Raw genomic sequence first — 113988 nt, 5'->3', positions numbered from 1 at the left:
GGGTCAGTACGAGGAAGCTGCCGGGGGACAGTGCCTCCACGAGCCGACGGGCGATGCCCCGCGCCTCGTCAGCGTCAAGGATGAAGTTGAGGATGCCGAGCAGCATGAGTGCGGTGGGCTTGGTGAAGTCGAGTGTCCGTCCGGCGATGCGCAGAATGGTGTCCGGGTCGTGCACATCGGCGTCGATGTAGTCGGTTGCGCCTTCCGGGGTACTGGTCAGCAGGGCGCGGGCGTGCGCGAGCACGATGGGGTCGTTGTCGACGTACACGATCTGCGACTCGGGGGCGATCCGCTGGGCGATCTCGTGAGTGTTCTCCAGGGCCGGCAGGCCGGTGCCGATGTCGAGGAACTGACGGATGCCGTGCTCCTCTGCCAGGCAGCGCACGGCGCGGCCGAGGAACTCCCGGTCGGCTCGCGCGATGTCGCGGATGACGGGGATCATTCCGGCAACGTGATCGCCCACCTGCTGGTCGACCTGGTAGTTGTCCTTGCCTCCCTGCCAGTAGTTCCACACGCGAGCGTTGTGCGCCGTCCCCGTATCAAGTCGCTGCACTGCGGCGTTGGCACTCTGGTTCTCGCTCACGTCTTCCTCTCCTCGCACGCCCAAAGACCGCATGAAATCAGGCACTTGCGGTCACTGCTGCACTACGGCACATCGGTGGGCGTCATTCTGCCGCACACCGCCGTCGTCGCGTCCCGGAAAGACGGCAGACCCGATCCGCTGATGACCCACATGCTCAAGGCCCTCGCCAACGCTCCGCGGCCCAGGCCCGCGCGCCAGGCCGGCGGCGGGATCGCGAGCACCGGAAGGACCCCTTGTGACCCAGCACGACTCGGTCCGCGCGATGGTGTTCTCTGCTGAGTCGCGGGGGACGGCCGTCGCCAAGATCATGACGGAGGGCCATGGCTGTGCTTGGTGGCCTTGGTCCGGGAAGCAGGACCTGAAAAACCCCATTCCCACTGGTCAGAGGCACTCTTCAGTCAGCCCGTCACCGACCGGACAGCCCAATTCATGAAAGCGCCAGGCTAAGTGCCCGCTTCTGAAGTCACTGAAGTGATCTCTTCGCGGGCCTGGCCCGGTGGGGTGGCCGATGGTGACGGCCGGTCGGCGGTCCGGTACTGCCCGGCTTGTGGTGAACGGCTGCGGCTGGACGCCGGCCCACGGGCACGGTTTTGCTGGGCGGTCTGTAGCTCCAGGCAGTGGCACCACGTCCGTCGGGTGCGGGCCAGGGTGACGGCCTTGAGGAAGGCGTACGACGCTGCGGGGTGTCCATCGTGTGGGACGCGGTGGACGCCCGGGGTGGAGCATCCGGCGGGCACCGGTAGTTCTTTGACTGCTCGGCCACCGTGTGGTCGCGGGTGGGCACCAAAGTGCCGTCCACGATCAGCACAGCCCCTTTCCGGAACCGCCTGTAGGGCCTGTTGCGACCATGAGTACTGGGGCTGTACTGCCTCATGGCGTCGGTAGTGCTCCTGTTGCCCGTAGGACTTCAGCGGTGGCGAGGTGAGCTCCGCCATCCGCCCACTCCAGCGGAGTCCTGCCTGTGCCATGGTCTTCGCGGAGGTTGGGATCGGCTCCATACGCCAACAGCCGGCGGACCGTTTCCGTGTGTCCCCAGCACGAGGCTGCGCACAGTGGTGTGCCCTCCGAGCCCGGACCGGCGCTTTCCGTGTCGGGGGAAGCGCCCGCTTCCAACAGTAGGCGGGCTATTTCGGCTTCGCCCTGCACGGATGCCAGATACAGGGGTGTCGTGCCGCCGCTCTTCCCTCTTTCCGGACATGCTCCACGGCGCAAAAGGGCCTTCACGGTCCTGGCGTCACCTGTCTGGACGGCCTCGAAGAGGCTGCGGGAGAGCTTCTTCTGGCGGCGCTGCTTCATAGCCGGCGAGGCTAGCGATCATGGACGCGCCGGTGCCACTCATATCCACTCATTAATCACCGCGATCAGCACCGTGGCCTGGTAGCGGCTTGCGCTGCTCCCAGCCGTCCGCCCAGAGGCTGAAACGGGCCTGCTGCTGCGGGAACTCCGCCGCCGCGTCCGCGTCGAACCCGACCCCGAGACCGGGCTCCTCGGACAGGTGGAAGTACCCGTCCACGACCTCCGGCGCGCCCTTGACGACCTTCTTGATCTCGGCGTCCGCGAAGTCGTTGAAGTGCTCCAGGATCTTGAAGTTCGGGGAGGTGAACCCGACCTGGAGGGAGGCGGCGGTCAGCTTCCTGGTCTCCCAGATACCGCCGATACGGCCGACGTCCGGGTGACGGCTTCACTTCCCCGCGGTTGGACTGGCGTTTCGCACGGCAGGGTGCGCCGGCGTGCAGGTGAGCCTGAAGTCCCGGAAGCAGGCGGTGAACTCCGCGTCGACGAGGTCGATCGCGTGGATGCCGGCCATGGCGCCGGTGAACCGGAGCCTCGTACCGTGGTCGTCGGAGAGTTTGCCGAAGTCCAGTGGCGCTCCCACCGGCGTACGCACTCCGTGCCGCAGGTACCAGAACTGGGCCTTGGCCTCTTCGACCGTCACACCCAGCGTCACCGGTGCGTCGGCGGCGATGTCCACCACGGCGACCTGGCGGGTGTCCGTGTCGTCGCGTTCCACCAGTCGCAGCACGCGCCGGCCGCCGTCCTGCCATTGCTGCCCGCGCTGTTCCTCACCGTCCTTCTCGGCCCAGGTGAGATCGAGGGTCAGGTACGCCTGCGCGTCGTACCGCAGGACCAGGCCGGCGGCCTGTGTGAAGGTGCTCGGCCGGGCTTCGACGGTGACCTCGGCCTCGGCCCGGTGCTCGGTGATGCGCTGGGCCAGCAGGCTGTACGCCCAGCGTGACTCGGGACCTTGCCGGCCGCGCAGCCGGATCCAGCCGGGCCGGGCGGTGGTGTCGGCCCAGGAGGGATCGGGGGCAGCGCGCAGGGTGCTCCAGGGCCAGCCCAGTCCCTCGCGTACCTGCGCTGTCGGTGCCTGTGCTCGCGTCGGCACGGCGACCTCGACCGCAGGATGGTGTCCCCCCTGGGCCAGCCTGGGCCAGCCCTCCTCGTCCCAGGTCACGGACTGGATCGCGGTCTCCCGGCCGAGAGTGCAGCGTGGGCCGGAAGGGGTGTGGAGCGGACGGGCGGTGAGATGGCTCAGGACCCAGTCGCCCTCGGCGGTCCGGACCAGTTCTCCGTGACCGGCTTTCTGCAGGGGCAGCGAGGGGTCGTCGCGCGAGGTGAGCAGCGGGCGGTCGTCGAGTTCGTACGGGCCGGTGAGCGTGCGGCCGCGTGCCACCCGCACTCCGTGCTCGAACCCGGTCCCGCCCTCCGCGAGGAGGAGGAAGTACCAGCCGTCGTGGTGCAGGAGCTTGGGTCCCTCGATGAGCCGGTCGTGCTGCAGGAGAAGGTGCGTGCCTCCGGTCGGTCTCAGCGTGTGCCGGTCCAGTTCCGTCAGGACGATACCCGCGAAACGTCTGCCGCCGGGGCGGTGGTCGTTCTGCAGGTTGAGCAGCCACAGCCGGCCCTCGTGGTGGAAGAGCGCGGGGTCGAAGCCGTGGCTCGCGATCCGGCGCGCGGGTGTCCACCTGCCCGTCACATCGGTTGCCGTGCTGACGTAGGTGTCCGTGTCGAAGTAGGGCGTACCCACCGAGCGGACGATCGCGTACACCACCCAGAATCGCTCGCCGTCCCAGCTCAGCGAAGGGGCCCAGATGCCGCCCGAGTCGGGGATCCCGGCCAGCGAGTCGCCGGGGGCTGCGCCGCGGACATGACCCGCGTACTCCCAGTGGGCAAGGTCGACGGAGCTGTGGATGGGGATGGTCGGGAACCACTCGAAGGAACTGGTCGCCACGTAGTAGCGGTCCCCCACCCTGGCCAGGGACGGGTCGGGGGCGAAACCCCGGATCACCGGGTTGCGGAGCAGGGTCATTTCAGCGCGCCCAGGGTGACGCCCGTGCGCCAGTAGCGGCGCATCGCCACCATCATGATCGCCATCGGGACGATGGAGAGCAGGGCGCCGGTCAGGACCAGGCTGGTCAGGTCGACGCCGGATTCCAGGCGCTTGCCGGACCAGTTGTACAGGCCCAGGTTGAGGGTCCAGTTCTGCTCGCCGCGCAGGACGGTGAGGGGGAGGAAGAAGGCGTTCCAGGTGTTGACGAAGGCCAGCAGGAAGACCGTCGCACCGCCCGTCGTCATCATGCGCAGGACGATCGAGAAGAAGATGCGCAGCTCGCCGGCGCCGTCGATGCGGGCCGCTTCGAGGAGTTCGTACGGGACCGTCGCCTCGGTGTACACCTTCGCCAGGTAGACGCTGAACGGGTTGATCAGGCAGGGGATCAGCATCGCCCAGGGGGTGTCCACCAGGCCGATCTTCGAGAAGAGCAGGTACAGCGGAAGGGTGAGCAGGGCGATCGGGACCAGGAACGACGCGACCACGCACGCGAACACCAGGTTGCGGCCCGGGAACTGGAACCGCGCGAGGCCGTAGCCCGTCGCGAGGGCCAGGAGGGTGCCGCCGAGGGAACCGACGCCCGCGTAGAGCAGCGAGTTGGCGGTCCAGCGCAGGAAGATGCCGTTCTCGTAGGTGAACAGCTGGTGCAGGTTGGCCCACAGGTGCCAGCCGGAGAACCACAGGCCGTTGGACTGGTACAGGCTCGTGCGGTCCTTGGTGGAGGCGACGATCAGCCACCACACCGGGAACAGGCTGTACACGCTGGCCAGGGACAGGCCCACGAGGAGGAAGCGCTGGCCGCCCCGTGAACGGGACACCGGATCAGGCCGGGTGAGGCGCCGCACGTGAACCACCTCAGGGGTCTCTTCGGTCAGGGTCATCAGTCGGCCTCCTTCGCGGTCAGCCGGTAGAAGAGGAAGGAGGCGAGGCCCAGGATCAGGGCGAGCAGGACGGACAGGGCCGCGGCGTAGTGGTAGTTGCCGGCGTTGAACGCCTGGTTATAGATGATCATGATGGGGGTGAAGCTGTCGTCCACCGTCTGGGGGGTCACGTTCCGGAACAGGGCGGGCTCGTTGAAGATCTGGAGCATCTGGATGATCGACAGCATGCCGGTGAGCACCAGTGCCCCGCGGACGTAGGGGATCTTGATACTGAGCGCGATCCGCCGTTCGGAGGCCCCGTCGAGGCGGGCGGCCTCGAACAGCTCGCGCGGGACGCCCTGGAGCGCGGAGTAGATGATCACCATGTTGTAGCCGACTCCGTGCCAGGTGAGCAGGTTGCCGATCGAGGGCCACACCATGGACGGGGCGAAGAAGTTCCAGTCGAAGCCGAAGACCTTGCCCAGCGGGGTCAGCGGGCCGACGTCCGGGCTGTACAGGTTGATCCAGACGAGGGCGGCGACAACTCCGGGGATCATGTACGGCACCAGCAGCAGGATGCGGAAGCGGCTTGCCGCCTTCGAGGCGAGCACGTCCAGGAACAGGGCCAGGGCCAGGCTGATCAGCAGCATCAGCGGGATCTGGACGCAGGCGAACAGCACCACCCGCAGGACCGATCCCATGAACGCCGAGTCGGTCAGGCCCTGCCGGTAGTTGTCCAGTCCCGAGAAGGTGTCGGTGGTGCCGCCGAGGCCGAGTCCGGAGGACTGCGACCGGTAGAGCGACTGGTAGACCGCGTATCCGATCGGGAGCAGGTAGAGGAAGACGAAGCCGAGCTGGAAGGGCACCGTGAACGCGGCACCCTTCCAGCGCAGTGAGCGAATCATCAGTGGTGGTCCTTGTCCGTGGCCGCTAGCCCTCGACGCTGATGCCGCGGGACTTGAGGTCGTTGACCGTCCACTCCTGCATGTGCGCGAGCAGATCGGTGACCGTCTCCTGCTTGCCGACCACCTTGCCCCAGCCCGCCTGCAGCTCGGTGAACATCGCCGTCCAGTCCGGGCCGAAGGCCCAGTCGGTGGTGACCGTGTTCAGGCTGTCGGTCACGGTCTTCTGAGCCGACTGGTAGTTCTTGCCGAGGAGCTTCTCGGAGATCGCCCCGGCGACGTAGGACTGGCTGTCCGCGAGGGCGGGCATCACGCCGTTGCCGGTGGTGGGGTCGGCCATGGTCTTGACCGCGCCGGTGTCGGTCGACATCCACAGCGCGGCCTCGGCGGCCTGCTTGACGTTCTTGCACTGCTTGGTGACCAGGGTGACGCTGCCGGTGAGGTTGGTGCCGGCCGGGGTCTTGGCCGCCTCACCCGTGTAGGTCGGCCAGGGGGACAGCGCCCACTTGCCGAAGGACTTCGTGAAGTTGTTGACCATGCCGGCCATCTGCCAGGTGGAGATCTGCCGGGTCGCCGTGCCGCCGTTGTCGAAGTTGCGCTGCACGGCCGCGTAGTCGGCGAACGACAGCTTCGAGTTCAGGTCGTTGTCGATGATCTCCTGGATCACCTTGGCCGCCTTCAGGCTGCCCGCGTCCTGGAAGTTCACCTTCCAGGAGTTCCCGTCGATCGCGTACCAGTGGGCGCCGGCCTGCATCGCCAGCACCTCCAGGGTGCTGGGGTCCTCGCCGGCGTAGTTGGTGATCTTGATGCCGTGCTTCTTGAGGACCTTGCCAGCGGCGATGAAGTCGTCCCAGGTCGACGGGGGGTTGATGCCGTACTTCTGGAAGATGTCGGTGCGGTAGATCGTGAACTGCGGTGCCGAGCTGGTGGGGACGCCGTAGCTCTTGCCCTGCACCTGGGCGCTCGCCCAGGCGCCGGCGTTGAACTTGTCCTTGCTGGAGTCGACGTACTGGCTGATGTCGGCGAGCGCGCCCTGGGCGACCCAGCTCGTGACGTACTCGGCGGTGTTCTGCAGCAGACAGGGGGCGTTGCCCGCCTTCACGGCGTTGGCCAGCTGCTTCTGCATGGTCAGCTGGTCGGTGACCTTCGTGTACTTCAGCTGGATGTCCTTGTGCGAGGCGTTGAACGCCTTGACGACCGTCTCCTGGCCGTTGGCCCATCCCCAGAAGGGCAGGGTGACCGGACCGGAGGACTTGGTGTCGTTGCCGGAGCCCGACGTGCCACAGGCGGTGAGCAGACCCGTCAGCGCGAGGCCGGCGACGGTGAGGTGCAGGACTCTTCCACGAGGGGTGGTGGACTTCATTGGCCTTGATCCTTTGGGCTGGAGTGCGCGAGCGGAGAAGGGAGAAAGGGCCGGAGGCCGAAACGACGGGCCTCGCATCTCGGCCGCGGTCACGGAGACCGCCTCAGCAGAAGCCGTAGAAAACGATTGCTGCGGACGTTACGGGCGCCCGGGCCCATTATCAAGAGGTGGGGTCCGAAATGTTGCGACGACTTGTCCGTCTGGTTATCGCGGCAGGCTGCAGGTGAACCGCAGGCTTGCATGCCCCGTTGCAGGTCAGAACACGAAGGCGACTCGGAGACGGGCAGGAGGACCTCAGGGCGGACCAGGAGCGAATTGCCGTGCCCGGCGGCTCGGCCGCACCGAGGTGCCACCCTGTCGGGGCGCTGGCGCCGTTCGGCCCGAGGAGCTCATCGCTTCCACACGCAAACGGTTTCCCCTGAGAGCGCCGTCCTCCGTGAGGACTGCTGCGTTCAGTCCCTCGGCCGGGGCGGAGCGGTGGTGGACCAGTCGATTCTGCGCACGGACTGCCGGATGACCAGCTGGGCTCCGAGCATCACGCGGTCGTCCCCGGTGCGGACGTTCTCACGTTCCAGGGCAAGGCGTACGGCGGTGCGGCCGAGTTCCTCGTAGGGCACCCGGACCGTGGTCAGTGACGGAGTCAGGTCGGCGGCGAAGGGCACGTCGTCGAAGCCCACGACCGACACGTCACCCGGTACGTCGAGGCCGGCGTCGCGTATGGCGGAGATGGCGCCCAGGGCGATCATGTCCGTGGCCGCGAACACCGCCGTGAAGTCCACACCGGCACGCAGCGCGTCGCGGGTGCGGGTGTAGCCCGAGGCCCGGGTGTAGGTCCCGTCGGTGTCCAGTTCCTCGACGTGGTCGGCGCCGTGCGCGCGCAGGGCGTCCAGGTAGCCGGACCGGCGCTCCTCCGCGCTGCTCAGATCGGGCTCCCCGCCGAGGAAGAGAATCCGTCGGTGGCCGGAGGCAAGCAGATGGGAGACGGCCTGGAAGGCGCCGCCCCGGTTGTCGTAGTCGACGACAGTCGCCGGCAGGTCCTGGTCCACCGGAGCGGGGCGGCCGACCAGGACCAGGCGGGACCCGGCGGCATCCAGCGCCTTCGCGTAGCCGGACATGCGCCGGTTGTAGGCGTCGTCGGGTACCGCGCCGCCGACGAGCAGGACGGCGGCCGCGTGCTGCTGCCGCATGAGCTGTACAAGGTCGTCCTCGCGGGCCGGGTCGTCGTGCGTGGCGCACACCAGACTCAGCCGGCCACGGTCGGCGGCCTCCTGTTCCACGCCGGCCGCGACATGGGCCAGCGACGGGCCGGTGATGTCCTTGAGAACCAGGGCCACCGGACCGGCGACCTGCCCCGACAGCGCCTTGGCGTGCACGTTGATCACGTAGTGCAGCGAGTTGACAGCGGCCATGATCCGGGCGCGGGTCTCCTTGGAGACCGGATAGTTCCCGGCCAGGGCTCGGGAAACGGTCGCTACGGACACGCCGGCCTCGCGGGCGACGTCCCGGATCGTGCTCGGCCGCTCCTTGGCGGCCTGCGCGCCGTTGGCCCTGTTCCGCCTTGCGGGGGCGCCGGACCGCGTGGTCCGCGACTCGTGGTTCCCGTTGTCCGTCACGGCTCGACGTTACTGCATGCCGGGCGCCTTGCGGCAGCCGCAGAGCAGAAGCTAGCGTTGCTGTGCAGTAATCGTTTGTCACACTTGCCTCTGCTGTCTGCGTCCCCCACCACGGTCGGAGCCTCACATGCCCATCACCATGCTCCGCTGGGGGACCGATGAACTGTCGCTCCTCGTTTCGCTCGACACGGCCGGTCCCGCGCGCCTGCTCGCGCTGGACGCGTTGGCCGCCTTGCCGGATCCGGAGCGTGAGGCGGACGCGTGCGAGCGCCTGGTCCGCGGTGCGCTCCCCCTGGTCGAGATCCAGGCCGCGGGCGGCGGGCGCTGGGGCACGTCGGGAAAACGCCATGTGGACGGAGCGCTCTCCGGTGGCCTGCGCTGCATCGGCCACCAGCAGGACGAAGACGCCGCGGGTGTGCGCACCTTGCGCGTCCGGATGGTGCACGACACGACGGGCCTGGAAGTGACGGCCGTGTACCGGCTGCGTACCGGGGTGCCCGTCCTGCGGTCCGAGGCCTTGCTGGAGAACGCCGGCCGCGCCCCGGTGACCTTGGAGTACGTCTCCTCCCTCACCCTGTCCAACCTCGCCCGCCGCCTCCCGGACGGGACTCGCTGGGAGGACGGGCTGTCGCTGTGGCTGGCCGCGAACCCGTGGAGTGGTGAGTTCCGGTGGTCCCGTGCCACCCTCGCCGAGCGGGGTCTGTACGACGTCGGCATGGTGGCGTACGGGCAGACGGGCTCGAAGAACCGCATCGCCGTGACCAGCACCGGCTCCTGGTCCTCCTCCGAATACCTGCCGATGGGCTGCCTGGAGGACGGCGGGAGCGGCCGTGCGCTGCTGTGGCAGATCGAGCACAACGGTTCCTGGCACGCCGAGCTCGGCGACCGCTTCGACGACGTCTATCTCGCGCTGTCCGGCCCCACCGACCGCGAACACCAGTGGCGCCGCCGCCTGGCGCCCGGCGGGGCTTTCCGTACGGTCCCCGCAGCCGTGGCCGTCGTAGCGGACGGTGGCCTCCAGAAGGCGGTCGGCGCCCTGCTGGACCACCGGCGCACCACCCGCCGCCCGCACCGTGACCTCGAACGGCTTCCCGTCGTCTTCAACGACTTCATGAACTGCCTGATGGGCGACCCCAGCACCAAGGCGCTGCTGCCTCTGGTCGACGCGGCAGCGGCGGCGGGAGCGGAGGTGTTCTGCATCGACGCCGGCTGGTTCGACGCCGAGCCGACCCGCGCCGCGGGCCCAGGCGGAGTACCGGGCTGGTGGGACGCGGTAGGCGAGTGGCAGGAGGCGGCACCGAGGTTTCCCGGTGGGCTGGAGGAGGTGACCGGCCGGATCCGGGAGGCCGGGATGATCCCCGGACTGTGGCTGGAGCCCGAGGTCGTGGGTGTGCGGGGCGCGGTCGCGGCAGCGCTGCCCGACGGGGCGTTCTTCCGGCGGGACGGGATCCGCCTCGCGGAGTGGGGACGTCATCAGCTCGACCTGCGGCACCCGGCCGCCCGTGCGCATCTGGACGCGGTCGTGGACCGCCTGGTGAACACTTACCGCATCGGATATCTCAAGCTCGACTACAACATCGACATCGGCCCGGGCACCGACGGACCTCGGGGCGCGGACAGCCCCGGCGACGGCCTGCTCGGCCACAACCGTGCCTACCTCGACTGGCTCGACGGCGTCCTCGACCGCCATCCCGGGCTGGTCCTGGAGAGCTGCGCGGCCGGCGGCAGCCGTACCGACCACGCGATCCTCTCCCGGCTGCCCATCCACTCCGTGACCGACCAGCAGGACTTCCGCCTGATCCCCGCGATCGCCGCCGCCGCGCCGACCGCCGTCGCCCCGGAGCAGGCCGCGGTCTGGGCCTACCCGCAGGCAGAACACACCGACGCCCAGCTGAGCATGGTGCTGGTGTCCGCCATGCTCGGCCGTATCCACCTCAGCGGCCGCCCCGACCGGCTCAGCAGTGACCAGATGGCCCTGGTGTGCGAGGCTCTGGCCGTCTACAAGACCTACCGGCATCTGCTGCCCGCCGCCCGCCCGTACTGGCCGCTGGGCCTGCCGGGCTGGCGGGACGGCTGGCTCGCCCTCGCCCTGGGCGCCCCGGACGGTACAGCGCTGCTCGCCCTGTGGCGGCGGGCCGGGGCACCGCCCACGGTGACGATCCCGCTGCCCGAAGCCGGACGGCCGAGGGTGCTGTTCGAAGCGGGTGAGCCGGTCCGGCTCCAATGGGACGAGTGCGGGCGGGCCCTGCGGGCCGAGCTGCCGGCCGAGGACTCGGCGGTGCTGATCGCGCTCGACGCCCCACCGGGCGACCGACCCCGAACGGCCATGATCCGTCGGTGACACCTCCCCGCCCGTGGACCGGCCGGACACCGGCCGGGCCGGGCGTCCCGGCTTCCGGACACGACGGCGCCGGCCTGCGGAGCAACTCCGGGGGCCGGCGCCGCACTTCAGGGTCTCACCGCTTGTACAGCACCACCGTGGTGCCGGGCTGGACGCTCAGTTCGGCGTTCCCGCTCACTTTCGCCCCGGTCACCAGGTCCGTCGACGCGCCGAAGCCCTTCATGGCCAGGGTGTAGGTGCGGTCCTCGGTGGTGTTCATCGCGATCAGGTACGGGCCGTACTCGCACCGGTAGAAGGAGGCACGGCCGGCGTACGGGCTCTCCACGCCCGTGGCCCGCTCCGGGGCGTCGTCGGGGGCCTTGGCCAGGGGCAGGACCTGGCCGGCGAACGCCTGGTGCAGCGTGTCGCCCGGCGGGGTGAAGCCCCCGTCGGGGATGTCGTTGTCGGTGACGGTGAACTCCCAATTGACCCAGTCGGGTTCGGTGAAGGCACGGCCGTCCGGGATGTACTTCACGTCCTGCCAGACGGTGGCCGACCGCTCCAGCCCCGCCGCGGTGATGTGGTGGATCCGGGCGAGCCGGTTGACGCCCCAGCGGGCCCGCCAGTACAGCGACGCGTACAGGATGTCGTCGCCGTGTTTGACGGCCACCAGGCCGTTCTCCGGGTCAGCGAAGACGAAGTCGGGCCCGCCCTGCGTCATGGGCAGTTGGGCGCCGCTGCCGGTGGCTCCTGAGATGTAGGCGTAGTCGTCGGCCGTGGAGAGCAGGTTGAGGTTGGTGCGGGCCGAGACGGTCAGCTCATAGGTGTCCTGCAGGACGTTGAAGATCTGGTGGTCGGCGATGGACTGCTGGGTGTACGAGGTGAGGTCGGGGTCCTTCAGCAGGGCGGCCAGGCGCAGCGGGTGGCCGTCCCACTTGTTGCCCTCGTCGTAGGACACCACCCCGGGGTAGATGACGTCGCGCCAGCCGATGAGCGCCTCCAGCCGCATCGACTGGTAGCCGTCCCGGTCCAGGGCCGGGTAGTGGAAGACCGCGCGCGCTTTGACGATCTTGAGGAGGTGGTCGTGCAGGGTGCTGTCGTCGACGCCGCCGATACCGATGACCGCGTCGTAGGCCAGGGAGAGCCATTCCTGGAGTTCACCGTAGTTGCCGGCGTATCCGAGCTCCTTGGAGATGCCCTTCTTGGTCACCTGGTAGTACGAGCCGCCCAGCGGCTTCGTCGGGGTGCCGTCCTCCTCCTCCGGGCCGAGCCAGGGGACCAGGCCGAGAGCCTGGTAGAGGTAGTCGCGGGCCTTCTCCTCCCCCCAGGCGTCGGCGGAGCCGAGGTAGGTGAGGCCGCGGTCGGCGAGGTAGAGGCCGATGGAGCAGATGATGGCCTGGTTGGTGTACTGCGGTATGTGCCGGCGCCAGTATTCGCGGCTGTCCAGCAGCATCTTCGTCCAGGCGTCCCGGCGTACGACCGGCGTGTAGCTGGAGCCGTCCGGCTCGGTCATGGTCAGGTCGTCGAACCAGGCGGTGCCCGCGCCGGACAGGCGGATGCTGATCGTGGCCTGGGTGGCCGCGCTCGGTGTGTCGAGGGAGGCGGTGACGTGTTCCCAGTCGTGGGTGCCGGAGGAGGCGTAGTACTTGTGGTCGCTGCCGACCAGGGTGCCGCTGTCGTTGTAGAAGAGGATGTCCAGGTAGGCGCTGTTGCTGCCGACGCCGTCCGTCTTGATCCAGGCGCCGTAGGTGTAGGTTCCCTGGTCGACGGGGAGTTTGGTCGATGTGGTGTAGCCCACCACGCCCGAGCTGGGGACGGTCATCTTGGCGGAGGCGTGGCCGGTGCGGTGGACGGTGGTGTCGCGGGCGGCGGTGCCACTGCCGGTCCAGGTGGACGCCTTCCAGCCGGTCGTGCCGAACTCGAAGCCGGGGTTGGTCAGACCGTAGGTCGAGCCGAGTACCGGCTCGTCCAGCAGCGGCGCGAGGTCGTCGGCGACGCCGAGCAGGACCAGACCGAGCCGGCCCAGGCCCATCCACTGCTGGCTGGAGCCGGTCATCACCGTCGAGCTGGCGTCGTACTTCCAGTAGATGCCGTCCAGGCTGCGTGCGATCTGCGGCGGAACGGCGATGTTCTGGTAGGCGGCCGTCGCCGGCATGTTGTAGGCGCGGGCGAGGAAGTCCAGGTACCACGGCTCGGTCTGAGCGGTGGTGCGGGCCGCCTCGCTCGCGGCCTGGGCGAGAACCCGGGTGTTGATCGTGTCGATGACCTCGCTGCCCGGGGAGGTGCGGACGGCCGGGGTCGGCAGGGCTCCGGTGACGTCGTCGGCGGCGGGGTCGAAGTACGGCTCGTCGTGGGTGTAGAGCCGGTACAGGGTGCGGCTGGGACCGGACATGTCCTGGTAGTACGTGTCGGCCGAGGTCGCGTAGACGGCGATGTATCCCATGGAGCGGATCTCCAGGGCGACGGACGTCTTGCCGGCCGTCAGGTCGGCGGGCAGCGGCAGGGTGTGGAAGTAGAAGCGTTCCGGGGTACGCGGGTCCTCGCTCGCGATGTCCAGCGGGTCGACGGCACCGAGGTGCATGTGGCCGATCTGCTTGCCCTCGGCGTACAGCTGCAGCCGGCCGAGATCGGCGCCGCTCTCCGAGCCCCACAGCTTGATGGTGACGTAGGTGGCGCCTTTGGGCTTGCAGGCCAGGGTCGCGGAGACAGTGCCGCCCCAGAAGCCCGCGCTGTCGGGGGCGTTGAGCACCCGGCCGGTCTGGTCCAGTGCGCCCGAGACGGTGTCGGAGAGGGTTGCGCTCAGGCCGTGGGCGCGCTCCGAAGCCGTGTCCCCGAGGACCAGCGTGTCGAGCGGGCCGGCGCAGGAAGCGTCGGCGGCGGCTGCCTGTGGGCGGATGCCGCCCTGCCACAGCCAGCCCGCGGCGGTGGCGCCGGCCGCCGCCTTGAGCAGCGATCTGCGCTGGAGGGATTCGGACACGGTGAACGTCCTTTCGGCTCTGGAGAAGTGGTGACGCAAGGCGTTGCGAGGGATGAGAAAGGAGGAGCCGGCCCTCGCCGCGAAGTCCGCGCGGGGCCGGTGTGGGCACGTGGCACGGCCGGCGTGTCGTGGGTCGAGTCCGGATCGACGCGGCCGGAAGCGGGGGCCCTGAAGGATGCCGATGCCCGTCCCGTTTCCCGGTTTCAGCTGGAGGAGGTGTTCTTGCGGTACAGGACCATGGTCGTGCGGGGGCCGATCTTGGGCCGCTGTCCCTTGCCGATCGTCTTCCCGCCGACCAGGTCCTTGGCCGGGCCGAATCCCGCGTGGGCGGGGAGGGTGAAGACCTTGTCGGTGGTGGTGTTCATGGCGATGAGGTAGTCGCCGTACTCGCAGTAGTACAGCGGTGCCCGGCCCACCATCAGCTTCTCGACCCCGTAGGTGGTGCTGCCGAGGGCCGGGTCCTTCACGTCCGAGGGGATGGGGGCCAGTTGGTGGACGTCGCCCGCGAGCGCCTGCTCCAGGGTGTCGCCGGGGGGCGGGTAGCCGCCGGCCGGGAGCGTGGCGCTCGGGTCGTTGATGGCGTAGTCCCACAGGATCCAGTCCTGGACCGTGTAGGTGTCGTCCGTGAGGCCCGCCGTGTGCTGGCGGATGGTGCCGGAGCGTTGGTCGGTGGGCGTCAGATGGTGGATGCGGGCGTAGTTGTTGACGGCCTGGCGGGCGCGGAAGTAGAGGGAGGCGAAGAGGATCTCCTGCCCGTTCTTCAGGGCGACGACGCCGTTCTCCTCGTCGGTGAAGGCGAAGTCGTCGGCGTCCCATCGGGTGGGGAGGGTGGCCGGGCGGCTGGGCAGGGCCTGGAAGGCGTCCCAGTCGCGGGAGACCAGCCGCAGGGCGTTGAGGCCCACCCGCCTGCTGGTGTTGGAGACCAGCAGGTCGAGCTGGTCGTAGAACTGGCCGTCGTCGCACATTTCCTGCGTCCAGCCGACGATGTCCGGGTCGGGGAAGACGGCGGCGCTCATCACCGGGTGGGAGTCCCAGGCGATGCGGGAGGCGTAGGCGACCTCGCTGGGGTAGACCTCGTTGCGCCAGCCGATGACCGACTCCAGCTTGGCGATCTTGTATCCGTCGCCGTCCACGTCGACGACACGGAACAGGCCGCGCGTCTTGATGATCTTGATGATCTGCTTGCGGATCTCGGCCGGGGGGTCCTGCGGGCTGTAGCCGCGGGTGATCGACTCCCATAGCATCACCAGCCAGTCGAGCACCTCGCCGTAGCTGCCCACGTAGCCCAGTTCGCGGGTGAGACCGGCATCGGTGACGACGTAGTAGTTCTCGCCGAGGATCTTGGACGGGTTGCCGTCGGCGTCCTCCCGGCCCAGCCACGGATCCAGACCGACTGCTTGCCTGACATAGCCGAGGATCCTGTCCTCGGACAGTGCCGCGTCCGAGCCGAGCAGGCGAAGTCCTCGGTTGGCCTGGTACAGGCCGATCGCGCAGATGATGACCTGGTTGCTGTAGTGCGGGAAGTGCTGACGCCAGTACGAGAGGCTGGCCTTCAGCATCTCCTCGTAGGCCGCGCGGCGGGTGGGTACTTCGGTGGCGGTGACACCGTCGGGTGCGGTGAAGGCGAGATCGTCGAACCATGCGGTGCCGGCGCCGGACACACGGATCTGGACCTCCGCGTACGAGGCACTGGCCGGAGTCGTGAGGGTGATGCCGGCCTGTTCCCAGTCATGGGTGCCGGACGACACGTACGCCTTGTGGTCGCTGCCGATACGGGTGCCGGAGGAGTCGTAGAAGAAGACGTCGATGTAGGCGCCCTTGGACGCGACGCCGGAGGTCTTGATCCAGGCGGTGTAGGTGTAGTCACCCTGCTCCACGGCGAGCCTGCGGGTCGGGATGAACCCGATGGTGCCGGCGCTGGGGACGCTCAGGCAGGCGGAGGCGGTTCCGCTCCGGGAGACGGACGTGTCCCGGGTGAAGGTGCCGGCGCCGCTCCAGGTGTTCTTCTTCCAGCCGGTCGGCAGGGTGTAACCGTTCTCGAATCCGGGATTGACCAGTTCGGAGAGGGAGCCGGTCAGCGGTTCGTCGAGCAGGTCGCCCAGGTGCTCCCACAGCAGGGCCAGGACCAGGCCCACCCGGCCGAAACCCTGCCACTGCTGGTCCGAGCCGGTCAGTACGGCAGCGGAGTCCTGCCAGGCGAGATAGCGGCCGTCGATGGCCTGCAGCACCTGCCGGAGAGCCGCCTCCTGCCCGTACGCGGGGCTGCCGGACCACAGATAGCCCTCGGCCATGCTCTGGAATCCCCAGGCGTCCAGGCCCCACGGGTTGTTGTAGTCGAGGAGTCCGGTCTGATCGCTCTGCACCCGGGCCTTGATCGTGTCCATGACCTCCGCGCCGGGAGAGGTGCGGGTCGCATTCTCCGGCGCGGCGCCCTGCGCCTCGCCGGACGACGGGACGAAGTACGGGGAAGTGTGGGTGTAGATCCGGTAGATGCCCCGGGACGCGGTGGTCATGTTGTAGTAGAGCTTCGCCTGTGTGGCGCCGTAGGACCAGATGCGGCCCATCGACCGGATCTCCAGCCGGACCGTCTCCTTGCCCTCGGTCAGCTTCTCCGGCAGTGGCAGGGTGTGGAAGAAGAACCGCCCGAGAGCGCGGGGCGAGGTGTCCATGATGTCGAGGCAGTCCACGGCGCCCTGGTCCTCGTGGCCGACCTGGAGGCCGTCGCAGAACAGCATGAGGCGCCACATGTCGGTGCCGGCTCCGGCGTTCACCGAGGTGGAGTCGTGGTCGTCGCCCCAGAGCCGGACGGTCACATAGGTGACGCCCTTGGGGGCGACGGCGACGTCGAAGGCGAGCGTGCCGCCCCAGAAGGACACCGGGTCGCTGGGGTTCAGTACGCGGGCACTCTGCCCGAGCCCTCCGGTGGTCACGTCGGACAGGGTGGCGGTGAGGTTGTGGGCGTCCTCCGACGTGGTGTCGCCGAGGACGACGACGTCGAGGGGCCCGCAGCCGGTCGTACTGGAGCTGTCCGAGGACGCGGTGGCCGGCGCGGCGCCGATCCAGCCGGCCCCGGCGATGACGGCGCCGGCGACGGTGGCGCACTGCAGAACGGTGCGGCGGCCGAGTTCGTTGGGCATGACGGGGGCCTTTCTGGGCGGATGGCCGCGCGGGGACGCGGGCGTCAAAGAGCAGCCGAACCGGGCCGGCCGGCCGGCGCGACGCGGGTGATCGGTGGGTGCGCCGTGGTCGGCACGGTGGCGGGCCTCGACCTGCTGCGCCGGGGACAGTGGATCGGCGCGGGAAGCAACAGCGGTGTAAGCGATGGCAGCGGGCCACCCCCACGCGCTGACCGCGCTCCGGGGGTGGGCATGGATTCTGATCGCGCACGTGGGGGGCGGATCAGAGAGCCGATGGCTCACCCTGGAGGCGCGGCGCGTCTCGGACGGTGAGGCAACCGGGATCGAAGCGACCGCCGGAAACGGGCAGCCTCTGATGGGGCGGGAGCGGGGAGAGGTTCCTCAGCGCCGGCGTGCCGGTGCGGGAAGCGACTGCCGCAGACCCTCGGAGGCGATCTGTCGCGTACCCACGCGATCAGGGAAGCAGCCTGGGGGAACGGGCGCGGCGACCGCGGTGGACGGGGGGCCGCTGCTGCAGGCGATGAGCCCAGGGTGGACGCCGGGCGTCGGCATGACGCCAATGGCGCGCACACCCCGGCGTGTGGCTCCGGACATGGCAATCCTCACTGTTGCCCAGACCAGCGCGGGCCGGGGCGGGGAGCAGGCCGCCCTGACAGGCGGCTGAAAACGATTGCTGCCGAAGGTAGGGCCGGGCAAGCCGTCGAGCAAGAGGTCGACGCGAATTTTGTTGCCGGGATTTGTCGCGAAGATGTCCGTGAGGTCTGCGATCGCGGAAGAAATGCCACGTCAGCGTCGCATGAGACGTTACACGGGTCCGCTTCGTCCCAGACATATTGACCAGAGCCCGCCGCCCTTCCTAGAGTAGTAAACGATTCCCATACCTCGATCTCTCATCTGGAGCGCCCCGCGTGGCTGACCGAACGACGGCGCTTTTCGCCATGGACCCCCAGCACCTGCCCGGCCTGTTTCCCCCCGGGCTCATGAACCGCCTGGACGACCTCTTGGACGTCCGCGAGCTGCGGGCCTTCGACCGGTTCGAGGAAGCCGAGGCGAAGGCCGCACTGGCCCATGCCGAAGTGCTCATCACCGGCTGGGGCTGTCCGCCTCTCGACGAGGCCCTGCTGGCGGCGGCGCCCCGGCTGCACACGGTGCTGCACTCCGCGGGCAGCGTGCGCCACCTCCTCGCCGAGGCCGGCTGGAAGCGCGGCATCGCCGTCTCCTCGGCGGTGCAGGCGAATGCCGGGCCGGTGGCCGAGTACACGCTCGCGGCCATCCTGCTGTCCGGCAAGAACGCCTTCGCGCTCAACCACTGGTACGCCCGCAACGCAGCGTATGCGGCCGCGCCGCAGCTGGCCGGTATCGGCAACTACCGCCGGCGGGTGGGCATCATCGGCGCCTCCCGGGTCGGGCGGCGGCTCGTGGAACTGCTGCGCCCGTTCGACTTCGTCGTCTCCCTCAGCGATCCCTATGTCGACGAGGCGGAGGCCGCCCGGCTCGGTGTCGGACTGCTCCCCTTGGACGACCTGTTGCGCACCAGCGACATCGTCAGCGTCCACGCGCCGTCCCTCCCCGAGACCCACCACCTTCTGGACGAACGGCGGCTGGCGCTGATCCCCGACGGCGCCGTGCTCATCAACACCGCCCGGGGCGCCCTGATCGACCATGACGCGTTGACCGCCGAGCTGGAGTGGGGGCGTCTGAGCGCCGTACTCGACGTGTCCGACCCCGAGCCCCTGCCGGTGTCCTCTCCCCTGCATCACCTGCCGAACGTCTTCCTCACCCCGCACATCGCCGGCTCGCTCGGCAACGAACTGGAGCGCCTCGGGCAGACCGTGGTCGACGAGGCCCAGCGCCTGGTCGACGGCCTCCCGCTGCTGCACCGCGTCCACCAGGAGGAACTCTCCCGTGTCGCCTGAGCAGACACCCGTCACCAGCCTCGGCCCCATCGCGCCCACTCCGCATGCCGCCGTCGCTCTGCGTCCCGCCGCGGGCCGGGTGACCGGGGGCTTCTGGGCCCAGCGCAGGACCACCAACGCCGACATCTCGATCGCGGACGGACCCCGGCGGCTCGAAGAGGCAGGGAACCTCGCCAACTTCCGGGCGGCGGCGGACACGGATCCCGGGCACGCCGCGTTCGCCGGCGACTTCCAGTTCCAGGACTCCGACGTCTACAAGTGGCTGGAGGCCGCCGGCTGGCAGCTTGCCGACAGCCCCACTCCCGACCTCGCGGCTGCGGTGGAGCAGATCATCGCCCAGGTCGGGGCAGCCCAGCGCCCCGACGGCTACCTGCAGACCTACTACCAGCTCGGCGGCGGCACCCCGTGGACCGAACTCGGCTGGGGCCATGAACTGTACTGCGCGGGACACCTGATGCAGGCCGCCGTCGCCCACCACCGTGCGACCGGCGGCACCGAGCTGCTGGACGTGGCAGTACGGTTCGCCGACCACATCGCCGCCACCTTCGGCCCCGGTGCGGCCGTCGACGGTGTCTGCGGGCACCCCCAGGTGGAGACCGCCCTGGTCGAGCTGTACCGGACCACCGGCGGGAAGCACCACCTGGACCTGGCGCGCTACTTCCTCGACCGCCGCGGTCACGGAACGCTCTCCGCCGGCGCGGACCGTGGACACGACCGCGACCCCGGCCCGGAGTTCTGGCAGGACCACCTCCCCATCCTCCAGGCCGACGAGGTGGTGGGCCACGCCGTACGCCAGCTCTACCTCCTCGCCGGAGCCGCCGACCTCGCCATCGAGACCGGCGACACCGCGCTCACCGCGAAACTGGAAGCCCTCTGGCAGGACATGGCCGGCGCGAAGACGTCCCTCACAGGGGGCGTCGGCGCACGCTACGACTGGGAGGCGTTCGGTGATCCCTACGAACTGCCCGCCGACCGCTCCTACAACGAGACCTGTGCCGCCATCGCCTCCGTCCACTTCAGCTGGCGGATGGCCCTGCTCACCGGCCGGGCCCGCTACTCGGACCTGATCGAGCGCACCCTCTACAACGGCTTCCTCAGCGGTGTCGGCCTCGACGGACTGCACTGGCTCTACGTGAACCCGCTGCACCGGCGCGCCCGCGCCCACGAACGCCCCGGCGACCAGACCGCCACCCGCACCGAATGGTTCCGGTGCGCGTGCTGCCCCCCGAACGCCATGCGGCTGCTCGCCGGACTCCCCCACTACTTCGCCACCCACAACAGCGAGGGATTCCAGCTGCACCAGTACGCGACCGGCGTCTACGGCAGCGGCCACTTCACTGTGCGCGTGGCGACCAGATACCCGTGGGAAGGACGGATCACAGCGACGGTCGAGCAGGCACCACCGAGCGTCACCGGCTTCAGCCTGCGCATCCCCGCATGGTGCGACCGGTTCCAGGTCAAGGTCAACGGCGCGGCTGTGGACGTCTCGGCCCGTGACGGCTGGGTGACCGTCTCCCGTGCTTTCGCGCCCGACGACACGCTCGTACTCGACCTCGGCATGCCGGTCCGTTTCACTCGGCCCGATCCTCGCGTCGACGCACTGCGCGGCATGCGCGCGCTCGAACGCGGGCCCCTGGTGTACTGCCTGGAGGACGCCGACCAGATCCCGGGGCTGGACCTGGAGGAGATCGTCGTGGACCCGGCCGTAGCGGCCACGGTGACCGCGCGGCCCAACCTCCTCGGCGGGGTGAACACGGTGACGCTGCGCGGCCGACGACGGCGGACCAGCCACGACGACTGGTGGCCCTACCGCGCCGACGGGAAGGCCGACACGGCGGGAGACGAGGTCCAGCTCACCGCCGTCCCGTACGGCGTCTGGGGTAACCGGGACAGCGGCGCCATGCGCGTGTGGCTCCCCGAACGAGCCCCCGGCACGGACTGACCAGGGGCACTGGCGGAGTCAGCCACGCGCACAGGTGTTGGGCAAGCCCGGCCGGCGGACTGTCCGGCCGCCGAGCCCGGATGCGGGCTGCGGTGGCGGGGGCGCGGCTGAATCTTCCAAAATCCATCGGAAAGCCCGGAGGATCTTGACGGATGGAGAGCTGGCTCAGCGTCCACTCCGCAGGCCGAAAAGTAACGATATGCTCAAGTATTGGCAGGTGATATGCGGAGTGAGCCCAGGCGGCACCGGGGCTCGGGAAGCAGGCCCAGGTGACGGTCAAGTGGGATGACACCGAAGCTCTGAGCCACGCCCACGACCGCTTCCTGGGCGAGCGTCCGGTGGGCGGCAGTGTCCGTGCGTCGGTTCTGCGCTCCTGGCAGCGATCCCGGTCACGGGGAGTCGCGGCCGATCACATCGATGTCGTCTACCACCAGGATCTGGACTTCGGCGGCCTGCTCGACCAGCTCGCCGGGCCGGTTCTGGACGAGCTCGCGTCGAGGGTCTCCGGTATCAGGGTGTGCATCGCCCTCTGCGACGAGCAGGCACGCGTACTGGCGCGCCGCGTCGGCGAACCCTCGCTCAACGGCTTCCTCGACACCATTCAGCTCGCGCCCGGCTTCGGCTTCCCCGAGCCGGGTGTCGGCACCAACGGGATGGGCACCGCGCTCGCGGCCAGGCGCCCGTCGTTCATCTGCGGGCGCGAGCACTACGCCGACATCATGCGCCCCTTCGCCTGCGCCGCCACCCCCATACGCGACCCGCTCAGCGGGCGGATCCTGGGTGCGCTTGACCTGACCTGCGACCACAAAGACGCCGAGGTCTCCATGCTGGACCTGGTCAGCGCGACAGCGGAGATCATCGAACAGCGCCTGCTCGGACAGATCCGCAGCCGTGAACGGGCTCTGCTGTCCGCCTTCCTGCGGGCCCGCCGCCAAGCGGGCACCGGGGAGGACTGGTCCGGCGAGCCGGTGACCATCGGATTGCTTCCCGATGACCTGCTGGAGCAGCGCGACCGCATCCTGCTGCTGGAGAGAGCAGCCGAAATGATCTCCACGGGACGCACCAGCCTCGCCGAGGCCCAGCTCGCCCATGGCCGTGTCGCCCTTCTGCTGAGCCGGCAGGTGCACAGCCTCACCGGGGTGACCGGGCTGGCCGTGGAGGCGGTGCTGCCCGACGGGACGCTGCGCCGGCTGGACTCCACAGCAAGAAGATCCACCGAGACGATCATCGAATCCGCTGATGGCTCCGTCCCACGCGACGCGCAGACGGTGCTGCCGCCGCTGCGGCGGGCCACCCCTGCGCGTAGACCGCCCCCCTCTGCCCCACCGGCCACCACCCGATGGCTGGTCGCTGTGGGCGAAGCGGGTGTGGGGCGCCTCGCACTGCTGTCCCGGCAGCGTCTGTCGCTGCTCACCGAAGCCGGGTGCCGAATCGGCTCCACGCTCGATGTGACGCATACCGCCGAAGAGCTGACCGAGGTCGTGGTCCCGAAGTTCGCCGACTTCGCCGCCGTCGACCTGCCCGATGCGGTGCTCGCCGGAGAGGAACCGCCCGGCCCGAGTGAGCCGACCCGTCGCGTCGCGCTGAGGGGAGTCCACCCGAACTCGTCGCTGCACGAGGTGGGCACGCTGATCACACCGTCCCCGGCCACCCCACAGGCGATCAGCCTGACCACCGAGGAATCGGTCCTCGAACCGGACCTCAACGCCGCGCCCGGGTGGACCGCCCAGGACCCGGGCCGCGCCGCCCGGATCCGTGAAGCCGGCATCCACTCACTCATCACGGTGCCGCTGCGTGCCCGGGGCGCGGTCCTGGGCGTGGTCAGCTTCTACCGCTCACGGCAACCGGGCCCCTTCCAGGGGGACGACCTCTCACTCGCCGAGGAACTCGTCAGCCGCGCGGCGGTCTGCATCGACAACGCCCGCCGCTACACCCGCGAGCACTCCGCCGCCCTCGCCCTGCAGACCAGCCTGCTGCTCCACGAACTACCCCAGCAGAACGCCGTCGAGGTCGCCCACCGCTATCTGCCCGCGCGCGGCGGAGCCAGCGGTGACTGGTTCGACGTCATCCCACTGTCCGGGGCCCGGGTGGCACTGGTCGTCGGCGACGTGGTCGGCCGCGGAGTGCGCGCCTCGGCCACGATGGGGCGGCTGTGCACGGCGGTACGCAACTTCTCCGATCTCGACCTGCCGACCGACGAGGTCCTGGCCCACCTCGACGACCTGGTCGCGCGCCTCGATTCCGAACAGGAGGGGCGGGGACGTGCCGGGGAGGTGATCGCGGGCGCCACCTGCATGTACGCGGTCTACGACCCGGCCTGCCGACGCCTCACCATGGCCAACGCCGGAAACCCGGCACCGGTTCTGATCCGCCCGGACGGCGCCGTCGACTGTGCCGAAGTGCCGACCGGGCCGCCCCTGGGCCTCGGCGGCGGTCCGTTCGAGACCATCGATATGCACCTGGACGAGGGCAGTGAGCTGGTGCTCTTCACCAACGGCCTGCTCCGCGACCGCTCCTGGGACGCCGACACCATGCTCACGGCGATGCGCGAGGCGCTCGCCGGCCCCGCCCGCACCCCGGAACAGGTCTGCCACACGCTGCTGGAGACACTGCTCCCCGCCGGCCCCCAGGACGACGTGGCGCTGCTGGTCGCGCGCACCCGTGCCCTGGACGACAAGCAGGTGGCGCAGTGGGATCTGCCTGTCGACCCGGCCGCCGTCTCCGGTCTGCGCTCGGCCGTGACCGGACAGCTCGCCGAGTGGGGGCTGCAAGAGCTGGCGTTCACCACCGAGCTGGCCGTCAGCGAGCTGGCCACCAACGCCATCCGCTACGGCGGTGCCCCGATCCAGGTACGGCTGCTCCGTGACCGCGCGCTGATCTGCGAGGTGACCGACGGCAGCAGCACCTCCCCGCGGCTGCGCCGTGCCAAGAACACCGACGAGGGCGGCCGAGGCCTGTTCCTGGTCGCCCAGCTCACCAATCGCTGGGGCACGCGGTACACCGGCGACGGCAAGGTCATCTGGGCCGAGCAGCCTTACCCGTGATGGTGGCCCGCTGGGCGGGTCGCCAGTGGTCGAGCGATTCGGTTTCCGGTCCGCAGGAGCATTCTGATCGATACACCGGTCACCTGCTCACTGATCACCTGCGATGGCTGAACACTCTGGGACCACGCGTCCGAAGGGTGTTGCACAGGGCTCCGAGCTGGGCGTCTGCTGAAGGTGGTACGGGAGCGGGGCGGGAACGGCGCCTTGCCGGGACGGCCGTGGTCGCTGTCGCCGGCCGAGCGGGTGCTGCTGGTTGCCGTGTACTACCGCGCGAACCTGACGATGCGGCACCTCGGCCCGCTGTTCGGTGCCTCCTGCTCGGGAGAACCTCGTTCCCGTCGCTGCGCTGCGCCGTCTCAAGGACCCGGGCGGGGGCGCGGACGACCTGCTGCGCGGTGTCTCTCGCTGAGCGATGCGGGCGCGCGGCGCGTGTCCACGTATTCGGGTGGGGTGCGCCGCCGGCCGGCCATCGCGATCAGCCCCATCGGGAACTCGCCGGTGATCTTCCTCGACGAACGCTCCCCCGGCCGCGGCCGGTCACTCGGAGTCGTACCAGAGACGAACGAGTTCGCCGTCGGCGGAGGATGCCATGGCTCTGTTGTCCGGCCCGAAGGCGAGCGAGGTGACCTTCTGGAGGCCGATCTTGATGGCGGTCACGTCGCCGGTGGCGAGGTCGCACAGGTAGAACGCGGTGTTGCCGCCTGCGGCGAGAATTGCGCCGTCCGGGCTGAACAACGCGGGCTGACGGGCCCTGCCGCCGGTCAGGCCGGGTACGGCGACGCAGTGTCCTGATGCGAGGTCCCACAGGACGATGCTCGCCGTGCCTCCTCCGACGCCCGCCAGGGTCCGGCCGTCCGGTCCGAAGGCGAGTGAGCTGATGCCGGCGCCCGGATGCGTGAGGGTGTCCACACGGCCGCCGTCGGCGGCATCCCACAAGGACACCGTCGTGCCGGCCCCGCCGACCGCCAGCGTCGTGCCGTCGGGGCTGAACGCGAGGCAGGTCGTCGCCTGGGCACTGACGGACTTCAACGCGACGGTCTGCAGGCCACTGCCGACGTCCCAGAGCCCCACCGTCTTCTTCGTGCACGCCGCCAGTGTCCTGCCGTCGGGGCTGAGCGCGATCGCCTTCGGGTGGCTGATCTTGATCTTCCGGGCGGCCTGTCGGTCGCCGGTGGTGAGATCCCACAGCCACACGGCCCGGCCGGCCCCTGCCAGCACGCTGCTGTCCGCACTGAACACGAGCGGATCCACCGGATTGACGTGGCCGAGGAGATGCGCCACATGGCGGTTCTCGGTCAGGTCCCACAGATGCAGGTCCCCGCTGGCACTCGCCATCACCGTGGCGTCGGGGCTGAGCGCGACGGTGTGCAGGCGTTTCGCGAACGGCGGTGTGAGGCTGACCGGCCCGGACGCCTGCCGTGACGCGACGGGCATCGTGGTGTTCCGGATGTTCATCGCGATCTGCGGGCGGGTGTCCGTCAGGGTTCTTCCCAGCATGGTGTTCACGGCGGTCCACGTGCGGGCCGTCGGCATGCCGTCCAGCAGTGCCAAGGCCTCGGGCATGGTCGCACGACGGGACGGGTCCTTCTCGGTCAACGCCTGGATGAGCGGTGCGAGGCGGCCCGCGCGTCTCATTACGGGAAGCGGCCCGACCAGGATCGCGGTGACGGTGCCGGTCCGGGTCTCCTTTGCGAACGGCGAGTACCCCTCCACCGCCTCGAAGAGGCTCACCCCGAGGCTGAACAGATCGGACGACGGGTCACCTGACCTGCCCTCATAGCGCTCCGGCGCCATGTAGGGCGCGGAACCGATGACCACGCCGGTGCGGGTGAGGCCGTTGTCACGGTCGCTCTTGGCGATCCCGAAGTCGGTGAGCAGCGCCCGCCCGTCCGCCTCGTTGACCATGATGTTGTGCGGTTTCACGTCCCGATGGATGATTCCGGCCTCGTGTGCGAAGCCCAGAGCGGACAGCATCTGTCCGGCCACCGCGGCAACCTGGTCCACCGGCAGGGCGGCCCCGAGCAGTTCGGCCAGCGAGCGACCGCGGACGAACTGCATGACTGTCCACGGCATGCCGCGTTCGATCACGACGTCATGGACGGTGACGATGTTGGGGTGATCCGCCAGGGCGGCCGCGTTGCGCCCTTCGAGGACGGCCCGATCCAGGAACTCCTTCTGATGGATGGGCGGTATCAGGCCCAGGGACACCTCTTTGATCGCGACCGTCCGATCGAGGCGGGTGTCGTACCCCTCCCAGATCGTCCCCATGCCGCCGGAGGCGATCTGCCGGACCAGCAGGTACCGTCCGCCGTCGATCGCTTCTCGCGCCGCCTCGTCCGTCACTTCAGCCTTCTCCCCCTCGGCACCGCTGTCGTCGCCCAACGGTGGACAGCCCGCGCGGGGCGATGCCCCGTGCTGACCCATCGTCATGGGGCCCGCCCGGCGGATCAAGGCGCGGGGGTGTCGGTGATGCCAAGTCGGCGCTGCACCTCGCCATGGCCGCGGGCCCGCCCTTCGGAAGGAAGGGCGGGCTGCACGCGGCAACGGTGGATGTACGGGTTCCGGGCCGGCCTACGGGGTCAGGTCAGGCCTTGCCCTTGCTGATCACCCACTTGCCGTGGATCCAGTTGCCGACCTGCTCGTAGCCGGAGCGGAAGGAGCCGAGCCAGTTCAGGGTCAGGTTCGCCTCGGCCGAGGACTTGACCGCGGTGTAGCTGGAGGGGTCGTCGGCCGAGCCGCCCGTGGTGTTCTTGGCGATGGCCGGGAAGGGGTATGTGGGCCGGGACGAGGTGACCTTGCCCGTGCTGTCGACCGTCGACGTCAGCAGGTCGGCCGGGGCCTTGCCCTGGGTGACCCAGTCGGTGATCGCGGTCAGCGCGTCCAGCTTGTCCGGGCCCTGGCCGCCGCCGCAGTGGGCGACGCCGGGAAGCAGGAACAGCCGGGCGAAGCTCGTGGTGGCCGCCTCGCCGCCCATCACCTTCTCAACTGCCTTGTAGTAGGCCATCGTTCCGACCGCCGGGATGTGCTGGTCGCCCAGCCCGTGCCAGAGGATCAGCTTGCCACCCGCCTTCTTGAAGGCGGTGAGGTCGGGGTCGGTGGCGTCGTAGATGCCCGCGCCCAGCTCCATGACCTTCTTGTAGGAGGCGGCCGTGAACTTGATGTCCTTGTAGGTGAGGGCGGGCCGCGGGCTGTCGAAGATCTGGTAGCGCAGGGTCTCGCGCACGAAGCTCTGGTCACCGGTGGTGCCGGTCGCCGAGGTGGGCACGATGATTCCGGCCCAGTTCAGCTCCGAGCCGCGCAACTGGTAGCCCGGGTAGAGGAGTCGACCGTGCTCGTCGGTTGGGCCGGAGTAGATGCGGCGCAGTGTGGTGACCTGGTCGGCGGTCAGGCAGTAGTCGTCGGACGTGGAGGTCTGCCCGGCCTTGCACTGGATGCTCGCCGGGTCCCAGGTGCAGGCCAGCGGGTCGGCGATGATGCCGTCGGCCGGTGCGTCGCAGCCCTTGAGGACGGCGGCGTGGATGGGGGCGAGGTCGGCGGTGGTGATGGTGGCCGGGCCGCCGTCGAGGTACACGGACTGGGCGGTCCAGGCGTGCGAGAAGGTGTTCAGCGCGGTGAAGTTGTTGGCCGGGGCGCCGGCGACGATGCCGTCGAAGTCGGTCGGGTAGCGCTGGGCCTCGGTCAGGGCCTGGTGGCCGCCCTGCGAGCAGCCGTCGAAGTAGGAGTGCGTGGCCGCCCGGCCGTAGTACTGCTTGACCAGGACCTTGGCGACCTGGGCGAGCAGGTGGTCGGACTTGTAGCCGAAGTCCGCACGCAGGCTCGGGTCGGTGGAGAACAGCCCGCCGCCCTGGGAGTGGCCCTCGTCGCTGGAGCCCACCGCGAAGGCGCCGTCCGTCAGCGGGACACAGCCGTAGGACGCGGCGGCGTTACCGGTGTTGACGCTGCCGCACAGGCCGCCGCAGCCCAGCTGTAGGTAGTTCGCCTGCCAGCCCGTGTCGGGCAGCCGCAGCTCGAAGTGGATCTGCGGGGCGATGACACCCTGTACATCGCAGTACCCCCAGTTTCCGAGGGTGTTGCTGCTCGCGGCGACCTCCGCGGCCGAGCCGACCTCGAACGGCACCCCGGGCACGGCGGCGGCCAGGTCGAGGGAGGTCACGCCGGAACACGTCATCGCCGGGGCGATGCCGGAGGTGGTGGTGGCCGCGTTGACCGCCGCGGCGGAACCGTAGGTGTACGCGCTGCCAGGCGTCGCGCCGGCGAGAGTGATGCTCACCCCGGTCACGAGGGCGAGGGCGGCGGCCAGGGCGGCCATGAAGGCGGTGGACTTCCGCCGGCACCATCTGGGGAGCATACGCATACTCGGTCTCCGTTCGATCGCTGAGCCGAGGCGAGCGACCGTCGCAGCGGTGCGCGGGGCATCCTGTTCGGGCTGCCTGTCCCGGAGCACACCGCCGCACCTCGCGGCCCCCACCCGGCCCCTGGCAACTGCGGCTTCACAGGGGCGGTACGGCGAGGACCGTAGTCCCGCGATCTACAGGGGCGCAAGATTGGTCAACGAAATTGTTGACGATTCTGGGCGGTGGGGCAGCCGGTTCCGCCGACATCGGCCAGGCCTCAGGCCGTCAACCCGCACAGCGCGCAATCTGAGGATTCGCGGCGAACACGGCGAGTACCGCAGGTCCTGTTGCGGCGAGTGAGGAGGGAACACGCCCTCCTGCTAGCGTCCTGCGGTGATCTCTCTGGGGGAACCAGCCTTCTTCACCCGCCTGCGCGACGCGCGGCGGGTGCTCATCGCCGGTGCGGGCGGCGGCTTCGACGTGTACGCCGGGCTGCCGCTCGCCCTCGCGCTCCGGACCTCGGGTAAGGAAGTACACCTCGCCAACCTGTCCTTCGCCGACCTCTACGGCCTGGACCTCGACGTGTGGGTGGACCAGGACGTCGCCGCCGTCGGGCCCGAAACGCCCCTGCGCGGCGACTACTTCCCCGAACGGACGCTCGCGCAGTGGCTCGCGACGCAGGACCTGCCGTCGACCGTGTACGCGTTCCCGAGCATCGGGGTCGGTCCGCTGCGGGCCGCCTACCGGACGCTGATCACGCATCTCGGCGGCGTCGACGCGGTCGTGCTGGTGGACGGCGGGACCGACATCCTGATGCGCGGCGACGAACACGGTCTCGGCACACCGGAGGAGGACATGGCGAGCCTGGCCGCCGTGAGCGGGCTCGACGAGGTCCCGCACCGGCTGGTGGCCTGCCTCGGCTTCGGAGTGGACGCGTATCACGGCGTGAACCACTCGCTCGTACTGGAGAACCTGGCCGCCCTGGACCGGGACGGCGCCTATCTCGGCGCGTTCTCGCTGCTCGGGGCGGGGCAGGAGGGTGCGCTGTATCTCGACGCGGTGGCGCACGCCCAGCGCCACACCCCGAGCCACCCGAGCATCGTGAACGGCTCCGTCGCCGCCGCCGTGCGCGGTGACTTCGGCGACGTCCGGTTCACAGAGAGGACCAAGGGCGGCGAGCTGTTCATCAACCCGCTCATGGCCCTGTACTTCTGCGTGGACCTGCCCGGGCTGGCCCGCCGCAATCTCTACCTCGGTCTGCTGGAACGGACTTCGCTGATGCGGCAGGTGAGTTCGGTGATCGAGGAGTTCCGCAGCACGCTGCCGCGCCAGCGCCCGCCGCGGGCGTTCCCGCACTGACGATGGGCAACTCTTCTCCGTCCCGTCGAGGCGGCCCACCGCTACCCGAGGCCGCACAGGTCGGTCAGGGAGCCACGTGGGCGGCGGAGTTCCTCACAGTGCCGGACCCGGAAACCCAGCGGGAGGGCCGCGGTGAGGTAGGCGTTGAGCGGGCGGTGGTACTCGGCGAGGAGGGACGAACGGCCGTCCGGGCCGGGTGCTGGTGGCCGGTGGCCGAGATCATCGCACGTACCGACTTCTGGCGGGCGGAGTGGCTGCCGGCCGTGGGCGGATCGCGGGGAAGCGTCCGGCAGGAGGTGCGTGTTCGCTCCGGACGGCCTAGCGGCGGACCGCCGAGATCAGTCCGCCGGGCCGTTCCTCCTGCCGCGGCGGGGTGTTGATCGGGCGGCCGTAGGCGGCGGCGCGTTCGCGCAGGGTGTGGGTGTCGGCGTCCCAGCCGTGCCCGGCCAGCCAGGCGACCGGGTCGTCGGGCATCTCCGAGACCCACATGGATGCCGCGGATCCCGGCTCGGCGTCCGCGCCGAAGCGCTCGATCACGCCGCGCGAGCCCAACGTCAGGCCCATCCGACTGCCCGGCGCCGACTGCGCGCCGATGCGGGCCAGCAGGAGTTCCACCGCGTCCTCGGGGAGATAGATGAGCAGCCCCTCGGCGATCCAGGCGGTCGGCTCGGCCGGGTCGTGCCCCGCCGCGGCCAGCGCGCCGGGCCAGTCCTCACGTAGATCCACCGGGACGGTGATCCGCTCGCAGCGCGCGACGGCCCGTTCCTGGCGCAGCACCGAGGCCTTGAAGTCCAGTGGAACGGCGGTGTCGACCTCGAAGAGCCGGGTGCCCTCGGGCCAGTCCATCCGGAAGGCCCGGCTGTCCATGCCGGCCCCGAGCAGCACGACCTGCCGGACCCCGGACGCAGAGGCCTGCCGCAACAGCTCGTCGAGGAACTTCGTCCTGATGACGATGGAGAACGCCACGCCCAGCCGGCGGCGGCGCGCGGCCTCGTCGTCGGGCAGCGGCGGCGAGGTGGGCCACAGGCCGCCCGCGGCGGCGAAGGCCTTTGCCAGTGGGTCGTGGAACAGCGCGTTCTCGCGCGCGGTTTCCAACGCCCGTACTCTGGCCACCCCCACGGCTGTGGCCCACACTCCGGACGGCCGCGTCCGCTCCTGTTCATCAGTCACCACGCCAGCCTAGGTGATCGATTCCAAGGGGCCCGGGGCCGGGTGAGTGGAGCCGGCCTGAGGTTGTCCGGAAGGTTCGGAAGGCTGTTCGGAAGGCGTCGCCGTCGGTCGGCAGCGGGAGGGGCGTCGCTCATGTGGTCGCCCGGGCGGGGAGGGACTGACCCGTGAGGTGTTCGGCCTCCCGCCACAGTCGGGCCGCGACGGCCTTGTCCCGGCCGGGGCGCGGCAGTGCGACGGGCTTGGTCGGGCCGACGACCGCCCAGCGGGGACCGTAGTAGCCGCCGGGGGTGGCGCCGGGGTCGGCCGCGGCGTAGAGGAGGGGTTCGGCGCCCTGCTCGGGTCCCTGGGAGGGGACGATCCTGTAGGCCAGGGCTTCGATCAGGCCGGGGCGGCCGCCGTTGAGGTTCGGGCCGGAGGTCATCAGGTTGGTGCGGGTGTAGCCCGGGTGCGCACCCGCCGAGAGCAGGGGCCAGCCGCGCTCCGCGGCGAGGTCGGCCAGGTGGGTCATCAGCAGCAGGTCGGCCAGCTTCGACTGGGCGTATGCCCGGGTCGGGCTGTAGCGGCGGGCGGACTGCAGGTCGTCGAAGTCGATCCGCGCCCGGGTCGCCACGCCGCTGCTCATCGTGGCGACGCGCGGCGCGGGGGCGGACAGCAGGAGCGGCAGGAGCCGGACCGTGAGCGCGAAGGGGCCGAGGAAGTTGCTGGCCAGCTGCAGTTCGAAGCCGTCGACGGTTTCCGTGCGCGCGGGCACGTTCATCACGCCGGCGTTGTTCACCAGCACGTCCAGCGGGCGGCCGGCGGCGATCAGGCCGTCGGCGAACGCCCGCACCGAGGCCTGGTCGGCGAGGTCCAGGCGGCGGACCTCCGCCCGGGCGCCGGGGTGTGCGGCCAGGATCTCCGCCTTCGCCTGCTCCCCCTTCGCCTCGGTGCGCACCGCGAGGACGATGTCGGCTCCTGCCGCTGCGAGGCGTGTGGCCGCCTCCTTGCCCGTGCCACTGTTCGCGCCGGTGACGACGGCGAGCTTTCCCTGCTGGTCGGGGATCTGGTACATGACGCACTCCATAAAGTACTGCCGGTATCTTGTCTTGCGACCAACATAACGTACCGGCGGTCCGTTAGTAAAGTACCGTCGGTCTGTAAGATGGGTAGGTGACCTTCCAGCGAGCGCGAACCGATGAGCAGCGCAGCGAGCGGCGGCGGCAGATCCTCGACGCCGCGGACGCGATGCTGACCGAGATGACCGTGGCCGAGCTGAGCCTCACCGCCCTGAGCCGCCGGGTCTGCCTGGCCAAGGCCAACGTCCTGCGCTACTTCGAGTCACGCGAGGCGGTCCTGCTGGAGCTGCTGGAGACCCAGGTCACCGACTGGGTCGCGGAGCTGGAACGCGAAGCCGTCCCCACGGGCGGCGGCAGCGGGGAGCGCGGGGACCGACTCGCCGAACTCCTGGCCTCCTCGATGGCACGCCGGCCCGTTCTGTGCGACCTGCTCAGCTCGCAGGCCTCGGTGCTGGAACACAACATCTCCGCCGAGGTCGCGATCCGGCACAAGCAGGCCGCCCGGAAGTCCCTGGGAAACCTGGTCGCCCTCGCCGGCCGGTACCTGCCGGAACTCGGCGACGACGGTGCCGCGGCCCTCGTGGAGACGACGCTCCTGATGGCCATGGCCGCCTGGCCGTGCAGCCGTCCCCCACAGGCCGTTCTCGCCGCCTACGCCTCCGATCCCACGCTCGCGATGATGCGTATCGACTTCGCCGACGCCGTGCGCCGGACAGCACAGGTGACCGCCTCCGGCCTCCTCGCCCGCAAGGAGGCCCCGAAGGCGACCATCGCCTGAACGCGCACCGGACGCCTCGCACCGTGGGCGGCAGGCACAGGCACTCATCTACAGGAGGTGTCCGGTGTGGCGCGAGATGTCATGAATGTGCCGCATTAGCGTTTGCGGCATGACTGAATCCTCATTTCAGGACGACGTACTGGACGGACTCGGCGACCGCGACCTCAACGAGATCGCGGGTCTCCTGGGCACCGACACCGACGGGGCGCGCGAGGCGGTGGCCGAGACCGCCGGCGCGATGAGCAGCCAGCTGCGGCAGAAGGCCGTCGCCGACGACGATGACGCCGCGGAGGTACGCGAGGCCCTCTCCGAAGTCGCCGAACCTCCGCTCCAGGGCGTGGCCACCCTGGGCGGTGGCCTCGCCGGGGGCCTGATGGCCGGCCTGCTCACCAAGATGAGCAGGCCCATCGCCCAGGCGGTGTCCAAGAAGACCGGCATTCCCGCCGCGAACGTCGACCGGATCATCAGAGTGCTCATTCCCGTGGTGATGGCCGTCTTCGCCAAGCGCGCGGCCGCCACCAAGGGCGCCGCCCCCGAGGCGGCCCCGGGGGCGGCCCACTCAAGCGGCGCGGCTCCCGGCGCGGGCTCTGGTGGCCTCGGCGAACTGCTGGAGCAAATCCTCGGTGGCGGCAAGCAGTAGCCGTCCCGGGGCGGAGAACTGCATCGCCGTGACACGCTCGGCCGCGTCCCGTCGGCGTTTCTCGCCGACGCTGTAATAGCGCTGCGTAGCGCCGAGTTGGCGACCGTCGTACGGGACACCTCCCCGGGCGCGGAGCGGGCAACACGCCTGGCTGCGCGTCAGGGCTGAGCCGCGCTGTGGGACGCCGGCCCCTCGCGGCGGCGGCCGCGGCCTTCGCCGGTCTGCCGGACCGGGTGGCGGAGTTGGGACATGTCGCAGTCGCGACATCGTGGGGTCGTGACATGCTCATCGGCTCGGCAGATTCTTTCGGACAGCGCGTGATCAGGCGTTGCACGAAAGGTGTGTGGCTGATGGCATGGAACCGTCTGACGGCGGCGATATCGACGGCACTGGTGCTGACCACGGGAGGGCTGTCGTCGGCCTCCGGGCGGGCGTCGTCCCCCGGCACGGCCGAGGCGAGGGGCGCCGCCGCGGCGGCGTCCACCGTGAGGCTGGTGACCGGTGACCGGGTGACGGTGACACCCGGCGGCGACGGCCGGCGCACCGCCTCGGTGGAACCCGGTCCGGACCGCCGCGGCATCGTCTTCCGCACGTACGAGCAGGACGACCGGCACCATGACCGTACTCCCGTCCGACGCGGCGGAGTTGGTCGCCGCCGGGACGCTGGACCGGCGCCTGTTCGACGTCACCGCCCTCATCGCCCAGGGCTACGACGAGGCCGGCACCTCGGCGCTCCCGCTGATCGTTTCCCCCGAGCCGGGCGGCGTGACGGCCGGAGGGGCGGCGAGCCGCAAGGCAGCGGCGGCGACCGCGGACCGGCTCACCGCGGTCAACACGGCGTCCGTGCCGGAGCGCCGCCTGGAGGGCATCGACGCGACGGCCCTGCGGGTGGACGACGACGATCTCGGCGCGTTCTGGAAGACTCTGCGCCCCGCGGACACGGCCCGGCTCGTGCGGACCCCCCGGGTGTGGCTGGACGGCAGGGTGGCACCGGCGCCGGACCGCAGTACGGCGCAGATCGGCGCGCCTGCGGCCTGGAAGGCCGGTTTCGAGGGGCAGGGCGTCAAGGTGGCCGTCCTGGACACCGGTGTGGACGCCGGCCACCCGGACCTGGCGGGCCGGATCGCCGAGTCCAGGGACTTCTCGGACAGCGGCAGCGTGACCGACCACTTCGGGCACGGCACGCATGTCGCGTCGATCGTCGGCGGCAACGGAGCGGCATCCTCCGATAAGCGGCGCGGGCGGACCTGCTGATCGGCAAGGTGCTGGGCGACGACGGGTACGGCTCCGAGTCGCAGGTCATCGCCGGCATGGAGTGGGCGACCGCGGAGCACGCCAAGGTCGTCAACATGAGCCTGGGTTCGGACGCGCCCACGGACGGCACCGACCCCATGAGCCAGGCCGTCGACACCCTGTCCGCCTCCGGGCAGACGCTGTTCGTGGTCGCCGCCGGCAACGCAGGTGACCAGGGCGCGTCGACCATCGGTTCGCCCGGTGCGGCCGACGCCGCGCTCACCGTGGGTGCCGTGGACCGGGACGATTCCCTGGCGCCCTTCTCCAGCGGCGGCCCGCGCCTGAGCGACAAGGCCGTGAAGCCCGACGTGACCGCGCCCGGCGTGGGAATCGTCGCGGCCCGCGCCTCGGGAACGGCCGTGGGCACGCCGGTGGTGGCGGGCATCGCGGACAAGGCCATCGCCAGTCAGATGGGGCTCAGTCGGCGCACCATCCAGCGCCACATCCAGCGGATGATGTCACTCGCCGGGGCCACGACGCGTATGCAGCTCGCCTGGCAGGCGGCCCGCCGCGGCTGGCTCTGAGCGGCCGGCGGTGCCGGTGCCTCACCCGGCGCCGATCGGGCCGCACATCAGGTTGCCGGGTTCGCCGGGGTCGTCGCTGGTCCAGAACTGGGTCCACAGCGCGGCGAACTCGGGGCGGCTGAGGTAGCCGTCGGCATCCTGGTCGAGCCGGTCGAAGACACCGCCGGTCGCCACGGGCCGCCCGTGCCAGGTGTCGACCAGGCGCTGGTGCTCGCCGCGCGAGATACGCCCGTCGGCGTTCTCGTCGACCGCGTCGAAGATGGTGTCGGCGGTGGCGGTGACGGCTTCCGGGATGGTCGGCAGCAGGTCCACCATGGCGAGGAGGTCGTCCATGTCGATCCGGCCGTCCCGGTCCGTGTCCACGGTCTCCGACAGCTGCCGCCACCAGCCCTTCAGCACGCCGTCCACGCGCTCCGCCAGTTCCGATCCCTCCCTCACCCGGGGCAGCCGGCTCCAGCGGTCGGCCAGGGCCACGAAGTCCGCCTCCTCCAGATAGCCGTTGCCGTCCGCGTCGAACGCCTCGAACATGGCCTGGAGCTTGGTCCGCTGGAACTCGCTGGACATCACATGCCTCCTCACGCGCAGTGCTGAGGACATGCTTTCCGCGGGCGACCGCCCCTCAACGGCGCTCGCGCTCACCGCGACCGGGACCCGCGCGCCCACGCGCCCGCCCGGTGCGCCGGGCGCCGGTTTGCCCGCGGCGGGCCGAGGACCGGTTCCCCGGCGGCCGCACACCCGTCCCGGGCCGCCATCGATTCCGTACCCTTGCGGCATGCGCATGCGCCCCACGCTGAGCTGGACCCCCGCCGCGGACCTGCCGCCGGGCACCACCGACCTGGAGCCGGTCGTCGACGCACTCGGCGCCGGCGGTGTGCTGGTGCTCAGCGGGGCGGGCATCTCCACGGAGTCGGGCATCCCCGACTACCGGGGCGAGGGCGGGAGCCTGAGCCGGCACACGCCGATGACCTACCAGGACTTCACCGGGAGCGCCCACGCGCGCCGCCGGTACTGGGCGCGCAGCCACCTCGGGTGGCGCACCTTCGGGCGGGCCCGCCCCAACGCGGGGCACCTGGCGGTGGCCGCCTTCGCCAGGGACGCCCGTGTCTCGGGTGTGATCACCCAGAACGTCGACGGTCTGCACCAGGCCGCGGGCAGCGAGGGGGTCGTGGAGCTGCACGGCAGCCTGGACCGGGTCGTCTGCCTCTCCTGCCGCGCCTTCAGCCGGCGCCGCGAGCTCGCCCGGCGCCTGGAGGCCGAGAACCCGGGCTTCGACCCGGTGGCCGCCGGGATCAACCCGGACGGTGACGCCGACCTCACCGACGCGCAGGTCGGCGACTTCCGCGTCGTGCCGTGCGCCGACTGCGGCGGCATTCTCAAACCGGACGTGGTGTTCTTCGGCGAGGCGGTGCCGCCACAGCGCGTCGAGCACTGCCGGCGCCTGGTCCGGGAGGCGGCCTCGCTGCTGGTCCTCGGCTCGTCGCTGACGGTGATGTCCGGGCTGCGTTTCGTCCGTCAGGCGTCCCAGGAGGGCAAGCCGGTCCTGATCGTCAACCGGGACCCCACCCGGGGCGACCCGCACGCCCTCACCCGGGTCGCCCTCCCGCTGGGACCGGCCCTGACGACCATCGCCGACCGGCTCGGCATCCCGGTCGGCGGCCCGGCGGACTGAGCCGCCGCCCGACGGGCATCCGCAGCCGCGGGTGAAGGGGAGACGTGGCGCATGACAGCGGACTCACCGGGGAAAGCAGAAGCTGCTCGACAGGTGGAGGGCCGTCTCGGGGACACCGAGAGCACTCAGAAGGGTGTCCAGGCGGCGGCCGTTCAGAGGTGGCCGTCCAGGAACTTGCGTACCTCTGCGGTGGTCATGGGCCCCGTGGCGTGCGCCACCGCCCCTCCCTCCTTCAGCAGGACGTAGGACGGGGCTCCGGTGATCCCGTATCGCTCGGTTACGGCCGGACAACGCGTGATGTCGGCGCGGACGACCGTCAGGCGGCCCGTGTAGTCGTCGGCGATGCCACCCACGACGAGGTCCATCGCCCGGCAGGACTCGATCGCCTTGGGCCAGGTCCCGGTGAAGTATGCGAGGACCGGAACTCCGCTCATCCCGAGGATGAAATTGAACTCCGCGTCCTCACGAGGTCGGTGAACCCGTTTCGTCATGGAAGCTCCTGACCTCACGTTCCGTCATTCCGTCCCCATCATCCCTCGCGCGGTGTGCCAGGTCGGTCACCCGGTCGCAGCCCGCCGGGCACCCATGGATCAGCTATCCGGGCCGCGTCAGCTGACCCGAAGACCGACCGCCAGCGTCAGTTCGAGGACCCGGTGTGGCGATGCGAGATCCGGAAACAGCTCGCGCAGCTGCGACATCCGGTACCGGACCGTCTGGGGATGGACGAACAACGCCGCCGCCACCTCGTCCCGCCTGCCCTGGTGCAGCAGCCACGCCCGCAGCGTCTCCTCCAGCCGCCGTGCGGTCGTAACGGGCAAGGTCCGCAACGGTGCGAGGGCTCGGGCACGCAGGTCTGCGAACGCGTCCACGTCGGCGCTCAGCACCAGTTCGGGCAGGTGGTCCTCGGTGTCGCGCACATCGGAGGAGAGGGTGCGCGCGCGTACGGCTCGTGCGTACGAGGCGGACGCACGCGTCCATGGCCGGGCCGGGCCGACCACGGCGGTGCGGTCGGTCAGCTGCCGCAGAAGATGTGACCGGTCGGCATCGGGGACGAGCAGCACACCGGTGGCGTCCGGCAGATCGTCGAGGACGAGGGTGCTCGGGTCGAACGCGCGGTAGGCAGGCCGGGCCTGGGCGGCGGGCAGCAGGACCGCGGTCAGCGAAACCGGAGGTGGCCACCCGGCCCGTTGAGCCGAGGCCAGCAGCACGTCCGGGCTCGCGCCGGCGAGAAGGTCGCGGGCCAGCTGCTCCAGGTGGCGCTCGTGATCCCTGCCCCGGGCGGCCAGTTCGTCGGCGTGGCCCGCCGCGCTCGCGGCGGACAGCTCGTCGATGTACGCGAAGGTCAGCTCGGCGAACTTGGCGACCTCGGCGGCGGGCAGACCTGCGGGTACGGCACCCGCTGCCAGGCATCGCCAGGCCACGCGGGCGCCGACGCGGTAGGCGCTGAGCAGGGCGTCCATCGAACGGCCGTCGCGCACCTCGCCGCGGCCGAGCTCGTAGGCCGCGTCACCGCCGTCGCCGCCTGTGGCGTTCCCGCTCGCGAGGTCCAGGTAGTGCCCCAGGGCCGTGCGGACGGCTCGGCGGATGGTGGCGCCCATGTGGCCTGTAAGGGCGTTGGCGTAGGGAGGGACCTCGTCGATGATCGCCTGGACGACCTCGTCGGCGGTGGCCTTCAGCCCGGCCCGAAGTACGGTGACCGTCGTCTCGTCCAGGGCCAGTTCGCTGGCCCTCCGGATCACATGGTTCACGTTTTATTCCCTGCGAACAATTCTACCGTTCAGATTTACGTCCTGCGGTCAGGACCTTACGCCCTGAGGCACAGCAAGCTGGAACCATGACGAGTACAGCCCTCCGCAGCAGGGCGTGGAAACTGCTGGAGATGGTCACGACGCCGCTGCTGCCGTCGGACTACCTCGACCTGGTCAGCCCGCTGCGTGCGGGCGCCGACCTGCGGGGGCGCATCGAGGCCGTGCACCCCGAGACGGGTGACGCCGCGACCATCGTGATCAGGCCGGGGCGAGGCTGGCGCGGCCACACCGCCGGTCAGTACGTGCGGATCGGGGTCGACGTCGACGGGGTGCGCCTGTGGCGTGCCTACTCCATCACCTCGCCGACGAACCGCCAGGACGGCCGCGTCACGATCACCGTGAAGGCGATCCCGGACGGCAAGGTCAGCAACCACCTCGTCCGCCGGGCGACACCGGGCACGCTGATCCAACTCGACCAGGCGACCGGCGACTTCGTGCTGCCGCGGGCCAAGCCCGCCAAGGTGCTCTACCTGACGGCCGGCAGCGGCATCACGCCCGTGATGGGCATGCTGCGCGACACCGAGTTCGACGACGCCGTCCTGGTCCACTGCGCGCCGCGGCCGCACGACGTGATCTTCCGCAACGAACTGCACGACCTGGCCGCGGACAGGAAGCTGCGGCTCACCGAAGTGCACACCGCCACGGACGGCCTGCTCGACATCGCCCGTCTCGGCGAACTCGTGCCTGACTGGGCGGAGCGCGAGACCTGGGCTTGCGGGCCCGCGGGCCTGCTCGACGCCGCCGAGAAGCACTGGAACGACCACGGCGTCCAGGAGCGCCTGCACACCGAACGCTTCCGCCCCGGCATCGTCGTCACCGGCGACGGCGGCGAGGTCACGTTCAGCGCCACCGGCAGGACCGTCGACGCGGACGGCGCCACGCCGTTGCTGGACATCGGCGAGGAGGCCGGCGTGCTCATGCCCTCCGGGTGCCGCATGGGCATCTGCTTCGGCTGCGTTACGCCGCTCAAGGCGGGCGCCGTCCGCGACCTGCGCACCGGCGAGATCACCGAGGCCGAGCCGGGCGTCCTCATCCAGACCTGCGTGTCCGCCGCCGCGGGCCCCTGCGACATCGAACGGTAGGAACACCTTGACCGCCATCGACCCCACCGCCCACCTGACCGCGGAGCAGATCGAGGAGCTCGGCCGCGAGCTGGACGCGATCCGCGACGAGGTGATCGCCACCCGCGGCGAGCAGGACGCCGCCTACATCCGCAAGGTCATCTCGGCGCAGCGCAAGCTCGAACTGGTCAGCCGGGGCGTGCTGTTGTTCTCGTTCTTCCCGCCCGCGTGGCTGATCGGCACCGCCGGGCTGTCCGTGGCGAAGATCATGGACAACATGGAGATCGGCCACAACATTCTGCACGGCCAGTGGGACTGGATGCGGGACCCGAAGATCCACTCCACCACCTGGGAGTGGGACCACGTCTCGCCGTCCGAGCAGTGGAAGCACTCGCACAACGAGTTGCACCACACGTACACCAACGTGATCGGCAAGGACAACGACCTCGGCTACGGCATCATGCGCGTCGACGAGGACCAGCGGTGGCATCCGTTCCACCTCGGCCAGCCGCTGTGGAACTTCATCAACGCCTGCTTCTTCGAGTACGGCATCGCGGCGTACGACCTGGAGCTCGGCAAGAACCTGCGCAAGCGCCGCCGCAAGGACCCGGAGTTCCGCGCGCGGGCCAAGGCCGTGGGCCGCAAGATCCGCAAGCAGGTGCTCAAGGACTACGTCATCCACCCGCTGCTGTCGGGCCCGTCGTTCCTCACCACGCTCGCCGCCACGTTCACCGCGAACCTGGTCCGCAACCTCTGGTCCCACTCGGTGATCATGTGCGGGCACTTCCCCGAGGGCGTACAGGTCTTCGAGCGCCGGTCGATCAAGGGCGAGACGCGCGGCCAGTGGTACCTGCGCCAGATGATGGGCTCGGCGAACATCAGCGGCAGCAAGGCCATGCACTTCATGACCGGCAACCTGTCCCACCAGATCGAGCACCACCTGTTCCCGGACCTGCCGAGCAACCGGTACGCCGAGGTCGCGGTGAAGGTGCGCGCGCTGTTCGAAAAGTACGAGCTGGAGTACGTCACCGGGCCGCTGCCCAAGCAGGTGTTCTCCGCGTGGCACAAGGTCTTCCGGCTCTCGCTGCCGAACAAGAAGCCGAAGGCCAAGACGCCGGACCGCGAGAAGGAGCTCGTCGCGGCCTGATTCCCGGCAGTGCTTCGGATCTTTCGGCCGCACCGCCGGAACACCACCTCACGGGTGAAGCCGGAAGGCCGCCGGAGCTCTACCGCGTCCAGAACACGGGCGCCCAACGCCCAGAACCAAGCCTCCGCTGCCGCAGGCCACGTGCTCGCGTCGCCGCGGCGCCAGCCGAAGTACACCCGCCCTGGTCCTCTGAGCCCCCCTCCCCGGATCTGCCGCCCGAAGTCCACAACCCGTTCGTGGGCGTGCGCTGATCGGCACAAGCGGGACCGTCACGAGTCTTGTGGCGTACCGGCCTCCAACCTAGACTCGGAAAAGTGAAGCAAGTTCAGTTCAGGTAATGGTAACGGGGCGGGGATTCGGGAGCAGACTCGTGGTGGGTTCCTTGGACGGCAAGACCGCGCTCGTCACCGGTGCGGGGCAGGGCATCGGGCGGGCGATCGCCGTGGAGATGGCCCGGCAGGGTGCGTCCGCGGTGGTCGTCGCCGATCGGGACGAGAAGACCGCGTACGAGGCCGCGGAGCTGGTACGGGCGGCTGGGGCGCGTGCCGAGGCGGTCGTCTGTGATCTGCGGGTCCGGGGCGACATCGCGGACATGGTGGCGTACGCGGCGGGGTGTTTCGGGGGGCTCGATGTTCTGGTCAACAACGCGGGGGTGATCGAGACAGCGTTCACGGCCGCGCCGGAACGCGGCGTCGACTCGCTTCCGGAGGAGGTCTGGGATGCGGTCTATGAGGTCAACCTGAAGGCGGTTTGGCTGACGACCAAGTTCGCCGCGCCGTATCTGCGTCGCTCGTCGCGCGGGCCCGCCATCGTCAACACGGCGTCCGTCTCCGGCCTCACCGGGTTTCCCAATGCCCCCGCCTACGGTGTCACGAAGGCCGGCGTGATCCATCTGACCAAGGTCACCGCCGTCGACCTGGCCCCGGTGCGCTGCAACTGCTTCTGTCCTGGCGTCATCGACACCCGGCTGACCCAGAAGTACTTGGCCGCCGCGCCGGACCGTGACGCCATGGAGCACGAACTGACCTCGCCGCAGCTGGTGGAGCGGCTCGGGCGGCCGGAGGAGGTCGCGAGGCTGGCGTGCTTCCTGGCCTCCGACGACGCCGCGTTCATCACGGGGTCGTCGTATGTGATCGACGGTGGCGCCCTGGCCTGGCTCGGTGTACGGGACTGACGGCCGTCGGAATGGACCGAGATACTCCAAGGGGAGCGAGGGGCCCGATGCAGGCGAGGCTGACCGGGAAGACGGCGTTGGTGACGGGTGCGACGGGAGGCATCGGTGAGGCCGTCGTGCGACGGCTCGCGGCCGAGGGCGCGACGGTCGTGGTGACCGACCTCGACGTCGATGGATGCGCGAAGTTGGCCGATGAGGTCGGGGGCGGGGCGCTGGGGCTGGCCCTCGACGTGTCGGACGAGTCGGCGTGGCGCGATGCGGTGGCCCAGGCGACCGGCGTGCTGGGCGAGTTGTCCGTGCTGGTCAACAACGCGGGCATCGCCACGATGCACACGGTGGAGAGCGAGACCATGGATTCCTGGGACCGGGTTCTGGGCGTGACGCAGACGGGGGTCTGGCTCGGCATGAAGCATGTCGGCCCGTCCATCGAACGCGCCGGGGGCGGTTCGATCGTCAACGTCGCGTCGATCTTCGGCACGGTCGGCGGCTTCGGCGCCCAGTTCTCGTACCACGCGGCGAAGGGTGCCGTACGGCTGATGACGAAGAACGCCGCGCTGCACTGGGCCGGGCGTGGCGTTCGGGTGAACTCCCTGCACCCCGGCTTCATCGAGACGCCGCGCTCACGCGAACTGTGGCGCGGAACGCCCCGGTTGACGGCGATGGTCGAGGGGACGCCGCTCGGCCGGCTCGGTGCGCCGGAGGAGGTGGCGGCCGCCGTCGCGTTCCTCGCCTCCGACGACGCGAGCTTCATGACCGGCTCGGAGCTCTACGTCGACGGAGGCTGGACGGCGCGTTGAGCCGCCCGCCGCTCGGCGGCCTCAGGCTGCGGCGACCGCATACCGGTTGACTCCGTCCGCCTCCGTGCACCGGGCCTGCGCGCGGGCCACGAGCACGTCCAGGTGCGCGGCCGTCTCGTTGACGGCGAGCATCTGGTCGAAGGCGCCCAGCTCCGCGAAGGCGACCTTGCGCCGAGTCCACCCCAGTTCCCCCGCCACCTCGTGCGCGGTGCGCGTACGGTCGCCGAGGGCGGCCAAAGTCTCGGCGAGCCGGTCGTCGTGGTGGGTCAACAGCTCCCCGACCCGTGCGTGCACACTGTCGCCGACCGGGCCGTGGGCGGGCAGCAGCCGCGCGTCGGCGAGCGTCGTCATCAGGTGCAGGGAGTCCAGGTAGTCGCCCAACGGCAGTGCGGCGTCGCCGAGTTCGAAGCCGATGGACGGGGTGATGTGCGGCAGGACGTGGTCTCCGGAGAACAGCAGTCCCCGTGCCTGGTCGAGGTAGACGACGTGCCCCTGGGTGTGGCCGGGGGTGGGGATCACCGTCAACCTCGTGTCCCCGAAGCGGAGTTCCTCCGCCCGCAGCCAGCGGTCCGGCGCCTCCCACACGGTGGCGTCGAAGTCTCCCTGGTACATGGCGGTGAGGCGCTCGGCGAGGTCGTGGGCGCCGGCCCGGCGCAGTGTGGCGAGCGAGCTGACCGGTTCGTCCGTGCGCAGCTCCCCCAGCAGTTCCAGGCCGCGCCGTTCGCCGGCGCCGAGGTAGACCCGGGAGCCCAGCAGCCTGCGGAGTTCGACGGCCTGGGTGTAGTGGTCGCGGTGGATGTGCGTGACGAGGATGTGGCTGATCTCGCCGAGGTCGTGGCCGAGTTCGGCCAGGGCGTCCTCAAGGGCCTTGCGTGACTCCGGGATCGACCAGCCTCCGTCGATCAGGACCAGTCCGTCGTCCGTGAGTCCTTCGAGCGCGTAGACGTTGACGGCCCGCAGTCCGTCCTCCGGCAGTGGGAGGGGAACGCGGTGGACGCCGGGGTGTACGGTCTCGGGTCCGCCCTGCGCCCAACGGCCGCGGTCGAAGCGGTCGGAGCGGTCAGAGCGAGGGGTGCGGGTCGTGGGGGTGGTCATGCATCTCCTTGCCGGTGCTGTCCGGGGTGTGCGGCGAGCCCGGTGTGCAGGTCGTGGGCGAGCCTGCGGGCTCCCGAACGGTCGAGCTTGCCGACGGTCGTCTGGGGCAACTCGCTGACCGTGAACGCGAATTCGGGCCACTTGGCCTTGGAGAGGCCGGTGCGGGCGAGGTGGGCGGTGATCTCGTCGAGGCCGAGTTCGCCGCTGCCGTCCTCGACCACGACCAGCACGGCGGCGCGTTCGCCGAGGAGCGGGTCGGGTACGGGGGCGACGCAGACGCGGGCCACGGCGGGGTGTGCGGCCACGGCACGTTCGATCTCGGTGATGTCGAGGTTGCGTCCGCCACGGATGATCACGTCCTTCTCCCGGCCCATGACGGTCACCGTGCCGTCCTCACCGGTCACCAGCAGGTCTCCGGTCGGGAAGTAGCCGTCCGGGGTGAGGGCCGGCGGCTCGACCTTGCCGTCGCGGGCGTAGCCGAGGAAGAGGGAGGAGCCGCGGACCTGGGCCTGCCCGGTCTCCCCGGGCCCCAGGACGCTGCCGTCCGCGGCGACGGCCCTGAGGTCGGTGCCGGGGAACGGCCGTCCGTCCCGGCCGAGGCGGATCTCCTCGGGGTCGTCGGGCCGGGGCGAGGTGTGCCCGAGGCACTCGGACATCCCGAAGACGCGCAGGATTCTCGTGCCCAGCGAGCGCTCGGCGCGGGCGAGCGCGCCCTGGTCCATCGGCCCGCCGCCGACGGTGATCGAGCGGACTCCGTCGAGGATCCGCGAGCCGGCGGCTGCCGAGCCCATCTGGAGGGCCATGGTCGGCACGCACATGGTCCACCGGACGTCGTGTTCAGCCATGCGGGAGAGTGCTTCCTCGCGGTCCCAGCGGCCGGACAGGACGAGCGGTCCACCCAGCATGAGCGCGAGACAGACACCGAAGCAGTAGGCGGCGGTCGAGGAGAGCGGCACGACGGCGGCCACGGCGTCCCCGGCGTGCAGGCCGTTGACGTCGATCGTGCAGGAGCACGCGTACCGCAGGGCGCTCTCGGACTGTACGACGCCCTTGGGCCGGCCCGTGGAGCCGGAGGTGAGGCCGATGACGGTGCCGCCGGACCAGCGGGAGACATCGCGGGGCCCTCGACCGGCGCGGACCGCCCAGCCGTCGAGGGCCTCGGCCGACCGTGTGTCCGGCAGGGCCCGTTCGGCGTTCCACTCCGCGATAGCGGACGGTGCGGCGACCAGGACGTCCGGCCTGATGTCCTCGACGGCGGCGGCGAACTCGGCCCGGGTCGTATGCCGGTTGACCAGGGCCAGAACACCGCCCGCCCGGCCGACGGCGAGGGTCGCCGCGACCGTGCGCCACGAGTTGTCGGCCTGGAGGAGGACGGTGCCGCCCTGTGTGCTGTTCGGGGTGCTCCCGGGGGTGCCGTCCGGGCTCATCGCCTCGGCCAGGTCCGCCGCCCGTCGCAGGAGATCGCGCGCGCCGTGGCGTCCGTGATCGTCGACGACCGCGGTGAAGTCGGCCTGCTCGGCCCGTTCTTGGAACTCCCGCACTGTCTGTCGCATCCACTTCCTCGCCTCGTTGCGAAGGGATTCATTCAGTTCAGGGAAGGCGGTCGGCGGCGCCGCGCTCAGCCGCCGTACATCTCCATCTCGCCGCCCATGACGGCGATCCGGCGTCCGCGCATGTCGCCGACCTGGGCGACGGCCGCCGCCCACTCCGGGCTCCGCAGGGCCTTGCGCAGGTCCTCGGCGCTGTCGAAGCCCAGGACGGACATGCCGTCCCATCCCTCCGAGCGCGGCTCGAGGGCCGTGTCGATGTCGGTGTGCCGCCAGGACCTGAGGCCGGGAAGGTGCCGGGTGAGTTCGGCGTGTTCACCGCGCCACCAGGCGATGAACCGTTCGTGGGTCCACTCGGGCGGCCGGGCGGCCAGCAGGACGAGGTTGTACATGGTGTCCCTTCTCAGGCATCGCGCCATTTCAGGTGAACAGGACCGCGGGCGAGCGCCCGATCAGCAGCCGTCGTACCCGGCCCTGGTCGTCCAGCCGGGCGGAGGCCACGAACGTCGCCTCGGGTACACCGGACCTGCGCACCTCGCCGAGATACAGCTCGTCCAGGCCGACGGTGGACGCGGTGAGCAGGTGGTGCGTGCGGACGCCCACCGTGCGCTGGGCGAGGTACCCCTCCAGCGCGGCCCGGCCGCCGTGGAAGTCGGTGCCGGTGTCGCCTCCGGTGGAGAACAGGATGGAGAAGGAGAAGTCGTCGCTGATCAGGTCGAGGATGCGGTCGGCGTCGTCGCTGTCCAGGATCCCGAACCAGGTGGTCAGGAACGGGGCGGCGGACGTGGACGGGGCGCTCACGGCCGGTCCACGAGGTCGAAGTCGGGCGTGAAGAACGACTGGTAGCTGGCCATCAGTCCGCCGGCCGACACCTGTACGGCGGACAGGAACGCCCCCGTCGTCACGCCCGCGTCGACCACGAAGCCGTACGCCGTCTCGACGTCGCCGTCGACCGCGTACCGCACGATCTCGTGCCTGCGGTCCACCGCGTTCCGCCCGGCGATGTAGCCCGCGAAGTCCTCGCGGGAGGTACCCGCGCGCTGCCCGCCCGGGAGGGAGATGAGGAACCGGAAGCCGGGTTCCAGGAGTTCGAGGGCCTTTTCCGGGTCCTGGCCGTCCATTCTGGCCATGTATTCGCGAAGCACCATTGCTGATCGCTCCCTCTCAGCGCCATGAGCCGACAAGCGTGAATCACATGAAGCAACCTGAGTTCAGTTCAGTTTGACTGTAAGGCCGCCGCCCTGCCGTCGACAATGGGCAGGACGTGACCTTGTGGTGCGGCGCTATTCCGCGACCATCCGCACCACGCACCCTTCGATCATCTCGCTGATCTCCGACAGCGGCATCGCGCCTGTCGGCCGGTACCACCGCCAGACACTGACGATCATGCCGAGGACCGCAAGTCCGAGGGTGTGAGCGTCCCGGACCGGGAAGGCGCCCTTCGACATGCCGCGCATCAGCAGGCTCGTCCAGTCCCGCTCGACCATCTGCACCAGCTGGCGCGCCGCGACCCGCTCGGTCTCCTCGCGCTTGGACTTGCGAGGGTTGGCGAGCAGCGACATGTTGGCCTGCAGGATGCGCATCTGACGGATCTCCTGCTCGCTCACCGCGAACGCCGCGCGGACGGCGGCGCGCAGCTCCTCCACGGGGTCCGTCTCCTCGCCCGTGGCCTCGACGAACTGGTCGTGCGAGCGCTGGAGCTCCAGCCGCATGATGGTGAGCAGGCAGTGGGCCTTGGACTCGAAGTAGTGGTAGAGGGCCGTCTGCCCGATGCCGACCCGGTCCGCGACCTCCGACCACTTGGTGTTCTCGTAGCCGTCCTCCCCGAACCGCTCCACGGCGGCCACGAGGATCGCCCCGCGCTTCGACCTGGGCCCCTCCTCCGGATCCACGATCCGTGCCCTCGCCATCGTCTCTCCCTCTCCTTGACGGACCGTACCGATCACCGTCCGGTCGTCCGAGACTAGACCCAAGTTCAAGTCGGGTACGAATCAAGGTTCGGTGGCCCGGGTGGCGCGGCCTCGTGCCCGGTGAAGTCGGGGCGGCGCCCGGCGAGAAACGCCGCCACTCCTTCCCGGCCCTCCGACGACACCGCGGCGGCGGCCAGCTGACGCGCCTCCGCGTCGAGGTGTTCGTCCAGCCCGGTGGCGAACGCCCCGCGAACCAGCCGTCGTGTCACCCCGTACGCGGCCGTGGCACCGCGCGCCAGGCCATCCGCCGTCCGCACCGCTTCCGCCATCAGCCGCTCCGGCTCGACGACCCGGCTCACCAGACCCATCTGCGCCGCCTCGGCAGCCGTGACACGGCGATTGGTCAGCAGCAGGTCCGCGGCCCGCTGCGGTCCGACGAGCCGGGGCAGCGCCCAGCTGACCCCGGCGTCCGGTGTGTACCCGATCGCGGTGTACGCGGCCGTGAAGCCGGCGTCGGCCGCCGCGAGACTCACGTCCGCCGCCGCCACGAGCCCCAGCCCGGCGCCCGCGACGGCCCCCTGCGCGGCGACCACCAGCGGGGCGTCCAGCCCGGCGAGGATCCGCAGCGCCCCGTGGAGCGCGTCGGTGACGTCCGTGAGGTGCGCCGCGAGGCGTTCTCCGGGCAGCGCGGCGAACTCCTTCAGGTCACCGCCGACGCAGAAGGACCGTCCCCGCCCGGTGAGCAGCACCGCCCGCGCCCGCACCTTCTCGCACTCCCGCGCGGCGCCGAGCAGCGCGCGTGCCATCGCCAGGTCGATCGCATTGCCCTCCCCACGGCACATCTCGACCCGCGCCAGACCGCCACCCGCCACCTCGACCAAGACCCTCATCGCACCCTCGGTCCTCGTTGCATTGCTGGCCCTCCTCGCATCGTCGTCCCTCATCGCGCCGTCCACCCACCGTCCACGGTGAGGACGTGCCCGGTGCAGTACGACGACGCGTCCGACGCCAGATAGAGCAGTGCCCCGTCCAGTTCCCCCTGTTCACCGCCGCGCCCCAGCATGGTGCCGCGCTCGACCCAGCGCCGGGACCGCTCGTCGGCGAACAGCCCTTCGGTCATCTCCGAGCGGAACCACCCGGGCGCGAGCGCGTTGACCCGTACCCCCGCCGCGCCCCACTGTCCGGCCAGTTCCCGGGTCAGCCCGACGAGCCCGGCCTTGGACGCGGCGTAGGCCGCACCGCCCAGCGGGGCGCCGGAGACCAGCCCCAGGACGGACGAGACGTTCACGACCGCTCGCGAACGGCCTGAGCCGGAGGTCGGGGCCTCGGTCAGCAGGCGTGCGAGGTGGAAGGGGGCCACGAGGTTCACCGCAAGGACGTCCGCGAAGTCGTCGGCGCTCTCGTCCTCGGCGTGTACGACGCCGGGTACGCCCGCGTTGTTGACGAGGACGTCGATACGACCGCTCTCGTCCCGTGCCGTCTCCATCAGCCGCACGCGGTCCGCCTCCCGCGAGACGTCACAGCCGACGGGATGGATACGCGGGTCCTCGTCGGCGATCCGCTTCAGCTTCTCCAGGCGACGGGCGGCGGCGTAGACGGTCGCGCCGGCCGACGCGAGGACGGTGGCGAACCGGGCCCCGAGGCCGGACGACGCCCCGGTGACCACGGCGGTCCGCCCGTGCAGCGAGAACAGCTGCGCCACCGGATCGGGGGCGGGGGTCACTCCGCCACCCCGATCGGCAGCACGGTCGCCCCGCCGTCCAGGACCAGCGTCTGTCCCGTCATCCAGGAGGAGGCCCCGGACGCCAGGAACAGGGCCGCGTGGGCCACGTCCTCCACCGTCCCGAGTCGGCGCAGCGGCAGTCTGGCCGTGAGGATCGGCTCCCTCGGTTCCCAGACCGCCCGGGCCAGTTCGGTCTTGATCAGGCCGGGCGCGATCGCGTTCACCCGTGCCTTCGGTCCGAGTTCGTAGGCGAGTTGCCGGGTCATGTGCAGCATGGCCGCCTTGGTGGCGTTGTACCAGCCGATGTGGGGGTCGACGACCAGTCCCCCGACGGAGGCGATGTTGACGACCGCTCCCCCGTGCTCGCTCATCCACGCCCGCCAGGCGCATCGGGTCCAGGCGACCATGCCGTACTGGTTGACCCGGACGGTCTTCTCGGCGCGCGGCAGGTCGAGGTCGAGGAGGTCGCCCATGTAGGGGTTGGTGGCCGCGTTGTTGACCAGGATGTCGAGCGCGCCGAGGCGGGACACGGTCTCCTCGACGCAGCGCTCGGCGTCCTCGGGCTCCCCCGCGTTGGCGACGACCTCGTGGACGTCGCCGTCCCCCTTGACCCGCAGCAGTTCCTCGCGCGCCGCGGACAGCCCGGCCGGCTTCCGGGCGGCGATCACCACATGGGCGCCCGCCTCCCGGTAGACCCGGGCGATACCGAGGCCGATGCCCCGCGAGCCGCCGGTGATCAGGGCGACCCGTCCCTGGAGTTGCTGTCCGTTCACGCCGATTCCTCCGGGTACTTGGCCAGTTCACGCCGGGCGACCGTCCGTAGATGCACCTCGTCCGGTCCGTCGGCGATCCGCAGCGCCCGGGTGATCGCGTACAGCCGTGCCAGTACGGTGTCGTCGCTGACCCCCGCGGCGCCGTGTGCCTGAACGGCCCTGTCGACCACCCGGTGGGCGACCTCCAGCGCGGCCACCTTGATCGCGGCGACCTCGGTCCGGGCGGCCGCGTTGCCCGAGGTGTCCATCAGCCAGGCCGCCTTGAGGACCAGCAGCCGCAGTTGTTCGATCTCGATACGGCTGCGGGCGATCCACTCGCGCACGACGCCCTGTTCGGCGAGCGTGCCGCCGAAGGCAGTGCGGGTGAGGGTCCGGCGGCACATCAACTCCAGTGCCCGTTCGGCGAATCCGACCGCGCGCATGGCGTAGTGCATACGGCCGGGACCCAGGCGTCCCTGGGCGAGGGCGAATCCCTCTCCCTCGCCGCCCAGCATCGCCGACGCCGGCACCCGTACCTCCTCGAAGAGCACGTCGCCGTGGCCGCAGCGGTCGGTGTAGCCGAACATCGGCAGATCGCGCAGGACGGTGATGCCGGGGGTGTCGCGCGGGATCAGCAGCATGCTCTGCTGCCGGTACGTCGGTGCGTCGGGGTCGGTCACTCCCATGAGGATGATCAGCCGGCAGTCCGGGTCGAGGATCCCGGACGTGTACCACTTGTGTCCGTCGACGACGTACTCGTCGCCGTCCCGGGTGATCCGGGTGCGGATGTTGCGCGCGTCGGAGCTGGCCACCGCGGGCTCGGTCATGGCGAAGCAGGACCGGATCTCGGCGGCCAGCAACGGCCGCAGCCAGCGCTCTTGTTGCTCCGGTGTGCCGAAGAGGGCGAGCAGCTCCATGTTGCCGGTGTCGGGGGCGGAGCAGTTGAACACCTCGGGCCCGATCACCGACCGTCCGGCCAGCTCGGCGAGCGGCGCGTATTCGAGATGGGTGAGGCCCGCGCCCAGGCCGCCGTGCGCGAGAAAGAGGTTCCACAGGCCCTCGGCGCGCGCCTTCTCCTTCAACTCCCGCATGACCGGGGGCAGTTCGTGTGGGTCGTCGGCCTCGGCGAGCTGCCGGTCGTAGACGGGCTCGGCGGGCAGGACGTACTCCTCCATGAACGCGGCCATGCGCGAACGGAGTTCGTCGGCCCGGAGGGAGAGTCCGAAATCCATGGTGGCGCTCCTTCATGGCCGTCGGGCGAGGATGTGGCCGGCAGTGCGGATCATCTCCGCGATGGTCGGCGGCAGCCGTTCCTGGTCGGGGTCGTGGTGCTTGCCCTCGCGGTGCCGGCGCAGGTTGTGGCCCATGATCGCGGCCATCTTGGTGCGGGCCAGGGCGCGGAACCAGTCGAGGGCGGGAGGTTCGGGACGGCCGTCGAGATAGGCGGTGAGCAGTTCTTCCTCGTCGGGCAGGCCGGGGACGGCGCGGCCCAGCCGGGGGAAGTTGCGGTGGTCGGTGAAGAGGAGGAACCAGGCGAGGTCGATGCGGGGGTCGCCGTATCCCCAGATCTCCCAGTCGACGACGGCGGCCGGTCGTGCGCCCTGGCACAGGACGTTGCCGAGGCGGAAGTCGCCGTGGACGAGGGCGGGTGGCACGCTGTCGGGGATGCGGGCGGCCAGGGCTTCCAGCACGTTCTCGGCTCCGGGGCGGAGTTCGGCCGGCACGGCACGCATGGTGCGACTCCACCTCTCCAACTCCCCTTCCGGGTGCAGAACTTCGGACGTCTCCGCGATCCGCCAGTCGTGCAGGTCGCGCAGCACGTCGGCCAGGGCCAGCATCCGCGTCCGGCACAGTCCGGGATCGAGCCGGTGCTCGTCCAGGACCGGCTCGATCGCCTCGCCGGTGACGAACTCCACGGCGAACCAGGCGGGTTCGTTCTCGTCGGCGGCGACAACGCCCGGCACGGGTACCGGTGACCCGGCGAGGGCGCGCAGCACGCGGGCCTGGCGCAGCACGTCGTTGCGGCCGACGGGGCGTTGGCCCGGCGGCACGGCTTTCACGACGTACGAGACCGGTCCCGCCGTGATGGAGTACGTGAGGCCCGAGTGGCCGCCGGGCAGGGTGCGCAGGTCCCCCGGTGTCTCGCCGGGATGTCGCTCCGTCAGTCGCTCCCGGACCCGTCGCGCGAGTCGGGTCACCTCGGTCGTGGTGGTCAACGTCCGCCTCCCTTCGGTTCCTTGGGCAGGCCCAGCACCCGTTCGGCGAGGATGTTGCGCTGGATCTCGTCGCTGCCGCCGGCGATGCGGTAGCCGGGGGCGCCGAGCAGGTGCTCGGTCCAGGCGAACGTGCCCCACTCCCCCGTGTCGGCGGCCAGTCGCGGCCCGAGGAGTTGCTGGACGAGGTCGGTGGTGGCACGCATCGTCGCGGTGGCATGGAGCTTGCCGACCGATGCCTCGGCTCCCGGTTCGCGGCCCGCCGCCAGTGCCGACGTCACGCGCAGCCCGGTGAGCCGCTGGACGAGGGTGCGGACGAACAGGTCGGCCGCCTGCCGGCGTTCGCTGTCGGTGAGCGGGCGGGGCAGGTGCCGGGCGAGGTCGAGGGCGCGGTCGGCGTTGTCCAGGCCGAGTCCGCCGGAGTCGAGGCGCTCGGCGGCCAGCACGGTCAGCGTGACCCGCCAGCCCTCGCCGACCGGGCCGAGCCGGTCGGTGTCCGGGACGAACACGTCGTCCAGGTAGACCTCGTTGAAGCTGGAGCCGCCGGTCATCTGCCGGATCGGCCGTACGGTGACGCCCGGCGCGTCCATCCGGACCAGGAACACCGTGATGCCCGCGTGTCGGGGCACGTCCGGGTCGGTGCGGCAGACGGCGACGCCCCAGGTGGCGACGCGCGCGCCGGAGGTCCAGATCTTGTGGCCGGTCAGGATCCAGCCGTCGCCGTCCCGTACGGCGCGGGTACGGACGGCGGCGAGATCCGAGCCGGCCTCGGTCTCCGAGAACAGCTGGCAGGCGAGTTCGTCGGTGCGCAGCATCGGGCGCAGCCAGCGCCGCCGCTGCTCCTCGGTGCCCCAGACGCGGACGGCGGGGGCGACGAGCTGCTGGGTGACCGGGAAGATCTCGGTGCGCCGTGGCACGTCGAAGGCCGACTCCTCGGACCGGTACAACTGCTCGTAGTGGGCGGGCAGTTCACGGCCCCCGTACTCCGGCGGCCAGGCGAGCGCGCCCCAGCCCTGGTCGTAACGGGTGCGTTCCCAGTCCCGTGTCTGATCCGTCCTGGCGCGTTCCTCGGCTTCCGTCCAGTTCTCGAAGACGGCCACCGAGTCGTCGCCGCTGCCCCACTCCTTACGTGCGGGGCGCGCCGGTGCCATGCCCTTGAGCCAGCTGCGGGCCTCGGCGCGGAACTCGTCCGGGCCGGGTATGCCGTCCATGGTCCTCCTTTCAGCGGGTCAGCACGGTGCAGGCGCTGACGCCCGGCGCCCCGTAGACATGGGTGAAGCCGGTCGACGGCTCGTTCGGCACCTGCCGCTCGCCCGCCCGGCCCCGCAACTGCTGGACGATCTCGTGGACCTGGCGCAGGCCGGAGGCGCCGATGGGTTCGCCGTTGGCAATGCACCCGCCGTCGGTGTTGACGGGGAGCGAGCCGTCGATCCGGGTCGCCCCGAAGGGGATGAGTGACTCCTGTTCGCCGTGCTCGCAGAACCCGCACTCGGCCAGGTGCATCACCTCGGCGCCGCTCTCGGTGTCCTGCAGCTGGCACACGTCGATGTCGGCCGGACCCAGTCCGGCCTCCTCGAAGGCGTGTTGTGCGGCGTCCGCGCTCACGCTCGTCGGCGTCCCGGGCGGTGCCCAGGGGCTGAACACCTCGAAGGAACCGAACCGGCGGGTCCGTACGACGGCCGCCCGCAGCGCGATCGGTGTGCCGCCGAGTTCGCGGGCCGCGGCACGACCGCACAGGACTACGGCGACCGCGCCCTGGCCGGGCGAGCAGAACATGTACCGGGTCAGGGGGTCGTTGACCATGCCGGACGCCAGGATCTCCGCCGCGTCGAGCGGCTTTCGGCGCCAGGCGTACGGGGTGAGCACGCCGTTCGCGTACGCCTTCTCGGCGACCAGCGCGAGGGTGCGGGCGCTGATGCCGTGGTCGTGCATGTAGCGCTGGATCTTCATGGCGAAGAACTGTGTGGTCACCATCAGTCCGTCGCGGCCGTAGGCCTCGTCGAGTCCCCAGTCGGCGGGCCGTGGGTCGAAGGCGCCGCGCGGGTGTTTGTCGAAGCCGACGGCGAGGGCCACGTCCGCCGCCCCGGACCGGATCGCGTTCGTGGCCGCGACCAGCGCGCTGCCGCCGGTCGCGCAGCCGTTGCGCACGTTGGTGAACGGCACTCCCGTCAGGCCCAGTTCGGCGACCAGTGTGTCCGCGTTCCCGCCGGTGTCGCTGCCGCCGTAGGCGGCCTGTACACGCGACCACGGCAGACCGGCGTCGGCGAGAGCCGCCCGTACGGCCCGCACGGCCAGCTCCCGGCCGCTCACCTCCGTACGGGCGAAGGAGGTGATCCCCACGCCGCAGACGAACACGTCCGCTCCGCTCATACGACGGCTCCCGCGGCCCTCGGCACTCCGTCCCCCGCGGTGACGGTGAGCGGCATGCCGATCTCGGCTTCCTCGGGGCGGATGTCAAGGGCCGCCAACACCCTTACCCCCTCCGGCAGTTCGACGTATCCGACGGCGAACGGCGTGAATCCGTCGGCGGGCGGCGCGTACGGCGGCGACTTGGGCGCGTACCGCTGCACGGTCCAGGTCCACAGCGTGCCCGTGCCGGAGAGCACGACCGGTTCGGCCGGACCCCCGCAGCGCGGGCACGCCGGGCCGGCGGGGTAGACGGCCACCGCGCAGTCCGCGCACCGGGAGCCGCGCAGCCGGCCCCCGGTCCCCGCGCCAGAGTTCAGCGGCCCTTCCACTGCGGTTCCCGCTTGTCCAGGAAGGCCGCCACGCCCTCCGCCGCGTCCTCGGAGTTGAGCATCACGCCGACCGCGAGGTGCTCCATGACCATCAGCGACTGGATGTCGGCGTCGAGGCTGCGGTCGATGGTCATCTTGGTGATCCACATGGTGAACGGGCTCTTGTCGATGAGCTGGTCGGCGAACTCCTCGACCGTGGCGTCCAGCTTGTCGGCGGGTGCCGAGGCGTTGATGAGGTCGAACTCGGCCGCCTCGACCCCGGTGAGCAGCTTGCCGGTGAGCATCAGCTCCTTGGTCTTGCGGACGCCGATCATGCGCGGCACCCGGTAGATCGGTCCGGCGCCGCCGAACAGTGCGCGGCGGATGTGAAAGTCCCCGATCAGCGCGTCGTCTGCGGCGATCGCGAAGTCGCAGGAGATCATCAACTCGAAGCCGCCCGCGGTGACATGGCCCTCGAGGACGGCGATCGACGGGGTCCGCATCGAGTAGAGCCGGTCGCAGACCTTGGCCGACAGCACGGCGACGTCGATGGCGTTGGACCTGCCGACGAAGTCGGCCTTGAGGCTGTCCAGGTCGAACCCGGAGCAGAAGGTGTTGCCTCGGCCGCGCAGTACCAGTACGCGCAGTTCGGGGTCCGCGTCGACCTCGGTGATGATCTCGTCCAGCCGGTTGAGGATCGGTACGGTCACGCAGTTCTTCTTGTGCGGGCGGTTCAGCCAGACCCGCGCCACGTGACCGTCCCGCTCGAACTGGATCTCGTCCTCGACTGCCATGAGCTCCTCCAAACTGAACTGAATTGAGTTCGATTCTGTGGGCAGTGGTTGCCCCTGTCAATGGACCGGCGAGCGGCGACCGCTCCGAGCGATCAGCCGGTACGGCCGGTGCGATCAGCCGGTACGGCCGGTGAGGCCGAGCAGACCGGCCAGGCGCAGCCGGTGGTCGTCGCCCGTGCCGAACAGCGCCTCGTCGGCCCGTGCCCGGCGCAGGTAGCGATGGGCGGGGTGCTCCCAGGTGAAGCCGATCCCGCCGTGGAGCTGGACGTATTCCGCGGTGGCCAGCCGGTAGGCGCCGGTACAGGCCACCGCCGCGGCGCTCGCCGCCACCGATACGTCCGACGTCCCCGACACCGCCCGCTCGGCGAGGCAGGCACTCGCGTACGCCGAGGCCGACCGCGCACCCTCGGCCTCGACCAGCAGATCGGCCAGCCGGTGCTTGACCGCCTGGAACGAGCCGATGGCCCGCCCGAACTGAGTCCGCTGGGACACATACGCCAGCAGGGCGTCCAGGGCATGCGCGATGCCGCCGACGTGCTCGGCCGCCAACCCCACCCGCCCGGCGTCGAGTACGGCGTCGACGACCTCCGCCGCCCATCCGGACTCCCCCACCGGTTCGGCGGGCTGCCCCCGGAGACGGACGAGCGCCTGGCGGCGCGTGGGATCGAGGACCGGGCGGGCGATACGGTCGCAGGTCGCGTCGTCCGGCTCGCAGGCGAACAGCCGCTCCCCGTCCGGTGCGCGTGCCACGACCAGCAGCAGCTCGGCCCCCTCTCCGTCGGGCACGAAATCGGCCTCGCCGCGCAGCACCCAGCCGCCCGCGCCCTGCTCGGCGGTCACGTCCGCCGGATGCAGGAAACCGGCGACCGTCGCCGTGAGCGCACCGGTGGCGATGCCCGGCAGCCAGCGCGCGCAGGCCTGCCGGTCGCCGCCGGCGAGCAAGGCATGTCCGGCGAGGACGACCGTGCTGAGCAGCGGAGCGGGACACAGCACCCGGCCGCTCTCCTCCAGCGCCACGGCGAGGTCCGCGAAGGTGCCGCCCGCGCCGCCGTACTCCTCGGGCAGGGCCAGTCCCTGCACACCGATCTCGGCGGCGAGCCGGTGCCAGAGCGCCCGGTCGTGTCCGCGCGGGCTCTCGGCCTGTCTGCGGACTTCATCGATCGCGCAGGTCTCGGCGAGCAGGTCCCGGAGAACTGCCCGCAGTTGGCGCTGCTCATCGGTCTCCACCAGCAGCGAGGGATCGGCATCGAGCCGGAACATCCACATCTCCTTCGATCGCACCGCCCCAGGGATGCACGGTCGGGCGCGCGGCGGGGGCCGACCATGAACGACCCGTGGCCGCACGCGGCGGACGGGCCCTCACGCCGTGAACCGCCCGCCATTGGCGAGCAGCACGGCCCCCACGAGGTTCGCCGCCTCCTCGCTCGCCAGAAACAGGGCGACATCGGCGATCTCCTCCGGCGTGGCGTACGGACGGACGCGTGGATCGGCGAACCCTCGGCGAAGTGCCTCGGGAGTCCGTGCCGCCATGCCGGTCTCGGTCGGTCCCGGTGCCACCGTGTTGACGCGGACGCCGAAGGCGATCGCCTCCTTGGCGACGGACTGGCTCAGCGCGTGTGCGCCGGACTTCGAGGCCGCGTAGTGCGGATAGCCGGCCTGCGCATCGAAGGCCGAGGAGGAGCCGACGGTGACGACGGCCCCGGACCGGCGTGGCGCCATGACCCGCAGGGCGGCACGCAGCACATGGAACGTGCCGTCCAGGTTGACGCGCATGACGTGCCGCCAGGCGTCGTCGCCGAGTCGGCCCGTCACCTCCGGCGGCCGGTCCGCGACCAGCGCCTCGGCGATCCATTCCTTGGCCGTGGGGTCGTCGACCCCGGCCGCGTGCACCAGGACGTCGAGCCGGCCGTGCCGTCGTACGATCTCGCCGAACGCGGTGTCGACCTGTCTCGGGTCGGCCACGTCGACGGTCAGCGGCTGCGCGCCCCGCAGTTCCTTCGCGACGGATTGCGCCGCGGGGCCGTCGACGTCCGCCGCGAAGACTTCCGCTCCCTGCGCGGCGAGTCGCCGGGCGACCGCCGCCCCGATGCCGGATCCCGCGCCGGTGACGAGCGCGATCCGCCCGTCGAAGCGCCCCGTGTGCTCGCCGCCCATCTGCGGTCACCACCTCATCCCGGGTTACTGAACTGACTTCATTTTTGTTACTGTCGCCCGTATGTCAACAGGCAGGACGAGAGCACTGCGACTGACCCGCTGGGGCGGCCCGCCGATCCTCACCGAGGCGGCACGGCCCGTCCCCACGGGCGAAGAGGTCCTGATCCGGGTGGAGGCGGCCGGCCTCTGCCGTTCCGACCTCCATGTGATCGACGCGCGCGAAGACGATCTCCCCTATCGCCTCCCCTTCACCCTCGGACACGAGGTCGCGGGCCGGGTACTGGAACGCGGTCCGACAGCAGCGGGGCCGACGGTCGGCGAGCGCGTGGTCGTCTACGGCCCCTGGGGCTGCGGGAGTTGCGCAAACTGTGCCGCCGGAGCGGAGAACTACTGCGACCGGCGCGCACTCCTGGATGCCGGGCTTGCCGGTACGGGGGCGGGGCTCGGGCGCGACGGCGGGATGGCCGACCTGATGCTCGTGCCCTCCGGTCGGCTGCTGGTCCCGGTGAACGGCCTGGCCGCCGTGCAGGCGGCGCCCCTTTCGGATGCCGGGCTCACCGCCTATCACGCCGTGGCCACCGTCCGGCCCGCCCTTCGCGACGAGGCGAGTGCGAGCGTGGTCGTCCTCGGCGTCGGCGGGCTCGGGCATCTGGCCGTCCAGGTTCTGCGCGCCACGACGAGCGCGCAGGTGCTGGCCGTTGATGTACGGGAGGAGGCTCTCGCCCTGGCCGCCGAGTGCGGCGCGCACTTCACCACGCTGCTCCACCCCGGCACGGCGGCGGCGCTCCGGAAGCGGACGGGCGGGTCCGGGGCGGCGGCGGTGCTCGACTTCGTCGGCGACCCGTCCAGTCTGGGCCTGGCGGTGGACGTGCTGCGGGCGGGCGGGGAACTGGCCGTGGTGGGCAGCGGCGACGGGGAGCTGACGGTCCGCAAGCCCGGCGCGCTGCCTCCCGGAACGCGGATCTCGTTGCCCTTCTGGGGGACTCTGCCCGAGCTGGAGGCCGTGGTCGGCCTCGCGCTCCAGGGCTCACTGAGGGTGCGCGTCGAGCAGTTCGCCCTCTCCGACGCGGCACGGGCGATCACGCGGCTCCGCTCGGGCGAGGTACGGGGGCGCGCGGTCCTGGTCCCCGACTGACAGGCCAGGCCCCCGCCTGACAACACCCCGGCCCCCGCCAGACACCGTCCCGGTCCCGCCCGACAACATCCCGCCCCCCTGACAACGTCCCGGTCCTCGGCCGGTGCGGCCGAAACCCATCCCGTGCAGCCCGCACCCGCACTCCTATCGACTCCAGAAGTGAGTTCAATTAGTGTCGTGCCCCACACTCGGCAACGCGAAGGCGGTGGGACCCGCTATGGGTGCGGAGACAGTGGATCTGCTGGTGATAGGCGGCGGCATGGCCGGGCTCTCGGCCGCCGCGCGGGTGGCCTCCGAGGGCGGCACCGTGGTCGTGGTGGAGAAGGCGGAACGCACCGGCGGTTCCGCGCGCTTCGCCGGTTTCGTATGGACGACGCCGAGCGTCGAGGAGATGCGCCGGGTCAATCCGGACGGCGACCCGGAGCTGGCCACCGCCCTGGTGGACGGGTTCGCCGACGGGGTGGCCTGGATCCGGTCGCTCGGCGTGGAGTGCCGGCCGCCGGTGCCCGTACTGGGTTTCGGCCGAGGGCACCAGGTCGACACGAACCACTACCTGGACACGTGCGAGCGACTGATCCGCGACCGGGGCCAGGAGGTGCTGACGGGTACCTCGACCCGCTCTCTGGTCACGGAGAACGGCGCGGTCAAGGGGGCGGAGTGTGTACTGCCGGACGGTTCTTCGCGCCGGTTCGACGCCACCTGGACCCTGTTGGCGAGCGGGGGCTTCCAGGGCGACCGGCACCTGCGCGCGGAGCATGTCCACCCGCACGCCGCGGACATGGGGGTGCGGGCCAACCCGGACAGCCGGGGTGACGGTCTGACACTCGGGCGTACGGCGGGCGCGGCGTTCGGCCGGAAGGACGCGGGGTTCTACGGGCACCTGATGCCGGCGGGCGTCTCCCTCGCCGATCCGGCACGCTTCGTCGACCTCGCCCTCTACTACAGCGAGCACGCCCTGCTGTTCGACACGACGGGCGAGCGCTTCGTCGACGAGACGGCCGGGGACCATCTGACCACCATGGCGCTGCTCGAACGCCCGGAGTCCCGCGGTCTTCTGGTCGCCGACGCGCGCGTGCACCGCGAGTGGATCAGCGCCTCGTACGTGGAAGGCATCCCCGGCGTGGACAAGTTCCAGCTGTGCCACCGCGCCGGCGCCCGCGCGGCGGTGGCGGACAGCCTGGACGACTTCACGTCGATGCCCGAGGAGTGGGGCTATCCCGGCGCCACGATCAGGGACCGTATCGAGGAGTTCAACGCCGCCATGGGCGCGGGCGGCACCACGGTGCCCGGCCGGCTCCTGGATCGCCGACCCCTCGACGAACCACCGTTCTACGTCGTCGAGGCGGCCCCGGCGATCACGTTCACCTTCGGCGGCCTGCTGATCGACGCCCAGGCACAGGTCCTGTCCGCGGGCTCCGACGGCCGGACCCCGGTCCCGGGTCTGCTCGCGGCCGGCGCCGACGCGGGCGGGCTGTACCGGCGCGCGTACGCGGGCGGCCTCGCCCCCGCGCTGGTGTTCGGCCTGGCGGCGGCCCGGACCGCGCTCACCGGAACACCGCCGGCCGTCGGCGGCTGAACCCCGTCGCCCTCCGGTCACCGGCGTCCGCCACGACCGCGCGGCACAAATCCCGTGCACGAGGCTTGCCCGCCCGGCGCCGGAATGTCTAGCTTACTGAATTGAGTTCACTTTGACTCTGCGGTTCGTGAGGTGATCATGCAGCTCGCACGCCTGGCGCGAACACGCTCTTTTCCGAAGGAGGGGCTGTGAGTCAGTTCCTGCTCGTCCTGGTCAGCGGCGTGGCCAGTGGAGCCGTATACGGTCTTCTGGGCCTCGGGCTGGTCATCATCTACCGGGCCACGGACGTCGTGAACTTCGCGATGGCCTCGCTCGCGACGCTGGGCCTGTACGTAGCGGTCTCCCTGCACGACCGCGGTGTGGCGACGCTGCTGGGCGTCCTCGCCGCCGTCGCGATCACCGTGGCGGCGGGCCTGCTGGTCCGGGAGACGGTGATCCGGCCGCTGGGCCAGGGGCAGTTGTTCTCCGCTCTCGTCGTGACGATGGGCGTGTCCCTGGTCGCCGAGAGCACGGCCGGATCGATCTGGGGCGACCAGCCCAGGGCTTTTCCCAACCTGGTCGACGGGTCCGTGCGCTGGTCCGGCGCCGCGGTGCCGGTGCAGAGCCTCCTGACCATCGCCGTCGCCGCCGGGGCCATGGCCCTGGTCGGCTATCTCTTCGCCCGCACCACACTCGGCTCCGCCATGCGCGCCGTGGCCGAGTCCGCCGACACCGCCCGCGTGGTCGGGCTGAGCGCGCAGCGCCTGGCCAGGATCTCCTGGGCACTGGGCCTCGGCCTCGCCGCGCTCGCCGCCTGCTTGTACGCGCCCCGCGCCGGCCTGGTGCCCACCGCGCTCGTCGCGCCCCTGTTCCGGGCCTTCGCCGGCATCTTCCTGGGCGGTCTGACCAGCATGTACGGCGCCGTCATCGGCGGGCTGACCATCGGCGTCCTGGACAACCTTGCGGCGAACTACGTCTCCGCCAGCTTCCGGGACACGTTCGTGTTCTCGTTCACCGTGCTGGTCCTGCTGATCCGTCCGCAAGGCATGTTCGGCACCCGCACCTTCCAACGGGTCTGAGGAGTCACGTCCATGGTCTTCAACCGTTCCCTCCTGGCGAGGGCCGCCCTCGGCCCGGCGGCCGGTGCGCTGCTCATGGTGTTCATGGCCGCCGGCGCGATCCCCGCGTACCAGATGTACTCGGTGGGGCTCGCGGCCGTGTACACGATCGTCGTACTGTCGGTCGGCCTGCTCGCCGGCTGGTCCGGCATCTGGTCGGTGGGCCACCCCGCGTTCTTCGCCATCGGCGCCTACTTCGCCGCGTACGGCAGCGGTCACGACTGGTCGCTGGAGGCGGTGGTCCTCGGTGCCGTCGCCACCGGCGCCGCCCTGGGCGCCTTCCTGGGATACGCGGGTGCCCGGTTCTCGATGCTGTACATCGCCCTGCTGACCCTCGCCTTCACCACGGTGACCCTGGAACTGGTCAACCGCTGGAGCGGTGTGACCGGCGGCGACCAGGGAGTGCCGGTGGTCCAGTTGCGCAGCGCGCTCGGTCTGGGCACCGTCCTGGGCGGTGGCGCCGGGGCCCAGTACCTCGCGGTCGGGGCCGCCGCCGTGGTCCTCGCGCTGGCCGTGCCGGCCGCCGCCTCGGGGCTGCGGATGCGGCTGGTGGCCGCCAAGTCGCATCCCCTGGCCGCCCGTACGATCGGCATCGCGCCGGAGGCACAGTCCTCGCTGTCGTTCGCCGTGAGCGGGGCGTGCACGTGCTTCGCGGGCGTGCTGCTCGGGCTGCTCACCGGGTTCGTCAGCCCGGAACCCTTCTCCCTCGCCTTCGGTATCTCGCTGATCGCGGCCTGTGTGCTCGGCGGGGTCGGCACGATCGTCGGCGCCATGGCCGGCGGGATCTATCTCACCTGGAACCCTTCGCTGTCGTCCGCCGTCGGGCTGCCCCAGCCGGTCGTGCAGGGCATCGTCCTGGTCGGAGTGCTCCTCTTCCTGCCCGGCGGAGTCGTACCGTTCCTCGCCAAGCCCGCCCGGAGCGTCCTGCGACGCCTGCCGCGCCGACCGGACTCCGAGGAGCCGTCACCTTCCCAAGCGGCGGAGGACCTGGCACCGGTCGCGCCCCCGTCCGAGGCCGCGGACGGCGCCCCCGTGCTGCTGCACCTGGAGCATGTGTCGGTCTCGTACGGCGGTCTCAAGGCCCTGGAAGACGCCTCGCTGACTCTCCGGCAGAACGAGGTCCTGGCCGTCATCGGTCCCAACGGGGCGGGAAAGACGACCCTGTTGAACGTTCTGTCGGGACTGACCGGCAACGGCCGGGTGAGCGGGACCGCCGACTTCGCCGGTCGCCCGCTCCTCGGGGCCAGGGCCACCGCACGGCGGCGGCTGGGCATCGGCCGTACGTTCCAGCACGCGGAGGTCTTCTCCGAACTGACCGTCGCGGAGAACGTCCTGTGCACCCGCCGCCGTATCACCGCCCGGCATCGGGCCGAGGTCGCGCGGCTGCTGCGCTCCGTCGGTCTGGCGGACGTCGCCGAACGCCGCCCCGCCGAGCTGCCGTTCGGGCTGCGCAAGCGTCTCGACCTGGCCCGTGCCCTGGCCGAGCGACCGAAGCTGCTGATCCTGGACGAGCCGTTCGGTGGCCTCGACACGGCTGAACGCGCCCTGCTGGCAGGGCACATCCGCCGGTTGCACTCCGACGGCACGGCCGTGGTCGTCATCGACCACGTCCTCGACGACCTCTTCTCCGTCGCCCACCGGGTGCTCGCCTTCGACTTCGGCCGCACGATCGGCGAGGGCACCCCGGACGCCGTGCTGCGGGATCCCAAGGTGCGTTCGTCGTACTTGGGAAACGTCGACGGCAGGTCCCGGCCGCCCGAGCACACGGGCGAACGGAGCATGGTCCGGCTGCACGGGGTCGGCCACGCGTACGGCGGCGTGATCGCTCTGCGCGATGTCGAACTCGACGTCCGCCAGGGTGTCGTGCTGGGCATCGCCGGGGCCAACGGAGCGGGCAAGAGCACGCTGGCCGGCATCCTGCACGGCTCGCTCGCGCCGACCCGCGGCGGCCGCGAGACGACCGGCACCGTGCGCACCAGTCTGGCGCCCGAGGGGCGGGCCCTGTTCAAGACGCTGTCCCTGCGCGAGAACCTCGAAGTCGCGGCGTACGCGGCGGGCATCACCGGTCCGTCACTGCGCGAGCGGCTGGAGGAGACGGTGCAGTGGCTGCCGCCCCGGCTGCGCGACCGCATGTCCGCCCCGGCCGGCGCGCTGTCCGGTGGGGAACAGCAGATGCTCGCCATCGCCCGGGCCCTGATCGTCGGGCCGGACGTCCTGATCGTCGACGAACCGGCGCTCGGCCTGGCACCGGCCCTGGTGGACGAGGTGTACGACCGGCTGGCCGGGCTGGCCCGCGACGGTCTGACGGTCGTCCTGCTCGAACAGTTGCTGAGCCGGGCCATGTCCGTGTGCCACGAGGTGGCCGTGCTGCACGAGGGCGTCGTCGCGGCCCACGGGCGGCCGGGCGACCCCGCGTTCGAGGCCCTGGCCGAAGCGGCGTACTTCAACGGCGGCCCGGTGGCCGCCGCTACCCCGGCGGCCGCCGCCGGGACCTCCTGAGTCAAGTCGAAACCCGTTGTGAACGAGGTGGATTGTGTACCGGACAACAAGAAGGTTCCGCCGTGCCGCGGGAACGACAGCAGTGCTGGCCGTGGTGGCGCTGACCGCCAACGCGTGCGCCGGCCAGAACTCCTCCGGAGCCGCCGGCGGCAGCTCCTCTGAGATCCACATCGGGGCGTGGCTCCCGCTCACCGGTGCCACCGCCACGTACGGCGTCGCCGAGAAGGCGGGCGCCGACGCCTACTTCAAGATGCTCAACGCGCAGGGAGGCATCAACGGGCGCAAGGTCCTGTGGACCGTCAAGGACAACGCGGCCGACCCGCAGCAGACCGTGCAGATCGCCCGTGAACTGGTCGGCCAGGACAAGGTCGTGGCCATCGTCAACGCGAACGGCACCTCGCAGGCGGAGGCCGCCTTCCCGTTCGTCCTGAACCAGTCCAAGGTGCCCGTCCTCAACGAGGTGGGCGGCGCCGAGAACTGGTACGAGCCGCCGCGCCCGGGCCTGTTCGGCACGCAGACCCTCTACGAGGACCAGGCCGCGGCGGTCGCCGCCTGGGCGGTGCAGGACGGTGCGAAGAAGATCCTCGTCGTGCACAGCGATCCGGCCGCGTTCGTGGACGTGGCCAAGCAGGTCGAGCCCGTCGCGAAGAAGGTGGACCCGTCGGTCGAGGTGGACCGGCTGCCGGTCAAGTACCAGACCACCGACTACACACCCGTGATCAGCAAGGTGAAGTCCGCCGAACCCCAGGCCGTGATCCTGATCCTCACCTCCCCCGAAGCCGCCGCCTTCCTCAAGGAGGCCGAACTCCAGGGGCTCTCCCTGCCCACGTACGCGTACGCGCCCGTCGCCGCCGAGTCGACGGTCTCGCTCGCCAAGGATGCCGCCGAAGGCCTCAAAGCGGTCCAGTTGGTGAAGCCACCGTCCGACAAGGACCCCTCCGTCCAGGAGTTCCGGACCGCGATGGCCAAGTACGAGCCCGGACAGACCGCCGGCTTCCTCGCCCTGTGGGGCTGGAGCAACGCGAAGGTGTTCGCCCAGATCACGAAGACCATCAAGGGCCCCGTCACGTCCCAGGCCATCACCGCCGCCTATCAGAAGGCGTCCAAGGTGGACCCCGGCGTGTCACCCGTCATGAACTTCAGCGCGAGCAACCATCTGGGCACCCGCAGCGTCCAGCGCGTCGTCGACAAGAACGGTGTCTGGACATCCGTCGGCGACTTCTACACCCCACCCGCACGCGACTGAACGCCCTTCCCGTACCGAATCCCGCTACCCAGCGCTGACAGGCACAACCGACCCGGGTGCAGGCAAGGCCGACCACCCGGGCCGAGGCTCCCCGGCATCCGAGCAGGGCAGCCTCGGCGGGAGAGGACACGGACACGGACACACGGCCCTCGCACGGGCAACCAACGACTGCGGTACGCCCCGATGACGGACTTACTGTCGCGGCGAACTTGTGGGCTGCTCGGGGCTCGGAGGGTGCGCGGGAAGGCGGAGCAGCCGCCTCCCGCCGGAGTCCCCGGTGGAGTCGGTCTCGAAGAGTTGGGCCACCACGTAGAGCGCGGTCGCCAGGGATTCGCCGAGGGGCGGCCCCGCCGCCTGGTCGGGCTGCACGGCCCAGTCCTCGACGGCGACGCGCAACGCGGCGTTGAGCATGCCGGCTTCCACCCGAACCGCGAGGTCGTGCGGAGAGCGGCCCGTGCCCTCGGCGATCACGTCGGCGAACACCCCTTCGGCATCGAAGTGCGCTTCGAGCCAGACGGCGCGCAGCCCTGGCTCGTCTCGGCTGAGCCGCACGAGGTCACGCAGCGCCTCGATGGGTTGTGCGGCGACCGTGCCGGGATCGTCGAAACTCGAGATCGCGTGGGCGAACGAGCCGTCACCCCTCCAGTGGGCCCGCAGACGCTCGGTCACCATCTCGATGCCCGCCGCGAGAAGGGGGCGAACGCACTCCTCCTTGGAACGGAAGTAGCGCCACAGAGTGCGTGTGGAGACTCCCGCGGCGGAGGCGATGTCCTCCGCGGTGGTCGTCGCCACGCCGTGCGCGGCGAAGAGGCGTACCGCCTCGTCGGCGATCTCCATGCGCGTCGCGTTACGGCGCCGTTCCGTCAACGGCGGTCGCCCGGCACGTCCTTGAGGTCTCCCGGACACGCGCCTCCCCCTCGGCTCGGTTGCGCCGATCTTAGTTCACGTCACACTGCGACTTTCTGGCACACTGCGACAGGCGGTGCTACGGTGACGACACCAGCAGGAGACATGAGCATGACAATAGCCCTGCACTCCTGCTGCATCGGCTCACAGGTCCCCCTCCCCACACCGCCGGCCCCGTGGGCCCGCAGCCCATGAGTGGCCCATCCGATGGGACTCCCCATGCCTGACAGTGCTTCCGCTCGGTCCGCGACCGGTATCGGTCGCCGACAACTGCTCGGCGCGGCCTTGTTCGGCGCGACCGCCGTCACCGGATCCGTGGCCGGTGCCACCACGGCACGGGCCACGACCTCCGCGTCGACGCCCCTCTCGTCCGTCCGGGTGACGGAACAGCGCGCGCGAGCCGTCGTCGTGGGCACCGGCTTCGGCGGTGGCGTGACCGCCTTGCGGCTGGCCCAGGCCGGGGTGTCCACCCTGGTTCTGGAACGCGGACGACGCTGGCCCACCGGCCCGAACGCCACCACGTTCTGCCGCTTCGCCACCATGGACAACCGGTCCGCGTGGCTCACCGACCACAGCGTCATCCCCGGCGTGGACAAGACGTGGACGCCCTACACCGGTGTCCTGGAGGCCGTGGCGGGCGACGGCATGACCGCCATGTGCGGGGCCGCGGTCGGCGGCGGGTCGATCATGTACCACGGGATGACGTTGCAGCCGGGCGAGGAGGAGTTCGCCGCGTCCCTCCCCGTGGCGGCCGGCCTGTACGACGATCTGGACCGGTGGGCCTACCCCACCGTGGCCCGCGCCCTGGGCATCTCCACCATTCCGTACGACGTCCTGGCCAGCGATCCCTACGCGTCGTCCCGGCTGTTCGAGAGCACCGCACCCGACGCCGGCCTCACGCCGTTCCATGTGCCGCTGCCCATCGACTGGAGTTATGTCCGCGGCGAGTTGTACGGCCAGTACGAGGCGACGTACACCACCAGCGACATCGCCTTCGGCGTCGACAACGGCGGCAAGCACTCGATCGACGTCACCTACCTCGCCCAGGCCGAATCGACCGGACTCGTCGAGGTGGCGCCCCTGCACGTCGTCCGTGACATCGCGCTCGACGCGAATCAGCGCTGGGTGCTGTCCGTCGACCGCATCGACACCGGGGGAACCGTCCAGGAAACGAAGCGGATCGTCGCCGACGCCGTGTTCCTCAACGCCGGCTCCCCCGGCACGACCCGGCTCCTGGTCAAGTCGCGTGCCAAGGGCCTGGTGCCCGACCTGCCCGACGCCATCGGCACGCAGTGGGGCAACAACGGCGACCGGATCTACGCCTGGATCGGGATGGACGGGGACATCGGCACCCAGCAGGGCGGCCCCGCCTGTGTGGGCGGCCGGGCCCAGGACAGCCCGATCCCGCTCACCATCGTGCACGCCGGGTCCCCGATCCAGCAGCCGGGCGTCAAGGCGATGTCGGTCATCGGCTTCGGCGTCGTGGAGGCCGCCGGCAGTTGGGCGTACGACGCGGACAAGGACGACGCCGTACTGACCTGGCCGTCCTCCGGTGACGCCGCGCTGCAACAGCTCGTCGCGGCACGCATGCAGGCGCTCGCCCAGGCGGGCGGGGGCATGATGATCGACACCAACGCCGCGGCGCCGTCCACCTGGCACGCCCTGGGCGGAGTGCCCATGGGCGACGCCGTCGACCTCCAGGGCCGGGTTCTGGGCCATCGTGGCCTCTACGTCCTCGACGGCGCCCGGATCCCCGGGTCCACCGGTGCCTGCAACCCTTCCATGACCATCGCGGCCCTCGCCGAGCACAGCATGGCGGCGATCGTCCGTCAGGACGTCGGGCGCGTCTTCTGAGAGGCGGCCGGGCTTCGTCCACGCAGGTGCCTCAGGTGTGGACGAGGCCCGGCGGTGCTGCGGTTCCGCCCTGTGTCACCTGGTCCCGTCGCGGAGCACGGTGTCGACCATGCAGCGTGCGAAGGTGGTGAGTTCCTCCGGGTCCTGCCGTCCGAACGTCGAGGTCCACAGGGCGAACCGGCCGAAGAGCGCCGACCAGAGGGTGATGGCGGCGTGCTTGGTCCCCTTGGGCCAGCTCAGACCTTCGTCCTCGCAGGTATGGAAGGCGTCCAGCCACTGCTGCCACAGGTCGAGGGAAGGGTGCTCCTCCCGCGGCACGCCGAAGGCGGTGGCGTCGTAGCCGAACATGAGGCGGTAGACACCCCGCTGGGTGCGGGCGAACTCGCAGAAGGCCTCCGCCTGTGCTGTCAGCCTCTCCCGTGCGTCGCCTCCGTGGGCCGCCGCCTCGGCGTCGGCGTCGCGCATGACGGTCACGAGGCGCTCGTACCCGTCCGCGACGACCGCTCGGGCCAGCTCGTCCTTGTCCGAGAAGTGCAGGTACATGCTCTGGGCGGCGATGCCGACCTCGCGTGCGACCTCGCGCAGGGAGACGGGGAGGGCGTCGTTCGCCACCTTCTCGTCGAGCAGGCGGGCGACTGCCGCGAGGATGTCCTGGCGCAGACGCTCGCCCTGGCCCCGGGGGTTGCGACTTCGTACGGTGGCGGTTGGCTGCTCATTCACCTTTCTCATTGTGTCGCATGGGCCGGCGGGCGGGTGGTCCGGCCGGACCACCCGCCCGATGTCGGCTACGCCGCCCCGAGGACACGGGTGGCGGTGGCCATCGCCTGACCCGCCGCGGGATAGCCGATGTACGGGACGGTGTGCAGGACGGCTTCCATGATCTCCTCCGGGCTGAGTCCGTTGGCCCGGCCCGCCATGACGTGGTTGCCGATCTCCGTCTGATGCCCCTGGGCCATCAGCACACCCAGGGTGATCAGGCTCCGGTCACGCCGGGTGAGCCCCGGACGGGTCCAGATGTCGCCGAAGACATGCTCCAGCGCCAGCCGGCCCATGCCGGCCACGGCCCCTTCTCCCGCCTGCATGGCCTTCATGTTCGCGGCCAGGAAGTCCTTGCCCAGCATCTCCGCGACGACGCCTTCGCCCGCCGCCCGCCGCGCGGCTGCCGTGAGGTCCGCGTCAGCAGCGCCGACGGACTCGGCGTCCTCTGCGCCCTCGGTCTGGCTCATGCCGGTTCTCCGTTCTCGGGTGCGGTCAGGCGGGACAGCATGCCCAGGCCGGTGGCGGTGGTGGTCCCGGCGTCCACGGGAAGCACCGTGCCGGTGATCCACCGTGACTCCGGGCCGGTCATGAACAAGGCGGCCCAGGCCAGGTCCCAGGCGGTGCCCTCCCGGCCGAGCAGGTTGGCCTTGCGGCGCAGTTCCCGGCCCTGCACGCCGCCCTGGTCCCCCATGGGGGTGTAAAGGTGACCGGGTACCAGGCAGTTGACGCGGATGTTGTCCGGTCCCCAGGCATGGGCGAGGTCGACGGTCATGGACTGCAGGGCGCCCTTGCTCGCGCCGTAGGCGCCGGTGCCGAAGCCGCGCAGGCCGGCGATGGAGGAGATGTTGACGACCGCGCCACCGCCGCTGCGCACGAGGTGCGGGTGGGCGGCGCGGGCCACCAGCATGGGGGCGGTGGCGTTGACGGCGAAGACCCGGTCCCAGTCGGCGCGGTCCACGGTCCGGATGTCGCCCCTGGGGGTGACGGCCGCGTTGTTGACGACCGCGTCGAGCCGGCCCGCCATGAACGCGAAGGAGTCCACCGCGTCGCGTACGGCGTCCTCGTCGGTGATGTCGGCCACCACGGTGACGGCCTTGCCGCCCTCCCCCTCGATCCGTGTGCGGGTGTGCGCGGCACGCTCCTCGCTGACGTCGAGGATCCCGACCGTGGCCCCCTGCGCGGCCAGCAGCAGGGCGGTCGCGGCTCCCGTGCCGAGGAAGTCGCCGCTGCTGCCGGCGCCCGTGATCAGCGCGGCGTGGCCCGCCATACGGCTGCCGTGGCCGTCGAGGTAGCCGCCGACGGCGTACGTCCCGGCGCTCACCAGGTCACCGGCAGGGTCTTGAGGCCGTACACGGCGGTCTCGCTCTTGAAGTCCAGCTCGTCCTTCTCGACGGCGAGTCGCAGCCCGGGGATCCTTTCGAGCAGGCGGGGCCAGGCCACCTCCATCTCGACGCGCGCCAGGTTCTGGCCGAGGCACTGGTGGGTGCCGAAGCCGAAGGCGATGTGGTTGCGGGGGTTGCGGCCGATGTCGACCTGGTCGGCGGGGCACTCGTCCGTGTTGAAGGCGCGCGGGTCGTGGTTGCCGGCGACCAGCGAGACGATGACACCCTCGCCCTCGCGTACCAACTGCCCGCCGATCTCCACGTCGTCGAGAGCCACACGGCGCGGGTTCACGGCGACGATGCTCCAGTACCGCAGCATCTCCTCGACGGTGCCGGCCGCCAGTTCGGGGTGGGCGATCAGCCGCTCGCGCTGGCCGTCGTCGACGAGCAGCGCGGTCAGGCCCAGACCCAGCATGTTCGCGGTGGTCTCGTGCCCTGCTCCGGTGAGGAGCGCGACCAGACCGGGCATGGTCTCGGGCGGGAATCCGTCCGGCCCGGAGTGATCGGCGAGGAGGCGGCTGATCATGTCGTCGCCGGGCGCGCGGCGCTTGCGCTCGATGAGGTCCGTGTAATAGGCGATCGCCGCCACCTGTCCCTGGACGCGCTCCTCGTGGGTGGCGGTCAGGTCGGTACCGAGGTCCGCGTGCTTCTGGAAGACCTCGCGGTCCTCGTAGGGAACGCCCAGGACGAGGCAGATGGCCCGGGACGGCAGGGCGAGCGCGAACTCCTGGACGAAGTCGACGGGCCCCTCCTTGGCGAGGATGCCGTCGATCAGCTCGTCGGTGATCCGCAGGAGTTCGTCGCGCATCGCCCGGGTGCGCCTGACACTGAACTCCCGGGTGAGCATCTGCCGCAGCCTGGCGTGCTCGGGGTCGTCGAGGCGGAGGAAGAGGCCGCCCTGCTCGTCGCGCTGAGTGGACCAGTCGAGGGGGTACGCGGGGTGGCGCACGTCGGCGCTGAAGGACTGGCTGCCCAGCACGGCCCGCACGTCCTCGTGCCGGGTGGCGAGCCAGTGCTGCGAACCGTCCCAGATGGTGACCTTGTGCAGACCGCCGGCCTCACGGAACTCGACGTGCTGGGGCGGGGCGCTGAAGGGACAGCTGCGCGGGGTCGGGAAGAAGGGAACCTCGTTGTCGGGTACCGGGGTGGGGGGTGCGGAGGTGGTCATGTCGCCTTGCCTTCCTTCGAACGTCTTTGTTCTGCAGAGGAGTTGTGGAACCGACGCGGTCGGCGCCTATGCGGCGGACGGCGCGGCCTCGGGCCAGGGCGCCCGGTCGAGCACGGCCTGGCGCCAGGTGCGCAGGGACCGGGCCATGCCGTTGCCCAGCACGCCGTCCACCGTGCGCGGCCGGCCGTCGCCGCCGCGATGGCCGTAGACGCCGATGAACCTGCCCTCGGCGAGTGAGCCCTCCACGACCGTGAAGGCCATGTCCCGCCCGGTCGTGCCGTAGGACTGGAGTTTCAGGTCGTACTGGTCGGACCAGAAGTACGGCAGCGAGGGTTTCGGGAGTTCCTCGCCCAGCACTGCGGCGGCCACGGCACGCCCTTCCTCCGTGGCGGCGAGCCGGTGTTCGCTGCGCCGGTGCCGCCCGTCCTCCGGGCCGAACCAGGCGGCCACGTCGCCCGCCGCCCAGATCCCCTCGCCGGCCTGCCCGGAGGCGTCGCACAGCACGCCCTCGACACCGTCGCGTTTCCGGTCGCCGAGTGGCACACCCGAGTCCGCAAGCCAGCCCACGGCCGGGCGAGCGCCGACGGCGACCAGTACGTTCGTGGCGTCGACGACACTGCCGTCGTCCAGAACCACTCCCGTGGTCCTGCCGGCTGCGGAGATCACCTCGGTGACGCCGACACCGCACCGCAGGTCCACTCCGGCCGCCCGGTGGCGTCCGGCGAGCATCCCCGACACCTCCTCGCCCAGGACGTTGACCATGGGAAGGGGCAGCGGGTCGACCATCGTCACCGGTACACCCATGCCGCGAGCGACGGCGGCCGCCTCGGCTCCGACGAATCCCGCGCCGACGACGGCCAGGCGACCGCCCTGGGCGAGTGCGCCGCGGAGTCCGAGCGCGTCCGGGAGGTTGCGCAGCACCTGGGCGCCGGCCAGGCCCGCGCCCAGTGAGACGGGATGCACGGCGGCCGCTCCGGTGGCGATCACCAGCGCGTCGTACTCACACGTGGTGCCGTCGGCCAGACGCACCCGGCGGGCCTGGACGTCCAATCCCACGGCCGCCACCCCGGGAAGATGTGTGACGTCGAGCGCTGCCCACTGTTCACGCGGTCGCAACAGCAACCGGTCCGTCTCCCACTCGCCCGCCAGCAGCTGCTTCGACAGGGGCGGACGGTCGTACGGCAGGCCGGGCTCGTCACCGATCAAGGTCACCCCGCCGGTGAACCCCCGGCGCCGCACCTCCTCCGCCACGGCCAGACCCGCGGCCGACGCACCGACCACGACGATTCGTCGTGGTCGCGGAGCGGGCGTCACGTCAGCCCTCCTCGATCAGGATCGCGGCGGCCGGACACACCTGCGCGGCCTCTCGCGCGGCGGCCTCCTGGTCCGCCCCGGGCGACGGTTCGAGCAGCACCACGATGCCGTCCTCGTCCCGCTGATCGAACACCTCCGGGGCCACCAGCACGCATTGCCCGGCTGCACAGCACTTCTCTTCATCGACCGTGATCTTCATCCAACTACCTTTCCCGTAGGCCGATTTCATGCCTTGCAGGCACGGCCCGCATCGCCCTACCATGACCTGACAGGCGTCACCTTACGACTGTAACGTGACGCCTGCAAGGTCGAGGTTGACAGCCCAGGGGCGACAGAAACCCGGTCGACGCCACTCTCCGTTCAGTGGGTGTGCCGGCGACCGACCCGGAGGAAGTGCTGATGGACGACGCAAGGACCACGAATCCCGATCTCGGCGCCCTCAAGGAATCCATCGGGCGCTATGGGATCTGGAGCTTGGCTCTGCGCGTGGAGGATCGGGCCGTGCGCTCCGCTCTGGGGGAAGCGGCGAGGGAACTGGAAGACATCGGCTACCGCGCGGCATGGGTCGGCGGTGGCTCCGTCCGGCACGCCCGGACGGTGATCGAGGAGACCTCGCGTCTGACGGTCGGCACCAGCATCCAGCGCATCTGGGACCACGAGGCGATTGATGTGGCAAGGGAGTTCGCCGAGTTGCAGGCGGCCCATCCCGACAGGTTCCTGCTCGGCCTGGGGGTGGGACATGCCGGTGCGGTCGAGCAGTACCACCGGCCCTACTCCGCGATGGTCGGCTATCTGGATGCCCTCGACGCGTGCGGCCAGCCCGGCGAGCGCCGATTCCTGGCGGCCCTCGGGCCGAAGATGCTGAGACTCGCCCGCGACCGGTCGATCGGCGCGTTCCCCTACATGACCACGACCGCGCACATCGCGAAGGCCCGCGAGATCCTCGGCGACGGCCCCCTGCTCGCCCCGGAGGTGAAGGTCGTCCTGGAGTCCGATCCGAGCCGGGCCCGCGCCGTCGCCCGGCTGCACGTCCGGCCGAGTCTGACGGCTCCGAACTACGCCAACAGTTTCCTGCGGTCCGGTTTCACCGAGGAGGACCTGGCGGGCGGAGGCAGTGACCGGCTCGTCGACGCGATCGTCGTCTGGGGCGACGAAGTCCGCGTCAAGGAACGCCTCGACGCCTTCTTCGCCGCGGGCGCCGGCCATGTCGCCGTCCAACTCCTCACCGACGCACCGCCGGTGATGGATTACCAGGCCGCGGGTCAGCCACTGGACAGCCGGTTGCGAGAAGGCTGGCGCCGCCTCGGCCGGATCCTCCTCACCTGATCCGGGCGAGGCGGCGCCACGTGGCTTCCACCGCTCGCGTCCCTGCCGGCCCTGCCCGAAGGAGGAGAACGAATGGCTGACGTGCCGAACACGAACCCGGACCTTGCCGCGGTACGGAACTGGACGACGTCGCCTGTCAGTTGGAGAACGCCGGTCACGGCGCGATTTGGGTCGGCGGCAGCCCTGGAACACACGGCACGGACCCGCACGGCGACGGGCTGATCGCGTGGGGGCGGTTCTCCGTCGTGGGACAGCTCCCGAAGACCGACCGCGCCCGCCCGTGATCCGACGAAGGAGAGCAGTATGCGCATCGTAGGTTTGACCGAGTTCGGTGGTCCCGAGCAGTTGCGTGTCCTCGACGTTCCGGAACCGCACCCGGGTCCGGGCGAGGTACGGATCAGGGTGCATGCCGCGGCGGTGAACCCGGCGGACATCGGGACCCGCAGCAGGGCATGGAACCCGAATCCGCACTGGCGTCCTCCGTACGTCCTGGGTATGGATGCCGCCGGGGTCGTGAGTGAGGTCGGGGAAGGGGCGCCCTGGAAGGTGGGAGACCACGTCATGGCGGTCGTCATTCCCTGGGGGCCGGGCGGCGGGGCGTACGCGGACGAGGTCGTGGTGCCGGCCGAGTCCGTCGTGCGGATCCCCCGTGACCTGGATTTCTTCCATGCGTGCGCCCTGCCCATGAACGGCCTGACCGCCGTGATGGCACTGGCGACCCTGGAGCTGCCCGAGGGACAGGTGCTCGCGGTCACCGGCTCGGCCGGGGCGTTCGGCGGATACGTGACGCAGATGGCGAAGGCTCAGGGGCTGCGGGTGGTGGCCGACGCGTCCGCCGCCGACGAGGCCTCGATCCGAAGCCTCGGGGCCGATGAGGTCGTACGCCGTGGCGACGACTTCGCGGAACGGGTCCGGGAGGTCGTCCCGGACGGCGTCGACGCCGTCGTCGACGGGGCGCTGCAGAACGGCATGATCGAGCGCGCGGTCCGCGACAAGGGGCAGATCTTCGTGCCGTCGCCCTGGATCTGGCAAGCCGAGCGCGGCATCACCGTCCGCAACGCGCTCGTCCAGGACGGGGCGAGGAACACGGCCGGGCTGGATCGCGTGCGCGAACTCGCCGAGCGGGGCGCCCTCACTCCGCGGGTCGCGGACATCCTGCCCGCCGAACGTGCCGGCGACGCGCACCGCCGACTGGAGGCCGGCGGCGTCCGGGGGCGGCTGGTGCTCGACTTCGGCTCCTGAGGATCCGCGGATTCCCCGGAGTTCCTCGGTGGGGCGGGTCCCCCGGGCTCAGGAGCGTCCGAGGAAACGCTCGTCCGGACTCCCTGGCCGGCCGCCTCGTCGTCCTGGGCGCCACGGGAGGCTCCGCGCGACACCAGCTCGCGCTGGAGTACTCCCTGCGGCCGCTCTTCGCCCACCTGCGCGCCGAGACCGTCCCCACAGCCGTGTTCGCCGCCCCCGGGGACTGGGCGCCCGACGGCGCAGCCCGCCTTTCCGAGCGCATCGGCCGCGCCGCACGTGAACTCGCCGCCCGCCTCCGCAGCCACGCCGGGCCGCGGCACACCCGCTGACCCACCGTCACGAACAAAGGCACGCCATGAACTCGACCACCCCAGCGACCGACGCCGGCACCCGGCGTTCCATGGTGCTCGGAGCACAGGTCATGAACTACGGCTCCGCCGACGCCGCCTGGCGCTGGCCGGGCACCAACCCGCGGACCTACTTCGACCCGGACACCTGGGCCGAGACCGCGGCCGTGGCCGAACGCGGCAAGATGCAGTTCCTCTTCATCGCCGACCACCCCGCCGTCCGCGAGGACCTGACCCACCACAAGCCCTCGGCCACGATCGACCCCATCGTGGTCGCCGGCCATGTGATCGGCCGCACCAGCCGCATCGGCGTCGTGCTCACGCAGTCGACGACGTTCAACTTCCCCTACACGGTGGCCCGCCAGCTCAAAGCCCTGGACCTTCTCAGTGACGGCCGTATCGGCTGGAACGCCGTCACCACCCAGGAACCCGCCATCGCGGCGAACTTCGGCTCCCCGGTCGCGGACCGGCCCACCCGTTACGCACGGGCGCACGAGTTCGTCCAGCTGGTCTAGGCCCTGTGGGGAAGCTGGGGACCGGACGCCCTGAAGCTCGACACGGACGCGGGAGTGTTCGCCGACGCCACCGAGATCCGGCCCGTCGACCTCACGGGCCGGCATGTCGCCTCCCGCGGGCCGCTGCCGATCCCTCCCTCCCCGCAGGGACAGCCGATCCTCTTCCAGGCCGGCGGCGGCGCCGAGGCGCTCACCGTCGCCGGAAGCTACGCCTCCGGGGTCTACTCGATGGCCACCGACATCGATACGGGACGCGAGCACCGCCGCGCCCTCGACGGAGCGGCCGTCCGGGCGGGACGCGCGCCCGAGGACATCAGGCTCTTCATGGGCGCGTTCACCACCGTCGCCGACAGCACGGAGGAGGCGCTGGCCCGCCGCGAGGAGCTGATGCGCCTGTCCCCGACCCCCGTGCACGCGCGGCTGCGGCATCTCTCCGCACTGGTGGGCGTCGGCATCCCCGCAGACCGGCTGCACTCCCCGCTCTCCGCGTCCGAGCGCGCCTCGCTGCGCCCCGCGCCCTTCCAGCTCCACGCAGAGAAGGCGGTGCGCCTGCTGACCGAAGGACGCACGCCCTACGAGGCCCTGCTGCGCGGTGTCACCGACTTCCACACCACCCTGCTCGGCAGCCCCGAGGAGATCGCCGACGAGATGCAGGAACTCTTAGAGGCCGGTGCGTGCGACGGCTTCGTCATCGCCCCCGACGTCGTCAGCGACGGCCTCCCCGCCTTCACGGACAGGGTCGTCCCCGTCCTCCAGCGCCGCGGCCTGTTCCACGAGGACTACGAGGCAGCCACCCTCCGCGGGCATTTCGGTGCGCCGCACCAGTACGGACGCGTCGCCGACCCCGCACCGTCCCCGGCCGAACCGAGCAGGTCATGACCATCCCGGTGCGCTCCCGGCTCCGTTCGCCGCCGAGTCTCGACCTGCCACCGTACCCGGCATGAGGGAGACGAGGACCAGTTCAGGGCGCCGGCGCCCGGCCGCTTCACATGGGCCGGCGCGTGACACCGCGCGTGATGCCCGCATCATCGAGGCGGCCCTGGACCTGCTCGCGCAGCAGGGATATCCGGATCTGACGATGGACGACGTCGCGGCGCGGGCCGGGGTCAGCAAAGCGACGGTGTACCGGCGCTGGGCTTCCCGGCAGGACCTGGTGGCAGACGCGCTGGAGACCCTCGACTTCACCGCGTCCGCCGGCAGCGACGCGGCGCACTCCGCTTCACTGCGGGACGACCTGGTGCGGACTCTCTCGGACACATCCGGGTGCACCGACAAGCGCGGCCCCCGTCTGACCGCTGTCCTGCTGGCCACCACCCGCAGCGATCCCGACGTCACGTTCGACCTGCGTGAGAGGTACGTCGACGCCCAGCGAACCGCCGTCGCGGACTGTCTGCGCCGGGCAACGGCACGCGGAGAGCTGGACGCCACCCGCGTCGAGGAACTGCTCGATCCTGGGCGCCTGGAAATCACCGCCGCGATCGCCCTGATGGTGCATCAGCCCCTGTTCGACCAGCGCCCATTGAACGCCGACGACATCGCAGGCATTGTGGATCAGGTTCTCCTCCCACTCGTCGCGGGGGCGCGCGTCACACACTGACTCTCGCCCGGCCTCGGCCGGTCAGGTGCCGGGCACGTGGTCCAGGTCCATGTCGGTGCTCGTGACCCAGCCGGGTTCGCGGACCAGGAGGCTGAGCTGCCGGTCCGCCACGTCGACGTCGACGACGTACCGGAAACCGGCCGCCTCGGCGTGCTCGGCGGCGGTCCGGTCGCCTTCCGGCACCGCGTACACGATCCGGCGGCAGCGCGGGTCGGCCGCGTCGACGGCCTCGGCCAGGGTCCGGAGCAACGCGGGGACCGTCTCCGCGCGCTGGTCCGTCTCCAGGACGAGTTCCACGTCGTGGGCCGCCACGGGGTAGGCGTCCCGCAGCCGTCCCGCCGCGCAGCGCTCCACGCGCACCACGGCCTCGGTTCCGCCGTCGCGCAGGCGCAGTACTCCCGCGCCACGGCTCCACGACTCGACGGTCGCCCGCCGCCCGCCCCGGAGGTCCAGGACGGGCAGCGGCGGCACGGCGAGCATGTCAGCCCTGCCCGTCGGCGAGGCGGCGGACGACGGCCCGGTCCAGCTTGCCGGAGGCGTTCCTCGGCACGGCGGGCACGACGGTCAGGCGCCGGGGCAGTTTGTAGCGGGCCAGCCGCCCCGCGGCCCACGCGTGCACGGCCTCCAGCGTGACCGCCGCCGGGTCGTCCACGCTCACCACGGCCGCCACCGACTCCCCCCACTGCTCGTCGGGCACGCCGACGATGGCGACGTCCAGGACGCCCGGCATCGCGGACAGGACGCGTTCGACCTCGGCCGGGTAGACGTTCTCCCCACCGGTGATGATCATGTCCTTGAGCCGGTCGACGATGTACAGACAGCCGTCCTCGTCCAGGTAGCCGATGTCGCCCGAGTGGAACCACCCCTCCTCGTCGAAGGCGGCCTGGTTCGCACGCGGGTTGTTCCAGTACCCGGCGGTGACGTTCGGGCCGCGGACCACGATCTCGCCTGCCTCGCCGGTCCCGACGGGGCGGTTGGTGGCGGCGTCGACGACGCGGACCTCGGTGAAGGGCATGGGGATGCCCGCGGAGCCGACCTTGGCCAGGGTGTGTTCGGCCGGCAGGTGGGTGGCGAAGGGGGCCGTCTCGGTCAGTCCCCAGGCCTGCTGGAGCAGGACGCCGTGTCCGGCGTACAGCTCGATCAGTGAGGGCGGTACCGGCGCGCCCGCGACGACGACCGAGCGGAGGTGGCTCAGGTCGGCCTCGAAGACCCCGGGCACCCGGGCGAGCGCGGCGAACATCTGGGCCACTCCGAACATGGAGTTCACCCGGTGGGTGACCAGGTCCGCCAGGCACTGCCCGGGGTCGAAGCCGCGGCGGATCACCACCGTGCCGCCGCGCACCAGGGTGCGCAGGACGAAGCTGTTCAGGGCGCCCACGTGGAAGAGCGGCGCGGCGGCGTAGGTGACGTCGCCGCGGCGGGTGTCCAGGCGCAGCTCCACGTTCACGGAGTTCCACCAGATGTTGCCGTGGGTCAGCACGACGCCCTTGGGTGTGCCGGTGGTGCCGGAGGTGAACATCAGGATCGCGGGGTCGTCCGCGCCCTTGGTCGCCACGTCGGCCGCGGGCAGGGCGGCGGAGAGCAGCGGCGACCAGGTCTCCCAGCCCGGGGCGCCGGTCGCCGGGACCTCGGTGTCGTCGTCCACCAGGAGGAAACGGGCGAGACGCGTACGGCCGCGGATCCGGTCGGCGCTCTCCCGGTGGCCCTCCTCGCAGACCAGGGCGGTGGCGCCGCTGCCGTTGAGCACGGCCTCCAACTCGGCTTCGGCGAGGCGGAAGTTGACCGGCACGAAGACCGCGCCGAGGCGGAACGCGGCCAGCATGGTCACGAGGTACGAGCCGCTGTTGAGGCCGAGAAAGGCGACCCGGTCCCCGTCGGTGATTCCCCCGTCCGCCAGGACGGAGGCCAGCCGGGCCGCCTTGTCGTCGAGTCGGGCGTAGGTGAGGTCGCCACCGGCGTAGCGGACGACGACCGTGTCTCCGCGGAAGCGGGCGTTGCGTTCGACCGCCGCGGCCGGGTTGAGGTCGACCCGCAGGCCCGAGTTGGCCGGGTGCGGGATCGTGGCGGGCGTGGTCACGAGCGGCTCCTCGTTGAGCTTCGTCGGGCTTCGTCGGGGGTGGACGGGGGAGGGCGGGGGTGGACGGGGTGGACGGGGTCAGAGGTGGTCGCCGCCGGCGGCGGTCGCGAAGCCGCGTACGCCGATTCCGCCGTCGACGTTGATGGCGTGCCCGGTGATCGGGCCGCTCTGGGCGCGGGCGGCCAGCAGCACGTAGGACCCGGTGAAGTCACGGGGGTCGGTGCTGGAGTCGTGCAGCGGGATGGGCGGCGGCGGCGAGCCCGGGGCCTTCTTCGCGAACGAGGCCGCGATCGAGCGGTCGGACAGCGCCAGTGACTCGGGGCCGCGCAGGTCGGTGTTCATGCCACCGCAGGCGACGCCGTTGACGCGGACCTTGGGGGCGAGTTCGTAGGCGAGTTCGCGCATCAGGCCGAGGCAGGCGTGCTTGCTGGCGGTGTAGAGGGGGCCGCCGCCGTTGACGTAGAAGGAGGCGTTGGACAGGGTCATGATGATGCTGCCGCGGGTCTTCACCAGCTCCCGCCAGGCGGCCTCCGCGGCAAGGGCGTATCCCTTGACGTTGACGGAGAAGATCTCGTCGAAGGTGGCGTCGAGTTCGGCGGCGCCAAGCCGGGTGAGCTGGCGCTGGTAGTCCCACAGGCCGGCGTTGGTGACGAGCGTGTCGAGCTTGCCGAAGCGGTCGACCGTCTCGGCGACGGCCGCGTGCAGGGCGGCCGAGTCGCGCACGTCGGCCGCGACGGCGTGGATCCGGGACGGGTCGGGGGCCGCCCGGACGACCTCGTCGAGCCGGGCCTTGTCCCGGCCGAGGACGGTGACCGAGGCGCCCTCCGCGAGGAACCGCTCGGCGACGGCGCGCCCGATGCCCGATCCGCCGCCGGTGATCAGGGCGGTGTCGCCCGCCAGCCAGCCGCCGCTCACGAGGCGTCCTCCGCCAGGAAGTCGGTGACCAGCCGGTCGAACTCCCGCTGCCGTTCCAGCTGCACCCAGTGCCCGCACCTGCCGAAGACGTGCAGCTGGACCTCCCGGATCTGCTTGAGCATCAACTGGGCGCCGTCGAGCGTGATCGTACGGTCGTCACGGCCCCAGAGCAGCAGCGTGGGAGCCTTGATCAGATGCAGGTCGCGCCAGAGCGGGTCCATGCCGCCGCGCTGCGCGAAGGCCGCGTTGTAGCGGTGGTAGAAGGCGATGTGGCTCTCGTCGAGGGAGGCCTCGTAGCGGGCCTTCACCACGTCCTCGCCGAACTGCCGGTGGTCGTAGACCATGGTGCGGATGAACGCGGCCATCTTCTTCTCGCTGGGCCCGCCGCCGTTGTAGTAGCGGAACATCCACTTCTGTCCCTCGGTGGGCGTCGGGCAGAGCGGCAGCCAGCCGCCGCCGGGAGCCATCAGCACCAGCCGGGTGACCCGCTCGGGGTGCTGCTGGGCCAGGGCGATCGCGGCGGCGCCGCCGAGACTGTTGCCGAGCAGGTGGAAGGTGTCGATGCCGAGGGAGTCGAGGGCCTGGCAGAGGGCGTCGACGGTGATCCGGGTGATGGACCGCTCGTCCAGGTCGGCCTCGCTCGGGCGGTAACTGCCCCCGAATCCGGGCTGGTCGGGCAGGACGACACGGAAGTGCCGGGCCAGGGCGGGCAGGTTCTGCCGGTAGTTGCTCACGCCGGAGGCTCCCGGGCCGCCGCCGTGCAGCATCACCAGCACCGGCCCTTCGCCGGTCTCGGCCACGGCGATCTCACCGAGGGAGGTGGTGACGCGGTGGTGCTTGAGTTCGAGGTCGGTCACGGTGCACGTCCCCATCAGAAGAAGGTCGAGATGTTCTTGGCCTGGAGGATGTTCTGGTCCAGGAGGATGGTCCGCCGGGCGATCCGGAGACCTCCGTCGGCGGTGCGGCGCAGGAGGTCGGTGCGGCCGCCGGCGAAGACGTTCTCCTCGCGCTCCAGCCGGTTGCGGTAGACCAGGAACGCGGAACGCACCCACAGGTCGTTCTCGGTGAACCCGTCGTGTTCGGCCGGGTCGGCATGCCGGACCATCACGTTCGTGACCAGGTGCCGGGTCCGCGAGGGCGGGTCCTCGGCCCAGGCCATGCCCGAGTCGAAGCGGCGGATGCGCCAGGCGAGGCTCTCCTTGCTCTCGTCGTAGAAGGCGGCCTCTCCGCGGGCGGCGACCGACAGCGCCTGCTGGCGGCGCAGCCGGTTGGTGCGGGTGGGCATCCAGTAGTCGAGGTCGTCGGCGAGCAGTTCGAGCCAGTCGGCGTAGCGGCCGTCGTCGAGGAGGGCGGCCTCCTCGTAGTAGAACTGCTCGACCTCGAAGTGCGTGTCCCGGTCGGCGCGTTCTCCGGCGCGGGCCCGGTGCTGCTCGGTGGCTGTGCTCACGGTGTCGTTCGATCCCTTCTTCGGGCCGGACCTGTAGGGGCCGTGCCGCCAGGCGGCACGTCAGCCGCGCAGCAGGTCGCGCGGCTTCACGGACGGGTCGGCCAGCCGGGCGGCGTCGGCCGGGATCCGACGGTCGATCATGCGGCGGGCGGCGCGTACGGCGGACGGGTCGTCGACCGAGGCCGCGGCCACCACCAGGCCGTCCCGCAGGCCGAAGACCGCGAAGGGCGGGTCGTCGAAGGCACCGCGGACGACGGTGTGTTCGGCGGTGTCCAGGTGGCCGACCGCCTCGACGTGGCGTGCGTGCCGGTCCGTCCAGAACCAGGGCACCGTCGGCTCCGGCGGTGCGGTGCCGAGCAGGGTGGCGGCCGCCCGGGCGCCGTCGTGCCGCGCGGCCTCCCAGTGCTCGGTCCGCGGCAGGAGCGCCCCGTCCCGGCGGACGCGCGCCGGGTCGCCGACGGCGAGCACGGCCGGGTTCGAGGTGACGTGCCGTTCGTCGACGACGATGCCGCGGTCCACCTCAAGACCGGCGAACTGGGCGAGTTCGGTGCACGGCACCATGCCGACGCCGAGCACGACGGCGTCGTACAGCCGCGGTTCGGCGACCGAGGTCAGCCGCACCTCGATGCCCGTTCGAAGTTCCGTGAAGGACTCGACCGAGGCCCGCAGGGTGGTGATGCGGTGCCGGGCGTGCAGGTCGTGCAGCCAGGAGGCGAGTTCCGGGCCGAGGACGGCGGCCAGCGGGACGGCCACCGGGTCGACCAGGTCGACCTGGCAGCCGAGGCGTACGGCGGTCGAGGCGACCTCGGCGCCGATCAGGCCGGCACCGACCACCAGGACGCGGGCACCGGGGGCGAGGGCCGGGCGCAGCCGGTCGGCGTCGTCCGCCGTGCGCAGCACATGCACGCGGTCGCTGTCGATGCCGGGGATCGGCGGGCGGGCCGCGCCGCCGCCGGTGGCCAGGACGACCAGGTCGGCGGGCAGCAGCCGCCCGTCGGGGAGCTCCACGGACGCGTCCCGGGGGCGCAGCGCGGTGACGGCGGTCCGGTTGATGAGGCGTACCCGCTGGTCGTCGTACCACTGCGGCGGTTGCAGCGCGATCTGCTTGATGTCCTTGGTGCCGGCCAGGAAGTCCTTCGACAGGGGTGGCCGGTCGTACGGGAAGTCGCCCGCGTCGACGAGGGTGAGGTCGCCGTCGAAGCCGCCCGACCGCAGCGCGGCGGCCGTGCTGACGCCCGCCACGCCGCCGCCGACGATCACCACACGCTCGGTCACGGTGCCTCCCCCGGGAAGAGCCAGACCTCGCCGTCGCGTACCTCGACGCGGTGCGGGCAGGCGTTCCTCGTGGCCGGCAGGCCCTGGACCTCACCGCTCTTCAGGCAGAACTTGCTGGAGTGCAGCGGGCATTCGACGTACCCGTCCTCGACCCAGCCGTCGGCCAGGGAGGCGGTCTCGTGCGTGCAGGTGTCGTCGAGCGCGTACACGGTGTCGTCGGTGTCGCGCAGCAGGGCGATGTGGTCGTCGGTGCCGGTGACCGCCTTGTCGACGGCGATGCCCTCGCCCTGCGGGATGTCGTCCAGGGCCGCGACGCGGATGCCGTTGCTCATGCTTGCTCCTCGTGCGAAGTCTCATGCGACGTCTCGTGCGACGTCTCGTGCGACGTCTCGTGCCAGGCAGGGGTGTTCATCAGTTCGCGCCAGCGCCCGTAGAAGGCGCGGCCCGCGGCGTCGCTGTACAGCTCGCTGGTCCTGCCGGGGTGGCGGCCGTCCTCGCGTTCGGAGCCGAGACCCATCTGGTAGTTGAGCGCGACGCCGTTGGTGATGAAGCCGTTCGCGACGGCCTGGACCTCGCTCCAGTTCTCGCCGTCGTCCTGCTCGAAGATCCCGCTGGGTCCGAACGTCCGCAGGTTGTAGAGGCGTTGGGCCTCGCGGACCTCCTCCGGCATGGACTTGTCGACGACGGTCCAGGCCCACACCTCCATGCGGTCCGGGCCCTTGGGGTGCCAGACGCGGATGGAGCCGTTGACGGGGAGGTAGGAGAAGTTGGGGAAGACGGTGGCGTGGCCGTTGGTCAGCGGTCCCTCGACGCGGGCCTCGCCGAGGCGTGCGCGCAACGCGTCGTAGTCCGTCCACTGGTGCACGGTCTGGGCGTCGAACCGGTTCCTGGGGTGGACCGGGAAGCCGGCGCCGTGGCCGTTCGCGTCGGAGAACTGGCGGCCGGTGCGGTGTACGACCTCGTCCTTGGGCTTCTTGCCGGCCGGCGCGAGCAGCATGAGCGCGGAGGCGTGGCTCATGTTCACGTGGTACCAGTCGGTGGCGAACTGCTCGGCCGCCAGCTTCCAGTTGCCCTCCAGGACCCACTTGTGGACGCCGCCGACGACGGCCGTGCCCTGGTCGTCGTGGTCGAGCATGGCGTCCATGTACCAGGCCATGTCGCCGAGCGACGCGCGCAGCGGGACGGGGTCCGGGTTCCAGGTGCCGAAGACCAGGCCGTGGTAGGTCTCCACGTGCGGGACCTCGACCAGACCCCACTGTCCCTCTTCGAAGTCGGCGGGGTAGCCCTCCTTGTTGGGCACGCTCACCAGGGAGCCGTCCAGGTTGAAGGACCAACCGTGGTACGTGCACGTGAAGTTGCGGGTCGTACCGAAGTCCGCGCGGCACACGCGGGCGCCCCGGTGGCGGCAGGAGTTCAGGTAGGCGCGGATCCGGCGGTCGCGGTCCAGGGTCACGATGACCGGGTCCTCGCCCATGTACGTGGTGAAGAAGTCGCCCGGCTTGTGGAACTGGTCGGTGTGCGCGAGGAACAGCCAGCTCGGCGCGAAGACACGGCGCAGTTCCTGCCGGTACAGCTGCTGGTCGGTGAAGATCACGCGGTCCAGCAGTCCGCCCTCGGTGTCGACGAGCCCGGAGACGTCGAGGTTCCGTGCCAGGTCTGCGGGGCGCCGCAGCGCCCCGCGCGGTGCCGCCGTGGCAGCGCCCTTGGGATCGTTCGTCGAGGTCATGGGCACAGGCAACAGCACCGGCGAAAGGGTGTGCCATCGGTCGTGCCGTCCTGCGGCACACGCGCTGTCGGAGGTCGCCGCCTCCGGGAGAGCGTGGCCGCATGCTTGCCGCAACCGCCATCTCCCAGAGCGCCACGGACCCGCTGTCGGGGCTCGTCCTGGGAGAGATCCCGAAGCCCGAGCCACGCCCCGGATGGTCCGTCGTCCGCGTGGTCGCCTCCTCCCTCAACATGCACGACCTGTGGACCCTGCGTGGGGTGGGCCATCCGCCCGAGCGGCTGCCCATAGTCCTGGGCTGCGACGCGGCGGGTTACGACGAGGACGGCAACGCGGTCCTCGTCCACCCCGTGCTCGCGGATCCGGACGGCGGGCTCGGTGACGAGACCCTCGACCCGGGGCGCGCCCTGCTCTCCGAGCAGCACGACGGCGCCTTCGCGGAGTACCTGTCCGTCCCCACCCGCAACCTGATCCCCAAGCCGGAGTGGCTCACCTTCGACGAGGCCGCCTGTCTGCCGGTCGCCTGGGGCACCGCGTACCGCATGCTCTTCACGCAGGCCGGGATCCGGGCCGGGGACCGGGTGCTGGTGCAGGGCGCGGGGGGCGGGGTCGCCTCGGCCGCGATCAAGCTGGCGGTGGCCGCCGGGGCGGTCGTGTACGCCACCAGCCGCAGCGCCGAGAAACGGGCGCAGGCCGAGTCCTGGGGCGCGCGCAAGGCCGTACCGACCGGGGAGCGGCTGCCCGAACGGGTGGACGTGGTGATCGAGACGGTCGGCGAAGCGACCTGGTCCCACTCGCTGAAGTCGCTGCGCCCGGGCGGCGCGATCGTGATCGCCGGTGCGACCAGCGGCACCAACCCGCCCGCCGACCTGGGCCGGATCTTCTACCTCCAGCAGCGCGTCCTCGGCTCGACCGGCTGCACCCGCAGCGAACTGGTCGGCCTGCTGAAGCTCATGGACGCCACCGGTGTGTGCCCGGTCATCGACCGGACGCTTCCGCTCAACGAGATCCACAAGGGCTTCCAGCTGATGATCGACGGGTGGCTGACCGGAAAGCTCGTCGTCCACCCGCCCGCCCCGCAAGGAGAGCCGTCATGACCGCTACCGCCGTCGGCCTGTCCCACTCCCCGCTCATTGGCAAGAACGACCCCGCTCCGAAGGTCCTCGCCGCCGTCGAGGAGGCCGTCGAGAGCGCTCGGTCCTTCGTCCGCGCCTTCGACCCCGAACTGGTCGTCCTGTACGCCCCCGACCACTACAACGGCTTCTTCTACAAGGAGATGCCGCCCTTCTGCCTGGCGACGGCGGCCGACGCGGTCGGTGACTTCGGCTCCACGGCGGGGCCGCTGTCGGTCGACGCGGAGGCCGCGCGTGCCCTCGCCCGCGGTGTGCTCGACCGGGGCGTCGACCTGACGGTGTCCGCCCGGATGACCGTCGACCACGGCTTCGTCCAGCCGCTGGAGGTGCTCTTCGGCGGCATCGACAAGGTCCCGGTCGTGCCCGTCTTCGTCAACGGGGTGGCCACCCCGCTCGGGCCGGTGAGCCGTATCCGCGCCCTCGGTGCCGCGATCGGCGAGGCGGCGGCCGGCCTGGACCGCCGCGTGCTCTTCCTCGGCTCCGGCGGTCTCTCGCACGATCCTCCGGTGCCGGTGCTCGACGGCGCCCCGCCGCGCGTGGCCGACGCGTTGATCGAGGGCCACCCACCGACCCCTGAACAACGGGCCCGGGGCGAGGAGCGGGTCGTCCAGGCGGGCCGGGACTACGCGGCCGGATCGACGCGGATGATCCCGATCAACCCGGCCTGGGACACGCATGTGCTCGACACGCTGGAGAGCGGCCGGCTCGGCGACGTGGACGGCTGGACCGTGGAGTGGATGGGCGCCGAGGGCGGCGGCTCGGCCCACGAGGTCCGCACCTGGATCGCCGCGTTCGCGTCCCTCGCCGCGACCGGCGGTTACCGCATGACCTCCCGCTTCTACGCACCCATCCCCGAGTGGATCGCCGGCTTCGCGGTGGCCACGGCAGAACAGGAGCCGAACCGATGACCGAGCGCGAAACGGCGATCGGGGTCGCCGCGGAACGGCTGCTCGCGGCCACGGCCGAGCGGAAGCCCTGTGCCCCGGTCCGCGATCTGCTGGGCACGGTCGACGTCGACGGCGCCTACCAGGTCCAGCGCCGTCTCCTCGATGTCAGGCTGGCCGAGGGTGCCGTCGTCAGCGGCCGCAAGATCGGCCTCACCTCCCCCGCCGTGCAGCGTCAACTGGGCGTGGACCAGCCGGACTTCGGCGTGCTCTTCACCGACATGGACGTTTCCGCGCACGCCGAGGTGCCGATGTCCCGGCTGCTGCAGCCGAAGGCCGAGGCGGAGATCGCCTTCGTGCTGGCGGCGGACCTGGACGGCGACGACCTCTCCCCGGCGGACGTGCGCGCCGCGGTCGCCTTCGCGGCACCCGCGCTGGAGATCGTGGACAGCCGCATCGCCGGCTGGGACATCACCCTCACCGACACGGTCGCCGACAACGCCTCCAGCGGGCTGTACGTCCTCGGGGAGGCGCGCCTGTCGCTCGACGCGTTCGAACCGCGCGCGGCGACCATGCGGATGTACCTCGACGACGTCCTGGTCTCCGAGGGCGACGGCGCCGCCTGCCTCGGCGACCCGCTCAACGCCCTGCTGTGGCTGGCCCGTACCGCCCGCGCCTACGGCGAGCCGCTGCGGGCCGGGCAGGTCGTCCTGTCCGGTGCGCTCGGCCCGATGGCCGCCGTCACTCCCGGCGTCACCGTCCTCGCGGAGATCTCCGCCCTGGGCACCGTCTCCGCCACGTTCAGCGAGAAGGACCCGTCATGACTGCGGTGAAGAAGACCAAGGTGGCCGTGATCGGCTCCGGCAACATCGGCTCCGACCTGATGATCAAGGTCATCCGCCTCTCCGAGACGCTGGAGATGGCGGCCATGGTCGGCATCGACCCCGACTCCGACGGTCTCGCCCGCGCCCGACGGCTCGGCATCCCCGCAACGTCCGACGGGGTGGACGGCCTGATCGCCCTGGACGGGTTCGAGGACATCGACATCGTCTTCGACGCCACCTCGGCCAAGGCCCACATCGCCAACGCGGAGCGCCTGAAGCCCTTCGGCAAGACGCTCGTCGACCTGACCCCCGCCGCGATCGGCCCGTTCGTCGTCCCGCCGGTGAACCTCGACGAGAACCTCGACGCCGAGAACGTCAACATGGTGACCTGCGGCGGCCAGGCCACGATCCCGATCGTGCACGCCGTGGCCCGCGTGACGCCGGTCCCGTACGCCGAGATCGTCGCCTCCATCGCGTCGAAGTCGGCCGGACCCGGAACCCGCGCCAACATCGACGAGTTCACCGAGACCACCTCGTCGGCCATCGAGAAGGTCGGCGGAGCCGCGCGCGGCAAGGCGATCATCGTCCTCAACCCGGCCGAACCGCCGCTCATCATGCGGGACACGGTCTTCTGCCTGACCGGCGACGCGGACCGGGACGCGATCCGCTCCTCCGTCGCCGACATGGTCGCGGAGGTCGCCAAGTACGTTCCCGGCTACCGGCTCAAGCAGGACGTCCAGTTCACCGCCGTAGCACCGGACGAGCCGGTGCACACCCTGCTGCCCGCCGACGCGCCCGAGGTGACCACCCGGGTCTCGGTGTTCCTGGAGGTCGAGGGCGCCGCCCACTACCTCCCCGCCTACGCGGGCAACCTCGACATCATGACCTCGGCCGCCCTGCGCACCGCCGAGCGCATCGCCCAGCACACACGCCAGGGGGACCGGGCATGACCACGAACCTGTACGTCCAGGACGTCACCCTCCGGGACGGCATGCACGCCGTACGGCATCGCATCGAGCCCACCGACGTGCGCCGTATCGTCGCCGCCCTCGACGCGGCCGGTGTCGACGCCATCGAGGTGGCGCACGGCGACGGCCTGGCGGGCGGCTCCCTGAACTACGGACCCGGCAGCCACACCGACTGGGAGTGGATCGAGGCCGCCGCGTCGGTCCTCGAACGGGCCACGCTCACCACGCTGTTGCTGCCCGGCATCGGCACCATCGCCGAGCTGAAGCACGCCTACTCGCTCGGCGTACGGTCCATCCGCATCGCCACCCACTGCACCGAGGCCGATGTCGCCGCCCAGCACATCGGCACCGCCCGCGAACTGGGCATGGACGTCTCGGGCTTCCTGATGCTCAGTCACATGGCCCCGGCCGGGAAGCTGGCGGAGCAGGCCAAGCTGATGGAGTCGTACGGCGCGCACTGCGTGTACGTCACCGACTCCGGTGGCCGGCTCACCATGGACGGCGTCCGTGAGCGCGTCCGCGCCTACCGCGACATCCTCGACCCGGAGACGCAGATCGGTATCCACGCCCACCAGAACCTCTCGCTGGCCGTGGCCAATTCGGTCGTCGCGGTGGAGGCGGGCGTCACCCGGATCGACGCATCGCTGGCCGGGCACGGCGCGGGCGCCGGCAACTGCCCGATCGAGCCGTTCGTCGCGGTGGCCGACCTCCAGGGCTGGCAGCACGGCTGCGACCTCTTCGCACTCCAGGACGCGGCCGACGATCTCGTACGACCGCTGCAGGACCGCCCGGTCCAGGTCGACCGCGAGACCCTCACCCTCGGCTACGCCGGGGTCTACTCCAGCTTCCTGCGGCACGCCGAAACCGCGTCACGGCAGTACGGCATCGATGTCCGCAGCATTCTGCTGGAGGTCGGGAAGCGGGGGCTGGTCGGCGGCCAGGAGGACATGATCGTGGACATCGCGCTGGACCTGCTCCGGCCCGCCACGGCCGGAGCGTGAGAGGCGGCGCGAAGTCCTGACCACCGGGGCGGGGAGACGAGGTCGGTCGTCTCCCCGCCCGCTGCCGTGGTCACGGTCACTCCGGTCGGTTCGGCTCTGCGTTTACATCGCCGTAGCAGTCATTTACATTGGACGTGCGTCCATCGAAATGGCCGCCTGGAATGCAACCGGAGCCCGTCATGCCCGTGCCCTCACCCCTCTCGGCGCAAGCCAAGCCCGTACCGCAGCCCTTCTCCGGCCCCGTGGCGGAGCAGCAGACCGCGGTCGACAAAGCCCTCGTCCTGCTCAAGTCGCTCGCGGACATGGACGGCGAGGCCGGTGTGAGCGAGCTGGCCCGGCGCACCCGGTTGACCAAGTCGACCGCGTTCCGGCTGCTCGGCATCCTCCACCGCAACGACCTGGTGGAACGCGTGGGCAGCAACTACCGGCTGGGCTCCCAGCTCTTCGACATCGGCACCCGCGCCTACGGCCCGACCCCGCCGCTGCTGCGGGACGTCCTCATGCCGCACCTCGCGGACCTGTACGAGCTGACCCACGAGACCGTGCACCTCGCCGTCCTGCACGGTACCGACATCGTGTACGTCAACAAGATCCACGGCCATCGCGCGGCCCGCTCCCCCTCGCAGGTCGGCGCACGTCTGCCGGCGTACTGCACGGGTGTGGGCAAGGCTCTGCTGGCCTTCGACCACGACATGGCGGAGGCGGCCGTCGCCGAGGGGCTGCCCGCCCGCACCCCGCACACCCTCTCGGACCCCGTCCGGTTCCGTGCGGTGCTACGGCGCATCCGCCAGGACGGCGTCGCCTACGACCGCCAGGAGGCCGCCCCGGGCCTGGCCTGTGTGGCCGTACCGATCATGGGGGCGGCGGGCCGGCCGGTGGCCGCCCTCTCCATCGCGGGCGCCGACGCCCGCTTCGACCCCGCCCGTTTCACCCCGGCCCTGCGCCGCGTGGCCCACGAGGCATCCAGGGCCGTCCTCGCGGCCCGGTCCCGGCAGGAGACCGCGGGACCGGCGGGGTCCGCAGGGTCCGCGCTTCAGCGTTGACCGTTGCCGTGCGTCCGGGCGAGGTTGACGCCACCCGTACCCGGCTGCACCCGGGGCACACTGACGACCACGTGGACGACGCTCTCGCCCTCCAGCGACTCGTAGGCGTGGGGGCGGTCCCCCGGGTAGCGCACGAAGTCGCCCGCCGACAGCTCCACGGGGGAATCGACCGGCCCCACCCGGACCCGGCCGCTGATCACGTACAGGTGCTCCAGCGTTCCCACCGGGTGCGCCTCTGACGGCTTGACCGCGCCCTGCGGGTCGCGGGCGATGCGCACGAGGTAGTTCTCGATGACACCGGACCCGTAGATGTGGTCCAGCGAACGGGACTCGTAGCTCCCGTGGTCCTGCCAGACGACCTCGTCGGCGCGCTGCACGGTCATCACCTGTTCCCGCTCCGCCACCAGCCGGGTGACGGGCACGCCGAGGGCGGCGGCGATGGAGAACAGCGTGTCCACCGTGGGGTTGCCGGTCCCCTGCTCCAGCTTGGACAGGGTCTGCTTCGCCAGCCCCGCCTGCCGGGCCAGTTCGGCCAGGGACAGACCCCGCTGCTCTCTGAGAAGGCGCATGTTGCGCGCCACCACGGCGTTTCCTGAGGACACGCCCCCACTTTAGGCCCAGCCCGCCGACCCGAGGACACCTGCCCGCTTCATCGACCCTGCTCAGAGGTGTACGTTCACCACCTCCACCGGCGTCTGGCTACAGAGCAGCCGCCGGACCGGCAACGGGCCGACACCGGCTTGCGCTGGGTTTCGGCATGGTCGGGAAGACTGCCGTCCGCCCAGGTGATGGTCCAGGGGCACGGTGAAAGAGCGGGACTGTGCGTCTGATGCGCATCGGGGGTGCAGAGACAGGGATCCGTGTGCTGGTGAGCCGCCGGCAGTCCCGCGGCGCGGGCATGCCGGCGGCCGCAGGACGGCACAGAGCGGCCGAGGACAAAGCCCCCGCTCGCGGCTCCCCGGCGCTGCCGCTCGGCAGCGCCGGGGAGCGGGAGGGTCACTCGTCCGTCGCGGGGGCCGCCGTTCTGCCTGCCCGCGCCCGGGCCGCGCCCGGGGTCGGCCGGATGTTCGCGGTCAGCCTCAACGCGTTGAGGAAGCGTTCGAGTGCCTCCAGCTGCCGCTCCGGTGTCCAGATTTCCGGGTGTTCGGCCACGGAGAGCACCATGCCGCTCCCCCACACCCGCATCTGGTCCACGATGGCATCGCGCTCGTCGGGTTCGACGAAGTCCGACACCGCCTTGGCCAGCACCGACCGCATGGCGACCTCCATCTCGTCCAGCCAGTCGCGGATGGCCGGAGAGGCGTCCTGGTGCGCGACGAGGCTGATGCGGCCCCGCTCATTGCGCACCTCGACCTCGGACAGCGGGAGGAACCAGAGCATGACGGCGCGCAGCCGGTCATGGGGGTCCTCGATCGACATCAGCTGTTCGCTGAATTTCCTCGCGTCGTCGAGGACGACCTCCAGCACCCCGGACAGGAGCAGGTCGCGGTTGGCGAAGTAATGGGTGATCAGGGTGATGGAGCCGCCCATGCGCTGGGCCAGATTACGGAGGGTCAGCTCCTTGTAGCCCTGTTCGCCGAGGATGGCCAGCGTGGCCTCGACGATCTCCCGGACCCGTTGTTCCCTGTCGACCACGCGCGGCATGGTGTCTGCCCCTTCTCCGATGTATATCGGTCACTATAAGTCGGGGTGGTGGCGGACGTCTCGGCGGTCAGTCCCTTCCGGGGGCCGGCGGACGCAGGTCGACCACGCCGGTGCCGAACGGCTCGGGCTCCGAACGGAGAACCGACTTCGCGATCTTTCCGCTCGGGGTGTGCGGAAGCCGGTCACGGAACTCGACGTAGCGGGGCACCTTGAAAGCGGCGAGTCCCTCCCGGCACCACTCCGCGACCCGCTCCGCGGTCAGGGTCGCGCCGTCCTGGAGGACCACGACCGCCTTGGCCTCCTCGCCCCGGTCCGGGTCCGGGACCGGAACCACTCCGGCTTCCAGTACCTGCGGCAGCTCCATGATGTGGAGTTCCACCTCGGCACAGGAGATGTTCTCGCCGCTGCGCTTGACCATGTCCTTGATGCGGCCCTCGAAGTAGTGCAGGCCCTCGGCATCCTTGCGCACGAGGTCTCCGGTGCGGTACCAGCCGCCGGGCAGGAACAGCTCGGCGTTGGCCTCGGGCCGGTTGTGATAGCCGAGCATCATGCCCTTGCCCCGCAGGCACAGTTCCCCGGCGCTGCCGGGGGCCGCTTCCGCTCCGCCCTCCGTGATGATCTTCGTCTCGCGGGTGGGCCATGCCAGACCGATGGTGGGTGTGCCGGTGAGGTCGGTGCGCTCCCAGGGGACGAAGGTCCCGTTGCCGGCTTCGGTGCTCGCGTACCAGTCGCGCGCCAGCAGGTCGAAGCGCTTCTCCAGGCCGACGTGGGCCTTGGCGGACAGCCCGGCGATCGGCGCCTTGCGGATCGCGAGTCGCGGGTCGGCCGCCCGGGCCGGCTCCTCCAGCATGAAGTCGTCCAGCCAGGCGAAGTCGATCTCGTGATCGGTCAGCCAGCCCATGAACTTGCGGCGGCTGAGCCCCTTGGTGAGGTACAGGGCGCCGCCGCCCGCCAGGGCGATCATGAAGTACGCCTGGTTCTGCATGTAGTAGAAGGGGTGGTCGGCCAGGAGGCGCTGCGGGTCGTCGAACAGCGCGCTGGAGTAGACGCCGAACTCGGTCCAGTACTCGTGGGTGAGCAGGCAGCCCTTGGGCAGGCCGGTGGTCCCGGAGGTGAACTGGATGTTGACGACGTCCAGGGTGCCGGCCCGGTGGGTGCGCGGGGTGATGTCCGCGGCCTTGAGGTCGGCGAAGACCGGCCCGGTCCCGGCCACGGCGGCGCCGACCGGTATCACCCGGTCGAGGCGGACCGGGCCCACCGCGCCGTCCGTCGCCAGGCGTTCGACGATCTCGCTCTCGGCGACCAGCCAGGTGGCGTCCGCGTCACCGAGGATGAAGTCGACCTCGCGTGCGGTGTACTTGGTGTTGAGCGGCACGGCGACGGCACCGGCTTCGATGAGGGCGAGCCAGGTCAGGGGGAATTCGAGCTGGTTGCCGAGCATGATGCCGACCTTGTCGCCGGGAGCGACACCGGTGGCCTCCAGCCCGGAGCGGACCCGCGTGATCAGCTCGCGCAGTTCGGACCAGGTGTGCTCGGTCGGCGTGCCCTCGATCGCCTTGACGGCGAGCCGGTCCCCCCAGCGCTCGGCCGCGAGGTCGAGGGCGTCGGGGATGGTCCGGTCGAGGAAGTCCCGGTGGTGCGGGGCGAGTTCGATCTTGAGGGATTCGGTCATCGGAGTCCACATCTCATGAGGCGGGTGGCGGGTGGGGCGCTGACGGGTCGTGAGGCGCGGTTACGGGAGCATGCTGAGGGTCAGCCGGAGACCGTCCGCTCCGCCGAGCCGGACGGTGGTGGTGGAGGCCGGAGCCGCGGTGGCCGTCCAGGCGTCGGAGCCGTCCCCGGTGTTGAACAGGAACTCCGGGTAGTCGCTGCTCGCGAGGTGCAGCCGGAGGCTGTGCCCCGGCCGGAGCCGGTAGCCGGCGTGCAGGAGACGGACCCGGAAGTCCGTGCTCCCGTCGATGCCGGTGAGCCGGACCTGTCCTCGTGCGATCAGGGCTCCGGTCCCGTCCGGCGCCAGGTCGAGGAGGCGTGCGTGCAGGTCCGTGCTGCGGTGCTCGACGGTGAGGGTGCCGTACAGGTCGACGGGCCCGGCCAGGACGATCCCGGCCGGGAAGGGCTCGCTGTCCACCGAGGCGACGTCGGGCCTGGCGGTGTCGACGGCCAGGTCGCGCAGACCGGCCACCAGCGCGAACGGGTTCTCCGCGATCGAGGGCACCAGGCTCTCGGGGTCCGCCGACCAGCGCAGGTCGGTGCCGGTGGCGGGCGGTACCTCGGTGCCGAAGCGGGCCGTGCGCTCGTCGTGCGTCGCGCCCGCGTGCAGTTCCAGGCGGTCGGCGGCGGGCGGCGGCCATGCCTCGGCCGTCCGCCAGCCCTCTCCGCAGACCTCGTAGGTGACGCGCGGGGGCCGGCCGGCGTCGGATCGTCCGAGGCAGTGGTCGAAGAACTCCAGGGCGGGGTCGAGGATCCTCGGGATGAGCCGGGACCGTACGTCCGCGGACTGCGAGGGGTCCATGTCCGGGGTGATCGGGGCGTCGACGAGCCGGTTGTTCTCGTGGTCGACGGCTTCGAGCCGCAGGTGGAGGTGGCGCGCCCACTCCGGGTGCCGCAGCAGCCGTTCGATGTCGGGCCACGACCACACGGCACAGTTGTCGAACCATCCGACGGTGAACAGGGTGGGCACCGGACGGGCGTTCACCAGGTCGTCGATGCCCGGGCCGCGCAGCCGCTCGGGCTCCTTCAGGTCGAGGTCGTAACTGGCCGACCGGCGGCCGAGTTGCTCGAAGAACCGCTCGAACTGGTCCGCGAGCGGCAGCGCGGACCAGTCGGGCTCCCAGCCGTAGGTGTCCTGTTCGACGTAGTGGGTGGCGAAGTAGCCGCGGCGGCTGGTCTGTTCCACCGTCGTCGCGCCGGGCCCCTCGTCCGCCATGCAGGCGAGCCCGGTGCCCGTGAGCCGCGGGGAGATGGCGCGCAGGGCGGGATGGCCGGAGGCGGCGGCCGCGAGCTGGGTCAGCCCGAAGTAGGAGTCGCCCCACATGACGACCGAGCCGTCGCACCAGGGCCGCCCGGCGACCCAGCCGACGGTGTCGTGGCCGTCGGCCACCTCGTGGATGCCGAACTCCGTGGCGCCCTCGGAGCGGAACTTGCCGCGCACGTCCTGGACGACGGCCGCGTAGCCCCGGGCGGTGATGTGTGCCGCGATCTCCGGCATGAAGCAGTACAGGCCGTTCTTGTCGTACGGCAGGCGGATCAGTACGGCGGGAGCGGGAGCGGATTCGGTTCCGGAGGGCAGGTAGACGTCGGCGGCCAGCAGGGTGCCGTCCCGCATGGGGATCCGTACCGGCTGGGCGTGCTCCGGGACGGGGCCCGGGGAGATGCGCATGAAGTTCACGGAGTCTCGCCTTTCGGAGGAGAGCGCCGGGTGCCGGCCGGCGCGGGTGGAGTGCTGTTACGGGAGGACGGTGACCGTGAGGTGGCTGGGCCGCGGGCCGTCGGTGTGCAGCACCTGCCGGGAACCGACGCGCTCGCGGGCGGTCCAGCGGTTCTCGTCCGTGCCCGGGTTCGGCGGGAACTCGGGGTAGTCGCTGCTGGAGATGAGCAGGTGGAGGCTGTGTCCCGGACGCAGGCGGTAGCCGGTGTGGCCCATCTCGATGCGGGCGGGTTCGTCCTCGCCGGGGGTCCGGAGGATGCCCTGCCCGCGGACGATCTGGCGCAGGGTGCCGTCGGGCGCGCGGTCGCACAGCTTGGCGTAGATGTCGGTCGTGGGCGCCGAGGACGACACCCGGACGTACAGGTCGACCGGGCCCGCGAGGTCCACCGGATCCGTGACCGGCTCGGTCGCGAAGCCGAGCACGTCGGGATGCTCGCTGAGGCCGGCCTCGTCGGGGTTCTCGAAGAGGAGGGCGAAGGAGTTCACGCTCGTCGACCGGACGAGGTTCTCGGGGTCGTAGCGCCACTCGCAGACCTGTCCGTGGGCGGGCGCGTCGTCCGTCAGCGTCCCCCCGCCGTCCTGCGCGCGGGCGAGTTCGGTGAGGTAGAGGGTGCGGGTGCGGCTGCCGGGCGGTGGCCAGGAGACCGATTCCCGGAGGTCGGCGTGGCCGAGGCGCCACTGGACCCGGGGGAAGGAGGACGGGTCGGCGGTCTCCTTGAGGAAGACGTCGAAGAACTTGAGGGCCGGGCCGAGGTAGCCGTCGAGCATGCGTTCCAGGGCGATGTCGTCGGTGTTGTGGTCCCTCTCGGGCCCGATCGGCACGTCCTGGAGGTGGTAGTTCTCGTGGTCCGTCGCCTCGGCGTGCAGGTAGTGGAAGGGGGCGACGGTGGGCCTGGCAGTCAGGGCCGTGTAGTCCCGCATGGAGAGGTTGGCGACGTTGTCGAACCAGCCGACGCAGTGCAGGGTCGGCACGGGACGGGCCTGGTGCGGATGCCCGTTGTGGTAGACGGGCACGGGCAGGGCGACCGGGACCATCAGGTCATACCAGAGTGACCGTTCGCCGCGGTCGTCGAAGTAGGAGTCGAAGACGTCGGTGAGCGGTGCCCGGCTCCAGTCGGGCTCGGCCTCGTGGAGATAGGGACCGGTCCAGCACTGGGCGATGTACTTGACGAACTGGAGCCAGGGCACGTCGATCACGCCGCCGTGCTCGACGTGCGCGAACCGTGGGATGTCCGTGCTCGTCATGCGGGGGACGATGGCGCGCAGCGCGGGATGTCCGGAGCTGAGCGCGGCCCACTGGGTGAAGCCGTAGTAGGAGTCGCCGAACATCCCGACCCGGCCGTCGCACCAGCACTGCGCGGCGATCCAGTCGATGGTGTCGTAGCCGTCGTTGACCTCGGTGAGCGGACCGATCGGCTCGCCGTCGGAACGGTACTTGCCGCGCACGTCCTGGACGACGAGGGCGTAGCCCCGTGCGGTCAGGCGCCGGGCGACGGCTTCCATGAAGACGTAGCGGCTGTTCTTGTCGTAGGGCAGGCGGACCAGGACCGCCTGGACGGGTTCCGCCTCGTTCGGGGGCAGATACACGTCCGTGGCGAGATGCGCGCCGTCGCGCATGCGGACGAAGTACTGCGCCGCGTGGTCCGGTACGGGTGAGGGGTCGGTGGGTGCGCCCGGGCTCATGGCCTTGACCTGCCTTGGTCGAGGAAGGAGGGATTTTATGTAGCAACTGCAATAAATAAAGGTGCCGAGGGTCCGCTGTGTGCTCCACGGGCGCCCGGGGGCGAGCGCCCGCGGAACAGGTGTGTCAGGCGATCGGGGGGCGGCGGGTGGACCAGGGGGTGAGGCTCTCGAACGCGGCGGCCGCCGCGAGGACGGCGGCGTCGGCGCGCAGCGGCCCGATGATCTGCAGGCCGACCGGGAGACCGGCCTTGGTGAAGCCGCAGTTGACGGTGATCGCGGGCAGCATGGCGTGCGTCGGCGACTCGGTCATCCGGTGGAAGTCGAGCATCGGGTCGGCGACCGGCTTGCCGTTCACGTGGGTGTTGCCGGCCTCCGGCCCGGGGTGCGGGAAGGCCGCGACGGGCATGGTCGGGGAGACCAGGAGGTCGTGGTCCTTCAGCACCCCGAGGAACGCCTGCAGGATCTCCGTCCGCGTCACCTGCTCGACGTGGAAGTGCTCCATGGCCGACATGGCGCGCCCCTGTTCCGCCCTGCGCCGGATCGCGGGGTGGATCGGCAGGTCGCCGAAGGTCCCGGACCCGGTCGGCATCTCCATCCCGGCGGCGAAGGCGGGGCCGTAGATCTTGCCGAAGTAGTCGATGGGGTCGGGGACGTTCATCTCCACCTGCTCGACGTGCGCGCCGCCGGCGGACGCCAGGGTGCGCACGGCCTCGTCCACGACGGCACGGACCTCGTGGTCGATCTCGGCACTGCCGAAGTCCGGGGAGTAGGCGATCCGCAGCCCCGCCACCGACGGGTTCAGGGTCACCGCCTCGAAGCTGTCCACCTCGTACGGGAAGCTGAGCGGCGTCCTCGGGTCCGGGCCGGCCGTGACGTCGAGGAGGAGCGCGGAGTCCCGGACGTTGCGGGTGAGGGGGCCCTCGACACCGGTGGACTCCCAGGGGCGTTCCACGACCGGCACGAGATTGGGCGTGGTCTTCATGCCGACGACACCGCAGCAGGCGGCGGGCACCCGGATGGAGCCGCCCCCGTCCGAACCCCACGCGAACGGGGCGACGCCACACGCCACCGACGCCGCCGCCCCACCGCTGGAGCCACCGGAGGTGTGCGTCGGCGCGGCCCACGGGGTCGAGGTCCTGCCGGTCAGATCGGAATCGGTGATACCGAGCATCCCGAAGGGCGGTGTCGTCGTCTTCCCGATCAGGATCGCACCGGCCGCCTTCAGCCGGGTCCAGGAGAGGGCGTCATGGTCCGGGACGTTGTCCTTGAACGCGGCCGTGCCGTAGGTGGTGCGGACACCGGCGGTCTCGGTCAGGTCCTTGACGGTGACGGGGACGCCGTGCAGCGGCCCCACCTCCTCGCCGCGGGCGATCCGCCGCTCCGCCTCCGCGGCCTGCTCCAGCGCCTGCTCACCGACGACCGTGACGAACGCGTTGATGTGCGGCTCGACCTTCTCCAGCTGTTCCAGGACCGCGGACACCGCCTCGGTCGGGGACAGCTCCTTCTTCCGGATGGCCTCCGCCATACGGTGTCCCGGCATCCAGACGATTTCCTCGTTGCTCATTCCTCGGATCCTCCGGTCTCAAGCGTCCACAGCACTCGCCATTCGGCGACCATCGCCGGCCTCTCACGGCCCTCGACTTCGTAATCGCATTCCAGGAAAACGAGATATCCCCCGTTGCGCGGGGTCACCTCGCGGACCGTTCCCCTCACCCTGAACCGATCGTTCACGGTGAGGGGACTGACGAAGCGCACCCGGTCCAGGCCGTAGTTCCAGCCACTCCATCCGGGGTCGTCGACGTGGACGACCTCGTTGACGAGGTGGTCGAGCAGGGCCAGGACGTAGAACCCCTCCATCAGCCCTTCGGGGAAGTTCCCACCGTCCAGTTCGTGCGCGTTGTCCAGGACATAGGTCACTTCGTCGAAAGCCGTATTGCGTTCCGTGGACGCGCTGAACCAGCTGCCGAGGAAGTCGTTTCCGACGATCGACGGGACGTCGTCCCATGGCACGGAGACAATTTTCGTATCCGAAGTCCGTGCGGTCATGCAGAACCTCCTTGTCATGTGAACAGGAGAAAATGGGGCCGCCCTACCCGGCCGGAACGGCCGGCCGGCGGCGGGGCACCCAGCCAGGCCGGGGAACGGCCTCGATGAGCGTCCGGGTGTACTCCTCGGCCGGGTTGCCGAGGACGTCCGCGGTCCGTCCCTCCTCGACGATCCCGCCGTTGCGCATGACCACGCAGCGGTCGCTGATCTGCCGGACGACGGCGAGGTCGTGGGAGATGAACAGATAGGTGATGCCGGTCTGCCGCCGGATGCCAATGAGGAGGTTGAGCACCTGCGCCTGGACGCTGACGTCCAGGGCCGACACGGCCTCGTCCAGGATCAGCAGCTTCGGTTCCATGGACAGGGCCCGCGCGATCGCCACGCGCTGGCGCTGTCCGCCGGAGAGGTTGCCCGGGAGTTCACCGGCATGCCGCTCGTCCAGCCCGACCTGCGTGAGCAGTTCGACGACTCTCGCCCGCCGCTCGGTACGCCCGAGCCTGTGGTGGAGTTGCAGGAGTTCCTCGATCGCGCTGCCCACCCGCTGGCGCGGGTCGAGCGAGCCGAACGGGTCCTGGAACACCATCTGGGCGCTGCCGGGCCCGCGCCGCCGCCCGCGCCGGTCGGCCGACTGCCCGGCCAGGGTCACCGTGCCGCCGTCCGCGGACTCCAGGCCGGCGACGATGCGGGCGGTCGTGGTCTTGCCGGAACCGGACTCCCCCACGATCGCCAGGCAGGAGCCCTCGGGGATGTCGAAGGAGACGTCGTCGACCGCGACATGGTCGTGGTGGCCGCCGGCGGTCCTGGTGGTGAAGACCTTCCGCAGGCCGCGGACCGCAAGGAGGTTGTCGGTCATGCGGGCTCCTTGGCCAGGACGTCGGAGAGTTCTTCGGCACGGTGGCAGGCGACCTGGTGGCGGCCGAGGGTGCGCAGCGCCGGGCGCTCCTGCCGGCAGTGCTCGGTGGCGAACTCGCAGCGTGAGGCGAAGACGCAGCCGGTGCCCGCCTCGAACGCGGACAGCGGGCGTCCGGGGATCGGCTTGAGCTCCTCGACCTCGTCGATGCCGGGGCGTGAGCGCAGCAGGCCGACGGTGTACGGGTGCCGGGCGTGGGAGTAGATCTCGGTGGCCGTTCCCGTCTCCACCACCACACCCGCGTACATCACGGCCAGGGAGTCGTTGATGGCGGCCGCGAGGTCCAGGTCGTGGGTGATGAAGAGCATGCCCAGGGAGCGTTCCCTGATCTGCTCGGAGAGGATGGCGACCACCTCGGACTGGACGGTGGGGTCGAGGGCCGTGGTGGGCTCGTCGGCCAGGACGAGGGCCGGCGAGGGCATCAGCGCCATGACGATCATCATGCGCTGGAGCAGGCCGCCGGAGAGTTCGTGCGGGTACTGGTCCAGACGCCGGACGGCGTCGGGGATGCCGACGTCCCGCAGCAGCGAACAGGCCAGGTCCAGGCCCTCGTCCCGGGTCATCTGCTGGGACGCGACGACGCCTTCGACGAGGAAGTCGCCCATCCTGACGAGGGGGTTGGTGTGCGACCGGGGGTCCTGGTGGATCATCGAGACGTCACGGCTGCGGTAGGCGGCCCAGCGTTTACGGTCGTAGGTCGCGAGGTCCTGCCCGCGGAACCGGACCTCGCCGACGGTGCGCGCGCCCTTGGGCAGCAGGCCCATGATGGCCTTGGTCGTCATGGACTTGCCCGAGCCGGACTCACCGACGAGGCCGACGGAGACGCCCGGTTCGATGCGCAGGCTCACGTCGTGGATGACCGTGCGGGCGGCGGCGCCCCGGCCGCGGCCGGGCAGTTCGATGCGGAGGTTCTGGATGTCGATCAGTGGGGAGTTCATCGCTGTCCTCCAGCGCGGGTGCCGAGACGTTCGCCGAGGATGTTGAACGCCACCACCGAGATCAGGATCATCAGGCCCGCGCACAGGCTCTGCTGCAGGGCGCCGTCGAGGAGTTCGGACTGGCCCTCGCTGACCATCAGGCCCCATTCCGCCTGCGGCGGCTGGATGCCGACGCCGAGGAACGACGCCGCGCCGAAGTCCATGAGGGCGGAGCCGAAGCTGATCGTCGCCTGCGCCAGCACCAGGGGGATCAGGTTGCGCAGTACGTGGCGGCTGCAGATCCGCCAGCCGGTCATGCCCGCGAGTCGGCAGGCCTCGACGTAGGCCATGTTCCGCTGGGTCAGCGCGCTGCTGCGGACGACGCGGGCGATGTAGGGGGTGTAGACGAGGGAGAGGGAGAGCACGGGTGCCCAGAAGCCGCCGCCGAACACGGCCCCGGCGACGATGACGACCAGGATCCCGGGCATGGCGAACAGGACGTTGAACACCTTGGACAGGAGCGAGTCGACGGGGCCGCCGCGCCAGGCGGCGAGGATCCCGAGTCCGGTGCCCAGGGTGAGGCTCAGGGCGACGATCAGGCCGGGACCGGCGAAGCTGAGCCGGGCGCCGTACAGGATCCGGGTGAGGATGTCCCGGCCCAGCGCGTCGGTGCCCAGCAGGTGGTCGGGGCCCGGGCCCTGGCTCGCGGCGAGGATGTCGGTCTCGCTCGGCCCGTAGGGCGCGACCAGCGGGCCGAGCAGGGCCATCAGGACGAGCAGGACGCACAGGACGCCGGCGGCGAGGAGGATCGGGTCGGCCGTGCGGAGGGAGCGGCTCACCCGCGAGGCGCGCGAGAGCGGCAGGTGAAGAGTGGTCATGACCTGCCCCCTGCCGAGCGGGACCGCGGGTCGAGGAGCATCTGGGCGATGTCCAGGACCGTGGTGACGGCGACGAAGATGACGACGATCAGCATCGAGATCGCCATGACGACGGGATAGTCCTTGTTGGTCACGCTCTTGATGAGCAGGGACCCGATGCCGTCGACGGCGAACGCGGTCTCCACCACCACCGCTCCGGCCACCAGGCCCGCGACGGTCAGTCCGGACGCCGTGATGACGGGCAGCGCGGCGTTGCGCAGCACATGGCGCCGGAAGACGATGCCGCGGCTGAGCCCGCGCCCGACGGCGGTGGCGACGTGGTCCTTGTTCACCTGCTCGTGCACCGCGGCCGTCGTCAGCTGGGCGACATAGGCCGTCCAGCCCAGGGACAGGGCGATGGCCGGCAGCAGCAGGTGGTGGAGGTGCCCGGTGAATCCCTCGCCGGATCCGTAGGTCGGGAACCAGCCGAGCTTCACGGCGAAGACCCCGATGAGGATGCTCGCCGAGACGAAGGCGGGCACCGACAGTCCGATCCCGATGAGCCCGCTGATGAACGGACGCCAGCGGTCGCTGTAGCCGCTGAACGCGCCGAGGGCGACTCCGGCGACCACGATGACGAGGGCGGCGAGGGCGACCAGCGTCAGCGTGGTGCCGATCCGCGGCCCGACGAGCCCGGAGACGTTCTGCCGGTAGGTGATGGACCGTCCCAGGTCGCCCTGGACGGCGTGCAGGAGCCACCTGGCGTACCGGACGGGCAGGGGTTCGTCCAGGCCGAGTTGGTGACGGGCGGCGGCGCGCTGTGCCTGCGTGGCGCGCTGGCCGACGATCTGGTCGACCGGGTCGCCGGGGGTGAGGGCGAGCGCTCCGTAGATGAGGAACGAGGCCGCGACCACGGTGGCGCAGGCCCCGAGGAGGCTTCGCCCGGCTGCTCGCAGCACGGGCGGGCCGGGCAGGCGGACCGTCCGTGCGGTGACGCGTTTGGTCAGGGAGGTTGTTGTCATTTCCTTGCATCCGGACTCAGGGTCGCCACGCCCGAAAGGACGGCGCGACGCGGGCCGCAGGCGCCCTTCGCGGGGATGGGGGCCTTTTCCACAGATGGCGCTCGGTGGGGGGCTCCGGCCGGGTCGGCCGGAGCCCGCCCCGGGATCACTTCGCGGATCCGATGAAGGCCATGTTCGGCATCGACCAGTAGGCGAAGGAGGTGATCGCTCCGGCCAGCCGCTTGTTCAGGAACGTGACCGTGTCGGTGGCGACCAGCGGAACCGTTCCGTTGACGGCCTCCCACCGGTCCTGGGCCCGGATCACCAGCTCCGCCCGCTTCGCGGCGTCGAAGGTGCGGACCGCCTCCTTTAGGAGCGCCGTGGTCTGCGCGTCCTTGTAATCGGTGTAGTTGTACGGGGAGTTCGGCAGGTAGTTGAAGAGGGCCGGCTCCAGCGGATCGGCCACGGAGTTGAAGCTGGAGCCGAACAGGTAGTCCACACCCGTGCGCTTGCTCGCGTCATAGCCCGCCTGCTGGTAGGCCAGCGCTCCCATGCTCTGCAGCTTGAGGTTGATGCCCGCCTGCTTGGCCTGCTGCTGTATCAGCTGTGCGATCCGCGCGATGGTGGGGTCACCCGCCTGGTACGCGACGATGAGCTCCTGGCCCTGGTAACTCGACTCCTCGACCAGCTTCTTGGCCGCGTCGATGTCGTAGGACCGGGCCTTCTTGAACTTCGCGTAGGCCTTCTCGTAGCGAGCGGTCTGGTCCGAGGGCCAGGTCCGTGGGGTCAGACCGGTGTACAGCGGCTGACCGGCACCGTGGTAGACGGCCTTGACGATCGCCTCACGGTCGATGGCGCGCTGCAGGGCCGCGCCGAGTTTCGGGTCGGCCGTCACGCCACCCGCGTTCGCGACGTTGAGACCCGTGCCCTGGGTGGACGGACCGAAGTACAGCCGGCCTTCCTCCGACTTCTCCAGGGCCTTGATCGCGTTGGGGGGCAGTTCGTAGGCGCCGTCGATCTCACCGGTGTCGAGGGCCTGGGTGAGTGCGTTGGTGTCGGTGACGAAGGTGAACTTGACCTTCTTGGCCTTGGGGATGCGGGTCGAGTCCCAGTAGGCGTCGTTGCGGGACATCGTGATCGAGTTTCCGGACTTCCACTGGTCCAGCTTGAAGGGGCCGCTGCACATGAGTCCGCCGGCGGCGGTACCGAAGTTCTTGCCCGCCTTCTCGGCATAGGCCTTCTCCACGATGACACCGGAGATGTTGGCCATTTCCGAGTTGAACTTCTCGTCCGGCTCGGAGAAGGTGACCGTGACCTCCTTGTCGCCGGTCGCCTTGATCGACTTCACGGACTGGAAGAAGGAGCTGACGATACTGTCGGCCTTGGCCCGGCCGAGACTGTAAACGACGTCTTCGGCGGTGACCGGCTTCCCGTCCCAGAATTTCGCCGTGTGCAGGTTGTAGACGAGCTTGGTCGGAGATTCCTGCTTGAAGGTGGCCAGCCCTTCCGACAGGTGGTAGTCCGCGTCGTAGCGCACCAGTGTGTCGCAGAGGTTCATGACGACCTGGCCCCCGCCGTAGGTGGCGGCGTTGGGCGGGTCGAGGGTGTCCGGCTCGCCGCTGGTCAGATTCCAGGTCACCAGGTCGACACCGCCCTTGGCCGCCTCGCTCATGGAGACGAGTTTGCGCTGCTCACTGCTGGTACCGGACGAGCTGTCGGATCCGCCGGAGCAGGCACTCACCAGCACGGTCAAGGTGACGGCCGCGCCGGCGAGGGCCGATCTGCGACATCGCGGAGAGGGGGTCACGGCCAGGGACATAGAGGTCTCCTAGAAGTGTGCGGAACGACGCTCCAAGAGCGCCTCGCGTAGGGCGACAGCCCTTACATAACGCTCACTATATAGTGCCTGCTATATATAAGCACCAGGTTCATGCGAGCTTTACGTAGCTGTTAGCTGCGGGCAATTGAGGACGGCGACGGGATGCTTGTCGCCTTGACGAGATGCCTGTCGGTTTCCTGAGAGGATTCCGGGAGTGCCGGCGCAGACGAAGTGCGCGGCGCCGAAGCCGCTCTCCGCCGAACCCCGCTCTCCTACGAATCGAATCCGAGGCCGAGGCGGTCGAGGGTGCGCAGCCAGAGATTTCGCCGGCCACCGCGATCCGCGCGGGCCAGTGACCAGCGGGTGATCTGGATCCCGATCCAGGCGAACGGCTCGGGAGGAAACGGCAGCGGCCGCTTGCGGACCATCTCCAGTTCCGTGCGTTCGGTCCGCTCGCCCCAGATCAGGTCCAGCATGACGTCCGCGGCGAACCGGGACGCCCCGACCCCGAGGCCGGTGAAGCCGGCCGCGTAAGCGGTGCGTCCGCGGTGGGCCGTTCCGTAGAAGGCGGTGAACCGCGTGGAGGTGTCGATCACTCCCGACCAGCGGTGGGTGAACCGGATCCCGCGCAGTTGCGGGAACGTGGCCGCGAAGTTCTTCGCCAGGGTGTGGAACGTCGCCCGTCGGTCGAAGTGCTGCGGACTGAAGGAACGGCGGTAGTGGTACACGGCGTCGTAGCCGCCCCACAGGATCCGCCGGTCGGGAGTGATCCGGTAGTAGTGGAACTGGTTCCCGGAGTCGGCCACTCCCATGGCCGGGTTCCACTTGATCGCGGCGAGCTGGTCGTCGGTCAGGGGTTCCGTCGCGAGGACGTAGTCGAAGACGGGCACGACGGCCAGCCGCTTCCTGCGCAGGGGGCTGGGAAAGGCGTTGGTGGCGAGCACCACCTTGCGCGCCCGGATGACTCCGGTGGAGGTGGTCGCGAGGACCTCGTCGTTCTTGCCGTCCAGGGACAGCAGTCGCGTGTTCTCGGCAACGCGGACCCCGAGTGCCTCCGCCGCGTCCGCCAGCCCCCATGCCAAGCGCGCGGGATCGACGAGTGCTCCCTCGTCAGGGTCGTAGCGGCCCCCCAGGTAGGTCGGCGAGTCCACCAGTTCGCGCACGGCGGCGGCGTCGAGAAAGCCGGGCGCGTCCGGCTCGAAGCCTTCGAGTTCGTGCGGGCGGGTCGCGACGGCGAGCGTGCCGCCGCGGGCGAACGCGCAGTCGATTCCGTATCGCTCGACGGTCTCCTCGATCCCGTCCAGGTTCCGCATGCCGAGTTCATGGAGCTTCTCGTACTCGGCGGGCCACCTTCGCCGGCCGTTGCCCTCGCCGTGGGTGATGCTCGCGCTGCAGAAGCCCCCGTTGCGGCCCGAGGCGTGCTCGGCGATGCTCTCGGCCTCGATGAGCACCACGCGCGTACCGGGCCGCCGCTCCACAGCGCGCAACGCCGACCACAGTCCCGTGAAGCCGCCCCCGACCACGAGCAGATCGGCCTCGAAGTCGGCGGGCAGGGCGCCGCGCGGCTCGGGGCGGACGGTGTCGAGCCATAGGGGGCGGAAGACAGAGCCCTCCAGCGCGTCCTCGGGCCATCCATGTTCCACCGGCTGTCCATGTCCCGACGCTTGCTCTGACAAGTGGCTCTCCTTAGTGGCTCCGGCTCTGCAGGAGGCCGGCTGCGGATCGGACCACCTGCTGCGCCTGCGGATCGGGGCCATGGACGACAGGGTGCTCCGGCGCCCGTCGGGGGCACGGAGCTGCGGCTGGATTCAGCCACAGGGCACCGCTGGGGCAGGGATCAGGCCTGCTCGGATCGTCGACCAAGGTCCGTCGGGCAGATCCTGGACCACCCGACGGGTTCACGCCACGGTCGTCGTGTAGCAATGCTTACATAAAGCTCGACACACTGTCGAGAAGTAGACCCACGGGTTCACAGCCGACGGAGGCCCGCTCGGCGCCACGACGCTACCTGCTGGGCACATAGAGGTGGAGCGGCGCCGGTCCCCGCGCACGAGTGTGGCGGACGTTCAAGCCGTCACGGCGGGCGCACGGCACGGGCCGCGCAGCGCGCCCGCCGACCGCCTGGAAACGCTGTGGCCCAGGTCGAGGGAGGGACTGGCCGTGCCGGGATCAGCCGGACGTCTGGGCGGTGGCGGCGACGCGGAAGCCGACGGTCGAATAGCGGCCGGACGAATCGCGGCCCTCTCCGCGGTAGACGGCGGTGCAGCTGTTGAGGTTGGCGTACCAGGAGCCGCCGCGGACCGCATTGACCTGCTGGCCCATCTCCCCGCCGTGGGTGGCAGTGATGACCGAGGTGGTCCACTCCCAGCAGTTGCCGCACAGGTCGACGACGCCGTCCGCGCTCGCCCCGCCAGGGTAGGTGGCGACGGGCGTGGTGTAGCCGCCGGTGGCGGTCAGGGCGTCGTAGACGTCGGTGTAGATGAAGCCGGTACGACTGGCGGTGACGTTCCAGCCGGCGACGGTTCCGGTGCTGCCGATGGAGAGGATCTCGGAGATCGGGAAGCTCTGCCCGTACAGGTCGGATCCGGTGGCGGTGTAGGTGGCCGACTCGTCTCCGTGCTCGGCGAGTTCGTAGGCCGCGCAGACCGCGTTGTAGTTGTAGTTGCTGGTCAGGGTGGGGGCGTCGTAGACGGTGCCGGACGCGTCGCCCCAGGGATAGGTGAGGGCGTCGGGGCCGGAGGCGGCGTTCTCCCATTCGGCTTCGGTGGGCAGGCGGAAGGTCCAGTCGTCCGCGTCGGCCTGGGCGTTGAGCCAGGCGCAGTAGGCCGTGGCGGAGTCGAGGGAGACGGCCAGCACGGGGTGGTCGGCTTTGCCGTCGGGGTAGGTGTCGCCGTCCCAGTAGTCGGGCGTGTCGTGGCCGGTGTCGGTGGCGAAGTCCAGGTACTGGGCGTTGGTGACCTCGTAGACGCCGAGCCAGTAGGCGGAGTCGATGGGCGAGGACTCGCCCGAGCCCGCCGTTCCGGACAGGTCGGTGGCGAAGACGAAGGACGGGTTGGCGGCGATCGCGGCCAGCTCCTGGCCGGCGACGGTGGCCGTGGTCGCCGTCGCGGCGGCGGCGCGGGGCGGTCGTACGAGGGTGCCCGCAGCGGTGAGACCGAGAAGGGTGAGGAGGGTTCTTCTCCTGATGTTCGGGGCGGTAGCGCGCATGGCGGCTCCTGAGGATGGTGTGTCGCGTGTCCCTACGCACCGCTGATGGTCCATCAACAGCCCTAATCTGTCGACACTTTGACCGTAACAGTCGCCTGAGTGTCGGCTGTGCCCGCCAAAGGGTCGACAGCAACACTCTCTGGGCCACGCCGAAGGACCTCAGTGCCCGAACAGGCTCAGTGCTTCCTGGATGAAGCCCCTGTACGTCTTCGTCTTCGCGTCCAGGTTCTGGCCGCCCGCCAGGATGAGGTTGTGCAGGTAGTAGGCGCCGCTCTGGTCCGGCAGGTACTTCGTCGAGAACACACGGCGGACGATGGACTCGTCGCCGAGTCCCGCCTTCCGGTATCCGGCGATCGACGCCTCGACCGCCGCTTCGCTCCGCGCTGTGGGTTCGTCGAGGTGAGCGAGGTCCTGCAATCCGAGGATCAGGTCCAGGGCCTTGTCGTGCTTGCCGTCCACCAGGCGTGCGTAGCGGAGCGCGACGACCGGGTGCGCAGAGCCCAGCTTGCCGTCGGGAGGCAGCGGATAGTCCAGCAGGTAGTAGTTGGCGGCATCGGGGAAGACGGTGATTCCTCGCAGGAGCTTGCCGTCGGGCAGGTAGGAGCGCGGGCGGTCGCGCCATCGACCGATCACGACGACCTTGACGTTCTCCTTGAGCAGCTGGGGAATGACGTCCTTGCCCAGCATCAGCCGGTGGTTCGTCGCATCGCGCGGGTATTCGTTGGTGTAGACGGCCTCGAACAGCACAAGGCCGCCGATCCCCTTGAGGTTGTTGCCGGCGCTGGTGAAGGCGTTGCCGCCCGACTGGCTGTAGGCCATCACCACCGGCTTGTCGACGGCGAGGCTGTCGGCGTCCAGTGTCGTGCCGTGGGTGTAGACGGTTCTGACGGCGTTGGCCGTCAGCTCGTCTAGCTTGGGCTGAAGCAGGACGCCACCGTTGCCGCCGTTCATCAGCGGCACCAGCAGCACGTGCTTCTCGTCGTGGATGGCCCGCTCGAAGCCGAGCGGGACGTCCCAGTACTGAGGTACCGGATCCTTGCCGGGGAGATACGACAGCACGCCCCGGAAGTGGTGCAGGGGGCCAGGCAGCGCGGCGGGGTTGCCACGGAACGTCTTGCGCAGCTCGACATAGGGGCCGAGCAGCTCCTCGTACCGGTCGTCCGTGAGCGGCTCGGTCAGGAGTCTCGCCAGGATCTCCAACCCCGACTGCAGGTTGTTGTCCGGGGTGACGACGGAGACACCGTGCAGCGAGGACCGTAGCCCGGCCAGGCTGTTCTCGTAGTAGATCGCGCCGTAGTCGGCCGGCATGATCATGATGGCCGGCTTGATCCGGGGAAGGCGGTACGTGCTGGCGGGCAGGACCGCGTACCAGACCAGCGGGTGTCCGCCCAGGCCGGCCACGACCCGGATCGTCCGGTCGGTGCCGCGCAGGAGGTTCATGACCTGCGCCCAGGCCGAGCGACCGTGCAGGGCGTTGTAGAGGTCGGTGATGTCGACGAACCGCACGTTCAGCCCCACGGTGGAGCCGGTGACGTCCAGCAGCGGGTGGAGCGCCGGAATCCCCTTCGGGCGGCCGAGAGGGTCGTACGCCGGACCCTTGCGCCAGCCGAGCGGTACGAGCCTGCCGTCGGGCGCGACCGTGAACTCCTGCTGGACGCGGAGCAGCGGGTAGGTCGTGCGGTCCACGTCGACGCTCGCCTCGATCACCAGGCGCAGCCAGGCGGTGTCGGGCGCCAGGTCGACGGTGAACCCCGTGGACCCTACGGGCACCGGCACGGGCCGACCCGCACCGGCGCCCTGGACCCGCGTCTCCACCGTGGCCGTCCACTTCTGCAGCAGGAAGTGCGTCCACAGCGGTACGGCGGGGTTGGCGTTGACAACGGTCAACCGCACGGCGTCACCGGGCCCCGGAAGGCGCGGGGCAGAGGGCGCACAGGCCGCCGCGATACCCGCCCGCATCCGTCGCCGTCACAACTGCCGCCCCGTTTTGGGGTCGTAGGTGACCTCGACGGCCACCACCTGGTCGGTGGGGAGGACTTCGGTCCACTGGTCGAAGATCTGGTAGGGGTCGGCGGGGCGGAAGCCGCCGTCCAGGGGGTCGAAGCCGGTCTCGAAGACCCTTTCGGCGGCGAGAGTGCGGGTGATGTCGGTGTTACGGGCCTGGAGTTCGGCGGCGAGCGCCTGGAGGACCCAGCCGATCGACCTGCCCTGCCAGTCGGCCGGGTCGCCGGACTGCCAGGTGTAGTCCTTGTCCAGGGCCGCGTCGCCTTCGACATGGGCGCTGGACAGCCAGCCCAGGGCGTCGAGTTCATGGCCGGGACGTACCGGAAGCACGGCTTTGACCCAGGAGGCGTTGAGGAACTCGTTGCGTCGCTCGTCGCCGTCGGCCTGGATCAGCCAGCCCAGGGAGCTGCCGGTGGGTGCGGGCGGGGTGTTCTCGGTGATGAGGTAGTCGACCCGGTACTCCAGCTGGTCCTGGGGTGTCGCGGTGGTGGCGCGCGGCGGGTTCACCGAGCCGGTGTGGCTGAAGCGGCTGGTGACCGTGGCACCGCCGACGGGATCGCCGGAGGTGGACTCCCAGTCGTGCGGAGGCACCGGGTAGCGGCCCACCGAGTCGGCTCCGGGCCATACGGCAGCGGCCTCGTCGGCGCCGGCCGGCGGTGTGTGCTCTGCGCCGGAGGTACCCGTGGTGGGCGCCGGGCGCCAGTAGTCCGGCTCGACGAAGTACAGCATCTGGTCGACGTCGAACATCCCGCGGATCAGTTCGGCCGACAGGTGCCGCTTCGCGTCCTGGCCCGGGAACAGGTCGAGTTGGCCGATCAGGTCGGAGAAGACGCTGTGCCGCTCTTCCTTGCGGAGGTCTTCGGAGTCCCGCTGCCGGACCTTGGAGATCAGATCCAGCCGGTCGTGCACCGCCTGCGCGTACGCCGCGCGCTGCACCTTGGCCACCTCGCGCTCGTACACGGCGAGTTCGGCGAGATACTGCTGCAGTGCGGGGTCCTGCTCCGGTGGCGGCGGCTCCCAGACGAGCGCGAGGGTGAACGCGACGTACGGGCCGCCCCCGAAGTGCACGTTGGTGCAGTTGACACGGAACCGGCCGGACGTGGGGTCCAGTACCTCGTAGGTGGCGAGGAACTTGGCGACCTGGCCGTTGCTGGTCGTCGCGGAGACCTTGCGGATCTCGTTGCCGGGCGCCGTGCTGAGTTTCCAGCCCGGGCCGGGCGGCGGCGCGGAGTACTCGAAGTGAGCGACGATGTACTCGTCCTCCTCGCCCCGCCACAGCCGGTCCCAGCCGTCCTCCTTCACCCAGTCGGCATCCTGGTGCGGGGCGTTCTTGCTGTCCGCGGTCTGCTGGATCGGGTAGTTGTCCGAGTACGTGACGTGCGCCTGGGCGAGCGGGGCGGGTTTGACCGGCTGCCTGAGAGAGGTCAGGTCCGGCGCGGGCACCACATGCACGAGTTCACCCAGACCCAGTGCGCGGCCCGGGTCGCCGACGAACACCTGCCAGCTCAACTGGGTGCCGATGTGCTGGAGTTGGACTCCGACCTTGCGCATCTTGCGGCGCAGTTCGTAGTTGATGAGCTTGTCGGTGGTGTTCTGCACCACGTACCGGCGGCTTGAGGTGTCGGTGGTCTCGGTGACCGTCTTGAAGGTGGTCTTGAAGTTCCGGGTGATCTCGCTGCTGGCCTTGGAGCTCTGGGTCCGGGAGTGTTTGTGGCTGACCTCGGAGGACTTGTTCGTGGTGTTCTTGGTGCTGTAGCTGGCGCTGACGTCGGCGTGCACGATGCCGACATAGTTGGCACTGGCGTTCGACGTCACGCCCAGCGAGGTCTCGTTGGCGTTGGACTCCTTGACTGCGTCGGCGAGGTCGGTCTGATCGGTCAGCTCCTCCTCGGTCTTGTGGGTGGACGTCTCGGACTGCTCGGCGGTCCTCTCGACCAGGGTGCGCCGGGTCGAGGTCTCCACCACCTCGACGGTGCCGCCCGGACTCAGCCACAGGTGGCCGACCGGTGTGCCGAGGAAGGTGTCGAACTCGAAGAAGTACTCCCGGAAGAGGTTGACCAGGCCGACCGGCGACAGGATGCCGTCCGTCGGCGGTCGGTTGCCCCACACCGCCAGCGGGGCCAGCGGCGCCAGCGGCCCCTCGCCGAGCGTGAGCCGTCCCGGGCCGTCCCCGCCCAGCGCTTCCTTCGGCAGCGGTGCGCCGAGCGCCGCGGCGGCCCGTGCGGTCGAGGCGTAGCCGAGCCAGCCCGGCAGCGGCTGGTAGACGCCGAACAGCTCGCTCGCGTACGGGACCGTGCCCGCGAAGTCGCCGACCGGGCGGCCCGGACCGGGACCGGGCGCCGGGGCGGGGGCCGGCAGCGTACCGACGTTGTCGCTCGGCCCCGAGGCGCTGGTCGCGAAGGGCTTCACCGACCAGGGCCGGCCCGCCTGAGACTGCGTGACGAGCAGCAGCTCACGGTTCTGCTGGGCCTGCGGAGCGACGAAGGAGACGGTCTGGGTGCCCGTCCCGCTCACCACACGTCCCACGTATCGGCGGCTGATCCCGTCATCGGTCTCCAGGAAGGTACCGTTCAACGCCGGTACGCCGGGGAACAGAGCGGGGTCACGCACATCCGCGTCCGCGGGCAACGCCAGCGCGACCCGCTGCCCCGGCAGCAGGTCGGTCGGCAAGGTCGGTTGGATCGTGTACGACCACACCTGCAGCCAGGAGCCCGCCCCCGGTGTGGTGAGCGGAACTCGGCCCGTGAAGGTGACGACGAGTGTCATGACGGTTTCTCCCCCAATTCACACGCACAAACGGTCAATTTGCGCGTAAGTGCAGTCGCCACTCGTCCTGGGGTGGACCCACCATCCACCACAAGGAGGAATTGACTATGTGACAATCTCCTAATCGACCGCACATCGGAAGGACGATTAGGAGCGGAGCCACGTTAAAATCGATACCATGAATTGATATCGAACCGAGAGCCTTTCTGCGGATCTCCCTTAAATCTTCATACTCTCTCGGCTGCGGAACCGGGCCGGCGAGTCGAACACCCCCCTCCCTGCCGAGACCATGACGTATCGGTGCGGGTCCTCACCCCGTTGTGGGACTCGGTGACACCGTGATGTTCGCCGGCGTGGTGAGGACGACCTGCGGCTGGCCCGCGACCGCGGGCGGTGGGGTCAGGTCCTGGGCAGGAAGATTGGGTGCGGTGGTTTCCTGGACGAGGACCTGGTCGAAGTCGACCAGCCCGGTCTTCTCCACGGCAGTGATGTGGTCCAGCACGATGCTGTTGGCCTGGTCGGCCAGAGCGCGGACCAGAGAGTTCCTCGTGGTGGTGAGGACGGCGGCGATCGTGGTGAGGAACTGGCCGTTCGTCGCGCGCACGGTGGTGGCCATGTCGGTGTCGAACTGTTTGCCGTGCTCCGTGTTCAGCCGGGACGTGAAGCTCTGCTGTTGAGGCGAGGGCTGGTTGGGCAGTGCGATGCCCAACTGGTCGGCCGTGTCGCGGCAGGCGGCGTCCAACGCGGCGTCTCCG

95 protein-coding genes and 4 pseudogenes (2 of these 99 only partly in view) are annotated in these 113988 nt (G+C 70.7%); 32 read left to right on the top strand and 67 right to left on the bottom strand.

Going from position 1 to position 113988, the window contains the following annotated elements; all coding sequences use genetic code 11:
* The 9 genes and pseudogenes from ACGFZS_RS22035 to ACGFZS_RS21995 all read right to left on the bottom strand — a co-directional run.
* Nucleotides 1-583, bottom strand: the 5' portion of a protein-coding gene (locus ACGFZS_RS22035; protein WP_393796556.1) for an SAM-dependent methyltransferase. Its footprint begins 233 nt before the window's first position; the window shows 583 of its 816 coding nt (coding positions 1-583); it begins with the start codon at nucleotides 581-583; the stop codon falls past the left edge of the window.
* A 736-nt stretch (nucleotides 584-1319) separates the two neighbouring features.
* Nucleotides 1320-1421 (bottom strand): annotated as a pseudogene (locus ACGFZS_RS22030) (IS5/IS1182 family transposase); the annotation flags it as partial.
* A gap of 32 nt (nucleotides 1422-1453) precedes the next feature.
* Nucleotides 1454-1879 carry an ankyrin repeat domain-containing protein gene (locus tag ACGFZS_RS22025; RefSeq protein ID WP_393796555.1) on the bottom strand — a complete coding sequence of 142 codons (426 nt, stop codon included), beginning with the start codon at nucleotides 1877-1879 and terminating at the stop codon, nucleotides 1454-1456.
* Nucleotides 1880-1931: 52 nt separating this feature from the next.
* A pseudogene (locus tag ACGFZS_RS22020) lies at nucleotides 1932-2255 on the bottom strand (enolase C-terminal domain-like protein); the annotation flags it as partial.
* Nucleotides 2256-2264: 9 nt separating this feature from the next.
* Nucleotides 2265-3890, bottom strand: a complete 1626-nt coding sequence (locus ACGFZS_RS22015) for a family 43 glycosylhydrolase (protein WP_393796554.1) — start codon at nucleotides 3888-3890, stop codon at nucleotides 2265-2267.
* On the bottom strand, nucleotides 3887-4792 hold the full coding sequence (locus tag ACGFZS_RS22010) for a carbohydrate ABC transporter permease (RefSeq protein WP_393796553.1): 906 nt from the start codon (nucleotides 4790-4792) through the stop codon (nucleotides 3887-3889). Before ACGFZS_RS22010 ends, ACGFZS_RS22015 begins: the two co-directional genes overlap by 4 nt.
* A complete protein-coding gene (locus tag ACGFZS_RS22005; protein WP_393796552.1) occupies nucleotides 4792-5676 on the bottom strand; it encodes a carbohydrate ABC transporter permease in 885 nt (294 codons plus the stop codon). Before ACGFZS_RS22005 ends, ACGFZS_RS22010 begins: the two co-directional genes overlap by 1 nt.
* A gap of 25 nt (nucleotides 5677-5701) precedes the next feature.
* Complete coding sequence (locus ACGFZS_RS22000; RefSeq protein ID WP_393796551.1) at nucleotides 5702-7036, bottom strand: ABC transporter substrate-binding protein; 1335 nt, start codon at nucleotides 7034-7036, stop codon at nucleotides 5702-5704.
* A 452-nt stretch (nucleotides 7037-7488) separates the two neighbouring features.
* Complete coding sequence (locus ACGFZS_RS21995) at nucleotides 7489-8649, bottom strand: LacI family DNA-binding transcriptional regulator (protein WP_393796550.1); 1161 nt, start codon at nucleotides 8647-8649, stop codon at nucleotides 7489-7491.
* 127 nt (nucleotides 8650-8776) lie between these two features.
* On the opposite strand from ACGFZS_RS21995, the gene ACGFZS_RS21990 reads away from it, so the two are divergent.
* Nucleotides 8777-10990, top strand: a complete 2214-nt coding sequence (locus tag ACGFZS_RS21990; protein ID WP_393796549.1) for a glycoside hydrolase family 36 protein — start codon at nucleotides 8777-8779, stop codon at nucleotides 10988-10990.
* A 115-nt stretch (nucleotides 10991-11105) separates the two neighbouring features.
* Here the strand turns inward: ACGFZS_RS21990 and ACGFZS_RS21985 are convergent, their stop codons facing one another.
* The gene (locus tag ACGFZS_RS21985; RefSeq protein WP_393796548.1) at nucleotides 11106-13946 is read right to left on the bottom strand and encodes a Tat pathway signal protein; all 2841 of its coding nucleotides are present in this window, start codon (nucleotides 13944-13946) and stop codon (nucleotides 11106-11108) included.
* Between the two features lie 203 nt (nucleotides 13947-14149).
* A complete protein-coding gene (locus ACGFZS_RS21980; protein ID WP_393796547.1) occupies nucleotides 14150-17083 on the bottom strand; it encodes a Tat pathway signal sequence domain protein in 2934 nt (977 codons plus the stop codon).
* Between the two features lie 938 nt (nucleotides 17084-18021).
* Here ACGFZS_RS21980 and ACGFZS_RS21975 point away from each other — a divergent pair.
* From ACGFZS_RS21975 to ACGFZS_RS21960, 4 genes and pseudogenes are all read left to right on the top strand, one after another.
* A complete protein-coding gene (locus tag ACGFZS_RS21975; RefSeq protein ID WP_393796585.1) occupies nucleotides 18022-18999 on the top strand; it encodes a hydroxyacid dehydrogenase in 978 nt (325 codons plus the stop codon).
* Complete coding sequence (locus ACGFZS_RS21970) at nucleotides 18989-20941, top strand: glycoside hydrolase family 127 protein (RefSeq protein WP_393796546.1); 1953 nt, start codon at nucleotides 18989-18991, stop codon at nucleotides 20939-20941. Before ACGFZS_RS21975 ends, ACGFZS_RS21970 begins: the two co-directional genes overlap by 11 nt.
* 269 nt (nucleotides 20942-21210) lie before the next feature.
* Entirely contained in the window at nucleotides 21211-23985 is a 2775-nt protein-coding gene (locus ACGFZS_RS21965; protein ID WP_393796545.1) for a SpoIIE family protein phosphatase, read from the top strand.
* A 144-nt stretch (nucleotides 23986-24129) separates the two neighbouring features.
* Nucleotides 24130-24318, top strand: a pseudogene (locus ACGFZS_RS21960) (transposase family protein); the annotation flags it as partial.
* A 204-nt stretch (nucleotides 24319-24522) separates the two neighbouring features.
* Here the strand turns inward: ACGFZS_RS21960 and ACGFZS_RS21955 are convergent.
* Together ACGFZS_RS21955 and ACGFZS_RS21950 are read right to left on the bottom strand one after the other, a co-directional pair.
* Entirely contained in the window at nucleotides 24523-26328 is a 1806-nt protein-coding gene (locus tag ACGFZS_RS21955; RefSeq protein WP_393796544.1) for a WD40 repeat domain-containing serine/threonine protein kinase, read from the bottom strand.
* Nucleotides 26329-26569: 241 nt separating this feature from the next.
* Nucleotides 26570-28339, bottom strand: coding sequence for a tannase/feruloyl esterase family alpha/beta hydrolase (locus ACGFZS_RS21950; RefSeq protein WP_393796543.1), 1770 nt, complete (start codon nucleotides 28337-28339; stop codon nucleotides 26570-26572).
* 373 nt (nucleotides 28340-28712) lie between these two features.
* On the opposite strand from ACGFZS_RS21950, the gene ACGFZS_RS21945 reads away from it, so the two are divergent.
* Nucleotides 28713-29678 carry a DUF1152 domain-containing protein gene (locus ACGFZS_RS21945; RefSeq protein WP_393796542.1) on the top strand — a complete coding sequence of 322 codons (966 nt, stop codon included), beginning with the start codon at nucleotides 28713-28715 and terminating at the stop codon, nucleotides 29676-29678.
* Between the two features lie 318 nt (nucleotides 29679-29996).
* Here the strand turns inward: ACGFZS_RS21945 and ACGFZS_RS21940 are convergent, their stop codons facing one another.
* Both ACGFZS_RS21940 and ACGFZS_RS21935 read right to left on the bottom strand, forming a co-directional pair.
* Nucleotides 29997-30812: a class I SAM-dependent methyltransferase gene (locus tag ACGFZS_RS21940; protein WP_393796584.1), complete on the bottom strand. Its 816-nt coding sequence runs from the start codon at nucleotides 30810-30812 to the stop codon at nucleotides 29997-29999.
* Nucleotides 30813-30978: 166 nt separating this feature from the next.
* Nucleotides 30979-31899 carry an SDR family oxidoreductase gene (locus ACGFZS_RS21935; protein ID WP_393796541.1) on the bottom strand — a complete coding sequence of 307 codons (921 nt, stop codon included), beginning with the start codon at nucleotides 31897-31899 and terminating at the stop codon, nucleotides 30979-30981.
* A gap of 98 nt (nucleotides 31900-31997) precedes the next feature.
* Here ACGFZS_RS21935 and ACGFZS_RS21930 point away from each other — a divergent pair, with 98 nt between their 5' ends.
* The 4 genes from ACGFZS_RS21930 to ACGFZS_RS21915 all read left to right on the top strand — a co-directional run bounded on the left by ACGFZS_RS21930 (nucleotide 31998) and on the right by ACGFZS_RS21915 (nucleotide 35138).
* Nucleotides 31998-32681 (top strand): TetR/AcrR family transcriptional regulator, encoded by a 684-nt coding sequence (locus tag ACGFZS_RS21930; RefSeq protein ID WP_393796540.1) that lies wholly within the window; start codon nucleotides 31998-32000, stop codon nucleotides 32679-32681.
* 109 nt (nucleotides 32682-32790) lie between these two features.
* Nucleotides 32791-33321, top strand: a complete 531-nt coding sequence (locus ACGFZS_RS21925) for a DUF937 domain-containing protein (protein WP_393796539.1) — start codon at nucleotides 32791-32793, stop codon at nucleotides 33319-33321.
* Between the two features lie 615 nt (nucleotides 33322-33936).
* A complete protein-coding gene (locus ACGFZS_RS21920) occupies nucleotides 33937-34575 on the top strand; it encodes a S8 family serine peptidase (protein ID WP_393796538.1) in 639 nt (212 codons plus the stop codon).
* Between the two features lie 8 nt (nucleotides 34576-34583).
* The gene (locus tag ACGFZS_RS21915; RefSeq protein WP_393796537.1) at nucleotides 34584-35138 is read left to right on the top strand and encodes a S8 family serine peptidase; all 555 of its coding nucleotides are present in this window, start codon (nucleotides 34584-34586) and stop codon (nucleotides 35136-35138) included.
* A gap of 21 nt (nucleotides 35139-35159) precedes the next feature.
* On the opposite strand, the gene ACGFZS_RS21910 is transcribed toward ACGFZS_RS21915, so the two are convergent.
* A complete protein-coding gene (locus ACGFZS_RS21910) occupies nucleotides 35160-35735 on the bottom strand; it encodes an EF-hand domain-containing protein (RefSeq protein ID WP_393796536.1) in 576 nt (191 codons plus the stop codon).
* Nucleotides 35736-35910: 175 nt separating this feature from the next.
* On the opposite strand from ACGFZS_RS21910, the gene ACGFZS_RS21905 reads away from it, so the two are divergent.
* The gene (locus ACGFZS_RS21905; RefSeq protein ID WP_393796535.1) at nucleotides 35911-36807 is read left to right on the top strand and encodes an NAD-dependent protein deacetylase; all 897 of its coding nucleotides are present in this window, start codon (nucleotides 35911-35913) and stop codon (nucleotides 36805-36807) included.
* A gap of 152 nt (nucleotides 36808-36959) precedes the next feature.
* Here ACGFZS_RS21905 and ACGFZS_RS21900 read toward each other — a convergent pair whose 3' ends face one another.
* Together ACGFZS_RS21900 and ACGFZS_RS21895 are read right to left on the bottom strand one after the other, a co-directional pair.
* A complete protein-coding gene (locus ACGFZS_RS21900; protein WP_393796534.1) occupies nucleotides 36960-37298 on the bottom strand; it encodes a thioredoxin family protein in 339 nt (112 codons plus the stop codon).
* A gap of 117 nt (nucleotides 37299-37415) precedes the next feature.
* Nucleotides 37416-38555 (bottom strand): PucR family transcriptional regulator, encoded by a 1140-nt coding sequence (locus ACGFZS_RS21895; RefSeq protein WP_393796533.1) that lies wholly within the window; start codon nucleotides 38553-38555, stop codon nucleotides 37416-37418.
* A gap of 86 nt (nucleotides 38556-38641) precedes the next feature.
* On the opposite strand from ACGFZS_RS21895, the gene ACGFZS_RS21890 reads away from it, so the two are divergent.
* The 4 genes from ACGFZS_RS21890 to ACGFZS_RS21875 all read left to right on the top strand — a co-directional run bounded on the left by ACGFZS_RS21890 (nucleotide 38642) and on the right by ACGFZS_RS21875 (nucleotide 42794).
* Complete coding sequence (locus tag ACGFZS_RS21890) at nucleotides 38642-39697, top strand: ferredoxin reductase (protein ID WP_393796532.1); 1056 nt, start codon at nucleotides 38642-38644, stop codon at nucleotides 39695-39697.
* A gap of 7 nt (nucleotides 39698-39704) precedes the next feature.
* Entirely contained in the window at nucleotides 39705-40823 is a 1119-nt protein-coding gene (locus ACGFZS_RS21885; protein ID WP_393796531.1) for a fatty acid desaturase family protein, read from the top strand.
* 370 nt (nucleotides 40824-41193) lie between these two features.
* Complete coding sequence (locus tag ACGFZS_RS21880) at nucleotides 41194-41997, top strand: SDR family NAD(P)-dependent oxidoreductase (RefSeq protein WP_393796530.1); 804 nt, start codon at nucleotides 41194-41196, stop codon at nucleotides 41995-41997.
* A 47-nt stretch (nucleotides 41998-42044) separates the two neighbouring features.
* Nucleotides 42045-42794, top strand: coding sequence for an SDR family NAD(P)-dependent oxidoreductase (locus ACGFZS_RS21875; RefSeq protein WP_393796529.1), 750 nt, complete (start codon nucleotides 42045-42047; stop codon nucleotides 42792-42794).
* Nucleotides 42795-42815: 21 nt separating this feature from the next.
* On the opposite strand, the gene ACGFZS_RS21870 is transcribed toward ACGFZS_RS21875, so the two are convergent.
* From ACGFZS_RS21870 to ACGFZS_RS21790, 17 genes are all read right to left on the bottom strand, one after another.
* Nucleotides 42816-43889 carry an MBL fold metallo-hydrolase gene (locus tag ACGFZS_RS21870; protein ID WP_393796528.1) on the bottom strand — a complete coding sequence of 358 codons (1074 nt, stop codon included), beginning with the start codon at nucleotides 43887-43889 and terminating at the stop codon, nucleotides 42816-42818.
* On the bottom strand, nucleotides 43886-45442 hold the full coding sequence (locus ACGFZS_RS21865; protein ID WP_393796527.1) for a class I adenylate-forming enzyme family protein: 1557 nt from the start codon (nucleotides 45440-45442) through the stop codon (nucleotides 43886-43888). The genes ACGFZS_RS21870 and ACGFZS_RS21865 overlap by 4 nt, the downstream gene beginning before the upstream one ends.
* A gap of 65 nt (nucleotides 45443-45507) precedes the next feature.
* Complete coding sequence (locus tag ACGFZS_RS21860) at nucleotides 45508-45828, bottom strand: EthD family reductase (RefSeq protein WP_393796526.1); 321 nt, start codon at nucleotides 45826-45828, stop codon at nucleotides 45508-45510.
* Between the two features lie 28 nt (nucleotides 45829-45856).
* On the bottom strand, nucleotides 45857-46237 hold the full coding sequence (locus ACGFZS_RS21855) for a nuclear transport factor 2 family protein (protein ID WP_365681560.1): 381 nt from the start codon (nucleotides 46235-46237) through the stop codon (nucleotides 45857-45859).
* Nucleotides 46234-46584 (bottom strand): nuclear transport factor 2 family protein, encoded by a 351-nt coding sequence (locus ACGFZS_RS21850; RefSeq protein ID WP_393796525.1) that lies wholly within the window; start codon nucleotides 46582-46584, stop codon nucleotides 46234-46236. Before ACGFZS_RS21850 ends, ACGFZS_RS21855 begins: the two co-directional genes overlap by 4 nt.
* 135 nt (nucleotides 46585-46719) lie before the next feature.
* A complete protein-coding gene (locus tag ACGFZS_RS21845; protein WP_393796524.1) occupies nucleotides 46720-47346 on the bottom strand; it encodes a TetR family transcriptional regulator in 627 nt (208 codons plus the stop codon).
* A 65-nt stretch (nucleotides 47347-47411) separates the two neighbouring features.
* Complete coding sequence (locus ACGFZS_RS21840; RefSeq protein WP_393796523.1) at nucleotides 47412-48236, bottom strand: enoyl-CoA hydratase/isomerase family protein; 825 nt, start codon at nucleotides 48234-48236, stop codon at nucleotides 47412-47414.
* A gap of 50 nt (nucleotides 48237-48286) precedes the next feature.
* Entirely contained in the window at nucleotides 48287-49069 is a 783-nt protein-coding gene (locus tag ACGFZS_RS21835; RefSeq protein WP_393796522.1) for an SDR family NAD(P)-dependent oxidoreductase, read from the bottom strand.
* Nucleotides 49066-49842, bottom strand: a complete 777-nt coding sequence (locus ACGFZS_RS21830; protein ID WP_393796521.1) for an SDR family oxidoreductase — start codon at nucleotides 49840-49842, stop codon at nucleotides 49066-49068. The genes ACGFZS_RS21835 and ACGFZS_RS21830 overlap by 4 nt, the downstream gene beginning before the upstream one ends.
* Nucleotides 49839-51053 (bottom strand): acyl-CoA dehydrogenase family protein, encoded by a 1215-nt coding sequence (locus ACGFZS_RS21825; protein WP_393796520.1) that lies wholly within the window; start codon nucleotides 51051-51053, stop codon nucleotides 49839-49841. Before ACGFZS_RS21825 ends, ACGFZS_RS21830 begins: the two co-directional genes overlap by 4 nt.
* Before the next feature lie 12 nt (nucleotides 51054-51065).
* The gene (locus ACGFZS_RS21820) at nucleotides 51066-52037 is read right to left on the bottom strand and encodes a phosphotransferase family protein (RefSeq protein WP_393796519.1); all 972 of its coding nucleotides are present in this window, start codon (nucleotides 52035-52037) and stop codon (nucleotides 51066-51068) included.
* On the bottom strand, nucleotides 52034-53245 hold the full coding sequence (locus tag ACGFZS_RS21815) for an acyl-CoA dehydrogenase family protein (protein WP_393796518.1): 1212 nt from the start codon (nucleotides 53243-53245) through the stop codon (nucleotides 52034-52036). The genes ACGFZS_RS21820 and ACGFZS_RS21815 overlap by 4 nt, the downstream gene beginning before the upstream one ends.
* Before the next feature lie 10 nt (nucleotides 53246-53255).
* Nucleotides 53256-54404, bottom strand: coding sequence for a thiolase family protein (locus ACGFZS_RS21810; RefSeq protein ID WP_393796517.1), 1149 nt, complete (start codon nucleotides 54402-54404; stop codon nucleotides 53256-53258).
* Nucleotides 54401-54772, bottom strand: a complete 372-nt coding sequence (locus ACGFZS_RS21805) for a Zn-ribbon domain-containing OB-fold protein (RefSeq protein ID WP_393796516.1) — start codon at nucleotides 54770-54772, stop codon at nucleotides 54401-54403. Before ACGFZS_RS21805 ends, ACGFZS_RS21810 begins: the two co-directional genes overlap by 4 nt.
* On the bottom strand, nucleotides 54757-55545 hold the full coding sequence (locus ACGFZS_RS21800) for an enoyl-CoA hydratase/isomerase family protein (RefSeq protein ID WP_365681579.1): 789 nt from the start codon (nucleotides 55543-55545) through the stop codon (nucleotides 54757-54759). Before ACGFZS_RS21800 ends, ACGFZS_RS21805 begins: the two co-directional genes overlap by 16 nt.
* A 114-nt stretch (nucleotides 55546-55659) precedes the next feature.
* Nucleotides 55660-56805 (bottom strand): acyl-CoA dehydrogenase family protein, encoded by a 1146-nt coding sequence (locus tag ACGFZS_RS21795; protein ID WP_393796515.1) that lies wholly within the window; start codon nucleotides 56803-56805, stop codon nucleotides 55660-55662.
* Nucleotides 56806-56904: 99 nt separating this feature from the next.
* Nucleotides 56905-57699, bottom strand: coding sequence for an SDR family NAD(P)-dependent oxidoreductase (locus ACGFZS_RS21790; RefSeq protein WP_393796514.1), 795 nt, complete (start codon nucleotides 57697-57699; stop codon nucleotides 56905-56907).
* Between the two features lie 61 nt (nucleotides 57700-57760).
* Here ACGFZS_RS21790 and ACGFZS_RS21785 point away from each other — a divergent pair, with 61 nt between their 5' ends.
* The 5 genes from ACGFZS_RS21785 (at nucleotide 57761) to ACGFZS_RS21765 (ending at nucleotide 65252) form a co-directional block, all read left to right on the top strand.
* Complete coding sequence (locus tag ACGFZS_RS21785) at nucleotides 57761-58834, top strand: alcohol dehydrogenase catalytic domain-containing protein (protein ID WP_393796513.1); 1074 nt, start codon at nucleotides 57761-57763, stop codon at nucleotides 58832-58834.
* Nucleotides 58835-59051: 217 nt separating this feature from the next.
* Nucleotides 59052-60410: an FAD-dependent oxidoreductase gene (locus ACGFZS_RS21780; protein WP_393796512.1), complete on the top strand. Its 1359-nt coding sequence runs from the start codon at nucleotides 59052-59054 to the stop codon at nucleotides 60408-60410.
* A 188-nt stretch (nucleotides 60411-60598) separates the two neighbouring features.
* Nucleotides 60599-61468: a branched-chain amino acid ABC transporter permease gene (locus ACGFZS_RS21775; protein ID WP_355721450.1), complete on the top strand. Its 870-nt coding sequence runs from the start codon at nucleotides 60599-60601 to the stop codon at nucleotides 61466-61468.
* 12 nt (nucleotides 61469-61480) lie between these two features.
* Nucleotides 61481-64006 (top strand): ATP-binding cassette domain-containing protein, encoded by a 2526-nt coding sequence (locus tag ACGFZS_RS21770; RefSeq protein WP_393796511.1) that lies wholly within the window; start codon nucleotides 61481-61483, stop codon nucleotides 64004-64006.
* Nucleotides 64007-64088: 82 nt separating this feature from the next.
* On the top strand, nucleotides 64089-65252 hold the full coding sequence (locus tag ACGFZS_RS21765; RefSeq protein WP_393796510.1) for an ABC transporter substrate-binding protein: 1164 nt from the start codon (nucleotides 64089-64091) through the stop codon (nucleotides 65250-65252).
* A 192-nt stretch (nucleotides 65253-65444) separates the two neighbouring features.
* On the opposite strand, the gene ACGFZS_RS21760 is transcribed toward ACGFZS_RS21765, so the two are convergent.
* The gene (locus ACGFZS_RS21760) at nucleotides 65445-66089 is read right to left on the bottom strand and encodes a TetR/AcrR family transcriptional regulator (RefSeq protein WP_393796509.1); all 645 of its coding nucleotides are present in this window, start codon (nucleotides 66087-66089) and stop codon (nucleotides 65445-65447) included.
* 288 nt (nucleotides 66090-66377) lie between these two features.
* On the opposite strand from ACGFZS_RS21760, the gene ACGFZS_RS21755 reads away from it, so the two are divergent.
* Nucleotides 66378-68012 carry a GMC oxidoreductase gene (locus ACGFZS_RS21755; RefSeq protein ID WP_393796508.1) on the top strand — a complete coding sequence of 545 codons (1635 nt, stop codon included), beginning with the start codon at nucleotides 66378-66380 and terminating at the stop codon, nucleotides 68010-68012.
* Between the two features lie 75 nt (nucleotides 68013-68087).
* Here the strand turns inward: ACGFZS_RS21755 and ACGFZS_RS21750 are convergent, their stop codons facing one another.
* The 6 genes from ACGFZS_RS21750 to ACGFZS_RS21725 all read right to left on the bottom strand — a co-directional run bounded on the left by ACGFZS_RS21750 (nucleotide 68088) and on the right by ACGFZS_RS21725 (nucleotide 72834).
* Entirely contained in the window at nucleotides 68088-68741 is a 654-nt protein-coding gene (locus ACGFZS_RS21750; RefSeq protein WP_393796507.1) for a TetR/AcrR family transcriptional regulator, read from the bottom strand.
* A gap of 56 nt (nucleotides 68742-68797) precedes the next feature.
* Nucleotides 68798-69238 carry a carboxymuconolactone decarboxylase family protein gene (locus ACGFZS_RS21745; RefSeq protein WP_393796506.1) on the bottom strand — a complete coding sequence of 147 codons (441 nt, stop codon included), beginning with the start codon at nucleotides 69236-69238 and terminating at the stop codon, nucleotides 68798-68800.
* Complete coding sequence (locus ACGFZS_RS21740) at nucleotides 69235-70092, bottom strand: SDR family NAD(P)-dependent oxidoreductase (RefSeq protein ID WP_393796505.1); 858 nt, start codon at nucleotides 70090-70092, stop codon at nucleotides 69235-69237. The genes ACGFZS_RS21745 and ACGFZS_RS21740 overlap by 4 nt, the downstream gene beginning before the upstream one ends.
* Nucleotides 70089-71321, bottom strand: a complete 1233-nt coding sequence (locus ACGFZS_RS21735) for a cytochrome P450 (protein ID WP_393796504.1) — start codon at nucleotides 71319-71321, stop codon at nucleotides 70089-70091. Before ACGFZS_RS21735 ends, ACGFZS_RS21740 begins: the two co-directional genes overlap by 4 nt.
* A gap of 66 nt (nucleotides 71322-71387) precedes the next feature.
* Entirely contained in the window at nucleotides 71388-72635 is a 1248-nt protein-coding gene (locus ACGFZS_RS21730; RefSeq protein WP_393796503.1) for an NAD(P)/FAD-dependent oxidoreductase, read from the bottom strand.
* 1 nt (nucleotide 72636) lies between these two features.
* The gene (locus ACGFZS_RS21725) at nucleotides 72637-72834 is read right to left on the bottom strand and encodes a ferredoxin (RefSeq protein ID WP_393796502.1); all 198 of its coding nucleotides are present in this window, start codon (nucleotides 72832-72834) and stop codon (nucleotides 72637-72639) included.
* 200 nt (nucleotides 72835-73034) lie between these two features.
* Between ACGFZS_RS21725 and ACGFZS_RS21720 the strand changes: the two genes are divergently transcribed.
* The 5 genes and pseudogenes from ACGFZS_RS21720 (at nucleotide 73035) to ACGFZS_RS21700 (ending at nucleotide 77662) form a co-directional block, all read left to right on the top strand.
* Nucleotides 73035-73961, top strand: coding sequence for an LLM class F420-dependent oxidoreductase (locus ACGFZS_RS21720; RefSeq protein ID WP_393796501.1), 927 nt, complete (start codon nucleotides 73035-73037; stop codon nucleotides 73959-73961).
* A gap of 303 nt (nucleotides 73962-74264) precedes the next feature.
* Nucleotides 74265-75203 (top strand): NADP-dependent oxidoreductase, encoded by a 939-nt coding sequence (locus tag ACGFZS_RS21715; protein ID WP_393796500.1) that lies wholly within the window; start codon nucleotides 74265-74267, stop codon nucleotides 75201-75203.
* Nucleotides 75200-75532 carry an NAD(P)H-dependent oxidoreductase gene (locus ACGFZS_RS21710; protein ID WP_393796583.1) on the top strand — a complete coding sequence of 111 codons (333 nt, stop codon included), beginning with the start codon at nucleotides 75200-75202 and terminating at the stop codon, nucleotides 75530-75532. Before ACGFZS_RS21715 ends, ACGFZS_RS21710 begins: the two co-directional genes overlap by 4 nt.
* 26 nt (nucleotides 75533-75558) lie before the next feature.
* Nucleotides 75559-76944: pseudogene (locus tag ACGFZS_RS21705) on the top strand (NtaA/DmoA family FMN-dependent monooxygenase).
* A 61-nt stretch (nucleotides 76945-77005) separates the two neighbouring features.
* A complete protein-coding gene (locus ACGFZS_RS21700) occupies nucleotides 77006-77662 on the top strand; it encodes a TetR/AcrR family transcriptional regulator (RefSeq protein ID WP_393796499.1) in 657 nt (218 codons plus the stop codon).
* Between the two features lie 21 nt (nucleotides 77663-77683).
* Here the strand turns inward: ACGFZS_RS21700 and ACGFZS_RS21695 are convergent, their stop codons facing one another.
* The 8 genes from ACGFZS_RS21695 to ACGFZS_RS21660 form a co-directional block, all read right to left on the bottom strand.
* Nucleotides 77684-78142: a hypothetical protein gene (locus ACGFZS_RS21695; RefSeq protein WP_393796498.1), complete on the bottom strand. Its 459-nt coding sequence runs from the start codon at nucleotides 78140-78142 to the stop codon at nucleotides 77684-77686.
* A gap of 1 nt (nucleotide 78143) precedes the next feature.
* Nucleotides 78144-79739 carry a long-chain fatty acid--CoA ligase gene (locus ACGFZS_RS21690; RefSeq protein WP_393796497.1) on the bottom strand — a complete coding sequence of 532 codons (1596 nt, stop codon included), beginning with the start codon at nucleotides 79737-79739 and terminating at the stop codon, nucleotides 78144-78146.
* A 78-nt stretch (nucleotides 79740-79817) separates the two neighbouring features.
* The gene (locus tag ACGFZS_RS21685; RefSeq protein ID WP_362653827.1) at nucleotides 79818-80654 is read right to left on the bottom strand and encodes an SDR family NAD(P)-dependent oxidoreductase; all 837 of its coding nucleotides are present in this window, start codon (nucleotides 80652-80654) and stop codon (nucleotides 79818-79820) included.
* Nucleotides 80651-81526: an alpha/beta fold hydrolase gene (locus tag ACGFZS_RS21680; protein ID WP_393796496.1), complete on the bottom strand. Its 876-nt coding sequence runs from the start codon at nucleotides 81524-81526 to the stop codon at nucleotides 80651-80653. Before ACGFZS_RS21680 ends, ACGFZS_RS21685 begins: the two co-directional genes overlap by 4 nt.
* On the bottom strand, nucleotides 81526-82101 hold the full coding sequence (locus ACGFZS_RS21675) for an aromatic-ring-hydroxylating dioxygenase subunit beta (protein ID WP_393796495.1): 576 nt from the start codon (nucleotides 82099-82101) through the stop codon (nucleotides 81526-81528). Before ACGFZS_RS21675 ends, ACGFZS_RS21680 begins: the two co-directional genes overlap by 1 nt.
* 60 nt (nucleotides 82102-82161) lie before the next feature.
* Nucleotides 82162-83376, bottom strand: a complete 1215-nt coding sequence (locus ACGFZS_RS21670; protein WP_393796494.1) for an NAD(P)/FAD-dependent oxidoreductase — start codon at nucleotides 83374-83376, stop codon at nucleotides 82162-82164.
* Nucleotides 83373-83708, bottom strand: coding sequence for a non-heme iron oxygenase ferredoxin subunit (locus tag ACGFZS_RS21665; protein ID WP_393796493.1), 336 nt, complete (start codon nucleotides 83706-83708; stop codon nucleotides 83373-83375). The genes ACGFZS_RS21670 and ACGFZS_RS21665 overlap by 4 nt, the downstream gene beginning before the upstream one ends.
* Nucleotides 83705-85102: an SRPBCC family protein gene (locus tag ACGFZS_RS21660; protein WP_393796492.1), complete on the bottom strand. Its 1398-nt coding sequence runs from the start codon at nucleotides 85100-85102 to the stop codon at nucleotides 83705-83707. Before ACGFZS_RS21660 ends, ACGFZS_RS21665 begins: the two co-directional genes overlap by 4 nt.
* Nucleotides 85103-85203: 101 nt before the next feature.
* Here ACGFZS_RS21660 and ACGFZS_RS21655 point away from each other — a divergent pair, with 101 nt between their 5' ends.
* The 6 genes from ACGFZS_RS21655 to ACGFZS_RS21630 all read left to right on the top strand — a co-directional run bounded on the left by ACGFZS_RS21655 (nucleotide 85204) and on the right by ACGFZS_RS21630 (nucleotide 90952).
* Entirely contained in the window at nucleotides 85204-86196 is a 993-nt protein-coding gene (locus tag ACGFZS_RS21655; protein WP_393796491.1) for a zinc-binding dehydrogenase, read from the top strand.
* Nucleotides 86193-87140 carry a 3-carboxyethylcatechol 2,3-dioxygenase gene (locus ACGFZS_RS21650; RefSeq protein WP_393796490.1) on the top strand — a complete coding sequence of 316 codons (948 nt, stop codon included), beginning with the start codon at nucleotides 86193-86195 and terminating at the stop codon, nucleotides 87138-87140. The genes ACGFZS_RS21655 and ACGFZS_RS21650 overlap by 4 nt, the downstream gene beginning before the upstream one ends.
* On the top strand, nucleotides 87137-87940 hold the full coding sequence (locus ACGFZS_RS21645; protein WP_393796489.1) for a 2-keto-4-pentenoate hydratase: 804 nt from the start codon (nucleotides 87137-87139) through the stop codon (nucleotides 87938-87940). The genes ACGFZS_RS21650 and ACGFZS_RS21645 overlap by 4 nt, the downstream gene beginning before the upstream one ends.
* Complete coding sequence (locus ACGFZS_RS21640; protein ID WP_393796488.1) at nucleotides 87937-88890, top strand: acetaldehyde dehydrogenase (acetylating); 954 nt, start codon at nucleotides 87937-87939, stop codon at nucleotides 88888-88890. The genes ACGFZS_RS21645 and ACGFZS_RS21640 overlap by 4 nt, the downstream gene beginning before the upstream one ends.
* Nucleotides 88887-89909: a 4-hydroxy-2-oxovalerate aldolase gene (gene dmpG, locus ACGFZS_RS21635; RefSeq protein ID WP_393796487.1), complete on the top strand. Its 1023-nt coding sequence runs from the start codon at nucleotides 88887-88889 to the stop codon at nucleotides 89907-89909. Before ACGFZS_RS21640 ends, dmpG begins: the two co-directional genes overlap by 4 nt.
* Before the next feature lie 179 nt (nucleotides 89910-90088).
* Nucleotides 90089-90952, top strand: coding sequence for an IclR family transcriptional regulator (locus tag ACGFZS_RS21630; protein ID WP_393796486.1), 864 nt, complete (start codon nucleotides 90089-90091; stop codon nucleotides 90950-90952).
* On the opposite strand, the gene ACGFZS_RS21625 is transcribed toward ACGFZS_RS21630, so the two are convergent.
* The 17 genes from ACGFZS_RS21625 to ACGFZS_RS21545 all read right to left on the bottom strand — a co-directional run.
* A complete protein-coding gene (locus tag ACGFZS_RS21625; protein WP_393796485.1) occupies nucleotides 90943-91554 on the bottom strand; it encodes a helix-turn-helix domain-containing protein in 612 nt (203 codons plus the stop codon). The two genes, ACGFZS_RS21630 and ACGFZS_RS21625, sit on opposite strands and share 10 nt — an antisense overlap.
* Before the next feature lie 394 nt (nucleotides 91555-91948).
* Complete coding sequence (locus ACGFZS_RS21620) at nucleotides 91949-92587, bottom strand: TetR/AcrR family transcriptional regulator (protein ID WP_393796484.1); 639 nt, start codon at nucleotides 92585-92587, stop codon at nucleotides 91949-91951.
* A 76-nt stretch (nucleotides 92588-92663) separates the two neighbouring features.
* Nucleotides 92664-94268 carry a class I adenylate-forming enzyme family protein gene (locus ACGFZS_RS21615; protein ID WP_393796483.1) on the bottom strand — a complete coding sequence of 535 codons (1605 nt, stop codon included), beginning with the start codon at nucleotides 94266-94268 and terminating at the stop codon, nucleotides 92664-92666.
* Between the two features lie 60 nt (nucleotides 94269-94328).
* Nucleotides 94329-95975: a CocE/NonD family hydrolase gene (locus tag ACGFZS_RS21610; protein ID WP_393796582.1), complete on the bottom strand. Its 1647-nt coding sequence runs from the start codon at nucleotides 95973-95975 to the stop codon at nucleotides 94329-94331.
* Between the two features lie 66 nt (nucleotides 95976-96041).
* A complete protein-coding gene (locus ACGFZS_RS21605; protein WP_393796482.1) occupies nucleotides 96042-97706 on the bottom strand; it encodes a CocE/NonD family hydrolase in 1665 nt (554 codons plus the stop codon).
* 124 nt (nucleotides 97707-97830) lie between these two features.
* A complete protein-coding gene (locus ACGFZS_RS21600) occupies nucleotides 97831-99270 on the bottom strand; it encodes an amidase (protein WP_393796481.1) in 1440 nt (479 codons plus the stop codon).
* Nucleotides 99267-99752, bottom strand: coding sequence for a hypothetical protein (locus ACGFZS_RS21595; RefSeq protein ID WP_393796480.1), 486 nt, complete (start codon nucleotides 99750-99752; stop codon nucleotides 99267-99269). The genes ACGFZS_RS21600 and ACGFZS_RS21595 overlap by 4 nt, the downstream gene beginning before the upstream one ends.
* Before the next feature lie 43 nt (nucleotides 99753-99795).
* Complete coding sequence (locus ACGFZS_RS21590) at nucleotides 99796-100605, bottom strand: ABC transporter ATP-binding protein (protein ID WP_393796479.1); 810 nt, start codon at nucleotides 100603-100605, stop codon at nucleotides 99796-99798.
* The gene (locus ACGFZS_RS21585; protein WP_393796478.1) at nucleotides 100602-101600 is read right to left on the bottom strand and encodes an ABC transporter ATP-binding protein; all 999 of its coding nucleotides are present in this window, start codon (nucleotides 101598-101600) and stop codon (nucleotides 100602-100604) included. Before ACGFZS_RS21585 ends, ACGFZS_RS21590 begins: the two co-directional genes overlap by 4 nt.
* On the bottom strand, nucleotides 101597-102457 hold the full coding sequence (locus ACGFZS_RS21580; RefSeq protein ID WP_393796477.1) for an ABC transporter permease: 861 nt from the start codon (nucleotides 102455-102457) through the stop codon (nucleotides 101597-101599). Before ACGFZS_RS21580 ends, ACGFZS_RS21585 begins: the two co-directional genes overlap by 4 nt.
* Nucleotides 102454-103458 (bottom strand): ABC transporter permease, encoded by a 1005-nt coding sequence (locus tag ACGFZS_RS21575; protein WP_393796476.1) that lies wholly within the window; start codon nucleotides 103456-103458, stop codon nucleotides 102454-102456. The genes ACGFZS_RS21580 and ACGFZS_RS21575 overlap by 4 nt, the downstream gene beginning before the upstream one ends.
* 145 nt (nucleotides 103459-103603) lie before the next feature.
* Entirely contained in the window at nucleotides 103604-105256 is a 1653-nt protein-coding gene (locus ACGFZS_RS21570; protein ID WP_393796475.1) for an ABC transporter substrate-binding protein, read from the bottom strand.
* A gap of 272 nt (nucleotides 105257-105528) precedes the next feature.
* A complete protein-coding gene (locus tag ACGFZS_RS21565) occupies nucleotides 105529-106899 on the bottom strand; it encodes an NAD(P)/FAD-dependent oxidoreductase (RefSeq protein ID WP_393796474.1) in 1371 nt (456 codons plus the stop codon).
* Between the two features lie 526 nt (nucleotides 106900-107425).
* On the bottom strand, nucleotides 107426-108463 hold the full coding sequence (locus ACGFZS_RS21560) for a formylglycine-generating enzyme family protein (protein ID WP_393796473.1): 1038 nt from the start codon (nucleotides 108461-108463) through the stop codon (nucleotides 107426-107428).
* 159 nt (nucleotides 108464-108622) lie between these two features.
* A complete protein-coding gene (locus ACGFZS_RS21555; protein WP_393796472.1) occupies nucleotides 108623-110356 on the bottom strand; it encodes a hypothetical protein in 1734 nt (577 codons plus the stop codon).
* Between the two features lie 75 nt (nucleotides 110357-110431).
* Entirely contained in the window at nucleotides 110432-113233 is a 2802-nt protein-coding gene (locus ACGFZS_RS21550) for a hypothetical protein (RefSeq protein WP_393796471.1), read from the bottom strand.
* A 310-nt stretch (nucleotides 113234-113543) separates the two neighbouring features.
* Nucleotides 113544-113988: the 3' portion of a DUF4142 domain-containing protein gene (locus ACGFZS_RS21545; protein ID WP_393796470.1), read on the bottom strand. It continues 281 nt past the right edge of the window; 445 of the gene's 726 nt are visible here — the last part of the coding sequence; its start codon lies beyond the right edge, outside the window; its stop codon occupies nucleotides 113544-113546.

Origin of the sequence: Streptomyces sp. NPDC048288, from assembly GCF_043201555.1 — a bacterium.
Classification (GTDB): domain Bacteria; phylum Actinomycetota; class Actinomycetes; order Streptomycetales; family Streptomycetaceae; genus Streptomyces.
Note: the sequence above shows the minus strand (reverse complement) of the source record. Positions and strands in the feature narration are given on the sequence as shown.

Excerpts from the sequence above, each read along its gene's own strand:
- ACGFZS_RS22025 (WP_393796555.1), bottom strand. The coding sequence starts at position 1,879 with ATGAAGCAGCGCCGCCAGAAGAAGCTCTCCCGCAGCCTCTTCGAGGCC.
- ACGFZS_RS22015 (WP_393796554.1), bottom strand. The coding sequence starts at position 3,890 with ATGACCCTGCTCCGCAACCCGGTGATCCGGGGTTTCGCCCCCGACCCG.
- ACGFZS_RS22010 (WP_393796553.1), bottom strand. The coding sequence starts at position 4,792 with ATGACCCTGACCGAAGAGACCCCTGAGGTGGTTCACGTGCGGCGCCTC.
- ACGFZS_RS22005 (WP_393796552.1), bottom strand. The coding sequence starts at position 5,676 with ATGATTCGCTCACTGCGCTGGAAGGGTGCCGCGTTCACGGTGCCCTTC.
- ACGFZS_RS22000 (WP_393796551.1), bottom strand. The coding sequence starts at position 7,036 with ATGAAGTCCACCACCCCTCGTGGAAGAGTCCTGCACCTCACCGTCGCC.
- ACGFZS_RS21990 (WP_393796549.1), top strand. The coding sequence starts at position 8,777 with ATGCCCATCACCATGCTCCGCTGGGGGACCGATGAACTGTCGCTCCTC.
- ACGFZS_RS21980 (WP_393796547.1), bottom strand. The coding sequence starts at position 17,083 with ATGCCCAACGAACTCGGCCGCCGCACCGTTCTGCAGTGCGCCACCGTC.
- ACGFZS_RS21975 (WP_393796585.1), top strand. The coding sequence starts at position 18,022 with ATGGACCCCCAGCACCTGCCCGGCCTGTTTCCCCCCGGGCTCATGAAC.
- ACGFZS_RS21950 (WP_393796543.1), bottom strand. The coding sequence starts at position 28,339 with ATGCGTATGCTCCCCAGATGGTGCCGGCGGAAGTCCACCGCCTTCATG.
- ACGFZS_RS21935 (WP_393796541.1), bottom strand. The coding sequence starts at position 31,899 with ATGTACCAGATCCCCGACCAGCAGGGAAAGCTCGCCGTCGTCACCGGC.
- ACGFZS_RS21925 (WP_393796539.1), top strand. The coding sequence starts at position 32,791 with ATGACTGAATCCTCATTTCAGGACGACGTACTGGACGGACTCGGCGAC.
- ACGFZS_RS21920 (WP_393796538.1), top strand. The coding sequence starts at position 33,937 with ATGACCGTACTCCCGTCCGACGCGGCGGAGTTGGTCGCCGCCGGGACG.
- ACGFZS_RS21910 (WP_393796536.1), bottom strand. The coding sequence starts at position 35,735 with ATGTCCTCAGCACTGCGCGTGAGGAGGCATGTGATGTCCAGCGAGTTC.
- ACGFZS_RS21905 (WP_393796535.1), top strand. The coding sequence starts at position 35,911 with ATGCGCATGCGCCCCACGCTGAGCTGGACCCCCGCCGCGGACCTGCCG.
- ACGFZS_RS21900 (WP_393796534.1), bottom strand. The coding sequence starts at position 37,298 with ATGACGAAACGGGTTCACCGACCTCGTGAGGACGCGGAGTTCAATTTC.
- ACGFZS_RS21890 (WP_393796532.1), top strand. The coding sequence starts at position 38,642 with ATGACGAGTACAGCCCTCCGCAGCAGGGCGTGGAAACTGCTGGAGATG.
- ACGFZS_RS21875 (WP_393796529.1), top strand. The coding sequence starts at position 42,045 with ATGCAGGCGAGGCTGACCGGGAAGACGGCGTTGGTGACGGGTGCGACG.
- ACGFZS_RS21870 (WP_393796528.1), bottom strand. The coding sequence starts at position 43,889 with ATGACCACCCCCACGACCCGCACCCCTCGCTCTGACCGCTCCGACCGC.
- ACGFZS_RS21865 (WP_393796527.1), bottom strand. The coding sequence starts at position 45,442 with ATGCGACAGACAGTGCGGGAGTTCCAAGAACGGGCCGAGCAGGCCGAC.
- ACGFZS_RS21860 (WP_393796526.1), bottom strand. The coding sequence starts at position 45,828 with ATGTACAACCTCGTCCTGCTGGCCGCCCGGCCGCCCGAGTGGACCCAC.
- ACGFZS_RS21850 (WP_393796525.1), bottom strand. The coding sequence starts at position 46,584 with ATGGTGCTTCGCGAATACATGGCCAGAATGGACGGCCAGGACCCGGAA.
- ACGFZS_RS21845 (WP_393796524.1), bottom strand. The coding sequence starts at position 47,346 with ATGGCGAGGGCACGGATCGTGGATCCGGAGGAGGGGCCCAGGTCGAAG.
- ACGFZS_RS21840 (WP_393796523.1), bottom strand. The coding sequence starts at position 48,236 with ATGAGGGTCTTGGTCGAGGTGGCGGGTGGCGGTCTGGCGCGGGTCGAG.
- ACGFZS_RS21825 (WP_393796520.1), bottom strand. The coding sequence starts at position 51,053 with ATGGATTTCGGACTCTCCCTCCGGGCCGACGAACTCCGTTCGCGCATG.
- ACGFZS_RS21815 (WP_393796518.1), bottom strand. The coding sequence starts at position 53,245 with ATGGACGGCATACCCGGCCCGGACGAGTTCCGCGCCGAGGCCCGCAGC.
- ACGFZS_RS21810 (WP_393796517.1), bottom strand. The coding sequence starts at position 54,404 with ATGAGCGGAGCGGACGTGTTCGTCTGCGGCGTGGGGATCACCTCCTTC.
- ACGFZS_RS21800 (WP_365681579.1), bottom strand. The coding sequence starts at position 55,545 with ATGGCAGTCGAGGACGAGATCCAGTTCGAGCGGGACGGTCACGTGGCG.
- ACGFZS_RS21795 (WP_393796515.1), bottom strand. The coding sequence starts at position 56,805 with ATGTTCCGGCTCGATGCCGATCCCTCGCTGCTGGTGGAGACCGATGAG.
- ACGFZS_RS21790 (WP_393796514.1), bottom strand. The coding sequence starts at position 57,699 with ATGGGCGGCGAGCACACGGGGCGCTTCGACGGGCGGATCGCGCTCGTC.
- ACGFZS_RS21785 (WP_393796513.1), top strand. The coding sequence starts at position 57,761 with ATGTCAACAGGCAGGACGAGAGCACTGCGACTGACCCGCTGGGGCGGC.
- ACGFZS_RS21780 (WP_393796512.1), top strand. The coding sequence starts at position 59,052 with ATGGGTGCGGAGACAGTGGATCTGCTGGTGATAGGCGGCGGCATGGCC.
- ACGFZS_RS21770 (WP_393796511.1), top strand. The coding sequence starts at position 61,481 with ATGGTCTTCAACCGTTCCCTCCTGGCGAGGGCCGCCCTCGGCCCGGCG.
- ACGFZS_RS21760 (WP_393796509.1), bottom strand. The coding sequence starts at position 66,089 with ATGGAGATCGCCGACGAGGCGGTACGCCTCTTCGCCGCGCACGGCGTG.
- ACGFZS_RS21755 (WP_393796508.1), top strand. The coding sequence starts at position 66,378 with ATGCCTGACAGTGCTTCCGCTCGGTCCGCGACCGGTATCGGTCGCCGA.
- ACGFZS_RS21750 (WP_393796507.1), bottom strand. The coding sequence starts at position 68,741 with ATGAGAAAGGTGAATGAGCAGCCAACCGCCACCGTACGAAGTCGCAAC.
- ACGFZS_RS21745 (WP_393796506.1), bottom strand. The coding sequence starts at position 69,238 with ATGAGCCAGACCGAGGGCGCAGAGGACGCCGAGTCCGTCGGCGCTGCT.
- ACGFZS_RS21735 (WP_393796504.1), bottom strand. The coding sequence starts at position 71,321 with ATGACCACCTCCGCACCCCCCACCCCGGTACCCGACAACGAGGTTCCC.
- ACGFZS_RS21725 (WP_393796502.1), bottom strand. The coding sequence starts at position 72,834 with ATGAAGATCACGGTCGATGAAGAGAAGTGCTGTGCAGCCGGGCAATGC.
- ACGFZS_RS21720 (WP_393796501.1), top strand. The coding sequence starts at position 73,035 with ATGGACGACGCAAGGACCACGAATCCCGATCTCGGCGCCCTCAAGGAA.
- ACGFZS_RS21715 (WP_393796500.1), top strand. The coding sequence starts at position 74,265 with ATGCGCATCGTAGGTTTGACCGAGTTCGGTGGTCCCGAGCAGTTGCGT.
- ACGFZS_RS21700 (WP_393796499.1), top strand. The coding sequence starts at position 77,006 with ATGAGGGAGACGAGGACCAGTTCAGGGCGCCGGCGCCCGGCCGCTTCA.
- ACGFZS_RS21695 (WP_393796498.1), bottom strand. The coding sequence starts at position 78,142 with ATGCTCGCCGTGCCGCCGCTGCCCGTCCTGGACCTCCGGGGCGGGCGG.
- ACGFZS_RS21680 (WP_393796496.1), bottom strand. The coding sequence starts at position 81,526 with ATGGGGACGTGCACCGTGACCGACCTCGAACTCAAGCACCACCGCGTC.
- ACGFZS_RS21665 (WP_393796493.1), bottom strand. The coding sequence starts at position 83,708 with ATGAGCAACGGCATCCGCGTCGCGGCCCTGGACGACATCCCGCAGGGC.
- ACGFZS_RS21660 (WP_393796492.1), bottom strand. The coding sequence starts at position 85,102 with ATGACCTCGACGAACGATCCCAAGGGCGCTGCCACGGCGGCACCGCGC.
- ACGFZS_RS21655 (WP_393796491.1), top strand. The coding sequence starts at position 85,204 with ATGCTTGCCGCAACCGCCATCTCCCAGAGCGCCACGGACCCGCTGTCG.
- ACGFZS_RS21650 (WP_393796490.1), top strand. The coding sequence starts at position 86,193 with ATGACCGCTACCGCCGTCGGCCTGTCCCACTCCCCGCTCATTGGCAAG.
- ACGFZS_RS21645 (WP_393796489.1), top strand. The coding sequence starts at position 87,137 with ATGACCGAGCGCGAAACGGCGATCGGGGTCGCCGCGGAACGGCTGCTC.
- ACGFZS_RS21640 (WP_393796488.1), top strand. The coding sequence starts at position 87,937 with ATGACTGCGGTGAAGAAGACCAAGGTGGCCGTGATCGGCTCCGGCAAC.
- dmpG (WP_393796487.1), top strand. The coding sequence starts at position 88,887 with ATGACCACGAACCTGTACGTCCAGGACGTCACCCTCCGGGACGGCATG.
- ACGFZS_RS21630 (WP_393796486.1), top strand. The coding sequence starts at position 90,089 with ATGCCCGTGCCCTCACCCCTCTCGGCGCAAGCCAAGCCCGTACCGCAG.
- ACGFZS_RS21615 (WP_393796483.1), bottom strand. The coding sequence starts at position 94,268 with ATGACCGAATCCCTCAAGATCGAACTCGCCCCGCACCACCGGGACTTC.
- ACGFZS_RS21610 (WP_393796582.1), bottom strand. The coding sequence starts at position 95,975 with ATGCGCATCTCCCCGGGCCCCGTCCCGGAGCACGCCCAGCCGGTACGG.
- ACGFZS_RS21605 (WP_393796482.1), bottom strand. The coding sequence starts at position 97,706 with ATGAGCCCGGGCGCACCCACCGACCCCTCACCCGTACCGGACCACGCG.
- ACGFZS_RS21600 (WP_393796481.1), bottom strand. The coding sequence starts at position 99,270 with ATGAGCAACGAGGAAATCGTCTGGATGCCGGGACACCGTATGGCGGAG.
- ACGFZS_RS21595 (WP_393796480.1), bottom strand. The coding sequence starts at position 99,752 with ATGACCGCACGGACTTCGGATACGAAAATTGTCTCCGTGCCATGGGAC.
- ACGFZS_RS21590 (WP_393796479.1), bottom strand. The coding sequence starts at position 100,605 with ATGACCGACAACCTCCTTGCGGTCCGCGGCCTGCGGAAGGTCTTCACC.
- ACGFZS_RS21585 (WP_393796478.1), bottom strand. The coding sequence starts at position 101,600 with ATGAACTCCCCACTGATCGACATCCAGAACCTCCGCATCGAACTGCCC.
- ACGFZS_RS21580 (WP_393796477.1), bottom strand. The coding sequence starts at position 102,457 with ATGACCACTCTTCACCTGCCGCTCTCGCGCGCCTCGCGGGTGAGCCGC.
- ACGFZS_RS21575 (WP_393796476.1), bottom strand. The coding sequence starts at position 103,458 with ATGACAACAACCTCCCTGACCAAACGCGTCACCGCACGGACGGTCCGC.
- ACGFZS_RS21570 (WP_393796475.1), bottom strand. The coding sequence starts at position 105,256 with ATGTCCCTGGCCGTGACCCCCTCTCCGCGATGTCGCAGATCGGCCCTC.
- ACGFZS_RS21560 (WP_393796473.1), bottom strand. The coding sequence starts at position 108,463 with ATGCGCGCTACCGCCCCGAACATCAGGAGAAGAACCCTCCTCACCCTT.
- ACGFZS_RS21550 (WP_393796471.1), bottom strand. The coding sequence starts at position 113,233 with ATGACACTCGTCGTCACCTTCACGGGCCGAGTTCCGCTCACCACACCG.